The sequence below is a fragment of the Puerhibacterium sp. TATVAM-FAB25 genome, from assembly GCF_046535855.1.
Lineage (GTDB): Bacteria > Actinomycetota > Actinomycetes > Actinomycetales > Cellulomonadaceae > Puerhibacterium > Puerhibacterium variabilis_A.
Map to the genome: position 1 here is coordinate 1 of NZ_JAXUAK010000003.1, position 114,288 is coordinate 114,288.

Sequence of the window (114,288 nt, forward strand, 5' to 3'; positions counted from 1 at the left end):
CTGCTCGGCTCGCCCGCCGACGCCGAGGACGCCGTGCAGGAGACCTGGCTGCGGCTCGAGCGCGTGGACCCCGCGACGATCGACAACCTCGACGCCTGGCTGACCACGGTGGTCTCGCGGGTGTGCCTCGACCAGCTGCGCAGCCCGCGACGCACGCGCGAGCAGTCGTGGCAGGTCGAGACCTGGCGCGACGAGCCGGTCGCGGACGACGGCGACCCGGTGGCCGAGGCCGAGCGCGGCGACCGGGTCAACGCTGCGCTGCTGCTCGTGCTCGACACCCTCAGCCCCGCCGAGCGGATCGCGTTCGTGCTGCACGACGTGTTCGGCCGACCGTTCGAGGAGGTGGCCGACGCGCTCGACCGGTCCCCCGAGGCGGCGCGGCAGCTCGCCTCGCGGGCGCGCCGCCGGCTGCGCGGCGCGCCCGAGCCGGAGCGCGCCCCCGCCCGGCGGTCGCGCGCGATCGTCGACGCGTGGCTGGCCGCCGCCCGGCACGGGGACCTCGCGGCGCTGCTCGGGCTGCTCGACGACGGCGCGGTGCTGCGCGCCGACTACGGCGCGCGCGGCGGCCAGGTGGTCGAGGGCGGCCGGGCCATCGCCGAGCAGGCGACGCTGTTCGCCCGGGTGGCCGCGCACTCCACGCCGCTGCTGGCCGGCGGCCGCCCCGCCGTGGCCGCCGTGCTGGACGGGCGCGTGGTGTCGGTCATGGCGTTCGACATCGCCGACGGGCGCATCACCGGGCTCGACGTGCTCGCCGACCCGGAGCGACTCGAGCGGCTCGGCGTGCGGGAGGTGCTGGGCCTCGCCTGACGCGCCGAGACCTGAGTTGTGGCCGCCTCGAGACACGGCGAAGCGGCCACAACTCAGGTCTCGGCGCAGAGGGCGGGCGAGCGGAGGGCTCAGGCCACCCGCTCGGCCCCGCGGGCGGCCCGCCGCTCGGCCTGCCGGTCCGGGTCGGCCACCGGGGCCGCGGCGACCAGCGCCTGGGTGTAGGCGTGCCGCGGCGTGCGCAGCACCTGCGCCGTCGGGCCCTGCTCGACGATCCGGCCGGCCCGCATGACGGCCACCCGGTCGGCGACCCGCTCGACCACCGCGAGGTTGTGCGACACGAACAGGCAGGCGAAGCCGAGCCGCTCCTGCAGGTCGCGGAACACCTCGAGCACGTGCGCCTGGACGGACACGTCCAGCGCCGACGTCGGCTCGTCGGCCACGAGCACCTTGGGCCCGAGCGCCACGGCGCGGGCGATGGCCACGCGCTGGCGCTGCCCGCCGGACAGCTCGTGCGGGAACCGCTCGGCGTGCTCCGGCTCGAGCCGCACCAGGGCGAGCAGCTCGCGCACCCGCGCCTTGCGGCCCTCGAGGTCGAGGTCGGTGTGCAGCATCAGCGGCTCGGCGATGGAGCGGCCCACCGTCCAGCGCGGGTTGAGGGTGGACGCCGGGTCCTGGAAGACGACGCCGGTGCGCCGCCGCCGCTCGGCCCGCTCGGCCTTGCCGGCGCGGGCCAGGTCGACGCCGCCGACCAGCACCCGGCCCGACGTCGGGCGCAGCAGCCCGGAGACCACCTGGCCGAGCGTCGACTTGCCCGAGCCCGACTCCCCCACCAGGCCGAGCACCTCGCCCGGCGCGATGGCCAGCTCGACGTCGTCGGCCGCGCGCACCGGCGCGGTGCCGCGGTGGCCCGGGTAGACCACCGAGACGTGGTCGAGCACGACGGCGGCGCCGTCGGCACCAACCGCGCCGTCCGCGCCGTCGACACCGGCCGCGTCCGCGGCGAGGCCCGCGCCCGCCGCGCCGTCGGGACCACCAGCGCCGACAGCGGCGCCGTCCGCCCCGAGGTGCGGCACGGCGTCCAGCAGCGCGCGGGTGTACTCCTCGCGCGGCGCGGCGAACAGCTCGCGCACCGGCGCGTGCTCCACGACCCGGCCGCCGCGCATCACCACGACGTCGTCAGCGAGGTCGGCGACCACGCCCATGTCGTGGGTGATGAGCAGCACGGCGGTGCCGCGCTCGTCGCGCAGCCGCCGCAGCAGGTCGAGGATGCCGGCCTGCACGGTGACGTCCAGGGCGGTGGTGGGCTCGTCGGCGACGATCGCCACCGGCTCCTGGGCCAGCGCCATCGCGATCATCGCGCGCTGCAGCTGCCCGCCGGACAGCTGGTGCGGGTACGACGACGCGACGCGGGCGGGGTCGGCGAGCCCGGCGTCGCCGAGCAGCTCGAGCACCCGCTCGACGGCGGCGCGGCGCGGCAGCCGGTCGCGCCGGGAGCGGTGCGCCTGCAGCGCCTCGGCGACCTGGTCGCCGATCGTCAGCACCGGGTTCCAGGCGCCCATCGGCTCCTGCGACACCAGCGACAGCACCGTGCCGCGCACGGCCCGGAACGTCTCCGGCGCGGCGCCGACCAGCTCGGTGGGCGTGCCGGCGGCGCGACCGTCGAGCGGCCCGGCGAACCGGATGGACCCGCCCACCCGGGCGGTGCGCGGCAGCAGGCCGAGCACCGCCATGGCCGAGACGCTCTTGCCCGAGCCGGACTCCCCCACCAGCGCCGTCACGCGGCCGGGGTGCAGCGCCCAAGAGGCGCCGTCCACCGCGCGCGGCGCGTCCGCGGCGGGGCCGGCGCCGTGGGCGCCGTCGATGCCCCGGCCGTCGTCGAACACGACGGACAGCCCCTCCACCGCAAGGAGGGGCTGCCCGCCGGCGACCTGCCGGTCGATCACTGCGTCAGGCACAGGGTCGTCACTGCTCCAGGGACGTCTGCAGGTAGTTCGGGTAGGCCGGGAAGTCCGGGATCCGGAAGTTGACGACCTTGGACCCGTGCAGGAACGAGTTCTTCGTGTAGATCAGCGGCACCACCGGGGCGTCGGCGGCGATGGCCTGGTCGGCCTGCGCCCACAGCGCGCCGGCCGCCTCCGGGTCGGTCTCGGCCGTCGCCTGGGCGATCAGGTCGTCGACCTCCGGGTTGGAGTAGCGGGCCATGTTGTACCCGCCGCCGCCGATCTGCGAGGAGGCGAACAGCGGCTGGATGTTGCCGTTCGCGCTCGGGAAGTCCGGCTGCCAGGAGCTCAGCGTCAGGTCGTAGCCCGAGCCGTCGCCCTGCGTCACGGTCTGCGTGAAGACCTCGGAGGCCTGCGGCACGATCGTCACGGTGAGGCCGGCGCGCTGCAGGCCCTGCTGGATCGCCTGGGCCTGCGCCAGCGACGCCTCGTCGTCGCGGACCACGAGGCGCAGCTCGCGGCCGTCCCAGCCGGCGTCGGCGAGCAGCTGCTTCGCCTGCTCCGGGTCGCCGGACGGGTCGACGTCGTCGAACAGCGTCGGGTACTCCTCGCGGCCCGGGATGCCCGGGGTGATGAGCGTCGAGGCGAAGTCGCCGGCGATCTCGCCGCCGGAGGCCACGCGGTAGGCGTTGCGGTCGACGGCGAGGCTGATCGCCTTGCGCACGTCGGTGTTGTCGAGGCCGGCGGCCTGGGTGTTGATCGCCAGGTAGGCCAGCGCGCCGGGGCCCGAGGTCACGAGACGCTCGGCGGCCGGGCCGCCCTGCACCTGCGCGAGCTGCGCGGCCGGCACGAAGTTGGCGCCGAACGCGTTCTGGTCGTCGCCGGAGTCGGCGATGAGGCGCTGGGCCGCGACCGTGGCGTCCTGGCCGAGCTCGAAGACGATCGAGTCGGGGCCGGCCGCGCGGGCCTCGTCGGTGGCCTCGTCCCACTCGGGGTTGCGCTCGAGCGTGATCGAGGTGCCCTCGACGGTCTCGGCGACCCGGTACGGGCCCGTGGCCACCGGCTGGGTGGCGTAGGTGGCGACGTCGTCCTGGTCCTGCGGCACGGCGCTGAACGCGGGCATCGACACGATCCACGGCCAGTCGCCGTAGGCGCTGTTCAGGTGGAAGACGATGGTCTTGTCGTCCGGCGTCTCGATCGAGTCGAGCTGCTGGCCCTGGTACGGGCCGGTGTAGTCCTCGGCGCCCTCGAGCAGCGACTTGTGGTAGCTCAGCCCGCCGGACAGCTCGGGCGCGAAGGTCCGCTCCACCGAGTACTTGATGTCCGCCGAGGTGATGGGCGTGCCGTCCTCGAACGCCAGCCCGTCCTTGAGCGTGAAGGTCCAGGTCTTGCCGTCCTCGGACGGGGTGCCGGTGTCCGTGGCGAGGTCGGGGACCACCGTGGTGCTGCCCTCGGCGTCGGTCTTCCACGCGGTGAGGCGGCGCTCGACCAGGCCGAGCGAGGTGATGGCCAGGCTCTGGCTGGTGGCGGGGTCCCAGCTGACGCTCGTGGCCGAGGTCAGGATGTGCAGCGTGCCGCCCTTCTCGACGGCGGTGGGCGCGGCCGACGACGCGGCGTCGTTCGCGCGCTCGTTGGCGTTGCAGCCCGTCAGCAGCAGCGCGGCCGCGGCGACGGGGGCGACGACGGCGGCGAGGCGCCGGCGTCGGGAGCTTGCGGTGGTGGACATCGTCTCTCCGGTTCAGGGGGCGGTGCGGGGGCGGCGACGGCGGCGCGCGGGGCCCGGGCGGGACGCGCGCGCCGTCGTACATCGCCGCCCCGTGCGGGCGTCGCGGCGCAGGGTCGGGCTCATCGGGCGACCCTCCCCTGCCGCACGCGCGGGTCGAGCAGCGTGTAGACGACGTCGACCAGGAGGTTGGCGACGACGACGATGGCGGCGGTGAAGACGGTGACGCCCACGAGCACGGGCACGTCGGTGTTGGCGACGGCGTCGATGAGCAGGGCGCCGAGCCCGGCCATCGAGAAGACCTTCTCGGTGATGACGGCGCCGCCCAGCAGCGCGCCGAGGTCGAGCGCGAAGATCGTCACGACCGGGATGAGCACGTTGCGCAGGGCGTGCCGGGTGACGACGCGGCCCTCGGAGATGCCCTTGGCCCGGGCGGTGCGCACGTACTCCGAGCCCAGCGCGTCGAGCATCTGCGCGCGGGTGAGGCGCGTGTAGATCGCGGCGCTGAGCAGCGCCAGCACCGTCCACGGCAGGACCAGGTGCCAGGCCCAGTCGACCGGGCTCTCGCGCAGCGGCACGTACCCGCTGACCGGCACCATGTCGAGCGTGAAGCCGAACAGCAGGATGCCGAGCAGGCCGACGAGGTAGCTCGGGGCCGAGACGCCGGCGATCGCGCCGACCATGAGCGTGCGGTCCAGCGCCGTGCCGCGGCGCACCGCGGCGACGACGCCGCCGGCCACGCCGGCCAGCAGCCACAGCACCGCGGCGCCGACGGCGATGGACGCCGTCACCGGGAAGCGGTTGAGGATCAGCTCGGTGACCGGGGTGTTGAGCCGGAACGAGTAGCCGAGGCACGGGGCCGGGCAGGTGATCGTGGCGCCGGACGTGCCGAAGGTGCGGCCGGCGAACACGCCGTGCAGGAAGTCCCACCACTGCTCGACCCAGGACTTGTCGAGCTGCATGAACGCCCGCGCCGTCTCCAGCCGCTCGGGCGTGCAGGGCCTGCCGCACGCCAGCTGGGCCGGGTCGGCGGGCAGGATCACGAACACCGCGTACGTCAGCAGCGACACGACCAGCAGCACGAACACGACCGAGGCCAGGCGCGTGCCCAGGAACCGGGCGACCGTCACGCGGCCACCTCCTTCCGGCCGTGCGCGGCCCGGCGGGCGCGGCGGGCCGCGTCCCGCTCGGCGCGCCGCTGCTTGCGGCGGGCCCAGCCGCGGCCGCCGGGGCCGAGGGCCGCGGTGCGCGGGTCGAGCGCGTCGCGCAGGCCGTCGCCGAGCGCGTTGAACGCCAGCGTGATGCCGAACAGCGCCACGCCGGGGAACACGAGGTACATGGGGTCCACGGAGAACCAGGTCACGGCGTTGCCGATGGACCGGCCCCAGCTCGGGGTGGGCGGCGGCACGCCGACGCCGAGGAAGCTCAGCGCCGCCTCGGAGCCGATGGCGCTGGGCACCGCGATCGTGGTGAAGACGACGATGGTGGCGGCGAGGTTGGGCAGCACCTGGCGCAGCACCACGTGGCCGTGGGAGGCGCCCAGCGCGCGCGAGGCGCGCACGAACCCGGCGCCTCGCAGCGCCAGGGTCTGACCGCGCACCACGCGGGCGATGCTCGACCAGCCGAACAGCCCGATGACCAGCACCAGCAGCAGCGTCCGGGGGAACCAGGCCGGAGCCACTGCGCCGACGGCGATCATGAAGATCAGCGCGGGCAGGCCGATGAGCACGTCGATGCTGCGCGCCACCACCCAGTCGACCCAGCCGCCGAAGTAGCCGGCCGCCAGGCCGAGCACCGTGCCGACGAGCACCGAGACGGCGGTGGCGCCGAGGCCGACCAGCAGCGACGTGCGCGAGCCCATGATCACGATGGCGAACAGGTCGCGGCCGGTCAGCGGCTCGACGCCGAACCAGTGCTCGGCGGAGATGCCGCCGAACGCACCGGCGGGCGCGCCGCTGGGGCCGAGCGCCTCGAGGTCGTAGGTGTACGGGTCGACGCCGAGCGCGCGAGTGATCAGCGGCGCGAAGAGCGCTACGAGCACGTAGAGGGCCACGACGACGGCGCCGGCCGCGGCGAACCGGTCGGCGGCCAGGCGCCGCCACAGGGCGGGGCGGCCGGAGCTGCGGCCGGGGGCGCCGCCGGGGATGCCGGGCGCGGCGGTCGAGCCGACGGCCGCCGGGGCGGCGAGCTCGTCGGAGCGCTCGAGCGACACGGGATCTCCTAGGGACGGGGGTGCGGTGCGGTGGCGGAGCGGGTGCGGCAACGGCACCGACAGCACGCCACGGGTCGCACGGCTCGTCCTTCCAGGATGGGTGGGCCCGCGCTCACGCGCCGGGCGGGGGACGGCGTCCGCTCGCGCGGGACCGTCAGGAGAAAACGATAGCCCACGTCTCTGGGTTCGATAGACGCAGCCTCGGTATCGCGTGTCACACCGGCCTCGTCCGGAGCCCACGGCGTGGCGTGATCACGGTGGGAACGTCGTGCGTCCAACCCGTCAGCATCTGGGAGAATGGGCGACCATGAGCGACTTCCCGACGAACGCCGCCGCGCCGGCCGCCCCCGGCGCCGGCGCGGAGCAGACCTCCCCCGCTGCGACCACCCCCGGCACCTCGGTAGCCGGCGACGTCGTCCGCGCGGTGGTCCGGGAGGTACCGGACAAGGTCAGCCTCGACGGGCTCGAGGAGAAGCTCGACGCGCGCTGGACCGCCGAGCGCACGTTCGCGTTCGACCGCACCGCCACCCGCGAGCAGGTGTACTCGATCGACACCCCGCCGCCCACGGCGTCGGGCTCGCTGCACGTGGGCCACGTGTTCAGCTACACGCACACCGACGTCGTCGCGCGCTTCCAGCGCATGCGCGGGCGCGAGGTCTTCTACCCGATGGGCTGGGACGACAACGGCCTGCCCACCGAGCGGCGCGTGCAGAACTACTACGGCGTCCGCGTGGACCTGTCGCTGCCCTACGACCCCGACTTCACCCCGCCGCACGAGGGCACCGAGGGCAAGACGGTCAAGGCCGCCGACCAGGTGCCGGTCAGCCGCCGCAACTTCGTCGAGCTGTGCGAGCGCCTCACCGCCCAGGACGAGAAGCAGTTCGAGGAGCTGTGGCGCCGCCTGGGCCTGTCCGTGGACTGGGCGCAGACGTACCAGACCATCGACGTGAACTCCCGCGCGACGGCGCAGAAGGCGTTCCTGCGCAACCTCGAGCGCGGCGAGGCCTACCAGGCCGAGGCCCCGGGCCTGTGGGACGTCACGTTCCAGACGGCCGTCGCCCAGGCCGAGCTCGAGGCCCGCGACTACCCCGGCTTCTTCCACAAGGTGGCCTTCCACCGCACGGGCGACGCGGCCGGCGAGCGGGTGGTCATCGAGACCACCCGCCCCGAGCTGATCCCCGCCGTCGTGGCGCTCATCGCGCACCCCGACGACGAGCGCTACCAGCCGCTGTTCGGCACCACGGTGACCTCGCCGCTGTTCGGCGTGGAGATCCCGGTGCTCGCCCACCCGGCGGCCGAGCCCGACAAGGGCGCCGGCATCGCCATGTGCTGCACCTTCGGTGACCTCACCGACGTGCAGTGGTGGCGCGAGCTGCAGCTGCCCACGCGCTCGGTGATCCAGCGCGACGGGCGCCTGTCGCGCGAGACGCCGGAGTGGGTCGCCGGCGGCCCGGGCGAGGCGCTGTACGCCGAGTCCCTCGCGGGCAGGACGACGTTCAGCGCGCGCACCGCCGTCGTCGACGCGCTGCGCGAGGCCGGCGACCTGGTCGACGAGCCGACGCCCACGCAGCGCAAGACGAACTTCTACGAGAAGGGCGACAAGCCCCTCGAGATCGTCACCAGCCGCCAGTGGTACATCCGCAACGGCGGGCGCGAGATGCCGGGTCGCGACCTCAAGGGCGAGCTGCTGCAGCGCGGCAAGGAGCTGGACTTCCACCCCGACTTCATGCGCGTGCGCTACGAGAACTGGGTCGGCGGCCTCAACGGCGACTGGCTCATCTCCCGCCAGCGCTTCTTCGGCGTGGCGATCCCGCTGTGGTACCCGGTGCTCGAGTCGGGCGAGGTGGACTACGCGCACCCGATCGTGCCGTCGGAGGCCTCGCTGCCGGTGGACCCGACGTCGCAGGCCCCCGAGGGCTACGACGAGTCGCAGCGCGGCCAGGCCGGCGGGTTCGTCGGCGACGCCGACGTCATGGACACCTGGGCGACGTCGTCGCTGTCCCCGCTGATCGTCTCCGGCTGGGACCGCGACGAGGACCTGTTCTCCCGCGTCTACCCGATGGACCTGCGCCCGCAGGGCCAGGACATCATCCGCACGTGGCTGTTCTCCTCGGTGGTGCGCTCGCACCTCGAGCTGGACACGCTGCCCTGGGCCAACGCCGCCATCAGCGGCTGGATCCTGGACCCCGACCGCAAGAAGATGTCGAAGTCCAAGGGCAACGTGGTCACGCCCATGGGGCTCCTGGAGACGCACGGCTCGGACGCCGTGCGGTACTGGGCGGCCTCGGCGCGCCTGGGCACCGACGCGGCCTTCGACGAGGGCCAGATGAAGATCGGCCGCCGCCTGGCGATCAAGGTGCTCAACGCCTCGAAGTTCGCGCTGTCCTTCGGCGTCGACCCGGAGACGGGCGCCGGCGAGATCGTGCTCGACCCCGCGCGCGTCACCGCGCCGCTCGACCGGGCGATGCTCGCCGGCCTGGCCCGCGTCGTCGACCAGGCCACCGAGGCGTTCGAGGCGTACGACCACACCCGGGCCCTGGAGCTCACCGAGACGTTCTTCTGGACGTTCTGCGACGACTACCTCGAGCTGGTCAAGGACCGCGCCTACGGCGCCGGCGTCGCGGCGGCCGAGGTGTCGGCCGAGACGGAGTCGGCCCGCACCGCGCTGGCGATCGCGCTCGACGTGATGCTGCGCCTGCTGGCGCCGTTCGTCCCGTTCGCCACGGAGGAGGTCTGGTCGTGGTGGCGCGAGGGCTCGGTGCACCGTGCCCCGTGGCCGACGTCGGACGCCCTGCGCGCCGCCGCGGGCGACGCCGACCCGGCGCAGCTCGGTGCGGCCGGCAACGCCCTGGCGGCGCTGCGCAAGATCAAGTCCGAGGCCAAGGTCTCCATGAAGACGCCGATCCTCGGCGCGACGCTGGCCGTGCCGGCGGCGTCGGTGGCCGGGGTCGCCGCCGCGCTCGGCGACGTCAAGGGCGCCGGCCGCGTCGAGGGCGAGCTCGAGCTCGTCGAGACGGCCGAGGGCCAGGGCGACGCGGACGTCCAGGGCGGCATCGTCGTCGTGGCCAGCGAGCTGGGCGAGCCGCCGGCCAAGCAGCCGCGCGCCTGACGGTCCCCTCCTCACGCCGAGATAGAGAGGCCCTGCGCCGAGATAGAGAGCTCTCTATCTCGGCGCGGGGCCTCTCTATCTCGGCGCGGGGCCTCTCTACTTCGGCGGTGTCAGCGCTCCTGGAGGCGGACGCCGTCGCCGCTCATCGACGCCGCCACCTCGTGCGGCGTCGAGTCGTCGACCCACCGGAGCGTCGCGCCCACGCCGTCGCGCAGGTCCACGGAGCCGACCGGGGCGAACGTGAGCCCGGCGTCCTGCCCCACCGCCGCGCGGACCATGGCCACCGCGGCGGGCAGCTCCTCGAAGCCGTCGGTCACGCCGGCGTCACGCAGGTCGTCCTTGGACACCGCGATGTGCAGCGGGTCCGGTCCGACCCACAGGCACCGGCCGCCGAGCGGGCCGCCGCCGCCGTCGGAGCCGGGCGCCAGCGCCGGGTCGTAGACGACGTCCTCGCTGAGCACCAGGTCCTTGACCTGCCCGCGCGCCAGGACGGCCACGACGTCCTCCACGCTGGTCACCGCGGCGTGCTCGCGCCCCTGCTCCTGCCGCAGCTCGGACAGGACCACCTCGCGGCGCCGCTCGCGGTAGGAGTCGAGGGCGTCCTCGAAGTTCTCCATGAACACGTCCTCGCGCACGCCGGCGTTGCGCCCGCCGCCCTGCACCTCGACGGTCATCTCGCCGACGGGCCGGCTCAGCGCCGTCCTGGTCATGTTCACCGTGCGCACGTCGCCCGTGAGGACCACGAGCTCGGGCCGCTCGTCGGCGACGATCCGCTCGATCTCGCGGGCCACGGCGGCGCCGTTGCGCTCCCAGGAGTCGAGGGCCCGCGCCTCGACCGTGGCGGTGCTGCCGCGGTCGGAGTTGTTGCCGTGGGACGAGCCGCCCTGCGCCGCCATGGTGATGTCGTCGTGCGGCATCTCGAACGTGCGCGGCTCGTCCCACCCACGCTGGCCCAGGAGCATGAGGTCGGCGCCGGTCCGGTCGACGGCCACCTTGAGCACGTCGACCGACTCCTCGCCGGCCAGCGCCGCCTGGAGCAGGGCGGGCACGTGGTTCCAGGTGCCGGCGGAGACCGCCGGCGGGGTCCGGAACGGCTTGTCGACGAGCACGCCCGAGTCGTCGGCGATGATCACCCGCCCGTGGGCACCGTGCTTGCGCGTGCGCTTGAGCGCCGCGTCCTCCACGGCGTCGAGCACGGCGGCCGGGGCCCCCTGGTCCGCGAGCGTCCGGCGGACCCCGTTCCACCTGGTCACCACGTCCTTGTCGGCGGCGTCGGCCGAGCGGGTGGCATCCAGGTAGACGGTGGCGAACGGGCCGGGACGTCCCAGGAGCGGCTTGATCCAGTCGATCTTCATAGCTGTGTTCACACCTCGCTGAGGGTCGGGTCCCCCCAGCCTGCGACGGCCCGGAGAGCGTCGCCACCGCGCGCGGCGGTCAGCTCGGTGTCAGTTCGGTGTCAGCTCCGGGCGGGCGCTCCGTCGGCCCGGTGCTGCGTGCGGGGGCTGCCTAGCCCCTTCATGAGTAGGTGTCGAGGGGCGGCAGCTCGCCCTGTCGGCGGCCCTCGGCGTACTCCGCGGCGATGAGCTCGTGGTGGCGGATCACCTCGGCCACGATGAACGCGCGGAACGCCTCGGCGAACTTGGGGTCCAGGCCGGCCTCGGTGGCGATGCCGGTGAGCCGCGCGATCTGCTGGTCCTCGCGCGTGGGGTCGGCCGGGGGCAGGTTGCCCACGGCCTTGAGCTGGCCCACCCGCCGGGTCATCTTGAAGCGCTCGGCCAGCAGGTGCACGAGCGCCGCGTCGATGTTGTCGATGCTGCGGCGCAGCTCGAGGATCTCGCCCGGCATGTCGGATTCGGCCATGCCCCGATCCTACGGGCCCGGCCCCGGGCACCCGTCCCCCGCCCAGGCCCGCGTCCCGGGCCCCGCGGCGTGTAGGGTCGTCTGCCGGTCGACGAGAGATGGGGACGAGCCCGCATGATCACCGCCACGACGCCGGCACTGCGCGAGGTGCCCGAGACGACGAGCATCAGCACCCTGCTGGTGGACCGCGTCGCCCGCGCGGGCGACGCGACGCTCGCCGAGCGCCGGGAGACCGCCGGCGGCCCGTGGCTGCCCGTCACGGCCCGCGAGTTCGAGGACGACGTGCTGTCCGTGGCCCGCGGCCTCGTGGCGCGCGGCATCCGCCCGGGCGACCGCGTCGCCATCATGTCGCGCACCCGCTACGAGTGGACGCTGCTCGACTACGCGGTGTGGGCCGTCGGCGGGGTGCCGGTGCCCGTCTACGAGACCTCGTCGGCCGACCAGGTGCACTGGATCCTGTCCGACGCCGGGGTGCGCCTCGCGCTCGTCGAGACGGAGGCGCACGCCGCCACGCTCGACACCGTGCGGGACCGGCTGCCCGAGCTCGAGAGCGTGCTCGTGCTCGACGGCGGCGCGCTCGGCATGCTGCGCGTGCTGGGCCAGGACGTGCCCGTCGAGGAGGTGCGCGCCCGGCGCGACGCCGTCCGGCGCGACGACCTGGCGACGATCATCTACACCTCCGGCTCCACCGGCCGGCCCAAGGGCGCCGAGCTCACGCACGGCAGCTTCGCGCACGTCGCGATGAACGCCCGGCTCGCGCTGCCCGAGCTGCTCGAGCGCGACGGCGCCCGCACCCTGCTGTTCCTGCCGCTGGCGCACGTGTTCGCCCGCCTCATCCAGGTCGCCGTGGTGTCCTCGGGCACGGTGCTCGGCCACGCGCCGGACGTGAAGAACCTCGTGGCCGACCTCGGGTCGTTCCGGCCGACGTTCCTGCTGGCCGTGCCGCGCGTGTTCGAGAAGGTCTACAACAGCGCCGCCCAGCAGGCCGCCGCCTCGCCGGCCAGGCAGCGCGTCTTCGCCTGGGCCGCGAGGACCGCCGAGGCGACGTCGCGCGCGGTCGACGCCGGCGGCCCCTCGCCGTGGCTGCGCGCCCAGCACGCCCTGGCCGACCGCCTGGTGCTCGGCCGCCTGCGCGCGGCGATGGGCGGCGACGTCGAGTACGCCGTCTCCGGCGGCGCGCCGCTCGGCGAGCGGCTCGGCCACTTCTTCCGCGGCCTGGGCCTGACGGTGCTCGAGGGCTACGGCCTCACGGAGACGACGGCGCCCACCGCGGTGAACCTGCCCGCCTCCGTGGCGATCGGCACCGTGGGCCCGCCGTTCCCGGGCACGTCCATCCGCATCGCCGACGACGGCGAGATCCTGCTCGCCGGCCCGCACCTGTTCCGCGCCTACCGCAACCAGCCGGAGCTGACGGCCGAGGCGCTGGCCGACGGCTGGTTCCGCACCGGCGACCTCGGCTCGCTCGACGAGCAGGGCCGGCTGCGGATCACGGGCCGCAAGAAGGAGATCATCGTGACGGCCGGCGGCAAGAACGTCGCCCCCGCCGTGCTCGAGGACCGCCTGCGCGGCCACCCGCTGGTCTCCCAGGTGGTCGTGGTGGGCGACCAGCGCCCGTTCATCGCCGCGCTGGTCACCCTCGACCCCGAGATGCTGCCCGGCTGGCTCGCCACGCACGGCCTGCCGCGGATGTCGGTGACCGAGGCGCGCACCGACCCGACGGTGCTCGAGCACCTCGAGCGGGCGGTCGGGCGCGCGAACGAGGCCGTCTCCCGCGCCGAGTCCATCCGCAAGATCCACGTGCTCGAGAACGACTTCACCGAGGCGAACGGCTACCTCACGCCGTCTCTCAAGGTGAAGCGCCCGCTCGTGCTGCGCGACTTCGCGGACGTCATCGACGGCATCTACGCCGCCCCGAAGCCGCAGTCGCCTCCCCCGGCCGCCTGACCGCCGGGGCCGGCGTCACGGCGCACCGTCGTGAGCCCGGCACCCGGCGCGCCGCCGGACGACGAAGGGCCCGCACGCGTGCTGCGTGCGGGCCCGTCACCGTTCAGAGCAGAGGTCAGGCGCTCTTCTCGCGCGGCTGGCGCGGGCGCACCGGGTTGGCGCGGGGCACGAGCGTCGGGTTGACGTTCTCCAGCACGACCTCGCGCGAGATCACCACGCGCTCGACGTCGTCGCGGCTGGGCACGTCGAACATGACCTGCTGCAGCACCTCTTCCATGATGGCGCGCAGGCCGCGCGCGCCGGTGCCGCGCAGCAGCGCCTGCTCGGCGATCGCGTCGACGGCGTCCGGCGCGAACTCCAGCTCCACGCCGTCGATCTGGAACATGCGCTGGTACTGCTTGACCAGGGCGTTGCGCGGCTCGGTGAGGATGCGCACCAGGGCGTCGCGGTCCAGCGGCGAGACCGACGCGATGACCGGCAGGCGGCCGATGAACTCCGGGATGAGGCCGTACTTCTGCAGGTCCTCGGGGCGCACCTCGGCGAACAGGTCCTCGTCGGCGCCGGTCTCCATGGGGGCGGCGAACCCGATGCCGCGCTTGCGGGCGCGGGAGGCGACGATGTCGTCCAGCCCGGCGAACGCGCCGGCCACGATGAACAGCACGTTCGTCGTGTCGATCTGGATGAACTCCTGGTGCGGGTGCTTGCGCCCGCCCTGCGGCGGCACGGACGCCGTCGTGCCCTCGATGATCTTCAGCAGAGCCTGCTGCACGCCCTCGCCGGAGACGTCGCGCGTGATCGACGGGTTGTCGGCCTTGCGGGCCACCTTGTCGACCTCGTCGATGTAGATGATGCCCGTCTCGGCCTTCTTGACGTCGTAGTCCGCGGCCTGGATGAGCTTGAGCAGGATGTTCTCGACGTCCTCGCCCACGTAGCCGGCCTCGGTCAGGGCCGTGGCGTCCGCGATGGCGAACGGGACGTTGAGCATCTTGGCCAGGGTCTGGGCGAGGTACGTCTTGCCCGTGCCCGTGGGGCCGATGAGCAGGATGTTCGACTTGGCGATCTCGACGCCGTCCTCGGCGTCGCGGCCCGCCTCGGCCGCCTGGATGCGCTTGTAGTGGTTGTACACCGCCACGGCCAGCGCCCGCTTCGCGCCCTCCTGGCCGATGATGTACTGCTCGAGGAAGTCGAAGATCTCCCGCGGCTTCGGCAGCTCGGTCAGGCCGAGCTCCGCGGCCTCGTTGAGCTCCTCCTCGATGATCTCGTTGCACAGGTCGATGCACTCGTCGCAGATGTAGACGCCTGGGCCCGCGATGAGCTTCTTGACCTGCTTCTGCGACTTGCCGCAGAACGAGCACTTGAGCAGGTCCGCCCCGTCACCGATCCGTGCCACCAGGCGTCTCCTTCACTCCGAGGGGTCCTGCACGATCTTCGTCCATTCCACACCACCCGCCCCGCCGATGTCAGCCGGGCGCTCCGGTGCGTCGTCGAACGGTATCGGCCGCCACCGACACGCGGTGCCCGCGGCACCCCGTGGCGACGACCGTGCCCGGCGGCGGTCCACCCGGGTGGGTGGCCCGCCGCCGGGCACCGACGACGGTCGGCGCGCGGCCGTCAGCGCGCGGCGATCACCGGCGCCTTGCGCGTCTCGAGCACCTGGTCCACCAGGCCGTAGTCCTTGGCCTGCGCGGCCGTGAGGATCTTGTCGCGCTCGATGTCCTCGCGGACCTGCTCGATGTCGCGGCCCGAGTGGTGCGCCAGCGTGTTCTCGAGCCACTCGCGCATGCGGATGAGCTCGTTGGCGTGGATCTCGATGTCCGACGCCTGCGCGTACGCGCCGCCCTCGATCGCGGGCTGGTGGATCAGCACGCGGGCGTTGGGCAGGGCGAGGCGCTTGCCCTCCTGGCCGGCGGCCAGGAGCACCGCGGCGGCCGAGGCCGCCTGGCCCAGGCACACCGTCTGGATCTGCGGGCGGATGTACTGCATGGTGTCGTACAGCGCCGTCATCGCGGTGAACGAGCCGCCCGGGCTGTTGATGTAGATGACGATGTCGCGGTCCGGGTCCTGGGACTCCAGCACCAGCAGCTGCGCCATGACGTCGTCGGCCGAGGCGTCGTCCACCTGCACGCCGAGGAAGATGATGCGGTCCTCGAACAGCTTGGTGTACGGGTCCTGGCGCTTGAAGCCGTAGGCGGTGCGCTCCTCGAACTGCGGCAGCACGTACCGGCTGCTCGGGGCGCCGTACGGCAGGCCGACGCCGCCCGGCCGGGCGAAGTCGCCGGCGAGACGGCCGGCGGTCGCCGCGAACTGCTCTGCACTCATGTGGCTCACGGGGGGTTTCTCCTTCGCGTTGGTCCGGTGCGGCGTCAGGACTGGTTGTTCATGCCGCCGCCGCCCGAGACCGAGGCGACGTTCTCGACCACGTGGTCGATGAAGCCGTACTCGAGCGCCTCCGGGGCGGTGAACCACTTGTCGCGGTCGTTGTCCTTGAGGACCTTCTCCAGCGGCTGACCGGTCTGCTCGGCGGTCAGCTCGGACAGGACCTGCTTCATGTGCATGATCAGCTGCGCGTTGATCCGCACGTCGGTGGCGGTGCCGCCGATGCCGCCCGAGGGCTGGTGCATCATCACGCGGGCGTGGGGCGTGGCGTAGCGCTTGCCCTTGGCGCCCGAGGAGAGCAGGAACTGGCCCATCGAGGCCGCCATGCCCATCGCCACCGTGGCGACGTCGGGCTTGACGAACTGCATGGTGTCGTAGATGGCCATGCCGGCGGTGATCGAGCCGCCCGGGCTGTTGATGTACAGCCAGATGTCCTTGTCCGGGTCCTCGGCGGCCAGCAGCATCATCTGCGCGCAGATCGCGTTCGCGTTCTCGTCGCGCACCTCCGACCCGAGCCAGATGATGCGCTCCCGCAGGAGCCGGTTGTAGATGGAGTCGTTGAGGCCGAGGCTGGCACCGTCGGCACGTCCGACGGGGGCCGTGCCGTCCATCCGCAGCAGGTCGTTCACGTCCGTACTCCTCACGTTCGTCGTCGCCTGACCCTAACGCGCGGCCCCCGGCCGAACGTCCCTGGCCGGGCCCGGTTTCGCTCACGGCGCATGGCGCCCCGGGGGCGGCCCCAGCACGGCGCTGCAGCGGCGGGACGACGACGGCCCGCACCGCCGGAGCGGTGCGGGCCGTCGTCGAGCGACGCGGGCCCCGAGGGGCCCGGGCGGTCACGCCTCGGTGGTCTCCTCGGCGTCCGCCTTCTTCGCGGTCTTGCGGGCCGGCTTCTTGGCCGGCTTCTCCTCGGCGGCCGTCTCGCCGGCGTCGTCGGCCTTCGCGGCGGCCTTCTTCGCCGGCGCCTTCTTCGCCGGGGCCTTCTTGGCCGGAGCCTTCTTGGCGGCCGGCTTCTCCTCGGCCTTCTCCTCGGCGGGGGCCTCGGCGGCCGGGGCCTCCTCCGGCGAGTCGGCGGACTCGGCGGACTCCGCCGACTCGGCGGACTCCGCGCTCTCAGCCGACTCGGCGGACTCCTCGGCGGTCGGGGCCTCGGCCGCGTCCTCCTCCTCCGAGCCGATGAACTCGGTCAGGTCGACGACGTTGCCGTCGGCGTCCTTGACCTCGATCGAGCGCAGGGCCACGGCCAGCGCCTTGGAGCGCGCGACCTCGCCGACCATGGCCGGGATCTGACCGCCCTGGTCGAGCGTGGAGATGAACTGCTGCGGGTCCATGCCGTACTGGCGCGAGGCCTGCACCAGGTACTCGATGAGCTCGTTCTGGCCGACCTTGACCTCGAGCTTCTCGGCGAGGGTGTCGAGCAGGATCTGGTTCTTGAGGGCCTCGGTGGCGTCGACGGTCACCTCGGCGCGGTGCGTGTCGTCCTCGAGGCGGTTCTCCGACTCCAGGTGACGGTGCACCTCGGCCTCGACGGCGCCCTGCGGCACCGGGATCTCGACGGCCTCGAGCAGCTTCTCGAGGAGCTGGTCGCGGGCGGTGACGGCCTGGTTCGACTTCTTGATCGAGGCGACCTGCTCGCGCAGGTCGGCGGTGAGCTCCTCGAGCGTGTCGAACTCCGAGGCGAGCTGGGCGAACTCGTCGTCCGCCTCGGGCAGGTCGCGCTGCTTGACGGTCGAGGCGGTGACGGTGACGTCGGCCTCCTCGCCCTCGTGCTCGCCGCCGGCCAGCGTGGCCTTGAAGGTGGTGGTCTCGCCGGCGGACAGGCCGGTGAGCGCCTCGTCCAGGCCCTCGAGCATGTTGCCCGAGCCGATCTGGTACGAGATGCCCGACACGGAGTCGACCTCCTCGTCGCCGATGACGGCCTTGAGGTCGATGACGACGTAGTCGCCCTCGGCGGCCGGGCGGTCGACGCCGACCAGCGTGCCGAAGCGCTCGCGCAGGGCGTCGAGGCGCTCGTTGACGTCCTCCTCGGTGACCTCGGTCGAGTCGACCGTGATCTCGAGGGCGTCCAGGGCGGGCAGCTCGATCTCCGGGCGGACCTCGACCTCGGCCTCGAACTTCAGCTGGCCCTCGCCGGCCTGGGCGGGGATCTCGGTGACCTCGACGGACGGCTGGCCGAGCGGACGCAGCTTCTGCTCCGAGGCGGCCTGGCCGTAGAAGCCCGACAGCGCGTCGTTGACCGCGTGCTCCACGACGGCGCCCCAGCCGACGCGCTGGTCGATGATGCGCGGGGGGACCTTGCCCTTGCGGAAGCCGGGGATCGTCACCTGCTCCGCGATGTGCTTGTAGGCGTGGTCGATGCTCGGCTTGAGCTCGTCGTAGTCCACCTCGACGGTCAGCTTGACCTTGGTGGGCTCCAGGGTCTCGACGGCGCTCTTCACTTCGATGGTCTCCAACTGTGATCGGGTGCGTGCGCGCGCGTCGGGTCTCGAGAGGCGTGCTTCGCCTGCCGTTAGCGGCGCGGGGTGCGCGCCCGTACGACGGGCGTACGGGCAACCCGTCCATCCTACGGCACCCCGGGCCGGCGCGACCTGCGCCCCCGCGTGCGGCCGGGCCCGGGCCGGGATACCACGGAGTCATGGCGTCCCCCATCCTGGCCGCGGTCTCGGCGGCAGAGCTCGTCAGCAGCGTCGTGGGCATGACCCGCTCGCTGCGCCACCGCCTGCCCCCGAAGCTGGCCGGCGTCGCGCCGCCGGCCGAGAACGGCACGCTCAACGCGCTGCTGCTCGGCACCGCCCAGTCGCCGCCGGTGTGGCTGATGGCGGTGCAGGGGTGGGCGACCTTCCAGGTGGCGCGCGCCAACGACCCCGTGGCGCAGAACGTGCTGCGCGGGATCGGCGCGGGGATGGCCGTCGGCCACCTCGTCGCCACCGACTCCCCGCTGTGGAAGGGCCGGCGCAGCCCCATGTCCACGCCGCTGTACGTCGTCGGGCTCGCCGGCGCCGTCGGCATGGCCGTGCTGGCGCGCCCGGGCGCCGCCAGGGTGCGCGACGAGGGGCTGCGCGGCTGGCCGGACAGCCCGCAGGGCGAGCGGATCTGACCGGCGTGGGCGGACGCTGACGACGAGGGCCCCGTGGCCGGCGTGCTCGCCGGCCGCGGGGCCCCCTCCGTACCGGTCGGGGTGACAGGATTTGAACCTGCGACCCTCTGCTCCCAAAGCAGATGCGCTACCAAGCTGCGCCACACCCCGGCGACCGCGGGCGTCCCGGCGGCCGCGGTCAGTCTAGAGCCGCGGGCAGCCGCAGGCGGACCGTCGGGTTCTTGCTAGGGTGAGGCCCGCGCTCGACGCCCCGCTCCCTCGCGGGGGTCCGTCGCAGCCGTGCGGGCGTAGCTCAATGGTAGAGCCCCAGTCTTCCAAACTGGCTACGCGGGTTCGATTCCCGTCGCCCGCTCCCTGTCCTCGTGCCGGCCCGCCGCGCGGTGAGCCGCCCGGTCCGCCGCCCGGTCCGCCGCCCGGTCCGCCGCGGCGCCCTCGGACGCCGCGACGTCGGCCTCCACCTCGGCCCACCACGGCCCGTAGCCGAGCCGCGCCTGCTCCGCGGCCACCACCTCGCGCGCCAGGCCCGCCGTCGTCACGTCGACCGCCGCCGTCGCCGCCGCCACGGACGACGCACGCACGTAGTCGTCGAAGACCTCGCGCTTGCCGGCCAGCAGCGCCACGACCCGCTCGTCGACGCTCCCCTCGGCCAGCAGCCGGTGCGCGCGCACCGTGCGCGCCTGCCCCATGCGGTGCAGGCGCGCGACCGCCTGCTCCTCGGCCGCCGGCGTCAGCTGCGGCTCGCACAGCACGACGACGCTCGCCGCCTGCAGGTTGAGGCCCGTGCCGCCCACCGTCACCTGCGCGAGCAGCACCGGCGCGTCGGTGTCGGCGGTGAAGGCGTCCACCAGCGCGGCGCGCCCGGCGACGGGCACGTCGCCGCTGAGCGGGCCGTGCACCGGCACGCCGCGCTCCCCCAGGGCCCGTCCCGCGACGTCGAGCACGTCCTTGAAGTAGGAGAAGACGACGGTGGCGCGCCCCTCCTCCCGCGCCGCGTCCACGATCTCGAGCAGGCGGGCGAGCTTGGCGCAGCGCCGCGGCCCGCCGTCGCCGGCCGCCCACGCCGCGCGGCGCATCGCCATGAGGTTCCCCGCGGCGACGGCCTCGCGGTAGTGCCGCGCGTCCTCGGCCGTGGGCTCCACCCAGTCGTCCGCCGCCAGCACGCCCGGCAGCTCGACGAGCACGTCGGCCTGGTTGCGGCGCAGGTACACCGGCGCCACGGCGCGGCGGAACCCGTCCGGGCCGAGCAGCGCCAGGGACCGCGGCAGCCGGTCCACCAGCTCGGGCTGCAAGACGCGCACCAGGGCGAGGAAGTCCTCGAGCCGGTTGTCCATGGGCGTGCCGGTGAGCATGAGCACCCGCCACACCCGCTGCGCCCACGCCCCCACGGCGCGGGCCCGGCGGGTCGCCGGGTTCTTGACGTAGTGCGCCTCGTCGACGACGAGCAGCCCGACTTCGGTGCCGTCCGCCGGCACGTGCGCCAGGCCCTCGTAGGAGGTGATCGCGACGCCGCCGCCGGTGCGCCAGGCCTCGGCCGCGGCGTCGCGCCCGGGGCCGTGCAGCCGGTGGGCGACGAGCGTGGTGCGGGCCGCGACCTCGCGTGCCCACGTGGCCAGCAGGCTCGCGGGGCACACGACGAGGAAGCGGCGCTCGCCGGCCGCCGCGAGGTCGGACATCACCGCGAGCGCCTGGACGGTCTTGCCCAGGCCCATCTCGTCGCCGAGCAGGGCCCGGCCCTGGTTGAGCGCGAACCGGGCGCCGAACTGCTGGTAGCCGCGCAGCGCCACGGTCATCGCGGACAGGTCGAGCGGGCGGGCCTCGACCCGCTCGACGAGGTCGGTGGGCAGCAGGCCGCGCGCGGCGAGCGCGGTCGCGGCCTGCGGCGCGACGTCCTCCAGGACCGTCCAGTACTCGGCCGCGCGCGCCACAAAGTCGCGCGCGAGGTCGAACGGGCCCGGGTCGGGGCGCGCGACGGCGGCCTGCAGGTCGGCGACGACGCGCGGCAGGTCCGTGCCCGCCAGCCACGGGTCCCACGCCTGCAGGGCCGCCAGCGCCGCCCGGGCCTCGCGGCGGGTGCGCGGCAGCGAGAGGACCAGCCGCAGCGCGGAGCCGGCGCGCCGGGCGGCCGGCAGGGCGGCGCCGGCGGTGCGGGCGTAGTCGGCCAGCGCCGTGCGGTGCGGCTCGACGAGCGGGCGCAGCCGCAGCAGCCGGTGCAGCAGCGCGAGCAGGCGCTCGGCGCCCTCGGGCGCCGGCAGCCCGGCCCGGTCGACCTCCACGCGCAGCGGCCGCAGGCCGGCGGCGGCGCGGGCGAGCTGGTCGACGGCCGCGACGACGGCCTTGGCGGTGGCCGGGCCCACGCCCGGCAGGGCGTCGAGCTCCTGCGGGCCGACGCCGAGCAGGTCCGCCGCCGTGGCGTACCCGGCGGCCTGGACGGCCGCGAGGCGCAGGTTGCGGTCGGTGGTCTCCCCCAGCCGCTCGACGGGCACCAGGGCGAGCTCCGTGCGCACGCGGCGCCGCTCGTCGTCGGCGACCCACGCGGCCACGGCGACGACGGTGGCGTCGAGGTGGTCGAGCACCCCGCGGGCCGCCGCGACGAGGGCGGCGTGCCGGTCCACGACCTCCCGCGCCGCCCGGCCGGCCGGGACGGCTGCGGGGGCCGCGCCGTCGGGAACCGCGCCGTCGGGACCGGGGGCGGCGGGGTGGGCGGCGGGCACGCCCCGCAGCCTAGGGGCGGCGGTACCGGACGTCATGCCGGCCTCGACCGTCTGTTCGGTGGTTCGTCGGCCGGTCGGCGGTCCGGATCGCCGATCAGCCACCGAATCACCGAACGGACCGGTGATGCTCCGTGCCCTGACACGCGGGGCCGACGCCGCCCGCGGCGCGCCGGGACGCCGGGCCTGGCGCCGGGCCTGCCGGAGTGGCTAGGTTGTCCGTAGGAAACAGCAGGCCACGTGGCCCGGCCCCCGAGCCGGGCCGGCTGCAGCACAGGTCGCGCACGGAGGGAGCCGAGCATGCGCACGCGCACCGTCGTCCGCACCGCCCTCCCCGCCTGCGGCTCGCCCACCTGCAGCGGGCCGGCCGCCCGCCCCGTGACGCCGCGCGCCTGTCGCTGTCTCTAGGGCGTCCACCCCACGCCTGACCCGCCGCCGGACCCGGCGCGGGCCGCGGCGCCCGTGCGACGCCCGCCGCGCCCGACCGCTCCAGGACACCCCGGGATGCTCCGGTGGCGCGACGCCCCGCCCGTGACCAGGCTGGCCACGTCAACCCCTCGCGACGCGGCCGCCGCACGCCCGGCTGCTGACCAGACCGACCTGCCCCGAGACCCCGCTCGAAACCCCGCCCGAGACCCCGCTAGAGACCCCGCTAGAGACAAGGACTGACTCACGATGGCCCGCATCTACGACGACGCGACCCAGCTCATCGGCGGCACCCCGCTGGTGCGCCTCAACAAGCTCACCGAGGGCCTCGGCGCCACGGTGCTCGCCAAGCTGGAGTTCTACAACCCCGCCAACTCGGTGAAGGACCGCATCGGCGTCGCCATCATCGACGCCGCCGAGGCCTCCGGCGCGCTGCAGCCGGGCGGCACGATCGTCGAGGGCACGTCGGGCAACACCGGCATCGCCCTGGCCTGGGTCGGCGCGGCGCGCGGCTACGACGTGGTGCTGGCCATGCCGGAGACCATGTCGAAGGAGCGCCGCGCCCTGCTGCGCGCGTTCGGTGCCGAGCTGGTGCTGACGCCGGGGTCGGAGGGCATGAAGGGCGCCGTCGCCGCGGCCGAGCGCATCGCCGCGGAGCGCCCCGGCGCGATCCTGGCGCGCCAGTTCGCCAACCCGGCCAACGTCGAGGTCCACCGCCGCACCACGGCCGAGGAGATCTGGGCCGACACCGACGGTGCCGTGGACGTGGTGGTCGCGGGCATCGGCACCGGCGGCACCGTCACCGGCGTGGGGCAGGTGCTCAAGGACCGCAAGCCCGGGCTGAAGGTCGTCGCCGTCGAGCCCGAGGAGTCGCCGATCCTCAACGGCGGCGCCCCCGGCCCGCACAAGATCCAGGGCATCGGCGCCAACTTCATCCCGGAGATCCTCGACACCGGGATCTACGACGAGGTGATCGACGTCGACGCCGACACGTCGGTCGAGTGGGCACGGCGCGCGGCCAAGGAGGAGGGTCTGCTCGTGGGGATCTCCTCGGGCGCGGCGCTGGCCGCGGCCGTCGAGCTGGCGGGCCGTCCCGAGCACGCGGGCCAGACGATCGTCGTCGTCGTGCCCGACTTCGGTGAGCGCTACCTGTCCACCATCCTGTACTCCGACCTGATGGACTGACGTGACCGACCTGCGCGCCGTGCGGGAGGCGACCGTCGACGGTCGCCCCTCCGCCGAGCCCGAGCACCCCATGCCGCCGGGGCACCGCCCGGGGCTGCGCCACCTGTGGGAGATCCTCCAGGAGGACCTCGCGGCGGCGCACGCCCACGACCCGGCGGCGCGCACCCGCCTCGAGGTGGCCCTCGGCTACCCCGGCGTGCACGCGCTGTGGGTGCACCGGCTCTCGCACCGGATGTGGCACCACCCGCCGCTGCGGCTGGCGGCCCGCCTGCTGTCGCAGGTCGCGCGGTTCGTCACCGGCATCGAGATCCACCCCGGCGCGGTGATCGGCCGCCGGCTGTTCATCGACCACGGCATGGGCGTGGTGATCGGCGAGACCGCCGTGATCGGCTCGGACTGCATCCTGTTCCACGGCTCCACGCTGGGCGGGCGGTCGATGACGCGCGGCAAGCGGCACCCCACGCTCGGCGACCGCGTCATGGTCGGCGCGGGCGCCAAGGTGCTCGGGCCGGTGACGCTCGGCGACGACGTGCAGGTCGGCGCGAACGCCGTCGTGGTCAAGGACGTGCCCGCCGGCGCGGTGGCGCTCGGCGTCCCGGCGCAGGTGCGCATGCCTCGGCAGCCCGCCGCCGAGCGGGACAACCACTCCGACCCGGCGCTGCTCATCGAGTACATGATCTGACCGCCCGCCCCGGGCTCCGGGGCGCACGACGACGGGGGTGCGGCCGCACGGCCGCACCCCCGTCGTCGTCTGTCGCCGTCTCCCGGCGCGGCGCATTGTTCGTGTTGGGCTAGAACAAGTAGCCTTGCACCATGCTCTGGACCGTCGACCCTGCCGCCGAGGAGCCGCTGTACGCCCAGCTCGTGGCGCAGGTGCACCTGGCGCTCGCCCGCGGCGAGCTCGGCCCGGGCGACCGCCTGCCTGCCGCGCGGGAGCTGGCCGCCTCGCTCGAGGTCAACGTCCACACGGTGCTGCACGCTTACCAGCAGCTGCGCGACGACGGCGTGCTCGAGCTGCGCCGGGGGCGCGGCGCCGTCGTGGTCCAGGGCGCCGGGACGGCCGGCCGCGACCTGACCGCCGTCGAGCGCGCCCTCGCGGCGTTCGTCGACGCGGCCCGGGGCGCCGGCCTGCCCCCCGAGGCCACCACCACCCTGCTCAAGGAGGCGCTCAAGGGATGACCCTGACGACGACCGACCACCGAGGGCGTGCGCGCCGCGGCGCCCCCGCCCGCTACCCCGCGCTCGCGGCGGGCGCCGCGGGCCTGGCCCTCCCCCTCGCCGCCGCGGCGGTCGCCTGGGGCTGGCGGGACGAGCTGCCGGACCCCGTGGCGAGCCACTGGTCCGGCGCGCGCGCCGACGGCTTCATGAGCCTGGAGGCCGACCTCGCCGTGATGGTCGGCACCACCGCGCTGCTCGCCGCGCTGTTCACCGCCATGGGCGTGCGCGCGGGGCAGGCCGCCGCCACGCGGCGTCTCACCGCAGCCCTGTCGGTCGGGACCGGCGCCATGCTCGCCGTGCTCGTGACCGGCAGCCTCGCCGCGCAGCGCGGCCTCGCGGACGCCGCGGCCGCGCCGGCGCCCGGCACCCCGACGGCGCTCGGCCTCGCCGCGATGGTCGCGCTCGGCGCGGTGACGTGGTTCCTGGTGCCGGGCGACCCGCCCAGCCCCGCCCGCGAGGCCGTCCCCGCCGACGCGCCGCGCATCGAGCTCGGCGCGGGCGAGCGCGCCGTGTGGCTGCGCCGCACCGCCGGCGGCCTCGGCATCGCGGTGGGGGCGGTCGCGCTCCTGGTGGCCACCGCCACCGCCGTCGCCACCGGCACGTGGGGCGCCCTCGTGGTGCCGCTCGTGCTCGCGCTCGCGCTGACCGCGATGTTCGCCTTCACGGTGCGGGTCGACGCCGCCGGCCTGACCGTCCGCTCCGCCCTCGGCTGGCCGCGGTCGCACGCGCCCGCCGGCGAGGTCGAGCGGGCCTCGGTGGTCGAGGTGAGCCCGCTGCGCGACTTCGGCGGCTGGGGCTGGCGCGTCGGCCGTGGCGGCCGGGTCGGCGTCGTGCTGCGCGCGGGCGAGGCGCTGCTCGTGGAGCGCACCGGCGGGCGGTCGCTGGTGGTCACGGTCGACGACGCCGCCACCGCCGCCGCGCTGCTCAACACGATGGCGGAGCGGGCACGGTGAGCCGCCGCCCCGCTCCCGCCCCGCCGGCCGCCGCACGCGCCCCGGGCGCCTCGTCGGGCGCGGGCACGCCCGCCGGCCGGCGCGGGCCGGTCGTCTTCGTCGTGCTGGCGTTCGCGCTCGCGTGGCTCGCCGCCGCCCCGCTGTACGCGACGGGCGGACTGGCCAGCCCGTACTTCCTGCCGGTGTCGCTGCTGGTGATGACGACGCCGGCGATCGCCGCCCTCGTGACGGTGCGGTGGGTCGAGGGCGACCGCGCGGTGTGGTCGCGGCTCGGCGCGGTATCCCGCGGCCGGTCCGCCGCCGCGGTCCTCGGCTGGTCGGGCGTCGCGTTCGGCGTGCTGCTGGGCACGGTGCTGGTCGCACTGCTCGTCGGGGCGCTGCTGGGCGTCTACCCCGCGGACGTCACGGGCCTCTCGGGGCTGCGGGCCGTCCTGGACGCGCAGCTCGAGGCCGCCGGCGCCCCGCCGGTCGCCGTGCCCCTCGGGGTGGTGCTGGTCGGCCAGGTCGCGGGCGTCGTGGTGGGCTCGGTCGTCAACACGGTGCCCGCGGCCGGCGAGGAGCTCGGCTGGCGCGGCTACCTCTTCCCCCGCCTGCTGCCGCTCGGCGCGGTCCCGGCCGTCCTGGTCTCCGGCGTCGTCTGGGGGCTGTGGCACGCGCCGCTGGTGCTGCTCGGCTACAACTACCCGGGCGCGCACCCGGTGGTGGCGCTGGCCGCGATGTGCGGGATGTGCACCGTCGTCGGCGGGCTCCTCGCCTGGCTGCGGCAGCGGTCCGGCTCGGTGTGGCCCGCTGCGCTCGGGCACGGCACGCTCAACGCGGCCGCCGGGCTGAGCGTGGTGCTGGCCCGGGCCGGCGAGCCCGTGGACACGGTGCACGCGACGGTCCTCGGCTGGTCCGGGTGGATCGTGCCGGCCGTGGTGCTCGCGGTGCTCGTGGGGCGCGGGGCGCTACGGCCGCGGGTGGCCGGCTGAGCGGTCGGCGTCCGGGCCGCCGCCGGCCGGCTCCCCGCCGCCCCGGTGGGCGCGGGCGAGCGGCGCGGGCGCCGTCGCCAGCCACGCGTCCTCCAGCGCCTCGGCCAGCTCGGCGGCCCCCACGGCGTCGAGCCGCACCAGCACGACGGGGTGGCCGTCCAGGTGCGGGATGGTGAAGGCGGCGGCCGGGCGCGCGGCGAGCACCGCCTCCTTCTCGCCCAGGTCCTCCACGGCCAGAGCGAGGATCGGACCCGTCGGCACGGGTCCGGCGCCGAAACGGCGCACGTCGGCCCTCGAGAACGGCCGCAGCCACGCGAACCGCCGTCCGCCCACGAGCCAGGCCCGGTGGCCGTAGGAGGTGCCCTCCTCGACCCCGGGCAGCGCGGCCGCGAGCCGCGCGACGTCGTCGACGGTGACCACGTGCCGACCGTAGCCCGGCGGCCGGCGGTCGGCACGCGGCCGCGTCGGCCCGCCCGCGCCCCCGCGGCGCGGGCGGGCGGGCGCCGTCAGCGGAAGCGGCGGCCCTCGTCGCGGCGGTAGGCCGTCACCGCGAGCGCGCCGAGCACCACGACCCAGCCCGCGAGCACGGCCCAGGCGGCGCCGTACCCGGGCTGGCCGGTGAGGGCCTGCACCAGCAGGTCGCGCCCGGCACGCGTCGGCGTCGCCTGGGAGATCCCGTCCAGCCAGCCCGGGAAGAACTGCGGCGGCATGAACAGCCCGCCCGCGAACGCCAGCGGGAACAGGATCACCTGCACCACGGGCAGCGCGGCCTTGGCCGGCAGCGCGTACCCCACGGCCATGCCGAGCAGCACGAACGGCACGGAGACCAGCAGGATCGTGCCGACCCCGGCGAGGAGGCGCGGGGCGGTGACGCTCGCCTCGGTGAACAGCCAGCCGATGCCCACCAGCGGCACGAGGCCGAACAGGGCGAAGATCGCGCCGGTGCCGATCCGCGCCACCATCCGCGGCGCCGGGCCGGCCGGCAGGGAGCGCAGGAACGGGTCGAACGGCAGCTGCCGGTCCTCGGCCACGCCGAGACCGTAGGTGAACAGGCTGGCCGAGCACACGGCGAACAGGCCGAGCGAGGCCACGGCCGTGGTCGCCGCCAGCGGGTCGCCCGCGACGGACTCCTGAGGCACCACGAAGAAGAACATCGCCAGCGCGGGGAACAGCAGGTTGCCGAGCACCGCGATGGGCACCCGCACGGTCTCGAGGAACTGGTACCGCAGGTGCAGCCAGGTCAGCCGGAAGGTGCCGGGCCGGGCGGCGGGACGCCGTCCCGCCGGAGCCCCGCCGGTACCGGGCGCGTGCGTCGTCGTGCTCATCGGACCGTCTCCCCCGTCGTCGACCCCGTCGTTACCGCCTGCCCGCCCGCCGTCGCGCCCGAGGTCATCTGCTCGAACGCCTCCTCCAGGCTCGCGCCGCGGACCTCGAGGCCGTGGAACGCGACGCCGGACAGCACGAGGTCGCGCACCAGCGCGTCCGCGTCGGCCGTGTAGACCTCCTGCCGGTCGCCGCCGGTCGCGCGCTCGGCACGCACCACGCCCGGGCGGCCGGACAGGTCCTCGTCGCTGTGCACGACGACGCGGCGCAGCGACACCTGCTGCAAGATCTGCTCGAGCGGCGCGTCGGCCCGCACCCGGCCCTGGTCGATGACCACGACGCGCTGGGCGAGCGCCTGCACCTCCTCGAGGTAGTGGCTGGTCAGCAGCACGGTGCCGCCGCCGGCGTGGTAGGCGCGCACCGCCTCCCACAGCGCCTGGCGGGCACCGACGTCGAGGCCGGTGGTCGGCTCGTCGAGGAGCACGACGCGCGGGCGGCCGACCAGGGCGAGCGCCACCGCGAGGCGGCGCTTCTGCCCGCCGGACATCGCGCCGGTCTGCCGGCCGGCGAGCGCGGTGAGCCCGAACTGCTCGAGCAGGTCGCCGGTGGGCACCGGGTCGGGGTAGTGCCCGCCGACGAAGTCCACGACCTCGCGCACCTTGAGCGTCGCGGGCAGGCCCGTCTCCTGCGGCGTGATGCCCAGCCCGACGCGGGACGCGGCGTCGCGCGGGTCGCCGCCGAGCAGGCGCACGGTGCCGGCGTCGGGCCCGCGCAGGCCGCTGACCAGGGACAGCAGGGTGGACTTGCCGGCGCCGTTGGGGCCGAGCAGGCCCACGAGCTCGCCGGGGGCGACGGAGAGGGACACGTCGTCGAGCGCGACGACGGCGCCGAAGCGGCGGGTCACGCGCGACGCCGCGATCACGGGCGCGGCGCCGGCGGCAGCCTGCGCCGTGTGCGGCGGGGCGTGCGGCGGGGCGTTTGGGCTGGGCGGGGTGGTCATGATCCGGCTCCCTTCAGGAGGGCGTCGAGCGCCTCGGTGTAGTCGTCGAAGGCGCGGCGGCCGCGCGGAGTCAGGGCGACGTAGGTGGCGGGCGTGCGGCCCTCGTGGGTCTTGGTGACGGCCACGTACCCGGCGTCCTCGAGCTTGCGCAGGTGGGTGGACAGGTTGCCCGCGGTCATCTCGAGCAGCTTCTGGAGCTTGGGGAAGGACAGCTCGTCGCCGGCGGCGAGCGCCGCCAGCGTCGCGACGAGCCGCAGCCGGGCGGGCGCGTGGATGACGGGGTCCAGGGCCTCAGGCACGGGACGGCCCATCCCCCGCCGCCACCGACGGCACCGCCGCGCGGCCGGCGCGCCGGCGCCGGGACCGCAGCACCTGCTCCAGCGCCGCGAGCAGCAGGAACCCGCCGCCGCCGGCGAGCGCCATCACCAGGTACGTCAGCGGGATGCCGACGAACGAGGCCACGGCCGCGACCAGCAGGATCCACACGCCGAGCACGTAGAGCCGGGTCTCGCCGAACACCATGCCGCCGGCGAGGTAGAGCAGGCCGACGACGAGGCAGGCGGTCGCGTTGCTCGCCAGGCCCATCACCTCGGGGCTCGCCCCGGCGCGGGCCAGCCCGCCCTGGATGAAGGCGATCGCGAGGAAGCCCAGGAACCACGCCCAGCCGTACAGGGCGCCGGTGCGGGCGCTGGCTCCCCGGGTGCCGGCGGTGCGGGTCACGGTGTGGACGATGGTGAAGGCCACCGCAGCGAGGATCGCGCCGCCGAAGACGGCGAACGCCCACGGCTCGGGCTGCCCGGACGCGCCGGCCGCGCCGTCGGCCGTGCGCCGCGAGCTCGACCAGAGGCACAGGTAGCCCGCGAGCCAGGCGACGCCCCACGCGGCGTAGAGGGCGCGCCCGTCCGGCTCGGTGGCGGCGCGGGCGCGCTCCTGCTGCTCGCGGATGAGCCGCAGGCTGGCCGCCGCGTCGAGCGTCACCTCGCCGGGCTCGTCGGGCCTGCCGGTGCGGGCGTCGTCGGTCATGGGGTTCCTCTCGGTCGGTGCTGCGGGTCGCCGGGCGTCGGTGTGGGGTGCGGCTCGGCAGAGTGGTTTGTACTGCAAACTAGTCTGCACCATCTCGGACGTCGTGTCGAGACCCGGGCGCGCTAGGGTGTGTCGCGCGTTACCCGGGACGGCGCGTCCCGGGCATCCCGACTCGACGAGGAGCCGCCCGTGCGCATCGGCATCCAGACCGGCTACTGGTCCCGCCGGCCCCCGGCGGGCGTCGTGCCCGCCCTCGTGGCGGCCGAGGCCCTCGGCCTCGACTCCGTCTGGACCGCCGAGGCCTACGGCTCCGACGCGTTCACGCCGCTGGCCTGGTGGGGCTCGCGCACCCGGCGGGTGCGCCTGGGCACCGGCATCGCGCAGATGGCCGCGCGCACGCCCACCGCCACCGCCATGCACGCGATCACGCTGGACCACCTCTCCGGCGGGCGGTTCGTGCTGGGCCTCGGGGCCTCGGGCCCGCAGGTGGTCGAGGGCTGGTACGGCCAGCCCTACCGCCGCCCCCTGGCGCGCACGCGGGAGTTCGTCGACGTCGTGCGCGAGGTCGTCGCCCGCGAGCGCCCCGTGGCCTACGACGGCGACTTCTACCGCCTGCCGCTGCCCGCGGACGCCCCCGGCGCGACCGGGCTGGGCAAGGCGCTCAGGCCCACGGTGCACCCCCGCCGCCGCGAGATCCCGATCGTGCTGGCCGCCCAGGGCCCGCGGAACGTGGCGCTCGCCGCCGAGATCGCCGACGGCTGGCTGGCCGGCTTCTACGCCCCGCGCACGGACGCCACGTTCCGCGCGCTGCTCGCCGAGGGGTTCGCCGCCCGTCGCGAGGAGCGCTCGCCGGCCGCCGGCTTCGAGGTGCTGGCCACCGTGCCGGTGGTGGTGCGCGACGACGTCGAGGCCGCCGCGGACGTGGTCCGCCCGCACGTGGCGCTGTACGCCGGCGGGATGGGCGCCAAGGGGGCGAACTTCCACAAGGCGTCGCTCGACCGGCTCGGGTACGGCGAGGCCCTCGACGAGGTGCAGGACCTCTACCTCGCCGGGCGCCGGGAGGACGCGGCCCGCGCGGTGCCGCTCGAGCTCGTCGAGGAGATCGCCCTGGTGGGGCCGGCGGAGAAGGTCGCGCGCGACCTCGCGCGCTGGGACGGGACCGCGCTGACCACGATGCTGCTGCAGGGCGACCCCGCGTCGGTGCTCACGGTGCTCGCGGCGGCGCAGGGTGCCCCCGGCGCGGACGGCACGACGCCGGCGGTCGGGCGGGTGCGCGCGACGGCGGCCTCGCTGCTGGCACGGGTGGCGCCGCGTACGGTCTGACGGTCCCGGAGCCGGCCCGCGAGCCCGTCGGTCAGCCCGCCGCCGCGGCGCTCAGCCCGCGGGCGCGTCGTCGATGCCCGGGAACCACACTGCCCGGCGCAGGTCCACGCGCCGGCCGTCGCGCGTCAGCGGGCAGCCCTCGGCGCGCAGCGCGTCCAGGGCGGCCGTGAGCAGGTGCGCCGGCGGGGCGCCGGCCGCGTTGACCACCCGCCACCACGGCACGTCGTCGACGACGGCCGGGCCCACCACGGCCGCACCGTCGGGCACCAGGTGGGCGTAGCGGTCGCCGGAGCCCGCCAGCACCCGCCCCACCTGACGGGGGCCGCCGCGGTGCAGGGTGTCGGCGACCACCTCCGCGACCAGCCCGTACGTGATGGCGCGGCCGGACGGGACCTGGCGCACGAGCCTCAGCACCGCGGCGGCGTACTCCTCCGGCGAGCCCGGAGGGTGCTCCTCGGGGTCGCGGTCGGGCTCGTCCACCGGGTGCGGGGCGCCGAAGGGCCAGGTCACGCCGCCAGCGTAGGGCGCCCGCGCAGCCGGCACGAGCACCGGGCACGAGAAATCGCTGGCCCGCCACGCGCCGACGATCCCAGGATCGGCCCGTGACCACCGCGCCGCAGACCACCGCAGAGCCCTCTCCCGAGCCCTCCGCTGCCGAGCCCTTCTCCGTCGCCGTCTCCTCGCCCGCGTGGCGGGCGGCGGCCGAGGCGTGGGTGCGCGACGCGCTCGAGCACCTCGGGGCCCGGGTGACCGGCGTCGAGCAGCCGCGCGTGCGGCCGTGGTCGACCCAGCTCGTGGTGGAGACGACGCGCGGCCGGTTCTGGTTCAAGGCGTGCTGCCCCGCGCAGGCCTTCGAGCCGGCGCTGCAGGCCCTGCTCGCCGACCTGGTCCCCGGCGCGGCGGACGCGCCGGTCGCCGTCGACGCGGCGCGCGGCTGGCTGCTGACCGCGGACCGCGGCGCGACGCTGCGCGAGGACCACGAGCCGACCGTGGACGACTGGGCCGCCGTGCTCGCCGCGTGGGTCGGGGTGCAGCGGGCGGTCGCCGCCCACCGCGAGGCCGTGCTGGCCGTGGGCGTCCCGGACTGCTCGCCCGCCACGGTGCCCGAGCGGTTCGAGCTCGTGCTCGCCCGGCTGCGGGCGCTGCCGGCCGGGCACCCCTCCCGGCCCGACGCGGGCACCGTCGCCCGGCTGGAGGCCGCGCGCCCGCGCGTGGCCGCGGCCGCGGCGCTGCTCGGCGCCGACACGCTGCCGGTCACCCTGCAGCACGGCGACCTGCACCCCGGCAACGTGTTCGCCACGGCCGCCGGGCTGCGCGTGTTCGACCTCGGCGACGCGCAGTGGGCGCACCCGCTCGAGGCGCTGGTCGTGCCGCGCGCGGTCGTCGACGCCGCCGGGCTGGACCCGGCGCCGGCGCTGGCCGCGGCGCGGGCCGCCTGGGCCGCCGCCGGCGGCCCCGCCGGCCCGGCCGACGACGCCGTGTGGGACGCGCTGCTGCGCGCCGCGGGGGTGACCCACGCCGTCAACCGGAGCCAGACGTGGTGGGACTGCCTGGCCGGCGCCACCGAGGACGAGGTGGCCGACTGGGGCGAGGCGCCGCTGCGGCACCTGTCGCGGGTGCTCGAGGACGGCTGAGCGGGCCGCGGGCCGGGTCAGACCTGGCAGGCGGGGCACCAGAACAGGTTGCGCCCCGCGAGCTCCTTGACCAGCACCGGCGTGCCGCAGACCCGGCAGGGCAGGCCGTCGCGGTGGTAGACGTAGAACGCGTCCTCGGCCGGCACCGCGCCCGCGGCGCCGTCGGTGTTCTGCCGCGTGCGGCGCCGGGGTGCGCTCTGCCCGCCGACATCCGGCCCGCCGTTGCCCGTGCCGCCGTCGCCGGCGTCGCGGTGCTCGGGCCGGGTGGTGACGATCGCGCCGTGGTCGGCGCCGTCGCGCATGAGCACCACGAGGTCGTCCCAGATGCCGCGCAGCGTCCCGGCGTCGACGTCGCGGCCCGGCCGCACCGGGTCGAGCCGGGCGCGGTAGAGGGCCTCGGCGCGGTAGATGTTCCCGACGCCGGCCACGACCGCCTGGTCCATGAGCTGCTGCCCCACGACGACCCGCGAGCGTCGCACCCGGGCGACGAAGTCCTCGCGGGCGGCGTCGAGCGAGGCCCGGCCGCCGTCGGGCCGGATCGGGTCGGGACCCAGGCGCGCCTCGACGGCGGCCTTCTGCTCCGGCGTCACGACCTCGCACGCGGTGGGGCCGGTGAGGTCGGCGACGGCGTGCGGCCCGCGCAGGCGCACGCGCACCGCGCCGCGCGGCGCGGGCGGCTCCCACTCCCCCGCGCCGTCGGCGGTCGCGGCCGCGTCGGCACCTGCACCGGCCGCCGCGTCGCCGGCCGCCTTGGCGTCGCCGGGCACGGCGGGGCCGTCCAGGGCGGCTGGCGGGGCGGCCGGCACCGTCTCGCGCTCGCCGATCCGGCGGCGCGGTGCGCCGATCGCGTGCACGACGGCGGCGGTGCCGTCGCCCGCGAACGTCCACGCCCCGTACAGGCCGAGGTGGACGCGCAACCAGCGCACGCCGGGGCTCGCCGCGTCACCGTCGGCGCCGTCGTCGTCGGCCGCGAAGCCGAGGAACAGCTGCTTGCCCCACGCCTCGGCCGCCACGAGCGGGCGGCCGTCGAGCAGGGCGGCCCCCGGGGCGAACCGGCCCTGCGGGCTGGTCACCTCGAGGCGCTGCCCCGTGAACAGCGCGCCGAACGCGCGCGCGAGGCGGTGGACGGTGTGGCCCTCGGGCACGTCAGGCGCTCGCGCCCGACCGCCGGGCCTCGTACGCGGTCATCTGGTCGATGCGGCGCTGGTGGCGGGCGTCCCCGCTGAAGGGCTCGGCGACGAACGCGTCGACGATCGCCGTCGCCTCCTCGAGCGGGTGCATGCGGCCGCCCACGGAGACGACGTTCGCGTCGTTGTGCTGCCGGCCGAGCTTCGCCGTCTCCACCGACCAGGCGAGGATCGCCCGGACGCCGGGGACACGGTTGGCGGCGAGCTGCTCGCCGTTGCCCGAGCCGCCGATGACGATGCCGAGCGAGCCGGGCTCCGCGACGACCGCCTCGGCCGCCGCGATGCAGAACGCCGGGTAGTCGTCCTGGGCGTCGTACTCGAACGCCCCGTGGTCCACGACGTCGTGGCCCTCGGCGCGCAGGTGCTCCAGGAGGTGGGTCTTGAGCTCGAATCCGGCGTGGTCCGTGGCGATGTGCAGGCGCATGGCGCCATTGTCCACCACCCCGCCCTCGGACCGGCGCGGCGGGCGGGCACGCCCACGGCGGGCCCCCTGCGGGCGCCCGGACCCGGCCTCTAGGCTGCCAGCATGACGACCGAAGCCCTGAGGTCCGGCATCGACCTCGACGCCCTGGACCCGTCCACCCGCCCGCAGGACGACCTGTACCGCCACGTCAACGGCCGGTGGATCGCGTCGCACGAGATCCCGGCGGACCGGTCGATGGACGGCTCGTTCCGCGCGCTGCACGACCTGTCCGAGGAGCGCGTGCGCGAGATCATCACCGACCTCGCGGCGCAGGAGGGCCTCGACCCGGCCTCGACGCCCGCCAAGATCGGCGCCCTGTACGCCAGCTTCATGGACACCGAGCGCGTCGAGGCGCTCGGCACCGACCCGATCCGCGATGAGCTGGCGCTGATCGCCGGTGCGGCGTCGCAGGCGGAGCTCGTCGGCGTCCTCGGCGCGCTGCAGCGCACCGGCGGGGGCGGCGTCGTCGGCCTCTACGTCGACAACGACGCCAAGGACCCCGAGCGCTACGTCACCTACCTGGCGCAGGCCGGCATCGGCCTGCCCGACGAGGCGTACTACCGCGAGGACCAGTACGCGCCCGTGCGCGAGAAGTACACGCCGCACGTCGCGCGCATGCTGCGCCTCGCCGGCGTCACGGCGGACTCGCCGTGGGGCGTCGACGCCGACGACGCCGCGGCCCCGGTCGTCGCGCTCGAGACGGCGCTGGCCTCCCACCACTGGGACGTGGTGCGCGACCGCGACGCCGACCTCACCTACAACCCGATGCGGCTGTCCGACCTCGCCGCGCAGGCGCCGGGCTTCGACTGGGAGGCGTGGGCCACCGCGCTCGGCGCGCCGGCCGGCGCGATGGACGACGTCGTCGTGCGCGAGCCGTCGTTCGCCACGGGCTTCGCTCGGCTGTGGGCCTCCGAGCCGCTCGGGACGTGGCAGCTGTGGGCGGTCTACCACCTGGTCACCGCCCGCGCGCCCTACCTGAGCGACGAGCTCGTCGAGGCGAACTTCGACTTCTACGGCCGCGTGCTGTCCGGCGCGCAGCAGGTGCGCGACCGCTGGAAGCGCGGCGTGTCGCTGGTCGAGGGCGCGCTGGGCGAGGCCGTCGGCGAGCAGTACGTGGCGCGGCACTTCCCGCCGGCGCACAAGGAGCACATGGACCGGCTGGTCGGCCACCTCGTGGACGCCTACCGCGAGTCGATCCAGCAGCTCGACTGGATGACGGACGAGACCAAGGCCAAGGCCCTCGCCAAGCTCGAGAAGTTCACGCCGAAGATCGGCTACCCGGTCAAGTGGCGCGACTACTCGGCGCTCGTCGTCGACGCCGAGGACCTGGTGGGCAACGTGCGGCGCGCCCACGCGTTCGAGCAGGACCGCGAGCTGGGCAAGATCGGCCGGCCGATCGACCGCGACGAGTGGTTCATGACGCCGCAGACGGTCAACGCCTACTACAACCCCGGCATGAACGAGATCGTCTTCCCCGCGGCGATCCTGCAGCCGCCGTTCTTCGACCCCGAGGCCGAGGACGCGGTGAACTTCGGCGGCATCGGCGGCGTCATCGGCCACGAGATCGGCCACGGCTTCGACGACCAGGGCTCCAAGTACGACGGCGACGGCCGCCTCGAGGACTGGTGGACCGCCGACGACCGCGCGGAGTTCGAGCAGCGCACCAAGGCGCTCATCGCGCAGTACGACGCCTTCCGCCCCGCGCAGCTGCCGGAGGACGCCCCGCACGTCAACGGCAGCCTGACGATCGGCGAGAACATCGGCGACCTCGGCGGGCTGTCGATCGCCCTCAAGGCCTACCGCCTCGCGCTCGGCGGCTCGCTCGACGACGCCCCGGTGATCGACGGGCTCACCGGCGTCCAGCGCGTGCTGCTCGGCTGGGCGCAGGTGTGGCAGTCCAAGGCCCGCGACGAGGAGGCGCTGCGCCGCCTGGCCGTGGACCCGCACTCCCCCAACGAGTTCCGCTGCAACGGCGTGGTCAGCAACGTCGACGAGTTCTACACGGCGTTCGACGTGACCGAGGGAGACGCGCTGTACCTGCCGGAGGCCGAGCGCGTGCGGATCTGGTGACCGCCCGCTGAGCCCGGCTCCGGGCTCGGGTACCGGTCCCCGGCGACGAGTGCGGCGCCGACGACGAGGGCCCCGTCCGCGATCCTCGCGGGCGGGGCCCTCGTCGTCGGCGGACCGGCACGCCGGGCCGGCGTCAGAACGTGCCGACGCCCGCCTTGGCGACCGTGAAGCCGCGCCCGGACTCGTCGTCCTTGCACTGCATGCCGGTCTTCTCCGAGGTGCAGGTGAACTGCCCCCGCGTGATCGACTCGCCGTAGGCCAGCCGGTCGAGGCCCTCGGGCGCCGGCTGCGGCTGGTCCTGCGCGGCGACGCAGGGCAGCGAGACCTTGCCGTCCGCCGCCTGGACCCGCACCACGTAGCCGGTGGTGCCCTCGCAGCCCTCGACCGGGGCCGGCTGCTGGTTGAGCGAGGCGATGCCGCACGTCACCGCGTCCGAGGCGATCGTGCACGTGATGTTCCCGCTGGGGGCGGCGAACTCGGCGAGCACCGCCGGGGCCGCCGAGGTGCCGGCAGACGGCGCGGCGGCGCCGGCGTCGTCGGCGGCGGTCCGCGAGCCGGAGCCGGAGAAAAGGTTCACCGCGAACACGACCGCCGCGGCGATGAGCACGACGTCGAGCGCGATGAACGCGATCCAGCCGGCCGACAGCCGACCGCGGCGCCGCGGCTGCTCGTCCGGGCCGGGCGCGCCGCCGGGAGCCGTCGCGCCGGCCGGGGCACCGGCAGAGGCACCGGCAGGGGCGTGGCCCGGCTGCTGGCCGTACCCCGGCTGGGGCTGGTGGCCGTAGGCCTGCTGCTGGGCGTACGCGGGCTGGGCGTACCCCGGGTGGGGCTGCTGGCCGTACGCCTGCTGCTGGGCGTAGGCGGGCTGGGCGTACCCGGGGTGGGGCTGGTGCCCGTAGGCCTGCTGGCCGTACCCGGCGGGCGGCTGCTGGGCGTAGCCCGGCTGCTGTCCGTGGCCGGCCTGCGGCGGGTGGCCGTGCGTCGCGGGGTACCCCGGCTGGCCGCCGTAGGACGCGGGCGCGGCGGCCGCCGGCTGGTGCGGGGCCGGCTGGTGCGGGGCCGGGGGGGGTGGCGGGACGGCCGGCCCCGCCGCGGCACCGGGCAGGTCGACCGGCGGCATGGCCGCGGTGGGCGGCCCGCCGTCGGGTGCCGCCACCTGCTGCACGGGCATCTCGCCGCCCAGGACCGCGGTCTCCGCGGCGGCCGACGGCTGCGCGCCGGGCGCGAACGACGGCGGACGCCGGTCGCCCCGCGGCACGCGCGTGACGGGCGCAGGGCGCGCGGAGCCGTCGCCCGCCGACGCCGGGTCGGGCGGCGGCGGGGGCGGCGGGACGGAGCCCGAGGTGTGCGGGCCAGACATGCGATCTCCCTCCGGGACGGTCCGGCGAGGGGCCGGACGGGCGCGGTCGCGCGCCGGGGCGCGGCAGCGCAGCGGGCAGGATGTCACGGTTCGGTCACGTGCGTCGAGCCGGCCGCGGCCCGCCGCGGCGGGCCCGCGCCGCAGGTCGCGAATCGGGTTGCCCGAGGTGAGAGGATCGACCGCGGGTCGCCGGCGACCCACCGAACGCCGCCCCGCGGGCGCGAGCCCGCGGCGCACACACCGAGGAGAACCCGTGCCCGGAGAGAACCTGACCCGCGCCGAGGCGATCGAGCGCGCGAGCGTCGTCACCGCCGTCGAGTCCTACGCCATCGCCCTGGACCTGACCACCGGTCCCACCACGTTCGCGTCCACCACCACGATCCGGTTCGCGGCCGTCGAGGGGGGCAGCACCTTCCTCGACCTGGTCGCGCCGGCGGTGCGCTCGGTGACGCTCAACGGCCGCGAGCTCGACCCCGCCGCGGTGTTCGCCGACTCCCGCATCCGCCTGGACGGCCTCGCCGCGCAGAACGAGGTGACCGTCGTCGCCGACTGCGCCTACACCAACACCGGCGAGGGCCTGCACCGCTTCGTCGACCCGGTCGACGGCGAGGTGTACCTGTACACGCAGTTCGAGGTGCCGGACGCCCGCCGCGTGTTCGCGACGTTCGAGCAGCCCGACCTCAAGTCGGCGTTCCAGCTCACCGTCACCGCGCCGGCGCGGTGGGAGGTCGTCTCCAACCAGCCGACGCCCGTGCCGACGCCGGCCACCGCCGTCGAGGGCGACGAGGACGCCGCCACGTGGACGTTCGGCGCCACGCCGCGGATCTCCACCTACCTGGTCGCGCTCGTGGCGGGCCCCTACGCCGTCGTGCGCGACGAGCTGACCTCCGCCGACGGCCGCACGATCCCCCTGGGCGTGTTCTGCCGCCGGTCGCTGTCGCAGTACATGGACGCCGACTACGTCTTCGAGACCACCCGCCGCGGCTTCGAGTTCTACGAGAAGACGTTCGAGTACCCGTACCCGTTCGACAAGTACGACCAGCTCTTCGTGCCCGAGTACAACATGGGCGCGATGGAGAACCCGGGCTGCGTGACCTTCACCGAGGCGTACGTGTTCCGCGGCCAGGTGCCCGACGGCCGCAGGGAGCGCCGCGTCGTCACGATCCTGCACGAGCTGGCCCACATGTGGTTCGGCGACCTAGTGACGATGAAGTGGTGGAACGACCTGTGGCTGAACGAGTCGTTCGCCGAGTTCGCCTCCACGCTCGCCACCGCCGAGGCCACCGAGTGGGAGGGCGCGTGGACCACGTTCACGGCCTCCGAGAAGACCTGGGCCTACCGCCAGGACCAGCTGCCCTCGACGCACCCGATCGTGGCGCCGATCAACGACCTCGAGGACGTGTTCGTCAACTTCGACGGCATCACCTACGCCAAGGGCGCCTCGGTCCTCAAGCAGCTCGTCGCCTGGGTGGGCCGCGAGGAGTTCCTCAAGGGCCTGGCCGCCTACTTCCGCAAGCACGAGTGGTCGAACACCGAGCTGCGCGACCTGCTCGTCGAGCTCGAGGCCACCAGCGGCCGCGACCTCGAGGCGTGGAGCGCCGCCTGGCTCGAGACGGCGGGCGTCAACACGCTGCGCCCGGAGATCACCGTCGACGAGTCCGGCACCATCACCGGCTTCGCCGTGCTGCAGTCGGCCCCCGCCGACCACCCGACCATCCGCCCGCACCGCCTGGGCATCGGCTTCTACGACACCGACGGCTCGGGCGCCGTGGTGCGCACGCACCAGGTCGTGGTGGACGTCGACGGCGAGCGCACGGAGATCGCCGAGCTCGTCGGGCGGGAGCGTCCCGGCCTGGTGCTGCTCAACGACGCCGACCTGGCCTACGCCAAGGTGCGCCTGGACGCCGACTCGCTCGCGTTCGCGGTGGCCAACCTGTCGAAGATCGCCGACTCCCTGGCGCGCGGCGTCATCTGGGGCTCGGCGTGGGACGCGGTGCGCGACGGCGAGACGCCGGCGTCGTCGTTCGTCGACCTGGTGCTGAACAACGTGCTCGCCGAGACCGAGTCGACCACCGTGACGATGGTGCTGGCCCAGCTCGCGACGGCGTCGTCGGTGTACGCCGACCCGGCCCGCCGCGCCGCGCAGACCGAGCGCGTCGCCGACGGGCTGTGGGAGCTGGCCCGCGAGGCGCGGCCGGGCTCCGACCTGCAGCTGCAGCTGGTCCGGGCGTTCGCGACGGTGGCCGCCACGCAGGAGCACGGCACCGCGCTGCGCGGCCTGCTCGACGGCTCCTCGCCGCTCGAGGGCCTGCAGGTGGACACCGACCTGCGCTGGGACCTGCTGCAGGGCCTCGTCGCCGTCGGCCTGGCGGACGACGCCGAGATCGACGCCCAGCTCGAGGACGACGACACCGCCTCGGGCCGTCAGGCCGCCGCGCGCGTGCGGGCGAGCAAGCCGACGACCGCCGGCAAGGAGGCGGCGTTCGCCTCGATCGTCGACGACGGCTCGGCGCCGAACGCGATCATCCGCGCCACGGCGGCCGGCTTCCGCCGCGTCGCCGACCCGGCCGTCCTCGCGCCGCTCGTGCAGCGGTACGTCGACGCGCTGCTGCCCATCTGGGAGTCGCGCACGTACCAGATGTCGGAGGAGCTCATCGAGGGCCTGTACCCGGCGCCGGTCGCGTCGGCCGGGCTGCGCGACGCCGTCGCCGGCTGGCTCGAGGCGCACGCCGACGCCGCGCCCGCGCTGCGCCGCCTGGTGGTCGAGTCGCTGGCCGACACCGAGCGGGCGCTGCGCGCCCAGGAGGTCGACGCGGCGGCCGCCACGGCCTGACGCCGAGATAGAGAGCTCCCGCCGCGAGATAGAGAGGGGCTCCGAGGACGTCGTCCTCGGAGCCCCTCTCCATCTCGCCGCTCCCCACATCCGACTACGACGCGAGGCGCCCCCACCGGCCGCGCAGCGCACGACGCACGGTGAGGACGTATCCCTTCGGCTCGTCGACGTCGCTCCACCCGGCGCGCTCGATGCGCCAGCCCTCGTCCTCGATCGCGGCCTGCCGCTCGTGCTCCCGGCGTCGCACCTCCCCCGGGTCACCCCGGGCGAGGTCCGTGTACTTCACCTCTCCGTCGAACTCCACGCCGACCCGAGCCTCCGGCCACCCGACGTCGATCCACCGGTCGCCGAGCGCCGTCCGGACGCGGACCTGAGTCTGCGGCCGAGGCAGCCCTGCCTCGACGAGCAGGAACCGCGCCAGGCTCTCACCAGGAGACTCGGCGCCCGGGTCGGCGAGAGCGATGATCCGCCTCGCCTGGACGACACCACGCTTCCCGCGCGACTCGTCGAGCAGCTGTTCGAGGAGTCGCGGGTCCGCCCCGTGGCGCAGGGCACAGTCCACGACGACGAGCGCCGCCGCCGGTCGGAGCGAGCGCGCACAGTCGACGGCGGTGCGCTCGACGCTCGTCACGGGTAGCCCGGCCACGGTCGTACGGTCGCGCCGAGGCAGCGGTGTCCAGTGCCGTGTGAGGCGGTAGCGGTGCTCGTACGAGGCGTCGTCCCGCCGCACCTGGGGCGGGTAGAGCTGGGTCAGGTGGACCCGGTCGTGGAGCCGGTAGGTCCACAGCCCGTGCAGCAGCGCCGCCGTCTCGTGACTGAACCAGTACTCGCTCGCGAGCGTCCGGTACGTCGCGGCCACGCGGGCCAGCACCAGCTCGCGCCGGGTCGTGGCCGGCGGGGCCGCCGGGTCGGACGTCGCATAGAAGCCGGGCCGCAGCCGGTGAAAGCCTTCGTCGGCCGCGGCGAGAAGATCGACCGCCTCGGCCACCGTTCCCGTGAGGAGCGTCGGCAGCGTGGGCGGGACCAGCGGCTCGGGGAGTGTGCGGATCGCCATGCGACGACACGTTGCCGCCAGAGATCGACACGGACGAGGGCGCCTGCGATCGCTGTGCACCGCCGTCCCGCCGTGCCCTCTGGGCACAGCGTTCCGGCGGCGCACTGCAGCCGCGGCGACCCCGGCCCGCCCCGCCGAGGGCTTCGATATCGGCCGAGCGGCTCTCTATCTCGCCCGAGGACCTCTCTATCTCGGCGGGAGAGGTCTCTATCTCGGCGGAAGAGGTGCCGTCAGCGCTCGTCAGCGCTCGTCGTCCATCGCCGCCAGGAGGCTGCGCAGGCGCTGCAGGCCGAAGAGGTCCTCCAGCAGGATGGGGTTGCCGTTGGCGTCGCCCAGCGGCACCTTCCAGTTCGGGTACTCCGTGTCGGTGCCCGGCTGGTTCTGCGAGCGCCGCTCCCCCACCGCGTCGACCAGCTGCACGCCCACCAGCGCGGCCGGCGTGCGGCGCAGGTAGCGGTGCATCGCCTCGACGATCTCCCGCTCGGACGGGTCGTCGCCGACCAGGCCGCGCTCGGCCAGCGCCTGCACGAACATGTCGCGCTCGGCGCGCGCCTTGCGCCGCACCACCGGCACCGGCTCGTCGAGCAGCCCCAGCCGCTCGCGCAGGTCCACGTGCTCGCCGGCCAGGTAGCCGGCCGTCGGCGGCATGTCGTGCGTGCCCACGGTGGCCATCGTCAGGTGCCGGTAGTCCTCGGGCGGCGTCGGGGCGCCGTCGGTCTGCTCGAACCACAGCACCGACGTGCCCAGCACGCCGCGGCCGGCGAGGTACTCGCGCACCCACGGCTCGAACGTGCCGAGGTCCTCGCCGATGAGGATCGCCCCGGCGCGCTGCGCCTCCAGGCACAGGATGCCCACCAGCGCCTCGTGGTCGTAGGTGACGTAGGCGCCGTGCGCCGGGCCGGACCCCCGCGGGATCCACCACAGGCGGAACAGGCCGAGGATGTGGTCGACCCGCAGGGCGCCGGTGTGCCGCAGCACGGTGCGCAGCATGTCGCGGTACGGCGCGTACCCGGCGCGCGCCAGCGCCCGCGGGTTCCACGGCGGCTGCGACCAGTCCTGGCCCTGCTGGTTGTACATGTCCGGCGGCGCGCCGACGGCGACGCCGCGGGCGAGGTAGGCGCCGTTGGCCCACGCGTCGGCGCCGGCGGGGTGCACGCCGACCGCGAGGTCGTGCATGATCCCGACCCGCATGCCGGCCTCGCGCGCCACCCGCTGCGCGGTGCGCTTCTGCTCGTCGCAGACCCACTGCACCCACGTCCAGAACTCGACGCGCTCGGCGAGCTCCTCGCGCAGCGCCTCGACGCCCGGGGCGTCGGGCCCGTCCAGGTCGGCCGGCCACGCCTTGCCGCCGAGGCGCTCGACGATCGCGCACCAGGTCGCGAAGTCGCGCAGGCCCTTGCCCTGCTCGGCGACGAACGCCTCGTACGCCGCCTCGCGGGCGGCGCGCCGGGGCGCGGTGAAGACCACCTCGAGGGCGGCCTTCTTTGCCTCCCAGACGGCGTCGCGGTCGATCGGGCCCGGGTCGGTGTCGAGGTCGCGCACCGGGTCGGCGGCCCACTCCACGAGGGACCGGTCGGCGGCGGACAGGTAGGCCGTCTCCGGGATGTCCTCCACCCGCACGTAGGCCGGGTTGAGGAACCGGCGGGTGGTGGGCAGGTACGGCGACGGCGTCACCGGGGTCACGGGCTCGGCCGCGTGCAGGGGGTTCACGGCGACGAAGTCGGCGCCGCCCTGGTGGGCCGCGAGCCACGCGATGTCCGCGAGGTCGGCGAGGTCGCCCATGCCCCACGAGGTGCGCGAGCGCACGGAGTACAGCTGCACGAGCAGGCCCCACAGCTGGCCCTCGCGCAGCTGCGGCGGGTCCAGCCGCGCCGGCGTCACCGCGAGCGTGCCGCGGGCCTCCGTGCCGTCCGTGGCCGCGTGCAGCGAGTGCCAGCCCAGCGGCAGGTCGGTGGGCAGGGCGAACGTCGCGCGCCCGACGCGCCGGCCGTCGACGGTGCGCGGCTCGACGAAGAGGTCGAGCTGCGTCAGCTCGCGCCGCTCGCGGCGGGCGCGCGCGGGGGCGCCGGGCTCGGCGCCGTCGATCTCGACCCAGACGGTGACCTCGGCCCCGTCGGCGACGTGCACGGGCACGGTCACCTCGTCGCCCTCGCGCACGACGACGCTGGGCGGCACCACGTGCCGCCACTCCTCGTCCCGCTCGCGGGCCAGGCTCAGGTCCACCTGCTGCGGCGTGGCCGCCGGCACGTCCAGCGCCTCGAGCACGGCGACCAGCGTCGGGCCGCTGACGTGCTTGGTCGTGCCGTCGAAGCCCTCGTACTCGGTGCGCACCCCGTGGACGTGGGCGAGCTCGCGCAGCTCCGCGGGCACCTCGTCGGGCGTCGTCGTCTCCTGGGTCACGGGGACGATCCTGCCACCTGTCCGGTTCCTCAGCAGGTCACGGCCCCGGGTCGGCACGGGTTCCACCCGCTCCGCCGGCGCCGGCGTGGCGGATCCCACGGCCGGTCCGCCGCAGCCGTCCCCGGCGGCCTCACGCGACCTCCACACGCCGCCGCTACGGTGGCCCGCGTGATCGACCTCGGACCGACCACCCTGACCGCCCGCCTCTCCGCCGCGGCCGCCGCCGCCGACCCGTCGCCGTCCCCGTCCCCCTCCGACGGGCTCGACCAGGTGGTGGAGCAGGGCCAGCAGATCGCCAACGACTCCTGGGAGTGGCTGACCGGGTGGCCGCTGCAGGTCGCGATCATCGTCGCGGTGGGCGTGCTGGCGCTCGCCCTGGTGCGCCGCACGATCAAGCACGTGACCGAGCGGATCGCGTCCGGCGCCACCCGCGTGACCACCACGGAGCAGGCCTCCGCCGGCCGCTGGTGGCAGCGCCGGCCCGCCATCATCGAGGACGCCCTGACGCTGGCCAGCCCGATGGCCCGCGAGCGCCGCGCCCAGCGCGCCCGCACCGTCGGCTCGGTGCTCCGCTCGACGGCCAACATCGTCATCGTCACCGTGATGATCCTGATGATCCTGTCCGCCGTCGGCGCGAACGTCGCCCCGCTGCTGGCCTCCGCCGGTGTGGTCGGTGTGGCCGTCGGTTTCGGCGCCCAGAGCCTGGTCAAGGACTTCATCTCCGGCATCTTCCTGCTCATCGAGGACCAGTTCGGCGTCGGCGACGTGGTCGACCTCAACGGCGCCGTGGGCACCGTCGAGGAGATGGGGCTGCGCCTGACGCAGGTGCGCAGCTTCGACGGCACGCTCTGGTACGTCCGCAACGGCGAGATCCTGCGGGCGGGCAACCTCACGCAGCAGTGGTCGCGCGCCGTCGCGGAGGTCCGCGTCCCGCTCGACGCCGACGTCGACCAGGTGCGCGCCGCGCTCGGGCGCGCCGCCGACCGCGTGCAGGCGGACGACGAGCTGGCCCCGCACCTGCTCGAGGCGCCGTCCGTGCGCGGCGTCGACGCGTGGAACGACATCACGATGACCTTCACGGTTCACGCCCAGGTCCGCCCGGCCATGCAGTGGGACGTCTCCCGGGCGCTGCTCGGCGCCGCGCAGGAGGAGCTGCGGCTGGCCCGGCTGCTGCGCGACGACGTCGACGACGCGGACGCGTCCGCCGCCGCGGCGCGCAACTGACCCACCGGGACGAGCGGGTCCGGCCCGGCACCCGAGCCGGGGCCCGGAGACACGTCGGCCGGCGCGACCTCGTCGTCGCGCCGGCCGACCCGTCCCGGCGGGCGTCCTCGGGCGCCCCGCCCGGGTGCCTTGCCCGGGTGCCCTGCCCGGGTGGTCTGCCCGGGTGGTCCGCTCAGGTGCGCAGCACGTCCAGCTGGGCGGCCAGGTCGTCCGCCTCCGGGCCGACGATGACCTGGATGACGCGGCCCGAGCGGACCACGCCGAACGCCCCCGACTGCTTGAGCCTCGGCTCGTCCACCAGCTTGGGGTCGCTCACCTCCACCCGGAGCCTGGTGATGCACGGTTCGAGCTCGACGACGTTGGTCGTGCCGCCGAGCGCCTCGAGGATCTGGTCCGCCTTGGTCATGTGCGCCTCTCCCGTCCCTCTGCCTCGTCGCAGAGATCACACTGCTCGTGATTCTGCTGCCTCGTCGCAGGTCCGTCCAGAGTAGCCCGCGCCCCGAGCCCCCGTCCCACCCCCGCGCGTCCCGGGGACGGCGCGCCTCTCTGGCACCATGAGCGGGTGACACCCAGGACCTTCTTCGAGGACGTCGGCGGCCACGAGACCTTCGTCCGGCTCGTCGACGCGTTCTACGACGGCGTCGCGACGGACGAGGTGCTGCGCGGCATGTATCCCGAGGAGGACCTCGGGCCGGCCAAGGAGCGGCTGACCCTCTTCCTCGAGCAGTACTGGGGCGGCCCGACGACGTACTCCGAGCAGCGCGGGCACCCGCGCCTGCGGATGCGGCACGCGCCGTACAAGGTCAACCCCGACGCCCGCGACCGCTGGCTGCGGCACATGCGCGCCGCCGTCGGGACCCTGGGCCTGCCGCCCCTGCAGGAGGCGCAGCTGTGGGACTACCTGGAGCGCGCGGCGTTCTCCCTGGTCAACACCTTCGAGGAGTGAGCTCGTGAGCGACGTGAGCACGTCCGACGCCGGGACCCCGGCGACCTCCCCCGCCGACGAGCCCGGCGCGGCCCCCGAGCGCGCCCCCGACGCGCTGGACCGGCTGCTCGCCGTCCTCGACCTGCGCGAGGTCGAGGGCTGGGGCCCGCACGGCGAGGAGGACCTGTGGCGCGGGCGGTCGGTGCCCGGCCTGGCCAACCGCGTGTACGGCGGCCAGGTGCTGGCGCAGGCGCTCATCGCCGCCGGCCGCACGGTGGACGCCGACCGGCCGCCGCACTCCATCCACGCCTACTTCCTGCGCGAGGGCGCGCTCGACGTGCCGATCGACTTCGCCGTCGAGCGCCTGCGCGACGGCCGGTCGTTCTCGGCCCGGCGCAGCCACGCGCTGCAGGACGGCACGCCGATCCTGTCGCTCACCGCCTCGTTCCAGGTCGACCAGCCGGGCTACGACCACGCCGTGCCGATGCCGCGGGGCGTGCCCGCGCCGGAGGACGTGCCCAGCGCGTTCGAGCTGCTGGGCAGCGTCAACCACCCGGCCGCGCGGTTCTGGTCCCACGACTCGGCGTTCGAGCTGGCCCACGTGGGCACCTCCCTCTACCTCGGGGCGGACCCGCAGGCGCCCAGCACCCAGATGGTGTGGATCCGCGCGCGGCACGAGGTCGCCTCGGACGACCGGCTGCTGCACCGGGCCCTGCTGGCGTTCGCCTGCGACCAGGTGATGCTCGAGCCGGTGCTTCGCTCGGCGGGCGCCTCGTGGCTCGACGTCGGGCGCGACGTGCCGATGGCGAGCCTCGACCACGCCATGTGGTGGCACCGCGACGCCCGCGTCGACGAGTGGCTGCTGTTCGTCCAGGAGGCGCCGAGCGCGCAGGGCGGGCGCGGCCTCGGCCTGGCCCGGGTGTACACCCGCGACGGCAGCCTGGTCGCCTCGATCGCCCAGGAGGGCATGGTCCGGCTGCCCGCCTGACGGCGGCCCGCCGCCGCGCCGTTCGCGCTGCGGGCACGCCCGCCCGCGACCAGACTGGCGGGCGTGCCTCGCCTGCGACGTGTGACCGTCTCCTCCCCCGGGTTCGGTCGTCGGCGCGCGGGCAAGGGCTGGGTGTTCCTCGACGTCGACGGCGCGCCGCTGGCCGACGACGAGGCGGTCGCCCGCTGCAAGAAGCTGGCCGTGCCCCCGGCGTGGAAGGACGTCTGGATCTGCCGGTACCCCAACGGGCACATCCAGGCGTTCGGCTACGACGACGCCGGGCGCGGCCAGTACCTGTACCACGAGGCCTGGACGGAGCGGCGCAAGCGGCGCAAGCACGACCACGTGCTCGACATCGGGCGCCGGCTGCCGACCGCCCGGAAGCTGGTCAGCGACGACCTCGCGCTGCCCGGCATGCCCCGTGAGAAGGTCCTCGCGCTCGCGTTCCGGCTCCTCGACCTGGCGTACTTCCGCGCCGGCGGCGAGATCTACGCCAAGCGCAACAACAGCTACGGGCTGGCCACGATCCGCAAGGAGCACGCCCGGGTGCGGCGCGACGGCTCGGTGCACTTCCGCTACCCGGCCAAGTCCGGCCAGGTGCGCGACGTCGTCGTCGACGACCCCGTCGTGGCCGAGCTCGTGGCCACGCTGCGCCGCCGCCGCGGCGGCACCGACCTGCTCGCGTGGCGCACCACGGCGCCCGGCGGGCGCGCGGTCTGGCACGACGTCACCAGCAACGACGTGCAGCAGTACGTCAAGGAGCGGCTCGGCGAGGACGCCACGCCCAAGGACTTCCGCACCTGGCACGCCACGGTGCTGGCAGCGCGGGCCCTCGCCGACGCCGGCGCGCCGCCGCCGTCGCAGCGGGCGCGCAAGCGCCTCGTGACCGGCATCGTCAAGGACGTGTCCGAGGAGCTCGGCAACACCCCGGCCGTCGCGCGCGCGTCGTACATCGACCCGCGGCTCTTCGACCTGTGGGAGCGCGGCGAGACCATCGGCGCGACGCAGTCGCAGGAGCGCGCCGAGGAAGCGGTGCTCGACCTGCTGGGCTGACGCGCCGCGCGCAGGCGCCAGCGGGCGCACGACCGGGCCCCCGGGAGCACCGAAGGGCACCGACGAGCACTCATCGACCACGGACGGGGACGGGCATGCGGGCAGCGGTCACGGGAGTCACCGGCTACGTCGGCGGGCGGCTCGTGCCGGAGCTGCTCGCCGCGGGCCACGAGGTGCGGGCGCTCGCCCGCCACCCCGAGCGGCTGGCGGGGCGCCCGTGGGCCGACGACGTCGAGACGGTCGCGGCCGACGCCGCCGACGTCGAGCAGACCCGCGCGGCGCTGCAGGGCGTCGACGTCGCCTACTACCTCATCCACTCCCTGGGCACCGGGCCGGCGTTCGAGGCCCGCGACCGGCGCACGGCGCTCGCCTTCGCCCGGGCGGCGCGCGAGGCGGGCGTGGGACGCATCGTCTACCTCGGCGGGCTGACGCCCGACGTCCCGGACGACGAGCTCTCGCCGCACCTGTCGTCGCGCAAGGAGGTCGGCGAGATCCTGCTGGCCTCCGGCGTGCCGACGACGGTGCTGCGCGCGGCCGTGATCCTCGGCTCGGGTTCCGCGTCGTTCGAGATGATGCGCTACCTCACCGAGCGCCTGCCGGCGATGACCACGCCGCGCTGGGTCGAGAACCGGATCCAGCCGATCGCGATCCGCGACGTGCTGCACTACCTGGTGGGCGCGGCGAGCATGCCGCCCGAGGTGTCGCGCGGCTTCGACATCGGCGGCCCCGAGGTGCTCACCTACCGGCAGATGATGCAGCGCTACGCCGCGGTGGCCGGCCTGCCCCGGCGGCTCGTCGTGAGCGTGCCGGTGCTCACGCCGCGCCTGTCCAGCCACTGGGTCGGGCTCGTGACGCCCGTCCCCTCCGGCGTGGCCCGCCCGCTCGTGGAGTCGCTGCGCCACGAGGTGGTGTGCCGCGAGCACGACGTCGCCCGGTACGTCCCCGACCCGCCGGGCGGCCTCACGGGCTTCGACCGGGCGATCACCCTGGCGCTGCAGCGCATCCACGACGGCGAGGTCACCACCCGGTGGTCGTCGGCCGCGCTGCCCGGCGCGCCGTCGGACCCGCTGCCGAGCGACCCCGACTGGGCGGGCGGCTCCCTCTACACCGACGAGCGGCGTCGCGTGGTGCACGCCCCCTCGGACGTGCTGTGGCCGGTGATCGAGGAGATCGGCGGCCGGCGCGGGTGGTACTCCTGGTCGCTGGCCTGGCGGGTGCGCGGGCTGATGGACCGCCTGGTCGGCGGCCCAGGCCTGCGCCGCGGGCGGCGCGACGAGCGGCGGCTCGTGGTCGACGACGTGCTCGACTTCTGGCGCGTGGAGGCCGTCGATCCCGGCCGGCTGCTGCGGCTGCGCGCCGAGATGCGCCTGCCCGGCCTGGCCTGGCTGGAGCTGCGCGTCGACGAGGCGGCCGCGCAGGTCACGGCCGACGACGACGCCGGGCCGCGCGAGGCGGCCGCGCCCGACCGCACGTGGTTCGTGCAGCGGGCGCTGTTCTCCCCGCACGGCCTGGCCGGCCAGCTCTACTGGTGGGCCGTCAAGCCGTTCCACGGCATCGTCTTCGGCGGCATGCAGCGCAACGTGGCCGAGGAGGCCGAGCGCCGCGCGGTCAGCGCCGGAACGTCACCGGCTCCTCGACGAACTGAGCCCAGGCGGCGCGCTCCTCGGGCGTGATCCGCCGCGGCCGCGCGGTGGCGGCGTCGACGACGACGATCGACGTCGCCGCGCGCACGTAGGGCTGCGCGCCCGACGCCGGCCCGGTGCGCGGGAAGCCCGCGGGGTCGCCGTCGTGCACCTCGTAGCAGACCTGCAGGCTCGCCCCGCCGATCGCTCCGATCCACAGCTCGACGCGCACGGGGGTGCGCGTGAACGCCAGCGGGCGCAGGTACTCGATCTGCTGGCCGGCCACGAGGGTGTGGCTGGTGGCGTGCGGGCCGGTGTCGAGGATCGCCGTCGGCCACGGCTCGCCCACCTCCTCCGCGGTGTGCCGCCAGAACGCGGTGATGCGGGCGTCCTCGAGGAGCCCGAACATCGCGACGTTGTTGACGTGCTGGTACGCGTCGAGGTCGGACCAGCGGGTGTGGACGGGCACGTGCAGACGGGTCATGACCGCAGGCTATCGGCGGCCCGGGGCGACGCCGGGCGCGGTCGGGCCGCGGTCAGGACGTCATCGAGACGCGGTCAGGACGCCGCGACGCGCGCCGCGGCGCGGCAGCGCGCCAGCGCCGCCAGCTCGTCGGCCACCGGCCCGCGCACCAGCTCGTCCGCGACCCTGGCCACCGACTCGCGCAGCCGGCGGCGCACCCGGCTCGCGCGCCGCCTCGCCCCGACCGCCGCGAACAGGCGCGAGACCAGGGCCAGCAGCACGCCCAGGAGCACGCCGCCGAGCACGAGCACCGTCGGCCACGGCACGTCGAGCCCGGGGCCCGCGCCGCCCCACGCGGCACCGCCGACGGTGAGCACCGGCGTCGGCAGCGGCGGCAGCTGGAAGTACGCCAGCGCGAACGCCGCACCGAGCCACAGCAGACCCACCACGAGGGCCGCCAGCAGCAGCCACTGCAGCACGTCGACGACCCGCCACCAGGCGGGCCGCCGGCCCGCCGCGAGCCGCGTGCCCGCCACCGCCTGGTCGAGCTCGTCCGGCAGCCGGTCGATGCCCTCCTGCGCGCGGCGCCGCGCTGCCAGGACCCACGGGTCCGGCGCGCCGTCGGTCACCTGGCCGACGTAGGTGCGCACGGCGGTCGCCGCGGCCGCCCGGACGCTGGGCCGCGCCGCGGGCAGCGACGTGCGCGCCAGGTCGGTCCGGTCGGTGGGCACGCGCACCTCGTCGGGCCGCAGGCCGAGCCTGCGCAGCGGGTCCGCCCGCAGGCGGCCCAGCCAGCGGGTGACCGGCCAGCCAGTGGCGGCGTGCGCGTCGCGGCGCGCCGAGGTGCGCACGGCGTCGACGACCGTGGGCACCCCGGCCGCGTCCTCGAGGGCCGCCCGCAGCCCCGCCCTGGCCCGCTCCCCCGCCCGCTCCGGCGGCGCCTGCCCGCACGCGGCGACGAGCCGCTCGGCCACCGCCCGTTCGTCCAGCGCCAGCCGCGTCGTGGCCGCCTCGCGCCGCTGCGCCGCCTCGGCGAGCAGCCCGCGCAGCTGGTCGACGCCCTGGCCGGTCACCGCGGACACCGGCAGCACGCGGGCGCCCGCCAGCCCGTCGGCGGCCACGAGCCGCTCGAGGTCGGCGACCATCGCCGCCGCGTCCTCGGGCGCGAGGCGGTCCACCTGGTTGAGCGCCAGCACCACGACGTCGGCGCGCCCGGCCAGCGGCCGCAGGTACCGCTCGTGCAGGGCCGCGTCGGCGTACTTCTGCGGGTCGACCACCCACACGAGCAGGTCGGCGCGCTCCACGAGCCGCTCCGCCCGCACGCGGTGCTCGACGACGACCGAGTCGTGGTCCGGCAGGTCCAGCAGCACCAGCCCCGTGGTGATCCCGGCCGGGGTCCGCTGGCGCCGGAACAGCCCGCCGCGGCCCGGCACCGGCTCCTCGGGCACGGGGCCCGCCGGCATCTCGTGCCGGGTGGGCACGTCGAGCCAGTCGAGCAGCGGCTCCGCGCCGGCCCCCCAGACGGCGGCCATCGCGTGCGAGGTCGTGGGGCGCCGCACGCCGGTGCCCGCGAGGTCGGTGCCCGCGACGGCGTTGAACAGGCTGGACTTGCCCGAGCCGGTCGCGCCGGCCAGCGCGACGACGGTGTGCTCGGCGCTCAGCCCGCCGCGCTCGCGGGCGCGGGTCACGACCGCCCGCGCGTCGTCGAGCAACGCCTGCTCGAGCCGCCCGGCGGCCTCGCGCGCGGCGGTCTCGAGGGCGTTCGTGCGCCCCGCCAGGTCGATGTTCATGCGCGGTCACCGCGCTCGTCGCGGCGGCCGAACAGCCGGCTCCAGAACCCCGGCCGCTCCTCCTGCGGCGCGGCCGTCTCGGCGGCCGTGGCGCCGGCGCCCGTGCCGAGCACGGCCGGCACCGGCCGCGACGGCTCCCGCAGCGTCCCCGCACCGCGCAGCAGGCGCCCGGTCCCGGTCCACGGCCGGGTGCCGCCCGGCACCGGCTCGGCCCGTCCGGCGCGCTCCGCCCGCGCGGCGGCCTCGACACGGCGGGCGGCCTCGCGCAGCCCGGCGCCGCCGGCCTGCTCGGTGCCGAGGGCGTCGAGCTGCGCCGTGTACCGCGCCGCCTGCCCCGCCATGACGCTGCGCGCGCGGGCGGTGAGGCGCTGCTTGGCCTGCCCGGCCAGCTTGCGCACGGCCTCGTCGCCGAACACCGCCTCCAGCAGCTTCTGCGCCACGATGGCGGTGCCGCCGGCGATGCCGACCTCCGCGCCGGTCAGGCCCGCGGTCGAGGCGAACACCAGCACCATGAGGCTCACGCCGAGGGCGTTGACGCCCAGGGACAGCGCCCGGGCGGTGCCGCGGCGGTCGGCGCCCTGCTCCCGCACCAGCCCGAGCACGTCGCCCTGCCACGCCCGCACCTGCTCGGCCACCTCGGCGCGCAGCCGGCCGGACGCGCGGCTCAGCTCGAGCCCGTCGAGCAGCGCCGCGCCGGCGGCGTCGCCGCGCCAGGCCTCGTAGGTGCGCTCGGCCGCCTGCTCGGCGGCGTCCAACATCACCGACTCCAGGCCGTGGGCCAGGGCCTGCTCCACCTGCGGCCCGGCGTCGGGCCGGCCGCGGAAGAAGCCGACGACGGCGTCGCGCACGCGGCCCACGCCCTTCTCGACGGCGCGGAAGAACTCGCTCGTGCCCACGAAGTCCTGCCAGCGGGCCAGCACCTCCCCGCGCATCAGCGCGCCGTCGCTCGTGGCCGCCTCGACCTGCCGCACGGCGTCGGCGTGGTGGCGCTCCACGGCCTCGCGCAGGCGGGCGTCGGACGCCTCCTGGGCGTCGGCGGCGTCCGCCAGGTGCACGGCGCGGCGCACGAGGTCGTCGACGACGCCGTCGCGGGTCGCGGCGATGACGCGCGCCCGGGCCTCGGGGTCACCGCCGAGCCCGGACAGCCACGTGCTCACCTCGGCGACGGCCTCCTCGGGCAGCAGCCCGTCCGTCAGCCCGTCGGGCTCGCCCGCACCGGCGGCCTCGGGGATCACGAAGAGCGGTGCGTCGCCGAGCCCGTGCTCGTGGGTCATCCGGCGCAGGTCCTCGGCGACGGCCTCGGCGCCCGGGTCGACACGGTCGAGGACGAGCGCCACCTGGGCGTGCCGGGCGGCGGCCTGCTGCAGCAGCCCCCACGGCACGGCGTCGGCGTAGCGGGCGGCCGTGGTGACGAACAGCCACAGGTCGGCGGCGCCGAGCAGCTGGGCCGCGAGCTCCCGGTTGGCCGTCTCGACGGAGTCGATGTCCGGCGCGTCGAGGAGCGCCAGGCCCTGCGGCAGGGCGTCGGAGGCCACGAGCCGCAGCGACCGCGTCGGCGGCGCCTTCGCGCCCGTTGCGGGGGCGGCGGCGTCGGGCGCCGGGGCCCCGCCCGTGGCACCGCCCATGGCACCACCGGCGGCACCACCAGAGACGCGTGCGAGGCCGGGCAGCACCCGGTCGGTGGTGAACCAGCGGGCGTCGAGCGGGTGGTGCACCAGCACGGGGGCGCGGGTGGTGGGGCGCAGCACGCCGGGCGCCGAGACGTGCTCGCCGAGCAGCGAGTTGACCAGCGTGGACTTGCCCGCACCGGTGGAGCCGCCGACGACGACGAGCAGCGGCGCGCGGGCGGCGCGCAGCCGCGGCAGCAGGTAGTCGTCGAGCTGGTCCACGGCCCGGGTGCGGTCGGTGCGGGCGGCGCCGGCGCCGGGCGTCTCGAGCGGCAGCCGCAGGACCGCCAGGCGGGCGCGCAGCGCGTCCAGGGCGTCGACCAGGTCGGCCGCCGGGTCGCCGGACGGCACCCCGGCGGTGCTCCGCTCGCCGTCGGGCGGCAGCGGGGCGTCGTCGGGCTCGGTCATGCGCCCAGTCTGCCCACACCTCGGGCGCACCTGCAGGTCAGCGGCCCGCGCCGGCGCGCCCCCGGGAGCGTCCGGGGCCGGTCCGCACGCCCCGGACGCGACGAGGCGCCGCCCCCGTGACAGGGGCGGCGCCTCGTGGCGCGCGCGGCGGCGCGGCCGCGTGGGGCGGCCGGGACGCGTGCGGCGGCCGGCTCAGTCGCGCGTGAGCTTGCGGTACGTCACGCGGTGCGGGCGGGCGGCCTCGACGCCCAGACGCTGCACCTTGTTCTCCTCGTACGCGGCGAAGTTGCCCTCGAACCAGTACCAGTTCGCCGGGTCCTCCTCGGTGCCCTCGTACGCGAGGATGTGCGTGGCCACGCGGTCGAGGAACCACCGGTCGTGGGAGACGACCACGGCGCAGCCGGGGAACTCCAGCAGGGCGTTCTCCAGCGAGCCGAGGGTCTCGACGTCCAGGTCGTTGGTGGGCTCGTCGAGCAGCAGCAGGTTGCCGCCCTGCTTGAGGGTCAGCGCCAGGTTGAGGCGGTTGCGCTCGCCGCCGGACAGCACGCCCGCGGGCTTCTGCTGGTCCGGGCCCTTGAACCCGAAGGACGCGACGTAGGCGCGCGACGGGATCTCGGTGTTGCCGACCTTGATGAAGTCCAGGCCGTCGGAGACGACCTCCCACAGCGTCTTCTTCGGGTCGATGCCGCCGCGGGACTGGTCGACGTAGGAGATCGAGACCGTCTCGCCGACCTTGAGCGAGCCGCCGTCGAGCGGCTCCAGGCCGACGATCGTCTTGAACAGCGTCGTCTTGCCGACGCCGTTCGGGCCGATGACGCCGACGATGCCGTTGCGCGGCAGCGTGAAGCTCAGCCCGTCGATGAGCTTGCGGTCGCCGAAGCCCTTCTCGAGCTTCTCGGCCTCCAGCACCACGTTGCCCAGGCGCGGACCGGCGGGGATCTGGATCTCCTCGAAGTCGAGCTTCCGGGTCCGCTCCGCCTCGGCCGCCATCTCCTCGTAGCGGGCCAGGCGCGCCTTGCTCTTGGCCTGGCGGCCCTTGGCGTTCGAGCGCACCCACTCCAGCTCGTCCTTGAGGCGCTTGGCGAGCTTGGCGTCCTTCTTGCCCTGGACCTGCAGGCGCTCCTGCTTCTTCTCCAGGTAGGTGGAGTAGTTGCCCTCGTAGGGGTACAGGCGGCCGCGGTCGACCTCGCAGATCCACTCGGCGACGTGGTCGAGGAAGTACCGGTCGTGGGTCACGGCGAGCACGGCGCCCGGGTAGGTCGCCAGGTGCTGCTCGAGCCACAGCACGGACTCGGCGTCCAGGTGGTTGGTGGGCTCGTCGAGCAGCAGCAGGTCGGGCTTCTCCAGCAGCAGCTTGCACAGCGCCACGCGACGGCGCTCACCACCGGACAGGACCGTGACGTCCGCGTCCGGCGGCGGGCAGCGCAGGGCGTCCATCGCCTGCTCGAGCTGGGAGTCGAGGTCCCAGGCGTCGGCCGCGTCGATCTCCTCCTGCAGCGTGCCCATCTCGGCCAGCAGCGCGTCGAAGTCGGCGTCGGGCTCCGCCATGAGCGCGGAGATCTCGTTGAAGCGGTCGATCTTGCCCTTGATCCCGGCCACCGCCTCCTCGACGTTGCCGAGGACGGTCTTCTCCTCGTTCAGCGGCGGCTCCTGCTGCAGGATGCCGACCGTGTAGCCCGGCGCCAGGCGCGCCTCGCCGTTGGAGGGCTGGTCGAGGCCGGCCATGATCTTGAGGATGGTCGACTTGCCGGCGCCGTTCGGGCCGACGACGCCGATCTTCGCGCCGGGCAGGAAGTTCAGCGACACGTCGTCGAGGATGACCTTGTCGCCGTGCGCCTTGCGCGCCTTGTACATGGTGTAGATGAACTCAGCCACTGGCTCGTTTCCACCGTTTCGATCGCACGGGCTTCCCGCTCGCCCGCCGGACCAAGAGGGGCCGTGCAGGCGGGCGCGGGACGGATGCTGGGAGGCCGGCACGGGGCGGCCGACCCCCCAGCCTACGCGACGCGCCCGGCTCAGGCGGGAACGGCCGCCTCCGCCGTCGCCCCGCGCGGGGCGGCGGCCTCCTCGTCGTCCGGCTCGTCGTCCGCGTCGCCGTCCTCGGCGTCCCCCTCCCGGCCCGCCGGGACGTCGGCGCCCGGCGCGGTCGCCCACGGGTCGGCGCCGCCGCCGGGCGCGCCCTGCCGGCCAGGCTGGAGGGCCGGCTCCCCCGCCCCGCCCGGGACGGTGTCGCGGTGCACCACCCGCGTGTACGTCGCGACGCCGCGGGAGACGTCGAGGGCCACCGCGGCGTTGTCGACCAGCAGCGCGGTGCGCCGCTCGGTGGCCTCCACGGCGGGTCCGCCGTCGGGCGCGGGCACGGCGCGGCGCACCTCGTACTCGTCCACGCCGAGGCGGCCGGTGACGATCACCGGCGTGCCCTTGGCCAGCGACTGCGCGACGTTGAACGCCCGGTCGCCGAACGCCTTGACGGTGAACCAGAGCGTCGGCCCGTCGGCCCACTCCCCCGTGCGGGGGTCGCGCACCCGCCGCGTGCTCGCCACGCGGAACGACGTCCACGGGGTGCCGCTGGCGGAGAAGGAGATCACGGGCTCGTTGCCCACGTGGCCCGTGACCGTGACGTTGACGTCGCTCATGCTGATCCTCCGGGGTCGTCGGCCGGCCCGGTGCTGGCCGCTGCCCCGAGGATCAGTCGCGGGCGGCCGCCAGCGGGCGGTCCTCCGCCGCAGGTGTGGACGACGCCGGCGCGGTCAGCGTTGTGGGCAGCCTCACCGCGTGCGTCAGCGGCCCGGCGGCCGGCAGGTCGCGGGCGGCCTGGGCGAGCTCGTGCGCCCGGCGGTGCTCGGCCAGCAGCCGCTGCGTCGGCGTGCCGAGCCCCTCGACGAGCACGCGGGACAGCGCCTCGCGCCCGGCCCGGCGGACCTCGTCCTCGCGGCGGCGCGCCAGCGAGCGGCGGGCCGCCAGGGCGCCGGCCCACAGCCCCGCGCCGACCACGGCCAGCGCCGCGGCGGCGCCCCACGCGACCGCCGGCCACGGCGACGCGGCGTCGACCACGCCCGTGGTCACGAGCAGGGCGACGACGGCGGCGGCCGCCGCGAGCCCCAGCGCGCCGGCGGCGATGCGCTTCACGAGCCGCGAGCGGGCCGGGCCGCGCGCGTCCAGGTCGACCGTCTGCGTCGCGGCGGTCACCTGGGCGCGCAGCGGGTCGGCGCCGTCGACCGCCTCGGCGAGCGCGCGCTGCCAGCCGGGCCGCAGCGACGCCCCGGCGCGCGTGAGCCAGCGGGCCCGCACGAGCGTGACGGCGTCCCGGTCGGCCACCGGGAACTCCGGCTTGCCGTAGCCGTTGCGGACCGCGGCGCCCACCTGCCCGGCGACCGCGTCCAGCCCCGTGGCGTCCACCAGGGCGGGCAGCTCGCGCTCGACGGCCGGCCCGAGCTGCCAGGGGATCTCCGCCGGCGTCTGGGCCAGCAGCGTCTGGGCGGCGGCGTCGAGCTCGCCGGCGGCGCGCCCGGCCGCCACGGACCGGCGCGCGCACGCCTTCTCGAGGATCTCGCGCACCTGGGCCACGCCCTGGCCCGTGCGGGCGGACACGGGCACCACGGGCACGCCGCGCAGGCCGTCGTCCTCCAGCAGCCGGCCCAGGTCGGCCAGCAGCTCCTCGCGCCGCGCCGGCGGCACGGTGTCCACCTGGTTGAGCAGCACGAGCATGGACGCCTCCATGCCCACCGACTCGCGCAGGTAGCCCGAGTGCAGGGCGTGGTCGGCGTACTTCTGCGGGTCCACCACCCACACCAGCAGGTCGACCAGCGGCAGCACGCGGTCCACGACCTCGCGGTGGCGCGGCTCCACGGAGTCGTGGTCGGGCAGGTCGAGCAGCACCAGGCCGCCGAGCGCCTGCCCCTGCTCGTCCTCGAGCTCGTCCGCCTGCACGATCCGCCGCTCGCGGTCCACGCCGACCCAGTCGAGCAGCGCCTCCGCGCCGTCGTCCCACGAGCACGCGGTGACGCGCGCCGTCGTGGGCCGCTTGACCCCGACGTCGGCGAAGCCGAGCCGGGCGATCTTGTTGAACAGGCTGGACTTGCCTGAGCCGGTGCCGCCCGCCAACGCCACCACGGTGTGGTCGACGCCGAGGGCGAGCCGCTCGCGCACGCCGTCCACGGCCTGCTGGACGCGCGCGCGGGTGGCGTCGTCCAGGCGGGGTCCGGCGACGGCGAGGGCCTCGGCGAGGTCCTCGGTGCGGGCCCGCAGGGTCGTGTCGTCGGTCACGTGAGCCTCCTCAGCTCGGCGAGCCGCACGCGCAGGCCGCTGGCCGCGTCGTCGGCGAGGGTCGGCGAGTCCAGCAGGGTCAGCACCGCGTCGAGCTCGCCGTCGACGACGGCGGCGGCGCGGTCGGCCAGGTCCTCGCGCAGCCGCGCCACGGCGGCCTCGGGCACGTCGCCCAGCACGCGCGCGAGCAGGCGGCCGGCGTCGTCGCTGCCGGCCGCGGCAGCGAGCAGCAGGGTGCCCAGCCCGTGCGGGCCGAACGCCTTGACGGCCGCGGCGACGCGCTCGGGCGCCTCGGCGCCGAGCGCGTCCACGGCCCCGGCGGCGGCGCCCGACCAGGCCCGCACGCCCGTGGTGGCGGCCCGCTCCTGCGCGGCGGCGCGCTCCTCGGCGTCGGGCACGACGGCGATCCCGCCGTCGTGCGAGCCGGGGCCGGTGAGCACGGCGCGCAGGCGCTCGTGGGCGCGGGCGCCGGCGGCGGCGAGCGTCCGGGTGGCGGCCGCCTCGACGTCGGCGCGCAGCGTGCGCAGCGCCTCCTCGCGCCGGCGCCCGCCCCGGCGCGTGGAGCGGACGGTGTCGTTCTTGACCTTGACCCGGTCGACCTTGGCGCTGCCGCTGACCTCCCGCCAGCGTGCCTCGACGGCGGCGCCGGCCGCGACGCCCGCGGCGACGCCGTCGCGGGCCAGCGCGACGGCGTCCGCCCGCTCGGCCTCGACGGCGCCGCGCAGCCGGTGGGCGGCCTCGGCCTGCCGGTCGACGGCGTCGGCCAGCGCGGTGACCCACGCCGGCAGCGCGCCGAGCGCGCCCTTGAGGGTGCGCACGACGACGGCGCGCGAGCGCTCGGGGCCGGCCAGCAGGGTCAGCCAGCGCCGGATCGGCGCCACCGTGGCCGGCTCCAGCAGGCCCTCGTGCGGGCCGACGTCGGGCACCACGAACAGCGGCACGTCCGTCATCCCGTGGTCGCGCAGGCGCTGCAGCAGGTCGCCGCGCACGGTGGTGAGCGTCTCCTTCGGCACGCGGTTGAGCACCATCGCCACGGAGGCGCCGCGCTCGGTGGCGCGGGCGAGCGCCTGCCACGGCAGGGCGTCGCCGTACCGGGAGGCGGTGGTGACGAACAGCCACAGGTCGGCGGCCTCGAGCAGCTGCTGGGCCGTGGTGCGGTTCTCCGAGAGGAACGAGTCGAGGTCCGGGGCGTCCAGCAGCGCCGTGCCGCGCGGCACGCCCGCGTGGTAGACCACGCGCGACGCGTCGGTGGCCGGGCCCTTCTGCACGACCTCCTCGTCGGCCGGGTTGAACGCCAGGACCGGCTGGCGGGTGGTGGGGCGCAGCACGCCGGCCTCGGAGACCTCCTCGGCCAGCAGCGAGTTGTACAGCGTCGACTTGCCCGCGCCGGTGGAGCCGGCCACGACGACGATCGCCGGCGAGGACAGCTCGCGCAGGCGCGGCAGCAGGTGCTCGTCGAGCTGGGCCAGCAGCCGCCCGCGGGAGGCCTCGGCGTCCGAGGCCCCCTCGATCGGCAGCACGAGCCGGACCGCGTCGATGTCGCGGCGCAGGTCGCGGGCGACGTCGTAGATGGTGAGGCCGAGCTCGTCGGCGGCGCCGGGGTCCGGTCGTCCTGCGGTACGGACGGCGCGCGATCCCAGGGACTGTGTCACGGGGTTCATCCTGGCGGCATCCTGCCCCGGCACCAAACGACCGCGCCGTGGGGTCCCGCCACAGATGCGAGAACCCCCACGCCGGGACGGCGTGGGGGTTCTTCGGCGGGGTGGCTAACCGGGCTTGAACCGGCGACCTCCTGGACCACAACCAGGCGCTCTACCGACTGAGCTATAGCCACCACGGCCCCGTCCGGTCCCCTCCCGCAGGAGGGTCTCCCTCAAGGGCCGACCGAAAGCATACCCGAGTCGAGGGGCTGCTCAGGACACGGCGGGGCGCCGCGTGACCGACGTCTCGGCGATGCGGTCCGCGACGGCGCGCACGCTGGCCGAGTCGGGGCCCGGCTGCGGCACGAACAGGGCCTCGCGGTAGTACCGCAGCTCGTCGACCGACTCGAGGATGTCGGCCAGCGCCCGGTGCCCGCCCTGCTTCTTCGGCGAGGCGAAGTACACGCGCGGGTACCAGCGGCGGGCCAGCTCCTTGATCGAGCTCACGTCGATGATCCGGTAGTGCAGGTACTCCACGAGCGCGGGCATGTCGCGGTCGAGGAACATCTTGTCGGTGCCCACCGAGTTGCCCGCCAGCGGCGCCTTGCGCGGCTCGGGCACCCACTCGGTGATGTAGTCGAGCACCTGCTTCTCGGCCTCGGCGAGGGTGACCCCGCCGGACAGCTCGTCCAGCAGGCCTGACCTCGTGTGCATCTCGCGCACGAAGTCGCCCATCTGCTCCAGCGCCCCCGCCGGTGGGGCGACGAGGACGTCGACCCCCTCCCCCAGGACGTTGAGCTCGGAGTCGGTGACGACGGCAGCGACCTCGACGAGCGCGTCGGCCCGCAGGTCCAGCCCGGTCATCTCGCAGTCGATCCAGACGATGCGGTCGTTCGGGGTGCTCACGGGGCCAGCCTACGTTCCGGCGGCGCCGGGGCGGCGCCGGGGCGGCGCCGAGGCAGCGCCGGGCACGGCGAGGGCCCCGGCGCTCCGGACGGCTCGCGAGGAGACGTGCGGGGCGACGGGGCCCTCGTGCGGGTGCGGCGCCGGGACCCGGGGGCCCGGACGTCGGTGCAGCGGTCACAGCGCCCGCCAGCTCACCAGGAGGGTGGGCTGGTACCGCGGCCAGCGCAGGCCGCGACGGGGACGGACCGGGAGACCGGCGCGGCGCTCGCGGGCGACGCGACGGACGAGGCGGGCGTTCTCGGCCTCGGCGAGACGTTCACGGTGGTCGGCCTGCGCCAGGGCGTAGACCATCTCGGGGTGCATGGTGGTTCTTCTCTCGTGACGACGGAGTCTCGGGACGGGCCAGGTCCCCTCCACCGCCCGGCACGGGCCGGGTCGGACGTCACCGCGGTGCGTCCCGCACTCTTCCAGCGCCGGCGGCGTCCGTGCACTCCTTTTTCTCGCGTCGTTGCGCGACCTCCCGCGCGGCACCGGCACGGGCGCCACCGCGCGGCTGGCTACGATGGTGGCCACGCCTCCGTAGCTCAATGGATAGAGCACCGGCCTTCTAATCCGTAGGTTGCAGGTTCGAGTCCTGCCGGGGGCACCGTCGCGCGCCGGTCACCCCCGTGTCGTTCCGGCGCCGCGCGACGCCTGAGGCGGCGGCGCAGGCTCAGACCAGCGCGATCCCGACCAGCGCGAGCAGCGGGACCACCCCCTGGGCGACCGCGCCGCCGAGCCCTGCGCCGCGCTCGCGGCCGATGCCCATGCGGTCGGCGACCACCAGCACGACGGCCGACAGCACCATGAAGGTCATCAGGTAGATCGCCAGCGTCCGGCCGGCGATCTCCTGACCGCCGGCCCACAGGGCCACCGCGGCGAACGCGCCCAGGCCGATGAAGAGGTTGTAGAAGCCCACCCCGAAGGTCCACAGCCGGATCGCGGGGTCGTATCGAGCGACCCGGAAGAAGCCCTCGTGCACGGCGGGTCGGGCGATGAGGAACGCCTCGAGGACGAAGACGCCCACATGGACGATCCCCGTGACCAGGATCAGGATCCACACAGCGACGAGCATGCTGCCTCACCTCACCGGTGGCGGACGATCCCGCACCGCGGCGCCACGGTCGACGTCGACCGGTGCCCGGGCCACCACGCCAGCCCTCCGGACGACGGCGCGGCAGACCCCCTGCGGAGGATCTGCCGCGCCGTCGGGCCCGCACCGGGCCGGAGCTCTTCGGGCCGTCAGACCCGCTTGGCGATCGCGTCGGCGACCGCGTCGAGCGTGCGGGCCTCGCCGGCGTGCTGGAGGAACAGGGACGGCTCGGTGAGCTCGAGCTCGATGACGGTCGGCACGCCGTCCTCGCCCTCGACGAGGTCGACGCGCGCGTACAGCAGCGGCTCGGCGAGGCCGACCACCTCGGCGGCCACCTGCAGGGCGCGCTGCGCGACGTCGAGCTGCGCCGCGGTGGCCTCCACCGGCGAGATCTCCTCCTCGCGGTAGGTGCTGGACTCCTCCGCCGGGCCGCTCAGCAGCGCCTTCTTGTGCGTGGCGTGGCGGAGCTCGCCGTCCACGAACGTCAGGCAGGTCTCGCCCTGGGTGTCGACGCTCTCGACGTAGCTCTGGATCATCACCCAGCGCCCGGAGTCGAGCAGCGACATCGTGTGCTGGATCGCCAGCGCGCGGGACTCGGCGCTGATCGGCTGGTAGCGGCCGGTGTCCTTGGCCCCGGCCGACACCACCGGCTTGACGACGAAGTCGCCGAACGCGGGCATGCGGGTGTGCACGGCGCGCTTGGACAGGTGCCGGTCCGGGTCGAGCCAGATCGTCGGGATGACCGGCACGCCGGCCTCCTCCAGGGCGCGCAGGTAGCGCTTGTCGGTGTTCCAGCGCAGCACGGCGGCGGGGTTGGCGAGCCGCGGCACGCGCTCGGCCCAGGCCACGAACTCGTCGCGGCGGGCCGAGTAGTCCCAGGTGGAGCGCACGACGACGAGGTCGTAGGCGTCCCAGTCGACGTCCGGGTCGTCCCAGACCACGGGCTCGGCGGTCACGCCGCGCTCGGCGAGCGCGGGGACCAGCGGCCGGTCGTCGGCGTCCAGCTCGGGGAGCTGGCTGCTGGTGACCAGGGCGACGCGGCGGGACGTGGGGTTCTCGGTGCTCACGACCCGAGCCTAACGGGGCGCGCACCGCCGCCGGTCGCTGGTCGCGCCGGCGACCGCCCCGGTCTCGTCGCCCGTCATGCGGACATGGTCGCCCGCCCGCGCGGGAGGCGCGCGGGCGGGCGACCGGCCGGCGGCGGTCAGTGGCTCGCCGTGGCCCGCTCCGCGCCGGCGCCGGTGAGCGAGCGCACCTCCATCTCGGCGAACTTCTCCGGGTGCGGCGGCTCGGAGCTGACCAGGGTGCCGACGATGCCGAGCAGGAAGCCCAGCGGGATCGAGACCAGCCCGGGGTTGGTCAGCGGGAACCAGTCGAAGTCCGCGTTCGGCAGCATCGCGGTCTCGGTGCCGGACACCACCGGCGAGAACACGATGAGCACGATGCACGAGGCCAGGCCGCCGTAGATGCTCCACAGCGCCCCCGCGGTGTTGAACCGCTTCCAGAACAGCGAGTAGACGATCGTCGGCAGGTTGGCCGACGCCGCGACCGCGAAGGCCAGCGCCACGAGGAACGCGACGTTCTGCTTCTGGGCGAGCACGCCGCCGCCGATCGCGACGAGCCCGATGACCACCACGGTCCAGCGGGCGACCCGCACCTCCGCGTCGGGGTCGACGCGGCCCTTCTTGAGCACGTTGGCGTAGATGTCGTGCGAGAAGCTCGCCGCCGCGGTGATCGTCAGGCCGGCGACGACGGCCAGGATCGTCGCGAACGCGACCGCCGCGATGATGCCGAGCAGGATCTCCCCGCCGAGGGCGAACGCCAGCAGCGGCGCGGCCGAGTTGACCCCGCCCGGGGCCGAGCTGATCGTCTCCGGCCCCACGAGCGCCCCCGCCCCGTATCCGAGCACGAGCGTGAACAGGTAGAAGATGCCGATCAGCCAGATCGCCCACACGACCGAGCGGCGGGCCTCCTTGGCCGTGGGCACCGTGTAGAACCGCATGAGTACGTGCGGCAGGCCCGCCGTGCCGAGCACCAGGGCCAGCGCCAGCGACAGGAAGCTGAGCTTGGACAGGCCGGTGGCGCCGTACTGGCGGCCCGGCTCGAGCAGCGTCTCGCCGCCCTCGCCCGCGGCGTCGACCGCGCCCTGCAGCAGGCTCGACAGGTTGAAGCCGAACTTCGCCAGCACCCACACCGTCATGACGGCGGCGCCGGCGATGAGCAGCACCGCCTTGATGATCTGCACCCAGGTGGTGCCCTTCATGCCGCCGATGAGGACGTAGAGGATCATCAGCACGCCGACGACGGCGATGACCGCGCTGATGCCGGCGGCGGAGTCCACCCCGAGCAGCAGGGCCACGAGACCGCCTGCGCCGGCCATCTGGGCCAGCAGGTAGAAGAAGACGACCAGCAGCGTCGCCAGCGCGGCGGCCATGCGCACGGGGCGCTCGCGCAGCCGGAAGGACAGCACGTCCGCCATCGTGAACTTGCCGGTGTTGCGCAGCAGCTCCGCCACCAGCAGCAGGGCCACGAGCCACGCGACGAGGAAGCCGATCGAGTACAGGAACCCGTCGTAGCCGTTGATCGCGATGGCGCCGCAGATGCCCAGGAACGAGGCGGCCGAGAGGTAGTCGCCCGCGATGGCGGTGCCGTTCTGCGGGCCGGTGAACGACCGTCCGCCGGCGTAGAAGTCGGCGGCGGACTTGTTCTGCCGCGACGCGCGCAGCACGACGAACAGCGTCACCGCCACGAACGCGGCGAAGATGCCGAGGTTCACGGCCGGGTTGCCGACGTCGGTGCCGGCCGCGGCCTGCACGACGACGTCGGGGGTCCCGGCGAGGACGGCGGGCAGGGTGGTGGCGAGCGCGCTCACAGGTCGTCCCCCTCGATCTCGCGGCGCAGGGCGTCGGCCTGCGTGTCGAAGCGCTGGTTGGCCCAGCGGGCGTAGAGCATCGTGATGACGAAGGTCGAGACGAACTGCCCGAGCCCGAACAGCAGCCCGACCGTGATCGCGCTGCCGCCGAGGCGGATGCTCATGAAGTCGTGGGCGTAGCTCGCGAGCAGGACGTACACGAAGTACCAGACGAGGAACAGCGCGGTCAGCGGGAACACGAAGCTGCGGAACCGGCGGCGCAGGTCCTGGAACTCCGGTGATCGCTCGACGCGCTGGTACTCCGTCTCCCCGGCGGAGCGCGCCGGGTCGGCAAGGTCGGCCATGATGCCTCCGTTGGCATTGCGGTCGGCGGGCGCCGCGCGCATCGTTGCGCGCGGCGACCACCGAGGCGGTCGCGCACACCCTGCCCGCACCGGCCGGGTGACGCAAGCCACAGCGGGCGCGCGTCGCGACCTGTGCCGCGGACCGCACCGCGCGTCAGCGGCGCACGTACTCCAGGTCCGTCACGGAGCGCCCGGCCGCCAGGCCCTTGCGCTCGAAGCTGGTGAGCACGCGCCCCTCGAAGCGCGGGGCACGGGCGCCGGCGCCGTGGGCGTTGCGGAAGTCGTCGGCGGCCTCGAGCACCTCGAGCATCTGCTCGCCGTACTCCGCCCAGTCCGTCGCGAGGCGCCACACGCCGCCCGGGCGCAGCGCGCGGGCCGCGAGCCCGGCGAAGTCCGGGGTGACGAGCCGCCGCTTGTGGTGACGCGACTTGGGCCACGGGTCGGGGAAGAAGATCCACAGCTCGTCCAGCGACCCGGGCGCCAGCGCCGTGGCGAGCAGCTCGGTGGCGTTGACCTGCAGCAGGCGCAGGTTGTCCAGGCCCTGGCCGTCGCGCTGCTTCTCCGCCCGGGCGATCGTCTGCGCCAGCCCGGGCGTGTAGACCTCGACCGCGAGGTGGTCGCGCTCGGGGTGCTGCGCGGCAGCGGCGACCACGTTCTCGCCGAGGCCCGACCCGATCTCCAGCACGAGCGGCGCGCGGCGGCCGAACACGGCCTCGGCGTCGAACCGCCAGCCCGGGTCGACCGACGTGCGCGCCGCGGCCCGCGGCGCCTCGACGAGGTAGCGGCCGCGCCTGTCGTCCCACGCGCGCTGCTGGCTCGTGGTCAGGCGCGCGCTGCGGCGCACGAAGCTCACCGGCTGCTTGCGGAAGCGGTGCACCTCCGCGGCGGCGTCCGACGGCGCGTCGGGGTCCGGCGCGGTGGTGGGGGTCAGCGAGGTCGGCTCGGGCACCGCACTAGGGTACGAGGCCGCCGGGCCACCGGAGCCGGCGGGCGGGCCCGGACGCGACGAAGCCCCCGCCGGACGGCGAGGGCTTCGTGAGGGTGCGCCATCAGGGACTCGAACCCCGAACCCGCTGATTAAGAGTCAGCTGCTCTGCCAATTGAGCTAATGGCGCGCGGCGAACAGGCTATCAGGGCGTCCCGACGGCGACCCGCTCGCGGATCGAGGCACCCACCGCCGGTGAGTGCCTCGCTGGTGCGCCATCAGGGACTCGAACCCCGAACCCGCTGATTAAGAGTCAGCTGCTCTGCCAATTGAGCTAATGGCGCGTAACGGGGAGAAACGTTACCAGGCCGCGGCGGTGCGCACGTACCCGGCGGGGCGTGACGTGCGCGACACGGAGGCCGCGTCGCCGCAGGTCGCGCCGCCGCACCGGGACAGGGTCAGAGGTACAGGCCGGTGGCGCCGGCCTCCGCCTCCTTCTCGCTCACGCCGTGCACGTCGCGCTCGCGCAGCAGCACGTAGTCGGTGCCGCCCAGCTCCACCTCGGCGCGCTCCTCGGGGTCGAACAGCACGCGGTCGCCCACGGCCACCTGGCGCACGTGCTCGCCCTTGGCCACGACCACGGCCCACGCCAGGCGCTTGGGACCCTTCGCCGTGGCAGGGATGACGAGGCCCGCCGACGTCTGCCGCTCGGCGGCGTCGACCTCGGGCTGCACGAGCAGGCGGTCGAACAGCATGCGGACGGGGACGGTCGCCGGGGCGGTCGAGGTGCGGGGTGCTGCGGTGCTCACAGGACCACGGTAGTCGGCCCGGGCCGCGGATAGGCTCGGAGGACTGCCCGCCCTCTCGCACCCTCAGGAGCGCCCGTGACCCGCCTCGCCGCCGGCGACGCCGCACCCGACCTCACCCTGCCCGCCACGGGCACCGCCGACGGGACGTTCTCCCTGGCGAAGGCCCTGGCCGAGCCGGGGCGCAAGGGCGTGGTCGTCTACTTCTACCCGGCGGCGATGACGCCCGGCTGCACCACCGAGGCGTGCGACTTCCGCGACTCGCTCGCGTCGCTGCAGGGCGCCGGCTACGCCGTCGTCGGCGTCTCCCCCGACCCCCTCGAGAAGCTCGAGAAGTTCGCCGAGCGCGACGCGCTGACCTTCCCGCTGGCGTCCGACCCCGACCACGCCGTCCTGGACGCGTACGGCGCGTGGGGCGTGCGCAAGCTCTACGGCAAGGACGTCACGGGCGTCATCCGCTCGACCGTCGTGGTCGCGCCGGACGGGACCGTCGCCGTCGCGCAGTACAACGTCAGGGCGACGGGCCACGTCGCCCGCCTGCGCAAGACGCTCGGCGTCGACGCCTGAGACCCGTCCCGGCGTGCTGCACGCCCGGACGATCAGGCTGGTGCCGGAGGCGGGACTTGAACCCGCACGCCGTGAGGCACGGCATCCTAAGTGCCGCGTGTCTGCCTGTTCCACCACTCCGGCTGGCGGGCGTCAGTCTATCGACGCGTACCGCGACGTCGGCCGCTACGTCTCACGGGTGCAGCGACCGCGGCTGGCGCCCGCGAAGCGAGGCGTCTGGCTGTGGCTTGGCACGTCGGCTACCGAGCGGCAGACGCACCAGGATCTCCTTGGGCGCTCGTCGGTTGACGCGACCGAGACCGCCCTGGTTCCTGATGAAGTGGCTCGTGTCGACGCCCATGGACTTCGACGTCCGGCTGATGTGCGCGTGCCTGTCGCCCCGCTTGGTCGAGGTCGAGATGGCGGAGCACACCGGCGACCGAGGTGGAGCGCTCGGCGGCTTCCTCCAGGACCCCGCGCGTGTGCTTCCGTTTTGGCGGCACGTCCGGACGCTACGGCGGCCCACCGACACGTCATGCCTCCGATCCCCCGCGCGCGCGGGCCGCCGTCGGCTTAGCGTGAAGGTCCACGGGCCGTACCGCCCCGGAGGCGTGAAGCCGTCGCGTCCCCCGTCGGAGTTCTGGGGAGTCCGCCGTGCTGGACACCGCAACGCCCACCATCGCAACGCCGGCACCACGACGAAGCCTCGGCCGCGCCGTCGTCAGCTGGGTGACCTCTACCGACCACAAGACGATCGGGCGGATGTACCTGGTCGCCTCGTTCGCGTTCTTCCTCTTCGGCGGGCTCCTGGCGCTGCTGATCCGCGCCGAGCTGTTCTCGCCGGGCATCCAGATCGTGCAGACCCGTGAGCAGTACAACCAGCTGTTCACGATGCACGGCACGATCATGATGCTGCTGTTCGCGACGCCGCTGTTCGCGGGCTTCTCCAACATGATCATGCCGCTGCAGATCGGCGCGCCCGACGTCGCCTTCCCGCGGCTCAACATGCTGTCGTTCTGGCTGTTCCTCTTCGGCGGCCTGATCGTCGTCGGCGGGTACCTGACCGGCCAGGGCGCGGCGTCCTTCGGCTGGACGGCGTACACGCCGCTGTCGGAGACGACGTTCAGTCCCGAGGTGGGCGGCGACCTGTGGGTCTTCGGCCTGGCCATGGCCGGCTTCGGCACCATCCTCGGCGCCGTCAACTTCGTGACGACCATCATCACGATGCGGGCGCCCGGGATGACGATGTTCCGGATGCCGATCTTCACCTGGAACACCCTGATCACCAGCCTGCTGGTGCTGATGGCGTTCCCGGTGCTCGCCGCGGCGCTGTTCGCCCTCGGCGCGGACCGCACGCTGGGCGCCCAGATCTACACCCCCAACGGTGGCGGGCCGATCCTGTGGCAGCACCTGTTCTGGTTCTTCGGCCACCCCGAGGTGTACGTCATCGCGCTGCCGTTCTTCGGCATCATCACGGAGGTCATCCCCGTCTTCAGCCGCAAGCCGCTGTTCGGCTACCGCGGCATGGTCTACGCCACCATCGCGATCTCGGCACTGTCGATGACCGTGTGGGCGCACCACATGTACACCACCGGCGCGGTGCTGCTGCCATTCTTCGCCGTGACGACGATGCTCATCGCCGTACCCACGGGCGTGAAGTTCTTCAACTGGATCGGCACCATGTGGCGCGGGAAGGTGACTTTCGAGACGCCCATGCTGTGGAGCATCGGCTTCCTCGTCACGTTCCTCCTGGGCGGCCTGACCGGCATCATCCTCGCCAGCCCGGCGCTGGACTTCCACGTGCACGACTCGTACTTCGTCGTGGCGCACTTCCACTACGTCGTGTTCGGCACCGTGGTGTTCGCGATGTTCGCCGGCTTCTACTTCTGGTGGCCCAAGCTCGTGGGCCGCCGGCTCGACGAGCGCCTCGGCAAGATCCACTTCTGGATGCTGTTCGTCGGCTTCCACACCACGTTCCTCATCCAGCACTGGCTGGGCGTCGAGGGCATGCCGCGCCGCTACGCCGACTACATGCCCAACGACGGGTTCACCTGGGAGCACCAGGTGTCGTCCGTCGGCGCGTTCCTGCTGGGCGCGTCCACGCTGCCGTTCCTGTGGAACGTCTACGTCACGTGGCGCCGCGCGCCGCGCGTGCAGGTTGACGACCCGTGGGGCTACGGCCGCTCCCTCGAGTGGGCCACCGCCTGCCCGCCGCCGCGGCACAACTTCGTGGTGCTCCCCCGGATCCGCTCGGAGTCGCCCGCGTTCGACCTGCACCACCCGCAGGTGGTGGCGATGGAGGAGCGCCCGACCGGCCAGGGGCCGCTCGACCAGGTGTACGGCGACGCCGACCGGCGCGGCCAGCAGGAGCAGGCCCGCGAGCGCCAGCGACGGACGTCGCGGACACCCGGCGAGGACTCCTCGACGATGCGGATCGTCCCGCCCGACGACGGCGGCTGACGCTCGCCACGCGTACGACGAGGCGCACGGCGAGGGGCCCCGCACCCACAGGTGCGGGGCCCCTCGTCGACTCGCGGGTCCCGGGCGGCGCGGCCGGCAGCCGTCAGGCCTGCGGCCGGACCTGCGAAGCGGCCGTCAGGCCTGCGGCGCGTCCCCGTGCTCGTGCGGCGTGCCGTTGCTCTGCGCGGCGATCGCCTGGCGCACCTCGTCCATGTCGAGGTTCTTCACCGCGTCGACCACCTGCTGCAGGGCCGGCCCCGGCAGCGCGCCGGCCTCGTTGAAGACGAGCACGCCCTCGCGGAAGGCCATGAGCGTCGGGATGGCGGTGATGCCGGCCGCGGCGGCGATCCGCTGGTGCGCCTCGGTGTCCAGCTTGGCGTGGACCACCTCGGGGTTCGACTCGGACGACTTCTCGTAGATCGGCGCGAACATCTTGCACGGGCCGCACCAGTCGGCCCAGAAGTCGACCAGCACGATGTCGTTCTCGGTGACGGTCTTCTCGAAGGTGTCGTCGGTCAGCTCCACCGTGGCCATGAGCCAGTCCTCTCGTCGGGTTCCCTTGGCACAGCGCCCCGGCGTGCCGGGGTATTCCCGGTGGCAGGTCGCCCGCAGCAACCTGTCGAGCGGACGCCCCGGCCGCATGACCCGGGCTCCGCGGGGCGGATCTGGTAGCAATGGTCCCGTGACCGACACCGCCGAGCTCCCCGACCCGCCCGACGACTGGCGCCCCGACAACCCCCGCCCGGCGGGCTGGCTGACGCCGGAGGACCTCGCCGTCGTGCGGGCGCAGCTGCCGCTGGTCTACGTGGACGCCGTGCCCGTGCGGGTGGACGAGTCCGGCGACGTGGTCGCCGTCGGCCTGCTGCTGCGGATGGGCCCGCGCGGCCTGACGCGGTCCCTGGTCTCGGGCCGCGTGCTGTACCACGAGCGCATCCGCGACGCCCTGCTGCGGCACATCGAGAAGGACCTGGGTCCCGTCGCGCTGCCGCAGGTGCCGGCCTCGCCGCAGCCCTTCACGGTGGCCGAGTACTTCCCCACGCCGGGCATCACGCCGTTCCACGACCCGCGCCAGCACGCGGTCTCGATGGCCTACGTCGTCCCGGTGGGCGGCGACTGCCGCCCGCAGCAGGACGCGCTCGACCTCGCGTGGCTCACGCCGGAGGAGGCGTGCAGCGACGTGGTGCAGGCCGAGTTCCAGGGCGGCCGCGGGGTGCTGGTCAAGCAGGCGATGGCCTGGGTGGGCCGGCTGGCCTGACCCGCCCGGGCCGCCGAGGGGCGGCCCTCGACCGGGCGCCTCAGCCCAGGCCGAGCACCGGCCAGTCGGCCAGGTCGGCGCGCATGCGCCGGTCGTGCGTGGCGACGACGACGGCCGCCGCCGTGCGCGCCAGCGCCCGGGTGAGCTCGTCGACCAGGTCGATGCTCAGGTGGTTGGTCGGCTCGTCGAGGATCAGCAGGTGCGGCGCGGCCACCAGCGTGCGGGCCAGCTCGAACCGCCGCCGCTGCCCGGCCGACAGCTCGGACAGCGGGCGGTCGAGGTCGTCCTCGGGCAGCAGGCCCAGGGCGGCCACCGGCACCACGTACGCGGGGTCGAGCTGCCCGCGCGAGAGCAGCGCCAGCGCCTCGTTGGCGGCGGCGTCGAAGCCGGTGAGCGTGGCCGGGTCGTCGAGCCCCCGGCCCACGATCGGCCCGTTCTCCTGCCCGACGACGCCGACGCGCACGCCGTCGACGGCGGTGCGCGTGCCGCGGTCCAGCGGCAGCCGGCCGGCGAGGGCCGCCAGCAGCGTGGACTTGCCGGTGCCGTTCGGCCCGACCACGAGCAGGCGGCCGGACGGCGGGACCGCGACACGGGTGCCCGGCAGGTCGAGGCGCACGGCGCCGTCGGGCGCCACGACGCGCGGGTTGCGCAGCTCGACGAGCGGCTCGGCCGGGTTCCAGCCCGGCGACATCGCCGGCAGGTCGGGGAACGCCAGCTCCTTCGGCGGCGTGGGCACCTCGACCGCCTCGGCCTCGAGCCGCTCGATGAGCCGGTCGGCGGCCTTGACGTGGATGCGGGCGCGCGTGCCGCGCCGGTGCTTCTGCGAGCCCTTGGGCGGGCGCCACGCGTCCGACAGCCCCTCGTAGGAGGCGTCGAGGCGCTCCGCGAGCAGCGCCGCGCGCTTGCGCTCGGCGCGGTAGCGCTGGCGCCAGCGGTGCAGCGCCTGGGACTTGGCGAACCGGTAGGACAGGTAGCCGGGCTGCCCGTAGAGCACGGGGCGGCCGTCCATCGACGGGTCGAGGTCGAGGATCGCCGTGGCGACGTCGTCGAGCAGCTCGCGGTCGTGGGTGACCAGCACGACGCCGCCGCGCCACGCCCGCAGCTCGGCGGTCAGGAACGCGATCGCGGCGTCGTCGAGGTGGTTGGTCGGCTCGTCGAGCAGCAGCAGGTCGCTGCGCTCGGCGAGGCGGCAGGCCAGGCGCACGCGGTAGCGCTGGCCGACGCTCAGGGTCTCCAGCGCACGGTCCGGGTCCCGCTCGGCGCCGAGGCGCGTCAGGGCTTCGTCGACGCGCCGGTCGGCGTCCCAGGCCTCGAGGTGCTCGGCGCGGGCCAGCAGGCCGGACAGCTCGCCCAGGTCGCCGGCGTCGTGGTCGAACGCCGCGGCGGCGGCCTCCAGCTCCGCGGCGACCTGCCGCACGCCGGCGAGCGTGGCCTCCACGACGTCGCCGACGGTCTGCCCCGGGGCGGGCGTGAGCTCCTGCTCGACGAGCGCGACCGTCCCCTGGCGGCGCACCTCGCCGCTGCGCGGCTGCAGGTCGCCGGCCAGGAGGTGCAGCAAGGTCGACTTGCCGGAGCCGTTCTCCCCCACCACGCCGAGGCGCACGCCGTCGGACACCCGCAGGGCGACGTGCTCGAGCACCTGCCGGCCCGGGTAGGCGAACGCGAGGTCGGAGGCGACGAGGTGCACCCCACAACCCTACGGGGCGCGTCGGGGGCCGCCGTTAGGGTGGCCGCATGACCGAGATCCTCCGCGCCGACGGGCGCACCCCCGACCAGCTGCGCCCCGTGACCATCACCCGGGGGTGGCTCGACGCCGCCGAGGGCTCCGTGCTGGTGGAGTTCGGCCGCACGCGGGTGCTGTGCGCCGCCTCGTTCACCGAGGGCGTCCCGCGCTGGAAGAAGGGCTCCGGCGAGGGCTGGGTCACCGCGGAGTACGCGATGCTGCCGCGCGCGACGTCGACGCGCTCGGACCGCGAGTCGGTCAAGGGCCGCGTGGGCGGCCGCACCCACGAGATCTCCCGGCTGATCGGCCGGTCGCTGCGCGCGGTCATCGACGTCGCGGCGCTCGGCGAGAACACCATCGTGCTCGACTGCGACGTGCTGCAGGCCGACGGCGGCACCCGCACGGCGGCCATCACCGGCGCGTACGTCGCGCTGGCCGACGCCGTCGCGTGGGGCCAGCGGCACGGGCACATCACCGGCGGCAAGCCGGTGCTCACCGACTCGGTGTCGGCCGTGAGCGTCGGCATCATCGACGGCACCCCGATGCTCGACCTGCCCTACGTCGAGGACGTGCGCGCCGAGACCGACATGAACGTCGTCGTCACCGGCTCCGGCACCTTCGTGGAGGTGCAGGGCACCGCCGAGCACGCCCCGTTCGACCGCGACGAGCTGAACGTGCTGCTGGACCTGGCGCTGGCCGGCAACGCCGAGCTCGCCCAGCTGCAGCGTGACGCGCTCGCCGCGGAGCTCGTCCGATGACCGGCGGCGGGACCACGACCGCGGGCGCCGCACTCACGGTGCCGGACGGCGCCCGCCTGGTGCTGGCCACGCACAACCGCGGCAAGCTCACGGAGCTCGTCGCCATCCTGCGCGCCCAGCCCGGCCTGGACACCCTGCCGGACGGCGCCGTCGTGACCGCCGGCGAGCTGGGCGCACCCGAGCCGGTCGAGGACGGGCTGAGCTTCGCGGAGAACGCCCTGATCAAGGCGCGCGCGCTGTGCGCCGCGAGCGGGCTGCCCGCCGTCGCCGACGACTCCGGCCTCGCGGTCGACGTCCTCGGCGGGGCGCCGGGGATCTTCTCGGCCCGCTGGTCCGGCCGCCACGGCGACGACACGGCGAACCTCGAGCTGCTGCTCGCCCAGATCTCCGCGATCCGCGCGCCCGAGCACCGGCGCGCCGCGTTCGTCTGCGCCGCCGCGCTGGTCACCCCCGACGGGCGCGAGGAGGTGTGCCTCGGCGAGATGCCCGGGTACCTGGTCGACGCCCCGCGCGGGGAGAACGGCTTCGGCTACGACCCGATCCACGTGCCCGACGAGCAGCCGGCCGACGCCGACGGCCGGCCGGGGACCCGCACCTCGGCCGAGCTGACGCCGGCGGAGAAGAACGCGATCAGCCACCGGGGCAAGGCGTTCCGCCTGCTGGCCCCGCAGGTCGCGGCCGCGCTCGAGGCCTGACGCCGCAGAGCGGAGGTTCAGGACCGCGCGGCCGCCCGGCGGCGGGCGACGGCGTCCGTCGCGCGCCAGCCCAGCATCGTCACGCCCAGGAACACCGCGGTCACCACGGCGAACGACACGGCGAACCCGCCGCCGAAGACGGGGCGGAGCAGCAGCCCGCCCACGACGGTGGCCACCCAGACCGCCACGCCCGTCGGCCAGACCTGCGCCGGGCCGCGCCAGGCGCGGGCGGCGAGCCAGCCCACGGCCAGCGCGACGAGGAAGGGCAACCCGACCACGGCGACGTGGCCGACGGACGTGGCGGAGCCGTGGTTGAGGGTGCCGACGAGGGTGAAGACGGCGACGCACACGACGTCGCAGACGACGGCGGGCCACACGGGGCGCACGGGCTGGGTCACGGGGCGATCCTCCCAGAGCTCGCGGCGGCAGCCGTCACAGCTCGTAGACGTTGCCGGTGGCCGCGACCTCGGCGGGGCCACCGTACTCGCCGCGGGCCTCGGCGAGCGCCACCCGCGGGTCCGACCACGCGGGCAGGTGGGTGAGCACGAGCCGCTTCGCCTCGGCACGGGCGGCCACCTGGCCGGCGCGGCGGCCCGTGAGGTGGATCCCCGGCTCGACGCCGTCGTCGCGGCCCTCCTCGAAGGCGGCCTCGGACAGCAGCAGGTCGACGCCGCGGGCGAGCTCGACGACGCCGTCGCACAGGTCGGTGTCGCCGGTGTACGCCAGCGTCACGGTCTCCCCCGGCCGCACCGACGACGGCCCGGCGACCCGCAGCCCGTAGGCCTCCACGGGGTGGAACACGCGGTACGGGGTGATCGTCAGCGGCCCGACCTGCACGGCCCGGCCCGCGGTCCACGTGCGGAACGCGAAGACGCCGTCCATGGTCTCGCCGGGCTCCATGCCGTACATGGCGTGGGCGCGCTCGGCGACGGCGGCCGGCCCGATCACCGGCAGATGCGGGTCGACGCCGGTGCGGTGCGAGCCGCGCGCCGGGTGGTAGCGCAGGTAGACGTACAGGCCGGACAGGTCGCTGCAGTGGTCGGGGTGCAGGTGGCTGAGGGCCACCGCGTCGACGTCCGACGGGTCGACGTGCCGCTGCAGGGCGCCGAGGCCGCCGTTGCCCAGGTCCAGCACCACGGTCCAGTCGCGCGCCTCGACCCCGGCGGCGACGAGCCCGGGCGACGCGGCGACGTCGGCGGCGGGGACCTGCACGACGTAGCAGGAGGCGGGCGAGTCGGGTCCCGGGAACGACCCGGCGACCCCGACGGTGACGAGCCTCATCGCACCGGCTCCACGACGTTGACCTCGGGGCCGAGGAAGCGGCGGGCCAGGTGCTCGAACGGCTCGGGGCTGCCCGTGGCCATGAACCGGTGCTGCGGCGGCCCGGCCTCGGGCGAGCGCTCCAGCCCGTGCGCCACCAGGTTGCGGTAGACGTCCTTGGCGGTCTCCTCCGCGCTGGACACCAGCGTGACGTCCTCGCCCATGACGTAGGAGATCGCCCCGGTCAGCAGCGGGTAGTGCGTGCAGCCCAGCACGAGGGTGTCGACGCCGGCGTCGCGGACCGGGTCGAGGTAGCGGTGCGCCACCTCCATGACCTTGGGCCCGGAGGTGATGCCCTCCTCCACCAGCGGCACGAACTCCGGGCACGCCTGGGTGGTGATCGTCAGGCCCGGGGTGACGGCGAACGCGTCGTCGTAGGCGCGCGACCCGACGGTGGCCTGGGTGCCGATGACGCCGATGCGCCCGGTGCGGGAGGTGACCACCGCCCGGCGCGCGGCCGGGCGGATGACCTCGACGACGGGGATGCCGCGGCGCACCGAGTAGCGCTCGCGGGCGTCCGGCAGGGCCACGGCGGTGGCCGAGTTGCAGGCGATGACCAGCATCTTCACGCCGTCGTCGACGAGCTGGTCCATGACGGCGAGCGCCATGGCGCGCACCGCGGCGAGCGGCTTGGGCCCGTACGGCGAGTTGGCGGTGTCCCCGATGTAGAGCAGCTCTTCGTGGGGCAGCTGGTCGAGGATCGAGCGCGCGACGGTCAGCCCACCGACGCCGCTGTCGAAGATCCCGATGGGCGCGTCGTTCACGATCGGCAAGCCTAGCCCTGACGGTCTGTCAGGAACGGGTGTCGTGGTGAGCGCCACGGTGTCGCCGACCACAGCCGCCGCGGGCGCCCGGTGCCCGCTCAGCGCTGGTCGTCGCCGCTGCGCCGCCGCGCCCGCAGGTCGTCGAGCATCGCCTCGACGAGCGACTCCTGCGCGAAGCCGGCGGCGACGAAGACGCCGCCCCAGTACCGGCGCGTGTCGGCGTCGAGGCCCCGCACCGGGTCGTCGTCGACGGCGTCGGCGACCACGAGGTCGTGCATCTGCTCGACGTCCTCGTCGGTGTCGAGCCCGAGCCGCTGGGCGATGACGAGCCGCATGTCGGTGAGCGCCGCGGCGACGTCGCGCGCCTCGTCCCGGCCCACGGCCACCACCCCGTCGTCGCCGGCGTCGTCCGCGTCGTCCCCGAGGCGGCCGGCGGCGCCGGGCGCGTCGTCGGCCCACGCGGGCCACTCCTCGTCGCGCTCGGTGTCGACGAGGTCGGCGAACGTCTGCAGCGCCCGGACCTTCGCCGCGGCGAGGTCGGTCTGCGTGAGGTGGCGAAACTCGGCGGACACCTCGGCGTCGTCCCGGCTCGCGTCGGGCAGCAAGCGCAGCGCGGCCGGGTCCTCCGGCTCGCGCGCCGTGCCGGTGGACTGCGTCGTCGCGGACAGCGCGCCGAGCGGGTCGTCCTCGCCCTCGGGCAGGCCGGCCTGGTCGCGCAGCAGCGCGGCCACCTCGCGGGCGACCTCGGCGAGGACCGTCCGCTCGGCCTCCTCCCAGTGCGCCTCGTAGCCGTCGGGGGTCGCGCGGAACGGGGTCACGCGCCCGCCCCCTCGACCGCGCCGTCGGGGCCGCCCGCGCCGCCCTGGCCGGAGCGCTGCATCGTGGCCCACAGGCCGTAGGAGTGCATGGCCTGCACGTCCACCTCCATCCGCTCGCGCGGACCGGTCGACACGACCGCCCGCCCCTCCCGGTGCACCTGCAGCATGAGCTGGCGCGCCTTCGCCGGCGGGTAGCCGAAGTACTCCTCGAAGACGTACGTCACGTACGTCATCAGGTTCACCGGGTCGTTCCAGACGATCGTCACCCAGGGGTCGGCGATGCCGGCCGCGGGCTCGGTGGTCGTCTCCTCGGCGGTCTCGGGTCGGGCCGTCGTCACGCTCACCCCCTCAGGCTACGCGGACGGCGCGCGCCCGCCGGAGGGGCCGGACCCCGGTGCCCGAGGGCCTACCGCCGGGTCGTCCCCCGGGCGGCGGCGCGCCCCGACCGGCCAGGACGCTCGGCCCGGCCTAACGTTGCCCCCGAACCGACCAGGGAGTACCGATGACCGACCTCGCCCGGGAGACCGCACCGCAGGCCGCGGCCGCGCCGCCCGCACCGCGCCCGTCGACGGCGCTGCTGACCGACAAGTACGAGCTGACGATGCTGCAGGCGGCGCTCGCCGACGGCACCGCCGACCGGCGCTGCGTGTTCGAGGTGTTCACCCGCCGCCTGCCCACGGGCCGGCGGTACGGGGTGCTCGCCGGCACCGGCCGCGTCCTGGAGGCGCTCGAGCACTTCCGGTTCGAGGACGCCGAGCTGGCCTTCCTCGACGTGGCGGGCGTGGTCGACGACCGGACCCTGGAGTTCTTGCGCGACTACCGGTTCACCGGCACCGTCACGGGCTACGCCGAGGGCGAGACGTTCTTCCCCGGCTCCCCGCTGCTGCAGGTGGAGGGCTCGTTCGCCGAGGCGGTGCTGCTCGAGACGCTCGTGCTGTCGATCCTCAACTACGACTCGGCGGTGGCCTCGGCCGCCTCGCGCATGACGAGCGCGGCCGTCGACCGGCCGTGCCTGGAGATGGGCGCCCGCCGCGCGCACGAGCAGGCCGCGGTCGCGGCGGCGCGCGCCGCCGTCGTCGCCGGCTTCGCCGGCACCTCCAACCTCGAGGCCGGCCTGCGCTACGGCCTGCCGACCATCGGCACCGCCGCGCACGCGTTCACGCTGCTGCACGACGACGAGGTCGCGGCGTTCCGCGCCCAGGTCGCGTCGCTCGGCACCGGCACCACCCTGCTGGTGGACACCTACGACATCCGCCGCGGCGTCGAGAACGCCGTCGCGGTGGCCGGCCCCGGCCTGGGAGCCGTGCGGCTCGACTCGGGCGACCTCGGCGTGCTGGCCGTCGAGGTGCGCCGCCAGCTCGACGAGCTCGGCGCCAAGGACACGCGGATCACCGTGACCTCCGACCTCGACGAGTACGCGATCGCGTCGCTCGCCGCCGTGCCGGTGGACTCCTACGGCGTCGGCACGTCGCTGGTCACCGGCTCGGGCGCGCCGACCTGCGGCATGGTCTACAAGCTCGTGGCGCGCGAGGACTCCTCCGGCACGCTGCGGCCGGTGGCCAAGGCCTCGACGAACAAGACGAGCCAGGGCGGGCGCAAGGGCGCCGCCCGCCGCCTCGACCCCGACGGCCGCGCCGTCGAGGAGGTGCTGGTCACCGGCCCGGACGAGGCCGTGGCGGGCTGGTCCCCCGACGCCGCGGACCTGCGCCCGCTGCTGGTGCCGCTCGTGGTCGACGGCGAGGTGGACACCCGGTTCGTCGGCGCCGACGGCGTGCGGCGGGCGGCCGAGACGCACCGGCGCTCCCGCGCGGAGCTGCCGCGCGGCGCCCGCCGGCTCTCCGCCGGCGACCCCGCGCTCCCGACGGTGCAGCTGGACCTCGCCTGACGGGCCGCCCGCCGCGCCCCGGGGCGCGGCGGGCGGTCGTCGGCCGGTCCGCCGGCGCGGCCTACTTCGCGCCGACGAACCAGCCCCGCACCATCTGGACCCGCGCCTCGAGCTGGTCCGCCGTGGCCAGCGGCACCTCCGGCCCGCCGCAGCGGCGGCGCAGCTCGTTGTGCACCGACCCGTGCGGGCGGCTGCTCTTGCGCGCCCACGCCGACACGAGCTTGGCGAGCTCCTTGCGCAGCGCGGCGGCGCGGCGGTGCTCCAGCTCCGCCTCCGCCTCGGTCATCTCGCGCGCCGGCGCCGTGCCGCGGCCGCGCAGGTGCTCGGCCTGCCGCTGGCGCAGCAGCGTGGCCACCTGCTCCGGCTCGAGCAGCCCCGGCAGGCCGAGGAAGTCGAGCTCCTCGGCCGACCCGACGTCGCCGCCCGTGCCGAACTGGCCGCCGTCGAACAGCACGCCCTCGAACGAGGCCTGCGCCTCGAGGGCCTCGAACGAGCCCAGGAGGTCGCCGGAGGCCTTCTCCTCGCGGTTGGCCGCCGCGAGCAGCGCCGCCTCGGGGTCGTAGTCGACGCCCTCCTCCTCGGCCGTCCTGGGCCGGTCGAGCGCGTGGTCGCGCTCCATCTCCATGCCGCCGGCGAGCTCGAGCAGCGGCGCGACGGACGGCAGGAACACCGACGCGGTCTCGCCGCGCTTGCGGGCGCGCACGAACCGGCCGATCGCCTGGGCGAAGAACAGCGGCGTGGAGGCGCTGGTGGCGTAGACGCCCACGGCCAGGCGCGGCACGTCCACGCCCTCGGACACCATGCGCACCGCGACCATCCAGCGGTCCGTGCTCCTGGTGAACTCCTCGATCCGGGCGTTGGCCCCGTCGTCGTCGCTGAGCACCACGGTGGGGCTGACGCCGGTGATGCGGGCCAGGTGCCCGGCGTAGGCGCGCGCGTCGGTCTGGTCGGTCGCGATGACCAGGCCGCCGGCGTCGGGCACGCTGCGCCGCACCTCGGTGAGGCGCTTGTCCGCGGCGGCCAGCACCGACGGGATCCACTCGCCGTTCGGGTCCAGCGCCGTGCGCCAGGCCTGGGCGGTCATGTCCTTGGTCATGGCCTCGCCGAGGCGGGCGCTGATCTCGTCGCCCGCCTTGGTGCGCCAGCGCATGCTGCCGGAGTAGGTCATGAACAGCACCGGCCGCACGACGTGGTCGCGCAGCGCGTCGCCGTAGCCGTAGGTGTAGTCGGCCTTGGAGCGGCGCACGCCGTCGCGGTCGGCCTCGTACGTGACGAACGGGATCGGGCTGGTGTCCGAGCGGAACGGCGTGCCGGTGAGCGACAGCCGGCGGGTGGCCTCCTCGAACGCCTCGCGCACCGCCTCGCCCCAGCTCAGCGCGTCGCCGCCGTGGTGCACCTCGTCGAGGATCACCAAGGTGCGCGCCGCGGTGGTGCGCGCCCGGTGCAGCGCCGGGTTGGCGGCCACCTGCGCGTACGTCAGCGCGACGCCGTCGTAGTGGGAGCCGTGCCGGCCCTGGCTGTTCTTGAACTGCGGGTCGATGTGGATGCCCACGCGCGCGGCGGCGTCGGCCCACTGGTGCTTGAGGTGCTCGGTGGGCGCGACGACGGTGACCCGCCGCACCACCCCCTGCTCCAGCAGCTCGGTGGCCACGCGCAGCGCGAACGTCGTCTTGCCGGCGCCCGGGGTGGCCACGGCGAGGAAGTCGCGCGGCGCGCGGGCGCGGTACAGCTCGAGCGCCTCGGCCTGCCAGGCGCGCAGGTTCGACGCCGTGCCCCACGGGGCGCGGCGCGGGAACGCCGGGCTCAGCTGGGAGGCGGCGGCCGACGACGGCGTCTGCGGCACCGGACGGGCGGCGCCCGTCGTCGTGCTCGCGGCGGTGCTCGCGGCGGTGCTCGCGGCGGCCGGGCGCGACTCGCGGGCGTCCTCCGGCGTGGCGGCGGAGGCGAAGAGGTCGAAGGCGGACTCGGGCTCGGGCAGCGGCTCGGCGCTCACTTGCCCTGGTCGCCCTCGCCGTCCTGCGGGTCGCGGAGACCGTCGTAGATCTCCTTGCAGATCGGGCACACCGGGAACTTCTGCGGGTCGCGGCCCGGGACCCAGACCTTGCCGCACAGCGCGATGACGGGCTTGCCCGTCATCGCCGACTCCATGATCTTCTCCTTGCGCACGTAGTGCGCGAAGCGCTCGTGGTCGCCGGGCTCGACCTCCTGGCGGGTCTCCTCGCGCTCGAGCAGGCTCGTGCCGGCGCCGGGGCCCGTCGGGTCGTCCGTGGACGGCTGCGCGGACGGGGCCGAGAGGGGATCACTCATGCCCCGAAGTCTACGGCCCGTGCCCGACACGCCCGGTGTGCCCGCCCTGCCCGCGGGTCCGGCGCCGGCGCGTCAGAGGCCCTGCCAGGCGGGCTTGGAGGCGTAGGTCTGGCGGTAGTAGTCGGCCAGCTGCAGGCGGCTGGCGGCGGCGTCGTCGACCAGCACGGTGACGTGCGGGTGCAGCTGCAGCACGCTGCCGGGCCACATCGCCGAGACGGCGCCCTCCACGACGCGGTGCACGGCCTCGGCCTTGCCCCGGCCGGTGGCCAGCAGCACCAGGTGGCGCGCCTCCATGATCGTGCCCAGCCCCTGGGTCAGGCAGTGGTGCGGCACCGCCTCGACGTCGCCGTCGAAGAACCGGGCGTTGTCCTCGCGGGTCTGGCGCGTCAGGGTCTTGATCCGGGTGCGCGAGGCCAGCGAGGAGCCGGGCTCGTTGAACGCGACGTGCCCGTCGGTGCCCACGCCCAGCAGCTGCAGGTCCACCCCGCCGGCGTCCCGGATCGCGGCCTCGTAGGCCGCGCAGGCGCCCTCGAGGTCGGCGGCGAGCCCGTCGGGGCCCTGCACCCGCTCGGCGGGCCAGCCCACCCGCGCGGCGATCTCCCGCTCGATGACGTTGCGGTAGCGCTCGGGGTGCTCGGCCGGCAGGCCCACGTACTCGTCGAGCATGAACCCGCGGGCCCGGGCGAAGCTCAGGCCGGCCTCGGCGTGCCGGCGGGCCAGCTCGTCGTAGACGGCCAGCGGGCTGGACCCGGTGGCCAGCCCCAGCACGGCGTCCGACCGGCGGCGCAGCAGCGCCTCGATCGCGTCCGCGGCCAGCACCGCCAGCTCGGCGGCGGGGGCGATGATCACTTCCATCCGGGGACTCCTCCTGGAGGTCGGCCGCCCGCTCGACGGGGCGGCGGGGGGCGGGGCTACGGGGCTACGGGGGCTACGGGGTGACAGGGGCTACGGGGCGCGCGGGGGCGCCGCGGCCGAGGACGGCGGCGCCGACCGCCGCCACGGGCACGTGGTCGGGGGCGAGCCGCACCCGCCCGGCCAGCCCGAGCGAGCGCAGGAACGGCGAGGCGGCGGCCTGCGCGTCGAGGGCGCGGCGCACGGCGTCGAGCAGGGGGGCGCCGAGCTGGGCCACGCCCCCGCCGAGCACCACGTGCCGCACGTCGACGGACAGCGCCAGCACCCGCACCGCGCCGGCCACCGCCGCCGCGTAGCGGTCCCGGGCGGCGGCCGCGGCGGCGTCGCCGGCGGCCGCGGCCTCGAACAGCTCGACCGGCGCGGGGCGACCGCCGCGCGCGGGCCACAGGGCCGCGACCGCGCTGCCGGACGCGTACAGCTCGAGGCAGCCGCGCTGCCCGCACGCGCACAGCGGGCCCTGCGGGTCCACCGGCACGTGCCCGATCTCCCCCGCCGCGCCCGCGGCGCCGCGCCGCACCCGCCCGTCGAGCACCAGCCCGGCGGCGAGCCCCGTCCCGAGCGACAGGTAGGCCAGGTCCACCGGGCGCCCGTCGTCGGGGACGAGGTGGGCCGCCCCGACGGCGGCCACGGTGAGGTCGTTCTCCACGACGACGCCGGTGCCGAGCGCGTCGGCCAGCCGGTCGGCGAGCGCCACCGGCTCCTCCCCCAGCCCGAGGTTCACGGCGTGGTGCACCGTGCCGGCGCCGGGGTCGACGATGCCGGGCACCCCGACGCCGACGCCCGCCAGGGGCCCGAGGGCGCCGGCGCCGTCGGCGCGGGCGACGACGTCGCGCACCGCCCGCACCGCCCCGGCGACGACGCCCTCCGGCCCGGGCGTGCTGGGCACCCGCGCCTGCGCCAGGACGTCGCCGGCCGGGCTCAGCAGGGCGGCGAGCGTCTTGGTGCCGCCGATGTCGAGGCCGACGGCCGGCCCGGCGGGACGGCCGTCGCCCGCGGGCGCGGAGGCGGCGGGCACGGAGGCGGCGGGCACGGAGGCGGCGGGCCCGGACGCGGCGGGCACGGACGCGGGGGCCGCGGCGGGCGCGGCGTCGGCGAGGTCGCGCACGTCAGCCCTTGACCGCGCCGGCGACGAGGCCGCCGGTCATCCTGCCCTGCACCAGGAGGAAGAACACGATCACGGGGATCGCCACGAGGATGGACCCGGCCATGAGGGCACCGTAGTCGGTCGCCTTGGTGGCCTGCTGGAACGTCCGCAGCCACACGGGCAGCGTCATGGACTCGGGGCGGGACATGATCACCAGGGCGAGCACGAACTCGTTCCACGCCTGGATGAACGCGAACACGCCGGTGGCCACCAGGCCGGGCGCCAGCAGCGGGAAGGTGACCTTCCAGAACGCCCGCGACCGCGAGCAGCCGTCGATCATCGCCGCCTCCTCGAGCTCGGCGGGCACCGAGGCGACGAAGCCGCGCAGCGTCCAGATGGTGAAGGGCAGCACCGCGGCCACGTACAGCACCGTCAGGCCCGCGATCGTGTTGAGCAGCTGCCAGCCGTCGATCATCCGGAAGTAGGTCAGCAGCATGGCCTCGCCGGGGATCATCTGGACGACCAGCACCGCCACGAGGAACGACCGGCGGCCGCGGAAGCGGAACCGGGCCAGGGCGACCGAGGCGAGGAACGCCACCACCACGGCGATGACGAGCGTGAGGAAGGTGACGACCAGGGAGTTCTGCAGGGCCGGCACGAACTGCGCCCGGTCCTCGGCGAAGATCACCGTCTCGTAGTTGCGCAGCGTGAAGTCGGCGCCCGGGAAGAACGTGGGCTCGGTCGCGCGGATCTTGCTCGTCGGCAGGAACGACGACTGCAGCATCCAGTAGACGGGGAACACCGAGCAGACGAAGACCACGACGGCGAGGACCGCGAGGACGACCTCGGTCGCGCGCCGGCGCGGCGAGCCCGTGCGGCGGCGGACGGCGGCGACGGGGCCCGGCACGGGCACGGGGGCGGGCGAGGTGGTGACGACGGTCATCAGTCCTCCTCCTTGAGCGTCTGGCGCACGTAGCCGAACGACAGCACGAGCATGAGCACGACCATGACGACGGCGGCCGCGGCGGACATGCCGTAGTCGCCGGAGGCCGTGCCGACCTGGTAGATCCACACGCCGAGGGTCGAGGTCTTCTCGTACAGGCCGCCGATGCCCTGCAGGGCGTAGACCTGCGCGAAGATCCGCAGGTCCCAGATCACCGACAGCACCGTGAGCACGATGACGATCTGGCGCACGTACGGCAGCTGGACCAGGAAGAAGCGGCTGCGGGCGTTCGCTCCGTCGAGCTGGGCGGCCTCGAGCACCTCGCCCGGCACCTGGGTGAGGCCGGCGTACATGGTGAAGGCGATGAACGGCACGCCCATCCACACCACGATGAGGCCGAGCACCAGGAAGAACGACAGCGGGTCGATGAGCCACGAGTGCCCCCGCCAGCTGGTGCCCGTGAGCTGCGTCAGCAGGTGGTTGACCACGCCGTACTGCGAGTCGAACATCCAGCCCCAGACCATGACGGAGGTCAGGGCGGGGATGGCCCAGGCGAGCAGCAGGCCGACGGACACGAGGGTCCGCCAGCCGGTGCGCAGCCGCATCATCAGCAGCGCGAGCAGGGTGCCGAGCACCATGGTCGTGGCGACGGCGGCGACCATGAAGGCGAGGCTGCGCAGCAGCACGGCGTAGAACTCGCCGTCGGCCAGCAGCGTGCGGTAGTTCTCCACGCCGGCCCAGGTGGGCGGCTGGCCGAAGGCCTGCTCCCGCCCGAAGTGCTGGAACGACGTGATGACGAGGTTGACGAGGGGCCAGCCCACGAGGACGAGCAGGATGGCGAGCGCGGGGGCCAGCAGCGCGTACGGGAACGGCGAGGATCTCCTCGCGCGCTGCGACGGCCCGGCGCCGGCCAGCGGCGTGGCGGCCGGGGCGGCAGGGGCGGTGACGGTCACGGGGGTCTCCGAGGGCGGCGGCGGGACGGCGGACGGGGGCCGGCGGGGGCCGGCGGGGGCCGGCGGGGGTGGCACCGCGGCGCCACCCCCGCACGGGGTCAGCCGTTGAGCGTGGCCTCGATCTCGGCGTCGAGGGCCGCGGCGACGGCGGCCGGGTCCTCGCCCTGGGCGAGCTTGACGAACGAGTCCTCGAGGATGCCGGAGGCCTCGACGTCGGCCCACTTCGGCGACGCGGGGGTCAGCTTCGCCGCCGCGGCGGCGGCCGCGGACGCCTGGCTGAACGCGTCGTCCGGCAGGAACTTCGCCTGCGAGACCTTGGCCGGGACCAGGCCGTTGTTGGCGAGGATCTCCTGGTAGCCGTCGGACAGCATGATCTGGAGCGCCTCGTAGGCCAGGTCCTGCTGCTCGGACCGGGCCGGGATGGCGACGTTCGAGCCGCCGGCGAGCACCGGGGCGTACGAGCCGGCGTCCTGGCCCGGGATGGCGAAGGCCGACAGCTTGTCCTCCGCGCCGAGGGTGGACAGGCAGCCGGGCGCCTCGGCGTCCTCCGCCGCGGCGATGGACCAGCGCACCCAGCTCGGCGCGGCGAGGTAGGCGATCTCGCCGGCGCAGAACGGCACCTGCGGGTCGGTCTCGTCGGAGTCGGCCGGGGCGAGGTTCGCGGTGGTCATGACCTTCTGCAGCTGCGTGAGGCCCTCGAGCGCCGCGGGCTCGGAGAAGCCGCCGGACCAGCTGCCGTCGGACTCCTGCGTGGCGATCTCGCCGCCGTTGGCCCACACGAAGGCCATGCCGTTGCGCCAGTCCTTGCCGGGCGTCCACAGGCCCGAGACCGTGTCGCTGGCCAGGCTCTCGATGTTGGCCAGGTACTCGTCCCACGTCGTGGGCACCGGGGTGTCCCCGGTGACGTCGGTGGAGTACACGACCACGCGGGCGCCGGAGTAGTACGGGGCGGCGTAGAACTTGTCCTCGTACGACCCCGACTCGACGAAGCCGGGCAGCAGGTCGTCGCCGCCGAGCTCCTCGTACCGGTCCGTGAGGTCGACGAACGCGCCGGCCGAGGTGAAGGCGGCGGCCTGGGTGTTGCCGATCTCGACGAGGTCGGGGCTGTCCGAGCCGGACAGCGCGGTCGTGTACTTGTCGACCAGCCCCTCCCAGGCCTGCTCCTCGATGGTCAGGGTGCTGCCCGGGTTCTCCTCCTCGAACGTCGTCTTGAGGTAGTCGCGGGCCTCCTGCGGGGTGTCGGTGCCGACGAGCCAGACACGCAGGTCGCCGGAACCGCCGCCGGCGGTGGCGCCGGAGGCGTCGTCGGACGTGCCGCCCGAGCCGGGGCTGCTGCACGCCGTGAGGGCGAGGGCCAGGGTGATCGTCGACGCCACCGTGGTGGCGGCGACCCGGTTCTTCTTCACTGGGGTGGTTCCTCTCGCTGAGAGCGGTGGCGGGCGTCGTCGTCGACCCCGCCGGGTGGGGTGGCGGTGCATCTCAGGGGTGGTGCGCCGGTCCCGGTGGGGTGGCGCCGGGTCCGGTGGGACGGAGGAGCTCGAGGTGGTGCTGGTGGTGCGGGTGGTGCTGGTGGTGGTCGCAGGGGGTGCGGCGGGCCGGGGCCCGTCAGGACACCCCCAGCTGCGCGGCGAGGACGAGCACGGCGGCGCCCGCGAGCACCACGTCCTCGTCCAACGTCGCCATGCGCACCGGCAGGTGCGCGCTCACCGCGCGCATCGTCCGGTCGCGCAGGGTCTGGGTGGTCGCCTCGCGCAGGGCGCCGTCGAGCAGGTCCGCCGGACCGCTGAGCAGCACCTCGCCGAGGTTGAGCGCGCTGACGACGGGCGCGAGCGCCGTGCCGAGCACGCGCCCGACGCCGGCCAGGACGTCGTCGGCGGCGTCGGCGTCGAGCCCCGCGACGGCCCGGCGCAGCGCCGGCACCGCGAGCAGGGTCTCGAGGCAGCCGCGCCGGCCGCACGCGCAGGGCGCGCCGTCGTCGACGACGGTCACGTGCCCCAGCTCGCCGGCCGCGTTGCCGGCGCCGTGCACGCGGGCGCCGTCGAGGATGATGCCGGCGCCGACGCCCTGCCCGACCGTGAGCACGAGCATCGCGTCGTCGGCGCCGCCGTAGGTGTACTCCCCCAGCGCGGCGGTGTCGGCGTCGTTGGCCACGTGCACCGGCAGCCCGAGGCGCTCGGTGAGGATCGCGGCGAGCGGCAGGTCGGCCCAGCGGCGGTTGGGCGCCTCGACGACGCGGCCGGCGGGGTCGACGACGCCCGGGGAGCCGAGGCCGACGCCGATCACCGGGCGGGTCGCGTCGCCCAGCAGCAGGCGCGCGAAGTCGGCCACCAGGTCCACGAGGTCGTCGCCCGTGCGGCCGGCGACGTCGAGCGTGCGGCGCTCGACCGCGTCCGCGGTGAGCGTGAGGACGGCGCCCCGCACGACGGCCTCGTCCGACAGGTCGAGGGCGACGACCTGGAACTCCTCGGTGCGCATCCCGACGAGCATCGCGGGCTTGCCGACGCCGCCCTTGCGGACGCCGAGCTCCTCGACGAGCCCCTCGGTCAGCAGCGCGGCGACGAGGTCGGAGACCGTCACCCGGGTCAGGCCGGTGGCGCGGGCGAGGTCGGCGCGCGACGTCGGGCCGGCGTGAAACAGGTGCTGGAGCACCATCGACCGGTTGTGCGCGCGGGTGTGCTCGGGCAGCACCTTGGACCGCGCCCGCAGGCCGAGCCCCAGGGCCCGGCGGCTCACACCGGTCGTCGCCGTCATGTTTGTTAGTAAAGCGTCCTAACAGTCCGGCGTCGAGACCCGGTGTGACACAGTTCACCGAACCGTTACGTGCGGATGCTGGGTATGACGGCCGGGATGCCGCCCCGGTCACGGTCCCGGCACGGTCCGGTCACGATCGGGCGCCGCATCGCGCGGAGGCCTGCGGACGGGGCCAGGGCCGCCGCTAGCGTGACGCGCATGGCCCGCCGTGCCCGCCGCCCCGTTCTCGCCCTCCTCGCGGGTGCCGCCCTGGCGCTCGGCCTCGCGGGCTGCACCGGGTCGCCGGGCGACGCCGACAGCTCCTCGGTGGAGCGCGGCGCGGGCGGTGCCGCCGAGCCGGCGCCGGGTGGTGACGCGGCGCCGGAGGGCGGCGCCGCCGACGAGGGCGGCGGGACCGGCATGGCCGGCGCGGGCGAGACCGCCGAGGACCGCGAGGTCGTCACGCGCGGCACGGCCACCGTCGTCGCCGACGACCCGGTGGCCGCGGCCCAGGACCTCGCGCGGATGGTCGAGGAGGCCGGCGGCCGCGTCGAGCAGCGCGACGAGCAGCGCGCCGCCGACGGCGAGCCCGCGAGCGCCCGGCTCACCGTGCGCGTCCCCGCCGACCGGGTGACGAGCACGGTCGAGGCCCTCGGCACCCTCGGCGAGGTGGCCGACGTGAGCATCAGCAGGGAGGACGTCACCGCGGCCGGGCGCGACCTGGACGCGCGGATCACCGCGCTGGAGACGTCGACGACCCGCCTGCGCGAGCTCATGGGCTCCGCCGCCGACACCGCCGACCTGCTCGCCGTCGAGCAGGAGCTGGCCGACCGGCAGGCGGACCTCGACGCGCTGCGGGCGCAGCGCGACGCGCTGAGCGACCAGGTGGCGATGTCCACGCTCGAGGTGTGGCTGACCGGCGCGGACGCCGCGCCCGCCGCCACGCGCGCCGGCTTCACGGGCGGGCTGGCGGCGGGCTGGGCGGCCCTCGTGGTGACGGCGCGCACCGTCCTGGTGGTGCTCGGCGCGGTGCTGCCGTGGCTCGCCGTCGCGGGCGTGCTGACGCTCGCCGGGCGCGGCGTCGCGCGTGCGGTGCGCGCCCGGCGCGGCGCGCCGGACGAGCCCGCCGTCAGCCCGTGATCGCGAGGGCGTCGATCTCCACGAGCATCTCCTCGCGCGGCAGCCCCACGAACACCGTGGTGCGGCTGGGCAGCACGCCGGACGGGCAGTGCTCCTGGACGAACGCCCCGTAGGCCTCGTTCATCACCGGGAAGTCCTCGCGCCGGGTGAGGTAGACCCGCAGCATCACGACGTCGTCGAAGCTCGCGCCGGCCGCCTCCACGATCGCGCGGACGTTCTCCAGCGTGCGCGTGGTCTGCGCCGCCACGTCGCCGGGGTGCAGGTACTCGCCCGACGCCGGGTCCTGCGGCCCCTGGCCGCTCACCTGGACGAATGGCCCCTTGCGCACGCCCTGGTGGAACGTGTGGGCGGGGGCGGGCGCCCCGGTGGTGCGGACGGCGGTCTTGGTCATGCTGCTCCTCACAGGTCGATCGGGTACAGGTCGACGACGACGTCCCCGCGGGTGACCGCGGCGACGCGCCACTTGTCGAGGGTGGTGCACGGGTGCGAGACGCCCAGGCCGACGACGTCGCCCGGCGCGGGCACCGCGCCCGCGCCGCCGTCGCCGAGGCCCGCGGCGCCGTCGCCGGCCAGCGCCACGAACGCGTGCTGGTCGTTGAGCGCGGTGACGCGGGCGCCGGGCAGCGGCCGCGGCTCGCCGAGCCGCCCGTCCGGCCCCGGCGTGCGCACCCACAGCGGCAGCGGCAGGTCGATGTCGAACGAGACGTCCCGGCGCCCCACGCCCAGCAGCACGAGGCCGGGCTCGGGCGCGGAGAGCACCTGCCCCCACACGGTGATCGCCGGGCGCAGCGGCGCCGCGCCCGGGATGCGCGACCACGGGTCGGTCACGGCGTAGTGCCCGTGGTCGTGGGTGACGTAGGCGCCTGAGCGCACGACGACGCGCGTCGCGTCGGGCGCCCCCGCGGGCCGCGGCCGGAGCCGGTCGAGGACGACGTCGAGGAACGCCGAGCCGCCCGCCGAGAGCACGAGCGGCTCGCCGGTGCCCGCGAGGCCCTCGGCCCGCAGCCGCTCGCCGGCGGCGGCGAGCGCGTCGCACCAGGCGGCCACCGCGGCGAGGCCGGCCGCGTCAGCGTGCGCGGCGGCCGGGCCCTCGTAGCCGGCGACGCCGAGCACGCGCAGCCCCGCGTCGCGCGCGGTCCGCGCGAGCGCGACGACGTCGCCGACGTCCCGCAGCCCGGTGCGCCCGCCGCGCAGCCCCACCTCGACGAGCACGCCGAGCCGCCCGACGACGTCGGGACCGGCGCCCGCGAACGCGTCGGCGAGCACGGCGACCCCGCGCGGGGAGTCCACCTCCAGCCACACCTCGACGAACCCGTCGACGGCGAGCGCGCCGCGCAGCCAGGCGGCGTCGCGCGCGTCCGGCAGCTCGTTGGCCAGCAGCGCGCGGCGCACGCCCCAGTCGCGCAGCGTGCGCAGCTGGGCGGGCGTCGCGACGGTGGCGCCCCAGGCGCCGGCCGCGGCCTGCCGCTCCCACAGGGGGCGGGCCATGTGCGTCTTGACGTGCGGGGCGTGCTCGACCCCGCCGGCGGCGAGGACCTTGGCGGCCGCGGCGACGTTGTGCTCCAGCGCGGCGTCCTCGAGCGTGAGCAGCGGCCACGAGAACAGCCCGCCGTCGACGCGCTCGCCTGCGCCCGGCCGCGCCTCGGCGGCCGCGGCGAGCCGCTCGCGCAGCACGGCCACCGGCACGTCGGCGTCGAGCCGCAGGCCCTTGGTGCGCGGGCCGGCGGTCTCCTGGGTCATGCGTGCTCCCTCGGGGTAGGTGCGGAGGTACGGGCCTGATCGTGGCCCGCGGGGCGGCCCGAGGTCAGGGCGACGGCGCCGGCGGTGCGGGGCGAGGCCCCCGGCGGCGCGGGCCGCAGCGCGCGGCCCGGCGTCGCGCCGGTGAGCGCACCGCCGGCGAGCACGGGCACGCCGCCCACCAGCACGTCGTCGACGCCCGACGCCGGGCGCCGCGGCCGGGCGTACGTGGCGTGGTCCTGCACCGCGTCGGGGTCGAGCAGCACGACGTCGGCCACCGCGCCGGCCCCGAGCGCGCCGCGGCCCGCCAGGCGGAAGCGCCGCGCGGCCCGGGCGGACAGGTGCTCGACGGCGTCGGCCCAGGTCCAGTCGCGCGTCTTGAGCACCCGCTCGGCGACGAACGCGGCGAAGGCGCCCCAGCCGCGCGGGTGGGGCGCTCCCCCACCGCCGGCCTCCGGCGCGGCGTCGGCGCCGAACGGCGCGTAGATCGCGTCCGAGCCGGCCAGGTGCGCCGGGTGCAGCGCGAGGGTACGCACCGCGGCCTCGCTGTTGGTGGGCGGCTGGGCGAACACGCACGACGCCCGCAGCCGGGAGGCCACCAGCAGCCGCAGCGCCGCCTCGGCCGGCGCGACGCCGAGCCGGGCGGCGACCTCGGGCAGGGCGAGCCCCTCGGCCCAGCGCACCGGCCGGCCGGAGGCCGGGTCGCGACCGGGCACCCAGGCCATGGTGGTGCGCGGCCACAGGTCGTCGAGGCCGGCGAGGTGCTCGCGCAGGCGGGTGGCGTCCCCGTCCGCGGGGGCGCCGCGCCGGTCGTCGAGCGCGGCGCGCAGCACCGCCAGCGTGGCGTCGGCGTCGGCGAGCGGCAGCCACGTGGGCAGGGCGACCATGGCGAGGATCGAGCAGCCCCGCAGGTACGGGTAGGAGTCGAAGGTGACGTCGAGACCGGTGACGGCGGCGTCGTCGACCAGGGCGCCGAGCACGTCCGCCGGCCCGTGCAGGTGCGACACGTGCGTGGCGACGCCGCTCGCCCGGGCGACGCGCTCGAGCTCGGCGAACGCCCGCGGGGCCGCGGCCTCGTAGCCGCGCATGTGCGACACGTGCGGCAGCCCGCGGCGCGCCACGGCGCGGCACAGCGCCACCAGCTCGGCCTCGTCGGCCCACGCGGCCGGCACGTACTCCAGGCCGGTGGACAGGCCCACCGCGCCGTCGTCGAGCGCCTGCTCCAGCACGGCCACCATCCGGGCCACCTCGTCGTCGGTGGCGGGCCGCTGCGCGGTCCCGGTGACCAGGCGGCGCAGCGTGCCGTGCGGCACCAGCGCGGCGACGTTGACCGGCGTCGTGCCGTCGTAGGTCGCCAGCAGCTCGGCCACGCTGCCGCCGCGGAAGAACGGGTGCGCGCCGTCGATCGCGGCGAAGTACTCGGCGGCCCACGCGGCCGTCGCCTCGTCCGAGGGCGCGGGCCCGACGCCGTCCTGCCCCACGACGACGCTGGTGACGCCCTGGCGCAGCAGGGCCAGCTGCACCTCGGGGTCGAACACCGCCGCCACGGCGTGGGTGTGCGCGTCGACGAAGCCGGGCAGGGCGAGGCGCTCGTCCGCCTCGAGCACGGCCACGCCCGCGGGCAGCGGCCGCCCGGACGGCACGACGGCGGCGACGCGGCCGGCCGTCACGTGCAGGTCCTGCGGCCCGGTCGCGCCGCCGGTGGCCTGCGGCAGCAGCGCGCCGCGCACCACGAGGTCCGTCACCGGCTCAGCCCTCCCTCGGTCCCGGCGGCCGCGGCGGCGAGCTCCCGCCGCCACGCGTCGACCGACGCCGCGCGCCCGCCGTGCACGCGGTTGGTCAGCAGCACCGCGACCCCGCCGGAGCGCAGGTCGACGACGAACGACGTGCCGGTGAACCCGGTGTGCCCGACCTGGTCGGCGTGCACGGTCTGCCGCGGGTCCCCGCGGCGCAGGCCCAGGGCCTGACCATAGGGGGCGCCGGCGTCCCGCGCCGGCCCGTCCGGCACGACCAGCGCGGACCAGGACGCCTCGGTGAGCAGCCGGCCGCCGGCGCACGCGCCACGGTCGCGCACGAGCGCGGCGAGGCGGGCGACGTCGTCGGCCGTGCCGAACAGGCCCGCGTTGCCGACCGGCCGGCCGAGCGCCGCGGCCGTCTCGTCGTGCACGACGCCGCGCGGCGTGCCGGGCTCGGTGGCGACGACGGAGCCGGCCGGGGCCGGCCACCAGCGCAGGCTGGCGGCCCCCAGCGGGGCGGCGACGTCCTCGAGCACGAGCCGGTCCAGCGGGCGGCCCGTCACCGCCTCCAGCAGCGCGCCGAGCAGCACGAAGCTCAGGCACGAGTACTCGTGGACGGCGCCCGGCGCGACGACCGGCGGCGTGTCCAGCACGTCCCGCCACACGTCCTGCGGCCCCGCCGCGGTGCGCCAGGCGCGGCTGGCGGCGCGCAGCCCGGCGGTGTGGGTGAGCAGGTGGCGGGCGGTGGCCCCCGTGCCGACGGCCGCGACGTCGAGCCGCTCGCGCACCGGCGCGTCCAGGTCGAGCAGGCCCGCCTCGGCCACGCGCAGGGCGGCGACGGCGACGAACGCCTTGGTCACCGAGGCGAGGTCGAACAGGGCGTCGGCGAGCAGCGGCGCGCGCTCACCGTCCGCGGCGGTGCCGACCGCCCCGCGGTGCTCGGCGCCGTCGGGCCCGCGCACCACCAGCGCCGCGCCCGACCAGCCCTCGCCGGGCCGGCCGGGCGCGTGCGCCAGGGAGGTCACGGTCACCTGGTCCACCCTGTCACTTCGTCATCCCCGCCGTCAGCCCGGAGATGATCTGCCGGGTCGCGACCAGGAACACCAGCACCAGCGGCAGCGTGGCGATCGTCAGGCCGGCGAACAGCTGGGGCCAGTCGGTCGAGTACTCGCCGAAGAACCGGGTCAGGCCGACCGGCAGCGTGTAGGAGTCGCGGTCGCGCATGAGGATCAGCGGGTAGAAGAAGTCGTTCCACACCGGCACGAACCGGAACACCACGACCGTGGCCAGCGCCGGGCGCACCAGCGGCAGCATCACCGACCAGAACGCGCGGAACGGGCCGGCGCCGTCGAGCCGGGCGGCCTCCTCGAGCTCGACCGGCAGCTGGCGGAAGAACACCGACAGCACGAAGGTCGAGAACGGGATGCCCAGCGCGGTGTACACGAGGACCAGGCTCACGACGTTGCTGGTCATGCGCAGCTGGTCGAGCAGGAAGAACAGCGGCAGCACCGCCAGGTGCACCGGCAGCATGAGCCCGGCGAGGAACACCGACTCGACCGAGCGCACGGCGCGCACCCGGGTGCGGGCGAACGCGTACGCCGCCAGCAGCGACACGAAGGTCGAGAGCGCCACCGACACCACGGTCACGAGGATCGAGTTGGTGAAGTAGGTGCCGAACGACGCGGTGACCCACGCCTCCTGGAACGAGGTGAACGACACCGGGGCGGGCAGGCCCAGCGGCTCCTCGGCGATCTGCTGCTGCGAGCGCAGGGCGTTGTTGACCATGAGCAGCAGCGGGCCCACGGCCACCAGGGCGTAGCCCCACAGGAACACGTTGACGGCCAGCCGCGGCAGCCAGTGCCCCTCGGGCCGCATCCGGCGCGCCCGCGGGACGGCCGGGGCGGTGCGGGCGGGGCGCCCGGCGCGGCCCGCCCGCCCGGTCCGCGGCTCGGTGACGACCGTGCTCATCAGGACAACCTCCGCTCGGCACGGCGCATCGCGCGGGTGATGCCCACGGAGATCGCCAGGATGAACAGGAACAGCACCGTGGCCAGCGCCGACGAGACGCCGATCGAGTTGGCGTTGCCGGACTCGAACGCGGTCCGGTAGAAGAGCAGCATCATGACGTCGGTGGCGCCGGCCGGGCTGCCGTTGGACCCGCCGAGGGCGAACGGGATGGCCATCGACTCCATGCTGCCGATGAAGGTCAGCACGGTGATGATGCCCATCGCCGGCACCAGCAGCGGCAGGGTGATGTACCGCAGCCGCTTGGTGCGGGTCGCGCCGTCGAGCGAGGCGGCCTCGTCCAGCTCGGCCGGGATGCCGCCGATCGCCGCCCCGTAGAGCAGGATCGGGAAGCCCAGCCACTGCCAGGCCGTCACCAGCACCACGACCCAGATCGCCAGCTGGGGGTCGCCGAGCCACGGCAGCGCCAGGCTCTCCAGGCCCGTGCCGCGCAGCACCGCGTTCACCGGGCCGAACAGCGGCGAGAGCATCAGCGACCACAGGTACCCGATGACCATGGGGCTGACGAGGTACGGCAGCGTGTACAGCGTCTGGAACAGCCGCCGGGTGCGCGCCCGGCGGTGCAGCAGCAGCGCGATGCCCAGGCCCAGGGAGTTCTGGAAGACGAACGCGCCCAGGAACAGCAGCAGGTTGTGGCCGAAGCCGCGCCACAGCTCGGTGGCGTAGGGCTCCTGGGTGAACAGGGTGACGTAGTTGCCGATCCCGACGAACCCGTCGCGCAGCGTGCCCTTCCACCCGAAGAACGAGTAGCTCAGCGCCGCGGCCATCGGGTACAGGATCAGCACGGCGAACAGCACCGCCGCCGGCGCGACGAACGCGAGCGTGGGCCCCGGCCCGAGGCCGATGCCGGTGTTGCGCGGCCGCCGCGGGGCGGTGCGGGTGACCAAGGTCGTCATGGTGGCTCTTCCGGTCGGTGCCGGGCGGCCCAGGTCGCGACGGGTCCGTCGCGACGGCGTCGTGGGGGCAGGGCCGCCCGGCGGGCGGGTCAGGACTCGGGCGTGAACCAGGTCGACACGCCGTCCTGCAGGTCCTGCGCCAGCTGCTCGGGCGACTTCTGCCCGAGCCACATCGCCTGGATGTCGGGGCCGAGCACCGCGGTGCCGGTCGGGTCGCCGTAGCGGAAGTCGACGAGCAGCAGGTACGGCACCGCGTTCGCCTGGTACCCCTCGTTCATCTCCTGCATCAGCGGGTCGTCGTAGGTGACGCCCTCCAGCGGCGAGAACTGCAGCAGCTCGTCGGCGACCAGCTGGCCGAACTCCGGGGTGGTCATCCAGTTGAGCAGCTCCGCGGCCTCCTCCTGGTGCTCGCTGGCCTTGTTGATGCCGAAGCTGCCGTCGGCGTACGACGGCGTCACGGCGGTGTCGATCGGCGAGCCGGGCGGCGGCGGCACCTGGTAGACGCCGAGCTCCTTGTCGGGCGCGGTGTCGCGGAAGGTGGCGAGGTCGAACGAGCCGCCCGGCCACTGGGCCGCCTGCCCGGCGGTGAACTGCAGGGTCGCGTCGGCCACGGCCACCGCGTTGACGTCCTTGTCGAGGTACTCGCGCATGTCCTCGACGACCTGCAGCGAGGCGACGTAGTCCGGGTCGGTGAAGTCCTTCGCGCCGGTCTGCACGGCCTCGGCGAACTCCGTGCCGCCGTAGCGGGCCGCGCCCACCAGGTCGTGGAACATCGGCAGCACCCAGTCCTCGCGGGCGCCGAGCGCCATCGGCGTGACGTCGGCCTCGAGCAGCGACTCCTGGAGGGCGACGAACTCGTCCCAGGTGGTGGGCTCCGACAGGCCGAGCTCGTCGAACAGGGCCTTGTCGTAGTACATCGTCATGGTCTGGTAGGCGAAGGGGACGCCGTAGGTCTTGCCGTCCGCGCGACCCTGCGCGGCCTGGAGCACGGTGGGGTCGTACGCGTCCAGCCCGTCGACGAGGTCGTCGATCGGCACGAGCTGGCCGGCCTCGATGGCCGCCTGCACGCCGCCGTAGGCCCGCAGCATCGCCACGTCCGGGCCGTCGCTCCCGGACAGGCCGGTGGCGAGGATCTGGTTGTACTCGGTGGGCTGGTAGCCCTCGAACTGCACGTCGACGCCGGGGTGCGCCTCCTCGTAGACCGAGAAGACCTTGTCCCAGGCGTCCGAGCTCTGCGCCTGCCACGACCACACGGTCAGGGTGACGTCGCCCTCGCCGCCACCGCCTCCGCCACCGTCGCCGGTCGCGGCCGGGCCGCTCGGGGCACAGGCCGCGGTCCCGGCGAGGGCGGCCAGCACGGCCGCGGCGCCTACGAGCTTCTTGGTCATGCGGGTTCCTCTCTGGACGAGCGCCTCGGCGAGACGCGGTCGGGTCATTCGGGGGCGCCGGCCGGCTGCGGCGCCGGCCCTGGTGCCGGCTGCGCTGCCGCCTCTGGTGCCGGCGCCGGCAGGCCGAGCGCCGCCCGCACGTCGTGGTGCGCCGCGGCGAGCCGGCGGCCGGCCTCGGCGGGGTCGACGCCGGCGAGGTGGGCCACCAGGGCGGTGCGCACGTCGCCGTCGGCGTGCGCGAGCAGGTCGCGGGCCGCGGCCTCGGTCAGGCCGGCCGCGGCCTGCAGGATGCGGACGGAGCGTCGGCGCAGCTTCGCGTTGGTGGCGACGACGGCGACCATGAGGTTGTCGTAGACCCGGCCCTGGCGGACCATCAGCGCCGTCGAGAACCCGTTGAGCACGAGCTTGGCCGCGGTGCCGGCCTTGAGCCGGGTGGACCCGGTGAGCACCTCCGGTCCCGTGTCCGGGGCGATCACGACGTCGGCGAAGGGGGCGAGCGGGGCGGCGGGGTTGCTGGTGACCAGCGCGGTGGTGGCGCCGGCGGCCCGCGCGGCGCGCAGGGCGCCGCGCACGTACGGGGTGCCGCCGGAGGCCGTGATGCCGACGGCGACGTCGCCCGCGGCCAGCGTCGCGGCGGCGGCCTCGCCGTCGGGCTCGGAGTCCTCGGAGTCCTCGATGGCCCGGACCAGCGCCTCCCGGCCGCCGGCGATGTGCGCCTCGACCCGGCCCGGCTCGAGCGCGAAGGTCGGCGCCAGCTCGGCGGCGTCGAGCACCGCCAGGCGCCCGGACGTGCCGGCGCCGAAGTACACCACCTTGCCGCCGGCGCGCAGCGCCGCGTCGGCGGCGTCCACCACCTGTGCCACCGCGGGCAGCGTCTCGGCCACCGCCGCCGCGACCTCGCGGTCGGCGACGTTGAGCACCCGGAGGATCTCGAGCGTCGGGAGCTCGTCGAGGCCGCTCGAGGCGGCGTTGCGCACCTCGGTGGGCGGCAGTGCGGGGTGAGTCTGCACGGCGGTGTGCTCCGTCCGGTCGCGTCTCGTGTCGTCGTCGCCACGATGATGGCAAAGACTTACCGCACCTGATAGACCTATGGCAAACATTTACGGCCACGGAACATGGCCGGGCACCACCGGGACGACGCAGAGACGAGGATCGGCGCATGAAGCTCGGGATCGACCGCCTGCTCGCGGGCGACGCAGGCGCCGGCGGCGCGCTCGCGGCGCGCGGCAAGGCAGGGCTGCTGACCAACGACCTGGCCACGACGGGCGACCTCGCGGTCTCCCGGCTGGCGCTGCACGCCGCGGGGTTCGAGGTGGCCGTCTACCTCAGCCCCGAGCACGGGCTCGGCGGCCGGGCGCGGGAGGGCGAGCACGTCGGCGACGGCGTGGACCCGCGCACCGGCGTGCCGGTGGCCAGCCTCTACGGCGACCAGGTGCGCCCCGCGGCCGACCTGCTCGCCGGCCTCGACGCCGTCGTCGTCGACCTGCCGGACGTCGGGGCGCGGTTCTACACCTACGTGTGGACGATGAGCCACGTGCTCGAGGCGTGCGCCGCGGCGGGCACCGCCGTGGTGGTGCTCGACCGGCCCAACCCGCTCGGCGGCCGCATCGCCGACGCCGAGGGACCCGTCCTGGACGAGGCGTGCCACTCGCTGGTGGGCCGCTGGCCCATGCCGGTGCGGCACTCGCTGACGGTCGGCGAGCTCGCCCGGCACTGGGTGCGCACGCGCGGCATCGACGTCGAGCTGCACGTGGTGGAGGTGGACGGCTGGGCGCGCGACCGGCACGCGCTGGCCTCGCCCCTCACGCCGTGGGTGCCGCCGTCGCCCAACATGCCCACGCCGGCGACGGCGCTGCTGTACCCCGGCACGTGCCTGGCCGAGGGCGTGACGCTGTCCGAGGGCCGCAGCACCACCGTGCCGTTCCGCGTGGTGGGCGCGCCGTGGATCGACGGCCCCGAGCTGGCGGACGCGTTCGGGTCGCTCGGCCTGCCGGGCGTGGCGTGCACGCCGTACGGCTTCACGCCGCAGGTGCGCGACTGGGCCGGCGAGGCGTGCGAGGGCGTGATCCTGCACGTCACCGACGCCGAGGCGCTGCGGCCGGTGCACACCGGCATGGAGCTGCTGCGCACCGTCGCGCGGCTCTACCCCGGCCGGCTCGCCGAGACCGAGGCGCGCGGGCTGCAGCCCGGCGAGTCGGACGCCACGCCGCTCGAGCGGCTCGTGGGCCGGCGCGGGGCGTTCGCCGCGATCGTCGACGGCGCGTGGGCCGACCCGGCGTCGCTGCGGGTCGACGACTGGGCCGCCGCCACCGCGCCGGACCTGCTCTACGCCTGAGCACTCCACCTGAGCACTCCACCTGAGCACTCCACCTGCGCGCTCCCCGGAGCCCTACCCCTCGGCGCCCTCGCGGCCCTCGACCCACCCGCCGAGGCCGACGTCGCCGGCGACCGCGAGCTCGGCGGCGAGGTCGCGGGGGTGGCCCCGCACGCCGGGGCGGGTCTGCCAGGGGTGCGGGCCGGCGAGCGGCCGGTACTCGACGCCGGCCGCGTCGAGCCGCGGCAGGTGCGCGGTGCGCAGCCGCTCGACGAAGGCCCGCGACGCCGGCGACCCGGGCGCGCGGTCGGCCGGCAGCCCGCGCGTCCACGCGACCTCGGCGAACGCGGCCAGCCGCGGGAACGCCGCGTAGTCGACGCGGCGGGCCGAGTCGAGGTGCTCGGTCCACACCTGCGCCTGCGCGCCGAGCAGGCGGCCGGGCGCGACACCGTCGCGGCTCGCGCCGGCCGCATCCTCCGGCTCGGCGACCGGCTCGAAGGCGTAGACGTCCTCGAGCGTACGCAGGAAGCCCACCGGCACGGGCTCGTCGGGGCCCTCGCCCTGCCGGTGGTCGAGGTACACGTGCTGCTCGGGCGCCAGGACGACGTCGTGCCCGGCGGCGAGCGCCCGGCGTGCCACCGCGGTGCCGCGCCAGGCGGTCACCACGACGTCGCGCGGCAGGTCCGGCCCGAACGCCTCGTCCCACACGACGGCGCGCCGCCCGCGCGAGCGCAGGTGCTCGGCGAGGCGGGCCAGGAACCAGCCGTGCAGCCGGGCGACGTCGCCGGCGCCGTCGGGGCCGACGAGGCCGAGGGCCGCCGCACGGGCCACGACGTCGGGCCGCTCGCGCCACGCCGTCGTGGGCACCTCGTCGCCGCCGATCGCCACGAACGGCGCGTCGAAGTCCTCGCACACCTGGTCCAGCACGCGCGCGAAGAGCTCGACGGCCGCCGGCGACGGGTCGAGCACGTCCTCGCTGATGCCCCAGGTGGTGCGCACGGCGTGGTCACCGGGCCGGGCGGCGAGCTCGGGGTGGGCGGTGAGCACCGCCTGCACGTGCCCCGGCACGTCGATCTCCGGCACCACGGTGACGCCGCGCTCGCGGGCGTAGGCGACGATCTCGCGCACGTCGGCGCGGGAGTAGGAGCCGCCGTGCGGGCGGCCGTCGCCGCGGCCGGTGCGCCAGGTGCCGACCGTGGACTCCGCGCGCCACGAGCCGACCTCGGCGAGCCGCGGGTACGCGTCCACCTGCAGGCGCCAGCCCTGGTCGTCCGTGAGGTGCAGCTGCAGCACGTTGAGGTGGTGGGCGGCGGCGAGGTCGACGAACCGCAGGACGTCGGCCTTCGGCAGGAAGTGCCGGGCGACGTCGAGCAGCACGCCGCGCCACTCCAGGCGTGGGGCGTCGGTGATCTGGCCGACGGGCAGGACCAGGCGCGCGCCCGGAGCGGCGGCCCGGCGGAACGCCGCGGGCCCGGCGAGCTGGCGCAGCGTCTGGGCCGCGGCGTGCGCCCCGGCGAGGTCGGCGCAGGCCGCCTCGACCGGCGGTCCCTCCCCCGCGCCGACGCGCAGGCGGTAGCCGCCAGGCGGCAGCGCCCCGTCGAGCGTGAAGACGACGTCGGCGCCGGCCTCGACCGGGACGACGTCGACACCGAACGCGGCCTCGGCGCCGCGCCGCCAGGCCCGGGCGGCGGGCGCGAGCGCCGGCGACGCGGCGAGGCGCGCGCCGTCGGGCAGGACGACCTCGCCCCCGCCGGCCCGCACCGTCTCGGGCGCGGGGACGAGGCCGGGCAGGGCGGGGCCGGCGGGGCCGGCGGCGGTGTCGGGCACGCGGTCACCCTAGCGACGGCCGCGGTGCCCGGCGGGGACCCACGGCCGCAGGACGGGCGCTAGCCGAGCCCCGGCGGCACGTAGGCGTTGACGAAGACGAACACCGACAGGTTGCCGACGTCGACCAGGGCGTGGGAGGCGACCGGCCAGCGCAGCGAGCCGGTCGCCCGACGCATCGCGAACCACGCCAGCCCCATGAGGGTCAAAGCTCCGTAGAGCATGGGCGACCGGTTCCCCACGGAGAACACGCCCCACATCAGCGGGTGGCTCGCCACGAACAGGGCGGTGGACCAGAGCGCGGCTGCCCAGAGCGGCCAGTGCGCCGTCGCGTCGGCGACCGTGCCGCGCCAGTACGCCTCCTCGACCACCGGGTTGATGGCGGCGAAGACCAGCCATGGGGCGACGAGCGCGGGGTGCGCCGCGACCAGGTCGAGGTGCAGCAGCAGGATGCCGGCGACCGGCATGACGCCGAGCGCCACCGCCACGGGGACCACCCACCGGGGCCGGGGGCTCGCCGGCGCGAACCAGGAACGGCGCTGCGCCGGCGTCGTCACGGCGAGCGTGATCGCCGCGGCGGCTCCCCAGTACACGAGCGCCACGGGGACCCAGGCCCACCCGGGGTCGACGGCCGTCGCGGCGCGGGCGACCAGGTGGCCGAGCAGCACGACCGCCAGCGGCGACAGGGCGACGAGCGACGGCGACCGGACGGGCGGCACGAGGGTTCGGAGGCCGGGACGGACGACGTCGCGGGGCGCGGAGGGTGGCACGCCGCCGGACGCTAGCCGCCGCAGGTGGCTCGGGGGCGAAGCGCCGGTGAACGTCGTCGTGGCCGGGGACGACGAAGGACCGCCCCTGACGGGACGGTCCTTCGTCGACATGGTGGAGCTGCCGGGAATCGAACCCGGGTCCGGTGGCGCTTTTCCAGGACTTCTCCGGGCGCAGTCTGCTCTGGATTTTCTCGGCCTCTACGCTTGCGCAGACTCATTCGTAGACAGGCCCAGTCGCCTAAGAGTCCCCCCAGCCCCGACGACGAGGGCTAGGAGCAGTGGCTCTCTAGATGACGTGAGCTACCGGGTCGAGAGCGGTCCCGGGCTCACGGACTTCAGGCTCGCTCAGGCGGCGAGGGCGAAGTCGTTGCGCTTGTTATCGGCAACTATGTGTGTGCAGGCATCGTTTACGAGATAAGCCTGCATCCTCGGCCCGCTTCTCCTCGAAGCACGACCACCGTCGAAACCGATCAGCCCCATGTGGTGTTGTCAACCTGTGCGGCCGGCTCGCGCCGACCTCGGTGCCCGGCGGACCGGGCGTCTCTCATTCTAGTGGAAGAACGCCGCGGCCACCCACCGTATTCCGCCCGCTGCTCAGCTGAGCAGCTCCTTGTGGCGCATGGCCCGCTGCGCCTCGCGCCTGTCCTGCGCCTCGCGCAGCGACTGCCGCTTGTCGTACTCCTTCTTGCCTCGGGCCAGGGCGATCTCGACCTTGGCCCGCCCGTCGAGGAAGTACAGGCTGAGCGGGACCACGGTGTGGCCCTTCTCCCGCACCTTGGACTCCAGCCGCAGGATCTCGTCCTTGTGCAGCAGCAGCTTGCGCTTGCGGCGCGGCGCGTGGTTGTTCCAGGTGCCCTGGAAGTACTCGGGGATGTGCACGCCCTCGAGCCACGCCTCGCCGCGGTCGAGGTGCACGAACCCGTCGATGAGCGAGGCGCGGCCCATGCGCAGGGCCTTGACCTCGGTGCCGGACAGCACGAGGCCGGCCTCGTAGACGTCCTCGATGGTGTAGTCGTGCCGGGCCCGCTTGTTGTTCGCCACGACCTGGCGCACGGGGCCGGCCGGGGCCTTCGCCTTGGGCTTCGGCTGTGCCTGCGGGACCTGCTTGGGTGCCCCCTTGGCCACGGTGTGCTCCTTCCTGGTCGTGCGTCGCTCCTGCGCGGCGGGTCGGCCGCGCGCCGGGACCCGTCGGCGGGTGTCGTCGCGGACGCGACGTCCCAGGATACGCGTAGCGCCGCGAGGGGCCAGGGAATTCCCGGGTCCTCGCGGCGCCGCGCGGGTGGTGCGGTGGCCCGTCAGGGCAGCCAGGGCACCGGGTTGGTGGAGCTGCCGTTGACGTACACCTCGAAGTGCAGGTGCGGGCCGGTGATGCGGCCGGTCCCGCCCGAGTACCCGATGATGTCGCCCTTGTTGACCCACTCCCCGACGCTGGCGCGGCCGCTGGAGGCCAGGTGCAGGTAGCGGGTGCGGATGTTCTTGCCCTGGTAGGGCCCGTGGTTGATGCGGATGTTGCAGCCCGGGCCGGCCGCGCAGTAGGAGGCGTCCACCTCGCCGCTCGCCGCGGCGTAGATCGGCGCCCCCAGCCCGGCGCGGAAGTCGGCACCGGCGTGCAGCATCCACACGCCGTAGGTCGGGCTGAGCCGCATGCCGTAGTTGCTGATCACGGTGCGGTTGGCGGTGGGCCAGCTGAGGAATGTCCGCGAGGAGCTCGAGCCGCCGCCGCTGTTGCCACCGGCGCTGCCGCCGCTGTTGCCGCCGCTGTTGCCACCGCTGTTGCCACCGCTGTTGCCGCCGCTGTTGCCACCCTTGTTGCCGCCGGACTGCTGCTGGGCGGCCTCCTGCCGCGCCCGCTCGGCGGCCTCCCGGCGCGCCCGCTCGGCCGCGATCTCCGCGTCGCGCGTCTTCTGCTTGGCGATGAGGTCCTTGATCTCCGACTCGACCGCCTGCTGGTCGCGCTCGTTCTCCTCGATGTCGGCCAGCGCCTCGTCGCGCTGGTCCTCGATCGTCGCCTTGAGCTGCTGCTGCTCGGCGATGAGCTTCTCGACCTCGGCCTTGCGCGCGGCCGCCTGGTCCTCCGCCTGCTGGGCGGCCACGACGTTGGCGTCCGCCTCCTCCTTGAGCTGGTTGATCGTCTCGCGGATCGCCGCGAGCCGGGCCTCCTGGTTGCGGGCCACGGCCTCGGCGTCCTGCAGCTCGGTGAGGGTGCGGGCCTGGCTGCGGGCCGCCGACGCGGTGACCGCGTAGTTCGCCAGGAACTCCTCGGTGCTCTGCGCCCCGGTCACGAGCCCGAGGGCGGAGACCTCGCCGCTGCCGCGGGCCGCCTCGCGCGCCATCTGCGCGATCTCGGCGCGGGCGGCGTCGACCTTGCCCGCGCCGTCCTGGATCTGCGCCGTGACGGTGTCCTCCTCGACCTCGGCGTCCTCCAGGCGCTGGGCCAGGATCGCCGCCTGGCGCTCGGCCTCCTCGTGCGCGGCCTCCGCCTCGGCCAGCTCGGCCTGCGCCACGGGCAGGCGGCCCTCGACGGTGTTGAGGTCGAGCACCGCCTGGCTCAGGTCGGCGTTGGTCTCCGCCAGCGTGGACTCGAGCTGCTCGCGCTCGGCGGCCTTCTGGCGCGCCTCGCGCTCCGCGGCGGCGCGCTGGTCGTCGAGGTCGTCGGCGGTGGCGGCCGGCGTCGTGGCGACGACGGCGCTGAGCGCCAGCACGGCGGCGAGCACGCCCGCCGCGCCGGCGCGCAGGATCCTGGTCCCCTTCATCTCACACCCTCGTATAGCGGTTCAGCGTCACGACGGACGACACGACGGCCAGCAGCACCGCGATCCCGACCAGCAGCGGCGCGACGGCCAGGACGTCGGTGGTGCCCACGTACGCCACCCAGTCGACGGACTGCTTCAGCCAGTCGGTCACCAGGTAGCGCACGCCGAGCCACAGGCCGCCGACGGCGAGCACGGAGCCCACCACCGCGGCGATGGCCCCCTCGAGCATGAACGGCAGCTGCACGAACAGGTTCGAGGCGCCGACGAGCCGCATGATGCCGGTCTCGCGCTGCCGGGACACGGCCGACAGCCGGATCGTCGTCGTGATGAGCAGGACGGCGGCCAGGAGCATCACGACCGCGAGGCCCGCCGCGCACAGCGACGCGCGGTTGAGCGCCAGGAACAGCGGCTCGAACACCGCGCGCTGGTCCTCCACCACCTCGACGCCCTCGCGGCCGGACAGCACGTCCGAGACCACCTGGAAGTTCTCCGGGTCGGCGAGCTTGAGCCGGAACGACGCCTGCATGTCGTCCTCGGTGAGCTGGGTGCCCTGGTAGCCGTCGGGGTAGCGCTCCTCGAACGCCTCGAACGCCTCGGCCTTGGTCTCGAAGTAGGACCGGGTCACCTCGGAGCCGAGCTCGCCGTCGATGACCGAGCCGATCTCCGCGATCTGGTCCTCGGTGGCCTCGCCCGCCGCACAGGTGGGCATCGTGGAGCCGGTCGGGCAGAGGAACACGGAGACCTCGACGAGGTCGTACCACTTGTCCTTGAGCTTGTCGACCTGCAGCTGCAGCAGCGCGGCGGCCCCCACGAAGGCCAGCGACACGAAGGTCACCAGCACCACGGAGACGACCATCGACAGGTTCCGCCGCAGGCCGTGGCCGACCTCGGCGAGCACGAACTGGAAACGCACGCCTCAGCCCTCCCGGCCCGAACGGACGGCCCGCTCGCGCAGCACCTGGCGCACCACGTCGTCGGCCTCGGACGGCGGCGCCGTCGGCACCGGTCCGGTGGGCGGCCGGTGCAGGGCGGGGTCGACGCGCGGCGCCGGCGCGTACGGGCGCGGCACGGTGTAGACGTAGGGCTCCTGGGGCGCGGGCTCCGGCTCGGCCGGAGCGGGCGCGGCCGGAGCGGGCTCGGCCGGAGCCGGCTCGGCCGCGGGCGCGGCGGCAGCGGCGTCCGCCCGGGCCGGGACGAGCTCGCCGGAGACGGCCGCGGCGGGCTCGGCGGCGACCGGCTCGGCGGCGGGCGCGGGCGCCGGCGCGGCCACCGCCGGCTCGGCGGCGGCGTCCGTCGCGGGCGCCGCGTCGGACCGGCGCAGCGCGGACCGGCGCCGCGAGCGGGTGCGGTCGCCCTCCTCCGCGCGGCGCGCGGCCTCCTCGGCGGCGCGCTCGGCCTCGAGGTCGGCCGGCTCGGGCGTGATCTCGATCCGTGGGGCGACGGCGCGGGCGCCCTGGCCGGGCGCGTCGAGCACGGGGCTCTTGGTGATGGCGGGCAGGATGCTCTCCCGCTCGCCGTAGCCGCCGGCGGCCTCGTCGCGGACCAGCCGGCCGGAGGTCAGCTCGACGACGCGCTTGCGCATCTCGTTGACGATCTCGTCGTCGTGGGTCGCCATGATCACCGTGGTGCCGGTGCGGTTGATGCGCTCCAGCAGCCGCATGATGCCCAGCGACGTGGTCGGGTCGAGGTTGCCGGTCGGCTCGTCGCACAGCAGGATCGGCGGCCGGTTGACGAAGGCGCGCGCGATGGCCACGCGCTGCTGCTCGCCGCCGGACAGCTCGTGCGGCCGGCGCTTCTCCTTGCCGTCGAGGCCCACCATCTCGAGGACCTCCGGCACCGTCGTCTTGATGACGTGGCGCGGCTTGCCGATCACCTGCAGGGCGAACGCGACGTTCTCGTAGACCGTCTTGCCCGGCAGCAGCCGGAAGTCCTGGAAGACCATGCCGATGCTGCGGCGCAGCGACGGCACCTTCCAGTAGGACAGGCGGGACAGGTCGCGGCCGGCGACGTAGATCTTGCCGCGCGTGGGGCGCTCCTCGCGCAGCGCCAGGCGCAGGAACGTGGACTTGCCCGAGCCCGAGGCGCCCACGAGGAACACGAACTCACCGCGCGCCACGTCCACGCTGACGTCGTCGAGTGCCGGCCGCGCCCCGCGGGCGTAGACCTTCGACACGTTCTCGAATCGGATCACGGAGAGGGCTCCCGTGCTCGGGGACAGTTTCCGGGCACGCCGCAGCGGCCCCGCACGAGGCTCGCACGGGCCTCGGCGGGCCTCCGGGGCGACACGCCGGGTGTGGCGCATCGCTCAGAACCCGGACGGACGGTCGCCGTTCCCGAAGACGGCGGGTCGCCGGGAGACGCGACGCGCCGGCGGCCCGGGCGGGCCGCCGGCGCGGGGCGTCGGTCTGTCGGGTCGGGCGCGGCTCAGGCGTCCGCGGACTGCGCGGCCCGGCGCCAGCGGATGCCGGCCTCGATGAAGTCGTCGATGGCGCCGTCGAACACCGCCGACGGGTTGCCGGACTCGTGCTCGGTGCGCAGGTCCTTGACCATCTGGTACGGCTGCAGCACGTAGGAGCGCATCTGGTCGCCCCAGCTCGCCTTGATGTCGCCGGCGAGCTCCTTCTTCTTGGCCGCCTCCTCCTGCTGGCGCACCAGCAGCAGGCGTGACTGCAGCACGCGCAGCGCGGCGGCGCGGTTCTGGATCTGCGACTTCTCGTTCTGCATCGAGACCACGATGCCGGTGGGGATGTGCGTCATGCGCACCGCGGAGTCCGTGGTGTTGACGGACTGCCCGCCCGGGCCGGACGAGCGGAAGACGTCGACCTTGATCTCCGACTCGGGGATCTCGATGGAGTCCGTCTGCTCGATGAGCGGGATGACCTCGACGGCGGCGAACGACGTCTGGCGGCGGCCCTGGTTGTCGAACGGCGAGATCCGCACGAGGCGGTGGGTGCCGGCCTCCACGGACAGGTTGCCGAACGCGTACGGCGCGTTGACCTCGAACGTCGCCGACTTCAGGCCGGCCTCCTCGGCGTAGGAGGTGTCCATGACCTTGGTCGGGTAGCCGTGCCGCTCGGCCCAGCGCAGGTACATGCGCATGAGCATCTCGGCGAAGTCGGCGGCGTCGACGCCGCCGGCGCCCGCACGGATCGTCACGACGGCCTCGCGGGCGTCGTACTCCCCCGCCAGCAGCGTGCGGATCTCCAGGGCGTCGAGGTCCTTGCGGATCGCGTGCACCTCGGCCTCCGCCTCGGTGAGCGTGTCCTCGTCGCCCATCTCCTGGCCCATCTCGACGAGGGTCTCGACGTCGGCGATGCGCTGGGCGAGGTTCTTGACCCGGTCCAGCTCGGCCTGGGTCGCCGACAGCTGCGAGGTGACCTTCTGGGCCTGCTCGGGGTCGTCCCACAGGTCGGGGGCGGACGCGGCCTCGGAGAGCTCCGCGACCTTCTTCCGCAGCGCCTCCGGGTCGCTCACGGCCTCGATGGACTCGAGGGTGGAGCGCAGCGCGCGGATCTCTGCGGGGAAGTCGATGGTGGCCACGGTCCTCAAGGTTACCGGCCGCGGGCGCGCCGGCCGACCGGGCTCAGGCCCCGGGCAGCTCGGTGCCGAACATCTGCGCGGTGGCGCGGGCGCTCGGTGCGCCGGCGTCCGGGTCGGCGCCGGCGGCCAGCAGCGCGGCCACGACGTCGTCGTTCCGCTTGAACACCGCGCCGGCCAGCGGCGACTGGCCGCGGGCGTTGAGCCGGTCGACGTCGGCGCCGCGCCCGGCCAGCCCGGTGACCAGCGCCGCGTGCCCGTGGTAGGCGGCGAGCATGAGCAGCGAGTTGCCCGCGGGGTCGGTGAGGTCCGGGTCCACGCCGGCGTCGACGAACTCCAGCAGCAGGTCCGCCCCGGCGCGGGCCAGGTCGAACATCTGGTCCAGGTCCACCGGCAGCTTGTCGGACGGGGTGGTCTCGCTCATGGCTCCGAACCTACCGGCGCGGGCGGGCCGCCGCCGTGGGCGGCGTCACGCCTCGATGCCCGGGTCGGCATCTGGGTCGGCACCTGGGTCGGCGCCCGGGCCGGCGCCGCGGGCGGCCGCCGTCTCGCGGACCGCGAGCATGAGCACGGCGAGCGGGCGGCTGAGCGCCTCCACCGCCGCGCCGTGCAGGCCGGCCGCGACGAGGCGGGGCGTGCCGTCGAGCACCGCGGCGACGTCGGCGGCCAGCTCGCGGCTGCCGGCCGTCTCGCGGTCGGCCGCGGGGCCGAGCACGTCGGACCCGTCCTCGGCGAGCGACTCCGCGAGCGCGAGCGCGTCGAGCGCCTCGGCCCGCAGCGCCGCCTGCTCGCCGTCGAGGACGTCGGCTCCGTCGCGCAGCACGCCGGGTTCGGTCCCCCGCTGCATCGGCTGTCTCCCTTCGTGGCGACCGCCATAGGGTGCCAGACGCACGGCCGACGTGCGGCATCGGCGTCCCGCCCGCACCCGGCAACACCGTGCTCCGCGGCCGGGAGACGCCCGGGACCGCCCGGCGCCCGGCCACCGGCCTCGAGCCCCGCGAGGCCCCTGACCTGGGACGGAGTGCGGGCGCCGCGCACCGGTGCCACGGTTTGCCCATGCGCGTCGTCATCGTCGGAGCCACCGGGAACGTCGGGACCGCCGTGCTGCGCTCCCTGCTCGCCGAGCCGCGGGTCACCTCCGTGCTGGGCGTCGCGCGGCGCCTGCCGGACCGCACGGCCGAGCCGTACGAGCACGCCCAGTGGGCGCCGCTCGACGTCGCGGCCGAGGAGCCGGACGAGGTCGTCGTCGGGCGGCTCGCCGAGGTCTTCCGCGGCGCCGACGCCGTCGTCGACCTCGCCTGGCTGATCCAGCCGAACCGCGAGCGCGAGCTGCTGCGGCGCACCAACGTCGAGGGCACCCGGCGGGTGGCCGAGGCCGTGGCCCGCGCGGGCGTGCCCCAGCTGGTCGTGGCCTCGTCGGTGGGCGCCTACTCCCCCGTCGACGACGACGCCCCGCGCGGCGAGGACTGGCCCACCGACGGCATCCCGACGTCGCACTACAGCGTCGACAAGGCCGCGCAGGAGCGGGTGCTGGACGAGCTCGAGGCCGCGCACCCCGAGGTCGCCGTGGCCCGCATGCGCCCGGCCCTGGTGTTCCAGGCGGACGCCGCGCAGTCGATCGTGCGGTACTTCGTCGGCCCGCTCGTGCCGGTGCGGCTGCTGCGCCGCGGCCGGCTGCCCGCCCTGCCGCTGCCGGCCGGCCTGCGGATGCAGGCCGCGCACGCCGACGACGTCGCCGACGCCTACCGGCGGGTGATCGTCGAGCGGGCCCGCGGCGCGTTCAACGTCGCGGCCGACGACCTGTTGCGCGGCGAGGACCTCGCCCGGATCGTCGACCACGGCCGCGTGGTCGAGGTGCCGCCGCCCGCCGTGCGCGCCGCCGTCGCGGCCGCCTACCGGGCGCGCGTGGTGCGCGCCGACCCGGGTTGGCTGGACATGGCGATGGGGGTGCCCGTCCTCGACACGACGCGGCTGCGCACCGAGCTGGGGTGGCAGCCGCGGCACACGGCCGCCGAGGCGGTCGCGGAGCTGCTGGACGGCATCGCCGTCGGGCAGGGCCTGCGCTCGTCGACCCTGCGGCCGGCCACGCCGCGGCCGGCGGGCACCTCGGTGCTGCCGCTGCGCCGCCGGGGGGACGTGGGGATCCCCGAGACGCTGGACCGGTACCTGCTGGGCCTGTACCTCTCCGACCACTTCACCGGCGCCACCGCCGGCCTGGAGCGGGCGGAGCTGATGACGAGCAGCTACGCGGACACGCCGTTCCACGCCGAGCTGGCCGAGCTGACCGAGCAGCTGCGCGCCGAGCGCGAGCTGTACCGCGACCTGCTCGACGCGCTCGGGGTGCCCCGGCGCCGGTACCGCCAGGCGGTCGCGTGGCTGGGTGAGCGGGCCGGGCGGCTCAAGCTCAACGGCCGCGTGACGGAGCGGTCGCCGATGACGGCGGTGCTGGAGACCGAGCTCATGCGCGGGGCGGTGCTGGGCAAGATCGGCGGCTACCGGACCCTGCGCGAGCACGCCGACGAGCTGGGCCTGGACCCGGCGCAGCTCGAGGAGCTGATCGACCTGGCGCACGGGCAGATCGACCTGCTCGACCGGTTCCACGCCTATGCGCGCGAGCGGGCGTTCCGGGTGGGCCGGCCGCTCGGGTCCGACGACGTCGCCGAGGGGTAGCCGTCCCGGTCCGGGCGGACGCCGCCCGCCCGGACCGTGCCTACGGGTGGCTCACGGATGGCTCACGACTGGCTCACGGGTGCGACGGACGCTCGGCGTCGTCCGGCTTGTTCGACACCCCGTGCAGCGCGGTCTTGGCCTTCTGCGGCAGCACCGCGCCCATCGCGGACATCGCCTTGGACTTCACCGAGTGCACGACCACCTTGTCCTTGCCGTTCATCATCGCGGAGTAGGCGTCGCGGGCCACCTTGGCCGGGTCGTCCTTGGGCGCCTTGCCCATGGGCGTGTGGACCTGGCCGCCGCCGGTGAAGAAGTCGGTGTCGGTGGGCCCGGGCAGCAGCGCCGTCACGGTGACGCCGGTCTTCTTGAGCTCGTACCGCAGCGCCTCGGCGAAGGACAGGCCGAACGCCTTCGAGGCGGCGTAGGTGGCGTAGTACGGGCCGGGCATGACGGAGGCCACCGACGAGGTGATGAGCACGTGCCCCTGCCCCCGCTCGGCCATGGGCGGCACGAGCCGCTTGGCCAGGTGCACGGTGGCGGTGACGTTCACCGCAACCACGTCGAGGTCGTTCTCCAGCGGCGTGTCGATGAACGGCCCCACGTTGCCCACGCCGGCGTTGAGCGCGAGCACGTCCACGGGGCGGCCGACGGCCAGGACTGCCTCGACGAGCTTCTCGCGGCCCTCCGGGGTGCGCAGGTCCGCCTGCACCGCGTCGACGCGCGCGCCGGTGAGCGCCAGGTCCTGCGCGGCGGCGGTGAGGGCGTCGTCCTCCGCGGTGACGATGACGTCGAAGCCGTGGTCGATCAGCTCGCGGGCGAGCTCGAGCCCGATGCCGTGGGAGGCGCCGGTGACGACGCCGATCCGGTTCGGCTCCTCGGAGATCTCGTGGGTCATGGCGCTGCCTCCTCGGCGTGCGGGGACGGTGGTGCGGCGCCTCGCGGCGGCGCGCTCCCTCGACGCTAGGGGTGCGGCCGGTCGCTCGCAGGGCGCCGCCGGCCGCCCTGTCCGGCCGCCCTGCCCGGCCGCCGGAGCGGGTGAGACGCGGGCGACGTCGCGCGCGCCGCGCCCGTCGACGGCGGCCGGGTCGCTACGGTCGGCGCCATGAGACGTGTGGGGGGTGTCGTGGCTGGTGGGACCCTACGGGCCGCGGCGTGCGTGGCCGGGCTCACGGCGTCCGGATGTTGCGCGCGGCCGGGCGGGTGGGAAGGGTGAGGTCCATGCCCTCCCGCGCCCGAACCCAGGTCCGCCGCGTGCTCGAGCACGTGGCGATCGTGCTGCTGGGGATCGGTGGTCCGCTCGCCTACCTCCTGGCCTCGCCCATCTACTCCAGCGGCGACGAGGCGGCCCACGTCGACTACGCCCTGCAGGTGTGGCACGGCGAGCTGCCCGTGTTCGAGGAGGGGCTGGAGCTGCAGAACCCGACCGGCGTGCACCCGCCGGTGCAGTGGACGGCGCACCACCCGCCGCTCGTCTACCTGCTGCTCGCGCCGCTCGTGGGCCCGCTCGTCGACGCCGGGAACGTCGACGGCGCCGGGATGGCGGCGCGCGCGGTGATGGTGCTGCTGTCCGTCGCGCTCCTCTACACCGTGCGGGCCCTCGGCACCCGGCTGCTGCCGGGCGTGCGCGGCGCCGGGCTGGCGTCCGTGGTCGTGGTCGGCCTGTCGGTCTGGTTCGTCCGGCTCGGCGGGTCGGTGTACACCGACACCCCGGCCGCCCTGGTCAGCACGCTCGCCCTCCTGGCGCTGGTGCGGCTGGCGCAGGGCGAGCAGCGGCGGCGCGACGTCGCCCTGTTCGTCGCCGCGTGCGCGGCGTGCGGCCTCACCCGGTTCTCGCTGCTGCCGATCGCGGCGCTGTTCGCCCTGGCCCTCGTGGTGGTCGGCCACCTGCGCGGGCCCCTGCGGCCGCGGGTCGCGTGGGCGACGGCGGTCGGCGCCGGCGTGGCCGTGCTGGCGACGTCGGGCTGGTTCTACCTGCGCAACCGCGCCCTGACGGGCAACCTCAGCGGCAGCCACCCGGAGTGGGCCGCGGCGCACACGCGGCGGGTGGCGCGCCCGGTGACGGAGGTGGCCGTCGACCCGGCGTTCTGGTCGCGGATGTCCGAGCAGATGTCGCTCGGGTCGTACCCGCGGCTGCCGCGCGCGCTCGAGCCGGCCCTGCCGTGGACGCTGCTGCTGCTCGTGCTGCCGCTGGTGGTCGGCGTGGTGCTGGCGGTGGTGCGGATCGTGCGCGCCCGCGACCGGGCCGTGCCGCTGGTGCTGCTGGCCACCGTGCTGGCCGCCTGCGGCGGGATCGCGTGCATGCAGGTGGCGCACCACGCCGGCGGCGGCAGCGCGTTCGCCCGCTACTTCTTCGCGATGATCCCGTTCCTGGCGCCGTTCCTGGCGCTGCCGCTGCTGTGGCTGCGCGGCGTCCCGCTGGTGCTGTGGGGCGTGGCGCGGGTGACGCTCCTGGGCCTCGAGCTCGAGTCGACGATGCTGCGGCAGCTGCGCCAGCCGCAGGCGGACATCTACCCGGTGCCGACCTGGTGGGCCTACGGGCTGACGGTCGCCGGGCTCGTGCTTGCCCTGGCGCTGGTGGTGGCACGGTCGCGGGGCGAGGGGTGGCGCGGCGCGCCGCCGGCCCGCCACGTCCGGACCGCCGAGCGGCCGACCGACGGGCAGCCGGCCGGGGCGCTGACCACCGCCTGACGGCGCGCCGTCGCGGGCGGCGCCGTCCGGGTCCCGCCCGCGGTCCGCGCGGTCAGGACCCGAGCGGCCCGGCCACGACGAGCATCACGACGGCCGCGGCCGCGGCGACCACCGCCGCGACGACCACCCGCACCACCGCCGGCCGCCGCGCCCCGAGCGCCAGGCCCGCGCCCGCGGCGCCCAGGCCGAGCACCGCGCCGTACGCCGCCCCCGCCGGCAGCCCGACGCCGTACGCGAACCAGGCGCCGGTCGCGACCCGGCCACGGCGGCCGTCAGCCACGTCGGGAGCGCCGCGTCCGCCACGAGCGCCCCCACGACCGCCACCCCGAGGGTCGCCGCGGCGGGGACCACGGCCCAGATCAGGAGCGAGTAGCCGACCAGGACGGAGAGGCCGCCCGACCGCAGGACGGACTCGGCGGCCACCACCAGCGCCACGCCGAGCGACGCCAGGAGCGCGCGGCGCACG

Annotated in this window: 100 protein-coding genes, 7 tRNA genes and 1 other RNA gene; 30 read left to right on the plus strand and 78 right to left on the minus strand. The window is 75.4% G+C overall.

The genetic code is table 11. The annotated features are described in order from the left end of the window. Positions 1–807, plus strand: an 807-nt coding sequence (locus tag U5M74_RS04020) for a sigma-70 family RNA polymerase sigma factor (protein WP_410906394.1), incomplete at its 5' end; no start/stop codon positions are given. 89 nt (positions 808–896) lie between these two features. Here U5M74_RS04020 and U5M74_RS04025 read toward each other — a convergent pair. The 4 genes from U5M74_RS04025 to U5M74_RS04040 form a co-directional block, all read right to left on the minus strand. Next, the gene (locus U5M74_RS04025; protein ID WP_410906396.1) at positions 897–2,723 is read right to left on the minus strand and encodes a dipeptide ABC transporter ATP-binding protein; all 1,827 of its coding nucleotides are present in this window, start codon (positions 2,721–2,723) and stop codon (positions 897–899) included. A 7-nt stretch (positions 2,724–2,730) separates the two neighbouring features. Continuing rightward, positions 2,731–4,434: an ABC transporter substrate-binding protein gene (locus U5M74_RS04030; protein ID WP_410906398.1), complete on the minus strand. Its 1,704-nt coding sequence runs from the start codon at positions 4,432–4,434 to the stop codon at positions 2,731–2,733. A gap of 119 nt (positions 4,435–4,553) precedes the next feature. Continuing rightward, positions 4,554–5,561 carry an ABC transporter permease gene (locus U5M74_RS04035; protein WP_410906400.1) on the minus strand — a complete coding sequence of 336 codons (1,008 nt, stop codon included), beginning with the start codon at positions 5,559–5,561 and terminating at the stop codon, positions 4,554–4,556. Beyond that, a complete protein-coding gene (locus U5M74_RS04040) occupies positions 5,558–6,643 on the minus strand; it encodes an ABC transporter permease (RefSeq protein ID WP_410906401.1) in 1,086 nt (361 codons plus the stop codon). The genes U5M74_RS04035 and U5M74_RS04040 overlap by 4 nt, the downstream gene beginning before the upstream one ends. A gap of 307 nt (positions 6,644–6,950) precedes the next feature. On the opposite strand from U5M74_RS04040, the gene valS reads away from it, so the two are divergent. Further along, complete coding sequence (valS, locus tag U5M74_RS04045) at positions 6,951–9,752, plus strand: valine--tRNA ligase (RefSeq protein WP_410906403.1); 2,802 nt, start codon at positions 6,951–6,953, stop codon at positions 9,750–9,752. A gap of 110 nt (positions 9,753–9,862) precedes the next feature. Here the strand turns inward: valS and U5M74_RS04050 are convergent, their stop codons facing one another. Both U5M74_RS04050 and U5M74_RS04055 read right to left on the minus strand, forming a co-directional pair. After that, a complete protein-coding gene (locus U5M74_RS04050; protein ID WP_410906405.1) occupies positions 9,863–11,107 on the minus strand; it encodes a hypothetical protein in 1,245 nt (414 codons plus the stop codon). 160 nt (positions 11,108–11,267) lie between these two features. Beyond that, the gene (locus tag U5M74_RS04055; RefSeq protein WP_410906407.1) at positions 11,268–11,612 is read right to left on the minus strand and encodes a chorismate mutase; all 345 of its coding nucleotides are present in this window, start codon (positions 11,610–11,612) and stop codon (positions 11,268–11,270) included. Between the two features lie 114 nt (positions 11,613–11,726). Between U5M74_RS04055 and U5M74_RS04060 the strand changes: the two genes are divergently transcribed. Further along, the gene (locus tag U5M74_RS04060; protein WP_410906409.1) at positions 11,727–13,556 is read left to right on the plus strand and encodes an AMP-dependent synthetase/ligase; all 1,830 of its coding nucleotides are present in this window, start codon (positions 11,727–11,729) and stop codon (positions 13,554–13,556) included. A 115-nt stretch (positions 13,557–13,671) separates the two neighbouring features. Here the strand turns inward: U5M74_RS04060 and clpX are convergent, their stop codons facing one another. The 4 genes from clpX to tig all read right to left on the minus strand — a co-directional run bounded on the left by clpX (position 13,672) and on the right by tig (position 18,370). Next, positions 13,672–14,946 (minus strand): ATP-dependent Clp protease ATP-binding subunit ClpX, encoded by a 1,275-nt coding sequence (clpX, locus tag U5M74_RS04065; RefSeq protein ID WP_410906411.1) that lies wholly within the window; start codon positions 14,944–14,946, stop codon positions 13,672–13,674. Between the two features lie 221 nt (positions 14,947–15,167). Next, positions 15,168–15,875: an ATP-dependent Clp protease proteolytic subunit gene (locus U5M74_RS04070; RefSeq protein WP_410906850.1), complete on the minus strand. Its 708-nt coding sequence runs from the start codon at positions 15,873–15,875 to the stop codon at positions 15,168–15,170. Positions 15,876–15,919: 44 nt separating this feature from the next. Then, positions 15,920–16,543, minus strand: coding sequence for an ATP-dependent Clp protease proteolytic subunit (locus U5M74_RS04075; RefSeq protein WP_069983223.1), 624 nt, complete (start codon positions 16,541–16,543; stop codon positions 15,920–15,922). A gap of 225 nt (positions 16,544–16,768) precedes the next feature. Further along, complete coding sequence (gene tig / locus U5M74_RS04080; RefSeq protein ID WP_410906852.1) at positions 16,769–18,370, minus strand: trigger factor; 1,602 nt, start codon at positions 18,368–18,370, stop codon at positions 16,769–16,771. 197 nt (positions 18,371–18,567) lie between these two features. Between tig and U5M74_RS04085 the strand changes: the two genes are divergently transcribed. Further along, a complete protein-coding gene (locus tag U5M74_RS04085; RefSeq protein ID WP_410906413.1) occupies positions 18,568–19,029 on the plus strand; it encodes a hypothetical protein in 462 nt (153 codons plus the stop codon). 76 nt (positions 19,030–19,105) lie between these two features. Here U5M74_RS04085 and U5M74_RS04090 read toward each other — a convergent pair. Continuing rightward, positions 19,106–19,179: transfer RNA gene (locus U5M74_RS04090), tRNA-Pro, on the minus strand. Positions 19,180–19,310: 131 nt separating this feature from the next. On the opposite strand from U5M74_RS04090, the gene U5M74_RS04095 reads away from it, so the two are divergent. Next, a tRNA-Gly gene (locus U5M74_RS04095) sits at positions 19,311–19,381 on the plus strand. Here the strand turns inward: U5M74_RS04095 and U5M74_RS04100 are convergent. Further along, a complete protein-coding gene (locus U5M74_RS04100; protein WP_410906415.1) occupies positions 19,353–21,740 on the minus strand; it encodes a DEAD/DEAH box helicase in 2,388 nt (795 codons plus the stop codon). The two genes, U5M74_RS04095 and U5M74_RS04100, sit on opposite strands and share 29 nt — an antisense overlap. A 672-nt stretch (positions 21,741–22,412) precedes the next feature. On the opposite strand from U5M74_RS04100, the gene cysK reads away from it, so the two are divergent. From cysK to U5M74_RS04125, 5 genes are all read left to right on the plus strand, one after another. Next, complete coding sequence (cysK, locus tag U5M74_RS04105) at positions 22,413–23,348, plus strand: cysteine synthase A (RefSeq protein WP_410906417.1); 936 nt, start codon at positions 22,413–22,415, stop codon at positions 23,346–23,348. 70 nt (positions 23,349–23,418) lie between these two features. Further along, positions 23,419–24,030 (plus strand): serine O-acetyltransferase EpsC, encoded by a 612-nt coding sequence (epsC, locus tag U5M74_RS04110; RefSeq protein WP_410906854.1) that lies wholly within the window; start codon positions 23,419–23,421, stop codon positions 24,028–24,030. Positions 24,031–24,161: 131 nt separating this feature from the next. After that, complete coding sequence (locus U5M74_RS04115) at positions 24,162–24,527, plus strand: GntR family transcriptional regulator (protein ID WP_410906419.1); 366 nt, start codon at positions 24,162–24,164, stop codon at positions 24,525–24,527. Beyond that, positions 24,524–25,519: a DUF1648 domain-containing protein gene (locus U5M74_RS04120; RefSeq protein WP_410906421.1), complete on the plus strand. Its 996-nt coding sequence runs from the start codon at positions 24,524–24,526 to the stop codon at positions 25,517–25,519. Before U5M74_RS04115 ends, U5M74_RS04120 begins: the two co-directional genes overlap by 4 nt. Then, entirely contained in the window at positions 25,516–26,490 is a 975-nt protein-coding gene (locus U5M74_RS04125; RefSeq protein ID WP_410906423.1) for a CPBP family intramembrane glutamic endopeptidase, read from the plus strand. The genes U5M74_RS04120 and U5M74_RS04125 overlap by 4 nt, the downstream gene beginning before the upstream one ends. Here U5M74_RS04125 and U5M74_RS04130 read toward each other — a convergent pair. From U5M74_RS04130 to U5M74_RS04150, 5 genes are all read right to left on the minus strand, one after another. Further along, positions 26,467–26,910: an MmcQ/YjbR family DNA-binding protein gene (locus U5M74_RS04130; protein ID WP_410906425.1), complete on the minus strand. Its 444-nt coding sequence runs from the start codon at positions 26,908–26,910 to the stop codon at positions 26,467–26,469. The two genes, U5M74_RS04125 and U5M74_RS04130, sit on opposite strands and share 24 nt — an antisense overlap. Positions 26,911–26,996: 86 nt before the next feature. Next, complete coding sequence (locus tag U5M74_RS04135; protein ID WP_410906427.1) at positions 26,997–27,815, minus strand: ABC transporter permease; 819 nt, start codon at positions 27,813–27,815, stop codon at positions 26,997–26,999. After that, positions 27,812–28,813 carry an ABC transporter ATP-binding protein gene (locus U5M74_RS04140; RefSeq protein ID WP_410906429.1) on the minus strand — a complete coding sequence of 334 codons (1,002 nt, stop codon included), beginning with the start codon at positions 28,811–28,813 and terminating at the stop codon, positions 27,812–27,814. Before U5M74_RS04140 ends, U5M74_RS04135 begins: the two co-directional genes overlap by 4 nt. Next, entirely contained in the window at positions 28,810–29,112 is a 303-nt protein-coding gene (locus U5M74_RS04145) for a transcriptional regulator (protein WP_410906431.1), read from the minus strand. Before U5M74_RS04145 ends, U5M74_RS04140 begins: the two co-directional genes overlap by 4 nt. Next, the gene (locus U5M74_RS04150; protein WP_410906433.1) at positions 29,105–29,836 is read right to left on the minus strand and encodes a hypothetical protein; all 732 of its coding nucleotides are present in this window, start codon (positions 29,834–29,836) and stop codon (positions 29,105–29,107) included. Before U5M74_RS04150 ends, U5M74_RS04145 begins: the two co-directional genes overlap by 8 nt. A 189-nt stretch (positions 29,837–30,025) precedes the next feature. On the opposite strand from U5M74_RS04150, the gene U5M74_RS04155 reads away from it, so the two are divergent. Further along, positions 30,026–31,159, plus strand: a complete 1,134-nt coding sequence (locus tag U5M74_RS04155) for an LLM class F420-dependent oxidoreductase (RefSeq protein ID WP_410906435.1) — start codon at positions 30,026–30,028, stop codon at positions 31,157–31,159. A 51-nt stretch (positions 31,160–31,210) separates the two neighbouring features. Here U5M74_RS04155 and U5M74_RS04160 read toward each other — a convergent pair whose 3' ends face one another. After that, positions 31,211–31,669, minus strand: coding sequence for an MGMT family protein (locus tag U5M74_RS04160; protein WP_410906437.1), 459 nt, complete (start codon positions 31,667–31,669; stop codon positions 31,211–31,213). A gap of 92 nt (positions 31,670–31,761) precedes the next feature. Here U5M74_RS04160 and U5M74_RS04165 point away from each other — a divergent pair, with 92 nt between their 5' ends. Next, positions 31,762–32,793: a phosphotransferase gene (locus U5M74_RS04165; protein WP_410906439.1), complete on the plus strand. Its 1,032-nt coding sequence runs from the start codon at positions 31,762–31,764 to the stop codon at positions 32,791–32,793. A gap of 17 nt (positions 32,794–32,810) precedes the next feature. Here the strand turns inward: U5M74_RS04165 and U5M74_RS04170 are convergent, their stop codons facing one another. Both U5M74_RS04170 and U5M74_RS04175 read right to left on the minus strand, forming a co-directional pair. After that, positions 32,811–33,938, minus strand: coding sequence for an Fpg/Nei family DNA glycosylase (locus U5M74_RS04170; RefSeq protein ID WP_410906441.1), 1,128 nt, complete (start codon positions 33,936–33,938; stop codon positions 32,811–32,813). A 1-nt stretch (position 33,939) separates the two neighbouring features. Then, entirely contained in the window at positions 33,940–34,404 is a 465-nt protein-coding gene (locus U5M74_RS04175) for a ribose-5-phosphate isomerase (RefSeq protein WP_410906443.1), read from the minus strand. Between the two features lie 102 nt (positions 34,405–34,506). Between U5M74_RS04175 and U5M74_RS04180 the strand changes: the two genes are divergently transcribed. Continuing rightward, complete coding sequence (locus tag U5M74_RS04180; protein WP_410906445.1) at positions 34,507–36,513, plus strand: M13 family metallopeptidase; 2,007 nt, start codon at positions 34,507–34,509, stop codon at positions 36,511–36,513. Between the two features lie 133 nt (positions 36,514–36,646). Here U5M74_RS04180 and U5M74_RS04185 read toward each other — a convergent pair whose 3' ends face one another. Further along, on the minus strand, positions 36,647–37,873 hold the full coding sequence (locus tag U5M74_RS04185; protein ID WP_410906447.1) for a hypothetical protein: 1,227 nt from the start codon (positions 37,871–37,873) through the stop codon (positions 36,647–36,649). 253 nt (positions 37,874–38,126) lie between these two features. On the opposite strand from U5M74_RS04185, the gene pepN reads away from it, so the two are divergent. Continuing rightward, positions 38,127–40,706, plus strand: coding sequence for an aminopeptidase N (gene pepN / locus U5M74_RS04190; protein WP_410906449.1), 2,580 nt, complete (start codon positions 38,127–38,129; stop codon positions 40,704–40,706). Between the two features lie 94 nt (positions 40,707–40,800). On the opposite strand, the gene U5M74_RS04195 is transcribed toward pepN, so the two are convergent. Together U5M74_RS04195 and malQ are read right to left on the minus strand one after the other, a co-directional pair. Next, positions 40,801–41,760: a hypothetical protein gene (locus U5M74_RS04195; RefSeq protein ID WP_410906451.1), complete on the minus strand. Its 960-nt coding sequence runs from the start codon at positions 41,758–41,760 to the stop codon at positions 40,801–40,803. Between the two features lie 240 nt (positions 41,761–42,000). Further along, on the minus strand, positions 42,001–44,160 hold the full coding sequence (gene malQ, locus U5M74_RS04200; RefSeq protein ID WP_410906453.1) for a 4-alpha-glucanotransferase: 2,160 nt from the start codon (positions 44,158–44,160) through the stop codon (positions 42,001–42,003). Positions 44,161–44,328: 168 nt separating this feature from the next. Between malQ and U5M74_RS04205 the strand changes: the two genes are divergently transcribed. Further along, a complete protein-coding gene (locus U5M74_RS04205) occupies positions 44,329–45,384 on the plus strand; it encodes a mechanosensitive ion channel family protein (protein ID WP_410906455.1) in 1,056 nt (351 codons plus the stop codon). A 172-nt stretch (positions 45,385–45,556) separates the two neighbouring features. On the opposite strand, the gene U5M74_RS04210 is transcribed toward U5M74_RS04205, so the two are convergent. Further along, complete coding sequence (locus U5M74_RS04210) at positions 45,557–45,790, minus strand: PTS glucose/sucrose transporter subunit IIB (protein WP_069984226.1); 234 nt, start codon at positions 45,788–45,790, stop codon at positions 45,557–45,559. 156 nt (positions 45,791–45,946) lie between these two features. Here U5M74_RS04210 and U5M74_RS04215 point away from each other — a divergent pair, with 156 nt between their 5' ends. From U5M74_RS04215 to U5M74_RS04230, 4 genes are all read left to right on the plus strand, one after another. Then, a complete protein-coding gene (locus U5M74_RS04215) occupies positions 45,947–46,330 on the plus strand; it encodes a globin (protein ID WP_069984225.1) in 384 nt (127 codons plus the stop codon). A gap of 13 nt (positions 46,331–46,343) precedes the next feature. Continuing rightward, complete coding sequence (locus tag U5M74_RS04220) at positions 46,344–47,297, plus strand: acyl-CoA thioesterase (protein ID WP_410906856.1); 954 nt, start codon at positions 46,344–46,346, stop codon at positions 47,295–47,297. A gap of 63 nt (positions 47,298–47,360) precedes the next feature. Then, positions 47,361–48,350 carry a DNA topoisomerase IB gene (locus U5M74_RS04225; protein ID WP_410906457.1) on the plus strand — a complete coding sequence of 330 codons (990 nt, stop codon included), beginning with the start codon at positions 47,361–47,363 and terminating at the stop codon, positions 48,348–48,350. Positions 48,351–48,445: 95 nt separating this feature from the next. Further along, positions 48,446–50,023 carry an SDR family oxidoreductase gene (locus U5M74_RS04230; RefSeq protein ID WP_410906459.1) on the plus strand — a complete coding sequence of 526 codons (1,578 nt, stop codon included), beginning with the start codon at positions 48,446–48,448 and terminating at the stop codon, positions 50,021–50,023. Here U5M74_RS04230 and U5M74_RS04235 read toward each other — a convergent pair. The 10 genes from U5M74_RS04235 to U5M74_RS04280 form a co-directional block, all read right to left on the minus strand. Beyond that, the gene (locus tag U5M74_RS04235; protein ID WP_410906460.1) at positions 49,959–50,456 is read right to left on the minus strand and encodes an acyl-CoA thioesterase; all 498 of its coding nucleotides are present in this window, start codon (positions 50,454–50,456) and stop codon (positions 49,959–49,961) included. The two genes, U5M74_RS04230 and U5M74_RS04235, sit on opposite strands and share 65 nt — an antisense overlap. A 74-nt stretch (positions 50,457–50,530) precedes the next feature. Beyond that, on the minus strand, positions 50,531–52,225 hold the full coding sequence (locus tag U5M74_RS04240) for a GTPase (RefSeq protein ID WP_410906462.1): 1,695 nt from the start codon (positions 52,223–52,225) through the stop codon (positions 50,531–50,533). Then, positions 52,222–54,300 carry an ABC transporter gene (locus tag U5M74_RS04245; protein WP_410906464.1) on the minus strand — a complete coding sequence of 693 codons (2,079 nt, stop codon included), beginning with the start codon at positions 54,298–54,300 and terminating at the stop codon, positions 52,222–52,224. Before U5M74_RS04245 ends, U5M74_RS04240 begins: the two co-directional genes overlap by 4 nt. Before the next feature lie 192 nt (positions 54,301–54,492). Then, complete coding sequence (ettA, locus tag U5M74_RS04250) at positions 54,493–56,175, minus strand: energy-dependent translational throttle protein EttA (protein WP_410906465.1); 1,683 nt, start codon at positions 56,173–56,175, stop codon at positions 54,493–54,495. A gap of 140 nt (positions 56,176–56,315) precedes the next feature. Then, positions 56,316–56,936, minus strand: a complete 621-nt coding sequence (locus U5M74_RS04255) for a single-stranded DNA-binding protein (protein WP_410906467.1) — start codon at positions 56,934–56,936, stop codon at positions 56,316–56,318. 52 nt (positions 56,937–56,988) lie between these two features. Then, positions 56,989–58,566: a GTPase gene (locus tag U5M74_RS04260; protein ID WP_410906469.1), complete on the minus strand. Its 1,578-nt coding sequence runs from the start codon at positions 58,564–58,566 to the stop codon at positions 56,989–56,991. Next, the gene (locus U5M74_RS04265; protein WP_410906471.1) at positions 58,563–60,218 is read right to left on the minus strand and encodes a GTPase; all 1,656 of its coding nucleotides are present in this window, start codon (positions 60,216–60,218) and stop codon (positions 58,563–58,565) included. The genes U5M74_RS04260 and U5M74_RS04265 overlap by 4 nt, the downstream gene beginning before the upstream one ends. Positions 60,219–60,327: 109 nt before the next feature. Next, positions 60,328–60,400: transfer RNA gene (locus U5M74_RS04270), tRNA-His, on the minus strand. A 79-nt stretch (positions 60,401–60,479) separates the two neighbouring features. Further along, positions 60,480–61,112 (minus strand): oligoribonuclease, encoded by a 633-nt coding sequence (orn, locus tag U5M74_RS04275; protein ID WP_410906473.1) that lies wholly within the window; start codon positions 61,110–61,112, stop codon positions 60,480–60,482. A 174-nt stretch (positions 61,113–61,286) separates the two neighbouring features. Beyond that, positions 61,287–61,475, minus strand: coding sequence for a hypothetical protein (locus tag U5M74_RS04280; RefSeq protein ID WP_410906474.1), 189 nt, complete (start codon positions 61,473–61,475; stop codon positions 61,287–61,289). A 210-nt stretch (positions 61,476–61,685) separates the two neighbouring features. Here U5M74_RS04280 and U5M74_RS04285 point away from each other — a divergent pair. Then, positions 61,686–61,758 (plus strand) — tRNA-Arg (locus tag U5M74_RS04285). Between the two features lie 66 nt (positions 61,759–61,824). On the opposite strand, the gene U5M74_RS04290 is transcribed toward U5M74_RS04285, so the two are convergent. The 8 genes from U5M74_RS04290 to U5M74_RS04325 form a co-directional block, all read right to left on the minus strand. Next, positions 61,825–62,226 (minus strand): DUF1304 family protein, encoded by a 402-nt coding sequence (locus tag U5M74_RS04290; RefSeq protein ID WP_410906476.1) that lies wholly within the window; start codon positions 62,224–62,226, stop codon positions 61,825–61,827. Between the two features lie 167 nt (positions 62,227–62,393). Continuing rightward, on the minus strand, positions 62,394–63,311 hold the full coding sequence (locus U5M74_RS04295; protein ID WP_410906478.1) for a RimK family alpha-L-glutamate ligase: 918 nt from the start codon (positions 63,309–63,311) through the stop codon (positions 62,394–62,396). Between the two features lie 137 nt (positions 63,312–63,448). Then, the gene (locus U5M74_RS04300) at positions 63,449–65,059 is read right to left on the minus strand and encodes a cation acetate symporter (protein WP_410906858.1); all 1,611 of its coding nucleotides are present in this window, start codon (positions 65,057–65,059) and stop codon (positions 63,449–63,451) included. 53 nt (positions 65,060–65,112) lie between these two features. Continuing rightward, positions 65,113–65,460, minus strand: coding sequence for a DUF485 domain-containing protein (locus U5M74_RS04305; protein ID WP_410906480.1), 348 nt, complete (start codon positions 65,458–65,460; stop codon positions 65,113–65,115). A 154-nt stretch (positions 65,461–65,614) separates the two neighbouring features. Further along, entirely contained in the window at positions 65,615–66,409 is a 795-nt protein-coding gene (gene trmB / locus U5M74_RS04310; RefSeq protein WP_410906482.1) for a tRNA (guanosine(46)-N7)-methyltransferase TrmB, read from the minus strand. Positions 66,410–66,502: 93 nt separating this feature from the next. Continuing rightward, positions 66,503–66,575 (minus strand) — tRNA-Lys (locus tag U5M74_RS04315). Positions 66,576–66,653: 78 nt separating this feature from the next. Beyond that, positions 66,654–66,729, minus strand: a tRNA-Lys gene (locus U5M74_RS04320). Between the two features lie 114 nt (positions 66,730–66,843). Next, entirely contained in the window at positions 66,844–67,194 is a 351-nt protein-coding gene (locus tag U5M74_RS04325; protein WP_253181278.1) for a GroES family chaperonin, read from the minus strand. 75 nt (positions 67,195–67,269) lie between these two features. Between U5M74_RS04325 and U5M74_RS04330 the strand changes: the two genes are divergently transcribed. Continuing rightward, complete coding sequence (locus U5M74_RS04330) at positions 67,270–67,758, plus strand: peroxiredoxin (RefSeq protein ID WP_410906485.1); 489 nt, start codon at positions 67,270–67,272, stop codon at positions 67,756–67,758. A 38-nt stretch (positions 67,759–67,796) separates the two neighbouring features. Here the strand turns inward: U5M74_RS04330 and U5M74_RS04335 are convergent. Beyond that, positions 67,797–67,881, minus strand: a tRNA-Leu gene (locus U5M74_RS04335). Between the two features lie 513 nt (positions 67,882–68,394). Between U5M74_RS04335 and ctaD the strand changes: the two genes are divergently transcribed. Then, positions 68,395–70,197 (plus strand): cytochrome c oxidase subunit I, encoded by a 1,803-nt coding sequence (gene ctaD / locus U5M74_RS04340; protein WP_410906860.1) that lies wholly within the window; start codon positions 68,395–68,397, stop codon positions 70,195–70,197. A gap of 135 nt (positions 70,198–70,332) precedes the next feature. On the opposite strand, the gene trxA is transcribed toward ctaD, so the two are convergent. Next, positions 70,333–70,731, minus strand: a complete 399-nt coding sequence (trxA, locus tag U5M74_RS04345; RefSeq protein WP_410906487.1) for a thioredoxin — start codon at positions 70,729–70,731, stop codon at positions 70,333–70,335. 148 nt (positions 70,732–70,879) lie between these two features. On the opposite strand from trxA, the gene U5M74_RS04350 reads away from it, so the two are divergent. Next, positions 70,880–71,452, plus strand: a complete 573-nt coding sequence (locus tag U5M74_RS04350; RefSeq protein WP_069982642.1) for an NUDIX hydrolase family protein — start codon at positions 70,880–70,882, stop codon at positions 71,450–71,452. Between the two features lie 40 nt (positions 71,453–71,492). On the opposite strand, the gene U5M74_RS04355 is transcribed toward U5M74_RS04350, so the two are convergent. Continuing rightward, a complete protein-coding gene (locus tag U5M74_RS04355) occupies positions 71,493–73,139 on the minus strand; it encodes an ABC-F family ATP-binding cassette domain-containing protein (RefSeq protein ID WP_410906489.1) in 1,647 nt (548 codons plus the stop codon). A 47-nt stretch (positions 73,140–73,186) separates the two neighbouring features. On the opposite strand from U5M74_RS04355, the gene rph reads away from it, so the two are divergent. After that, a complete protein-coding gene (rph, locus tag U5M74_RS04360; protein ID WP_410906491.1) occupies positions 73,187–73,933 on the plus strand; it encodes a ribonuclease PH in 747 nt (248 codons plus the stop codon). After that, the gene (rdgB, locus tag U5M74_RS04365; protein ID WP_410906493.1) at positions 73,930–74,628 is read left to right on the plus strand and encodes an RdgB/HAM1 family non-canonical purine NTP pyrophosphatase; all 699 of its coding nucleotides are present in this window, start codon (positions 73,930–73,932) and stop codon (positions 74,626–74,628) included. The genes rph and rdgB overlap by 4 nt, the downstream gene beginning before the upstream one ends. Positions 74,629–74,645: 17 nt before the next feature. Here the strand turns inward: rdgB and U5M74_RS04370 are convergent, their stop codons facing one another. From U5M74_RS04370 to clpS, 5 genes are all read right to left on the minus strand, one after another. Continuing rightward, positions 74,646–75,026, minus strand: a complete 381-nt coding sequence (locus U5M74_RS04370; protein ID WP_410906495.1) for a DUF3054 domain-containing protein — start codon at positions 75,024–75,026, stop codon at positions 74,646–74,648. Positions 75,027–75,060: 34 nt separating this feature from the next. Beyond that, positions 75,061–75,909, minus strand: a complete 849-nt coding sequence (locus U5M74_RS04375) for an MBL fold metallo-hydrolase (RefSeq protein WP_410906497.1) — start codon at positions 75,907–75,909, stop codon at positions 75,061–75,063. Further along, positions 75,906–76,712 (minus strand): glutamate racemase, encoded by an 807-nt coding sequence (gene murI / locus U5M74_RS04380; RefSeq protein ID WP_410906499.1) that lies wholly within the window; start codon positions 76,710–76,712, stop codon positions 75,906–75,908. The genes U5M74_RS04375 and murI overlap by 4 nt, the downstream gene beginning before the upstream one ends. A 98-nt stretch (positions 76,713–76,810) precedes the next feature. Then, positions 76,811–77,530: a DUF2017 family protein gene (locus U5M74_RS04385; RefSeq protein WP_410906501.1), complete on the minus strand. Its 720-nt coding sequence runs from the start codon at positions 77,528–77,530 to the stop codon at positions 76,811–76,813. Further along, positions 77,527–77,874 carry an ATP-dependent Clp protease adapter ClpS gene (gene clpS / locus U5M74_RS04390; protein ID WP_410906503.1) on the minus strand — a complete coding sequence of 116 codons (348 nt, stop codon included), beginning with the start codon at positions 77,872–77,874 and terminating at the stop codon, positions 77,527–77,529. The genes U5M74_RS04385 and clpS overlap by 4 nt, the downstream gene beginning before the upstream one ends. A 158-nt stretch (positions 77,875–78,032) precedes the next feature. Here clpS and U5M74_RS04395 point away from each other — a divergent pair, with 158 nt between their 5' ends. After that, on the plus strand, positions 78,033–79,415 hold the full coding sequence (locus U5M74_RS04395; protein WP_410906505.1) for a nicotinate phosphoribosyltransferase: 1,383 nt from the start codon (positions 78,033–78,035) through the stop codon (positions 79,413–79,415). Positions 79,416–79,476: 61 nt separating this feature from the next. Here the strand turns inward: U5M74_RS04395 and U5M74_RS04400 are convergent, their stop codons facing one another. From U5M74_RS04400 to U5M74_RS04435, 8 genes are all read right to left on the minus strand, one after another. Then, positions 79,477–81,258, minus strand: coding sequence for a DEAD/DEAH box helicase (locus U5M74_RS04400; RefSeq protein ID WP_410906862.1), 1,782 nt, complete (start codon positions 81,256–81,258; stop codon positions 79,477–79,479). Between the two features lie 146 nt (positions 81,259–81,404). Then, positions 81,405–81,722 carry a DUF3039 domain-containing protein gene (locus tag U5M74_RS04405; RefSeq protein WP_069982651.1) on the minus strand — a complete coding sequence of 106 codons (318 nt, stop codon included), beginning with the start codon at positions 81,720–81,722 and terminating at the stop codon, positions 81,405–81,407. Positions 81,723–81,794: 72 nt separating this feature from the next. Further along, positions 81,795–82,577, minus strand: coding sequence for a glucosamine-6-phosphate deaminase (gene nagB / locus U5M74_RS04410; RefSeq protein ID WP_410906507.1), 783 nt, complete (start codon positions 82,575–82,577; stop codon positions 81,795–81,797). Positions 82,578–82,650: 73 nt separating this feature from the next. Then, complete coding sequence (locus U5M74_RS04415; protein ID WP_410906509.1) at positions 82,651–83,739, minus strand: ROK family protein; 1,089 nt, start codon at positions 83,737–83,739, stop codon at positions 82,651–82,653. Between the two features lies 1 nt (position 83,740). Beyond that, positions 83,741–84,661 (minus strand): carbohydrate ABC transporter permease, encoded by a 921-nt coding sequence (locus U5M74_RS04420; RefSeq protein ID WP_410906511.1) that lies wholly within the window; start codon positions 84,659–84,661, stop codon positions 83,741–83,743. After that, complete coding sequence (locus U5M74_RS04425; protein ID WP_410906513.1) at positions 84,661–85,614, minus strand: carbohydrate ABC transporter permease; 954 nt, start codon at positions 85,612–85,614, stop codon at positions 84,661–84,663. The genes U5M74_RS04420 and U5M74_RS04425 overlap by 1 nt, the downstream gene beginning before the upstream one ends. A 98-nt stretch (positions 85,615–85,712) precedes the next feature. Further along, the gene (locus tag U5M74_RS04430) at positions 85,713–87,020 is read right to left on the minus strand and encodes an extracellular solute-binding protein (protein ID WP_410906515.1); all 1,308 of its coding nucleotides are present in this window, start codon (positions 87,018–87,020) and stop codon (positions 85,713–85,715) included. A 199-nt stretch (positions 87,021–87,219) separates the two neighbouring features. Beyond that, positions 87,220–88,365, minus strand: a complete 1,146-nt coding sequence (locus U5M74_RS04435; RefSeq protein ID WP_410906517.1) for an ROK family protein — start codon at positions 88,363–88,365, stop codon at positions 87,220–87,222. A 198-nt stretch (positions 88,366–88,563) separates the two neighbouring features. Between U5M74_RS04435 and U5M74_RS04440 the strand changes: the two genes are divergently transcribed. Beyond that, complete coding sequence (locus U5M74_RS04440; RefSeq protein WP_410906519.1) at positions 88,564–89,484, plus strand: DUF4349 domain-containing protein; 921 nt, start codon at positions 88,564–88,566, stop codon at positions 89,482–89,484. Here the strand turns inward: U5M74_RS04440 and U5M74_RS04445 are convergent. From U5M74_RS04445 to U5M74_RS04480, 8 genes are all read right to left on the minus strand, one after another. Further along, a complete protein-coding gene (locus U5M74_RS04445) occupies positions 89,474–89,875 on the minus strand; it encodes a RidA family protein (RefSeq protein WP_410906521.1) in 402 nt (133 codons plus the stop codon). The two genes, U5M74_RS04440 and U5M74_RS04445, sit on opposite strands and share 11 nt — an antisense overlap. Positions 89,876–89,883: 8 nt before the next feature. Further along, the gene (locus tag U5M74_RS04450; protein ID WP_410906523.1) at positions 89,884–91,224 is read right to left on the minus strand and encodes an alanine racemase; all 1,341 of its coding nucleotides are present in this window, start codon (positions 91,222–91,224) and stop codon (positions 89,884–89,886) included. After that, entirely contained in the window at positions 91,221–92,966 is a 1,746-nt protein-coding gene (locus U5M74_RS04455; RefSeq protein WP_410906525.1) for an N-acyl-D-amino-acid deacylase family protein, read from the minus strand. The genes U5M74_RS04450 and U5M74_RS04455 overlap by 4 nt, the downstream gene beginning before the upstream one ends. After that, positions 92,963–93,988, minus strand: coding sequence for a serine hydrolase domain-containing protein (locus U5M74_RS04460; protein WP_410906527.1), 1,026 nt, complete (start codon positions 93,986–93,988; stop codon positions 92,963–92,965). The genes U5M74_RS04455 and U5M74_RS04460 overlap by 4 nt, the downstream gene beginning before the upstream one ends. 13 nt (positions 93,989–94,001) lie before the next feature. Beyond that, the gene (locus tag U5M74_RS04465; RefSeq protein WP_410906529.1) at positions 94,002–94,925 is read right to left on the minus strand and encodes a carbohydrate ABC transporter permease; all 924 of its coding nucleotides are present in this window, start codon (positions 94,923–94,925) and stop codon (positions 94,002–94,004) included. Beyond that, positions 94,925–95,878, minus strand: a complete 954-nt coding sequence (locus U5M74_RS04470) for a carbohydrate ABC transporter permease (protein ID WP_410906531.1) — start codon at positions 95,876–95,878, stop codon at positions 94,925–94,927. Before U5M74_RS04470 ends, U5M74_RS04465 begins: the two co-directional genes overlap by 1 nt. A gap of 89 nt (positions 95,879–95,967) precedes the next feature. After that, the gene (locus U5M74_RS04475) at positions 95,968–97,266 is read right to left on the minus strand and encodes an ABC transporter substrate-binding protein (protein ID WP_410906533.1); all 1,299 of its coding nucleotides are present in this window, start codon (positions 97,264–97,266) and stop codon (positions 95,968–95,970) included. A 44-nt stretch (positions 97,267–97,310) separates the two neighbouring features. Continuing rightward, positions 97,311–98,276, minus strand: coding sequence for an N-acetylmuramic acid 6-phosphate etherase (locus tag U5M74_RS04480; RefSeq protein WP_410906535.1), 966 nt, complete (start codon positions 98,274–98,276; stop codon positions 97,311–97,313). Positions 98,277–98,425: 149 nt separating this feature from the next. Between U5M74_RS04480 and U5M74_RS04485 the strand changes: the two genes are divergently transcribed. Next, a complete protein-coding gene (locus tag U5M74_RS04485; protein WP_410906536.1) occupies positions 98,426–99,601 on the plus strand; it encodes an exo-beta-N-acetylmuramidase NamZ domain-containing protein in 1,176 nt (391 codons plus the stop codon). 54 nt (positions 99,602–99,655) lie between these two features. Here the strand turns inward: U5M74_RS04485 and U5M74_RS04490 are convergent, their stop codons facing one another. The 10 genes from U5M74_RS04490 to U5M74_RS04535 form a co-directional block, all read right to left on the minus strand. Beyond that, the gene (locus tag U5M74_RS04490; protein ID WP_410906538.1) at positions 99,656–101,407 is read right to left on the minus strand and encodes a beta-N-acetylhexosaminidase; all 1,752 of its coding nucleotides are present in this window, start codon (positions 101,405–101,407) and stop codon (positions 99,656–99,658) included. 59 nt (positions 101,408–101,466) lie between these two features. Then, positions 101,467–102,174: a CPBP family intramembrane glutamic endopeptidase gene (locus U5M74_RS04495; protein WP_410906540.1), complete on the minus strand. Its 708-nt coding sequence runs from the start codon at positions 102,172–102,174 to the stop codon at positions 101,467–101,469. A 110-nt stretch (positions 102,175–102,284) separates the two neighbouring features. Then, positions 102,285–102,652, minus strand: a transfer-messenger RNA (tmRNA) gene (ssrA, locus tag U5M74_RS04500). A gap of 116 nt (positions 102,653–102,768) precedes the next feature. Next, complete coding sequence (smpB, locus tag U5M74_RS04505; RefSeq protein WP_069984496.1) at positions 102,769–103,227, minus strand: SsrA-binding protein SmpB; 459 nt, start codon at positions 103,225–103,227, stop codon at positions 102,769–102,771. 242 nt (positions 103,228–103,469) lie between these two features. After that, complete coding sequence (locus U5M74_RS04510; RefSeq protein ID WP_410906542.1) at positions 103,470–104,927, minus strand: peptidoglycan DD-metalloendopeptidase family protein; 1,458 nt, start codon at positions 104,925–104,927, stop codon at positions 103,470–103,472. A gap of 1 nt (position 104,928) precedes the next feature. Beyond that, positions 104,929–105,840 carry a permease-like cell division protein FtsX gene (ftsX, locus tag U5M74_RS04515; RefSeq protein ID WP_410906543.1) on the minus strand — a complete coding sequence of 304 codons (912 nt, stop codon included), beginning with the start codon at positions 105,838–105,840 and terminating at the stop codon, positions 104,929–104,931. Between the two features lie 3 nt (positions 105,841–105,843). Continuing rightward, positions 105,844–107,118, minus strand: coding sequence for a cell division ATP-binding protein FtsE (gene ftsE, locus U5M74_RS04520; protein WP_410906545.1), 1,275 nt, complete (start codon positions 107,116–107,118; stop codon positions 105,844–105,846). 233 nt (positions 107,119–107,351) lie between these two features. Continuing rightward, entirely contained in the window at positions 107,352–108,467 is a 1,116-nt protein-coding gene (gene prfB / locus U5M74_RS04525) for a peptide chain release factor 2 (protein ID WP_410906547.1), read from the minus strand. Positions 108,468–108,510: 43 nt separating this feature from the next. Further along, positions 108,511–108,888 (minus strand): ankyrin repeat domain-containing protein, encoded by a 378-nt coding sequence (locus U5M74_RS04530; RefSeq protein ID WP_069982691.1) that lies wholly within the window; start codon positions 108,886–108,888, stop codon positions 108,511–108,513. A 45-nt stretch (positions 108,889–108,933) separates the two neighbouring features. Further along, positions 108,934–109,311, minus strand: coding sequence for a hypothetical protein (locus U5M74_RS04535; RefSeq protein WP_410906549.1), 378 nt, complete (start codon positions 109,309–109,311; stop codon positions 108,934–108,936). Between the two features lie 209 nt (positions 109,312–109,520). Between U5M74_RS04535 and U5M74_RS04540 the strand changes: the two genes are divergently transcribed. Then, positions 109,521–111,134 (plus strand): NAD-dependent epimerase/dehydratase family protein, encoded by a 1,614-nt coding sequence (locus U5M74_RS04540; RefSeq protein WP_410906551.1) that lies wholly within the window; start codon positions 109,521–109,523, stop codon positions 111,132–111,134. A 73-nt stretch (positions 111,135–111,207) separates the two neighbouring features. Here U5M74_RS04540 and U5M74_RS04545 read toward each other — a convergent pair whose 3' ends face one another. Further along, positions 111,208–112,029 carry an SDR family NAD(P)-dependent oxidoreductase gene (locus U5M74_RS04545; protein ID WP_410906553.1) on the minus strand — a complete coding sequence of 274 codons (822 nt, stop codon included), beginning with the start codon at positions 112,027–112,029 and terminating at the stop codon, positions 111,208–111,210. A gap of 323 nt (positions 112,030–112,352) precedes the next feature. Here U5M74_RS04545 and U5M74_RS04550 point away from each other — a divergent pair, with 323 nt between their 5' ends. Further along, positions 112,353–113,822: a hypothetical protein gene (locus tag U5M74_RS04550; protein WP_410906555.1), complete on the plus strand. Its 1,470-nt coding sequence runs from the start codon at positions 112,353–112,355 to the stop codon at positions 113,820–113,822. Between the two features lie 52 nt (positions 113,823–113,874). On the opposite strand, the gene U5M74_RS04555 is transcribed toward U5M74_RS04550, so the two are convergent. Next, positions 113,875–114,102: a hypothetical protein gene (locus U5M74_RS04555; RefSeq protein ID WP_410906557.1), complete on the minus strand. Its 228-nt coding sequence runs from the start codon at positions 114,100–114,102 to the stop codon at positions 113,875–113,877. Positions 114,103–114,288 lie beyond the last annotated feature (186 nt).

Bases quoted from the DNA above. Each gene is read 5' to 3' on its own strand.
- U5M74_RS04030 (WP_410906398.1), bottom strand. From the start codon at position 4,434: ATGTCCACCACCGCAAGCTCCCGACGCCGGCGCCTCGCCGCCGTCGTC.
- valS (WP_410906403.1), top strand. From the start codon at position 6,951: ATGAGCGACTTCCCGACGAACGCCGCCGCGCCGGCCGCCCCCGGCGCC.
- U5M74_RS04050 (WP_410906405.1), bottom strand. From the start codon at position 11,107: ATGAAGATCGACTGGATCAAGCCGCTCCTGGGACGTCCCGGCCCGTTC.
- U5M74_RS04055 (WP_410906407.1), bottom strand. From the start codon at position 11,612: ATGGCCGAATCCGACATGCCGGGCGAGATCCTCGAGCTGCGCCGCAGC.
- U5M74_RS04060 (WP_410906409.1), top strand. From the start codon at position 11,727: ATGATCACCGCCACGACGCCGGCACTGCGCGAGGTGCCCGAGACGACG.
- U5M74_RS04070 (WP_410906850.1), bottom strand. From the start codon at position 15,875: ATGAGTGCAGAGCAGTTCGCGGCGACCGCCGGCCGTCTCGCCGGCGAC.
- U5M74_RS04075 (WP_069983223.1), bottom strand. From the start codon at position 16,543: ATGGACGGCACGGCCCCCGTCGGACGTGCCGACGGTGCCAGCCTCGGC.
- U5M74_RS04085 (WP_410906413.1), top strand. From the start codon at position 18,568: ATGGCGTCCCCCATCCTGGCCGCGGTCTCGGCGGCAGAGCTCGTCAGC.
- cysK (WP_410906417.1), top strand. From the start codon at position 22,413: ATGGCCCGCATCTACGACGACGCGACCCAGCTCATCGGCGGCACCCCG.
- epsC (WP_410906854.1), top strand. From the start codon at position 23,419: ATGCCGCCGGGGCACCGCCCGGGGCTGCGCCACCTGTGGGAGATCCTC.
- U5M74_RS04115 (WP_410906419.1), top strand. From the start codon at position 24,162: ATGCTCTGGACCGTCGACCCTGCCGCCGAGGAGCCGCTGTACGCCCAG.
- U5M74_RS04120 (WP_410906421.1), top strand. From the start codon at position 24,524: ATGACCCTGACGACGACCGACCACCGAGGGCGTGCGCGCCGCGGCGCC.
- U5M74_RS04135 (WP_410906427.1), bottom strand. From the start codon at position 27,815: ATGAGCACGACGACGCACGCGCCCGGTACCGGCGGGGCTCCGGCGGGA.
- U5M74_RS04140 (WP_410906429.1), bottom strand. From the start codon at position 28,813: ATGACCACCCCGCCCAGCCCAAACGCCCCGCCGCACGCCCCGCCGCAC.
- U5M74_RS04150 (WP_410906433.1), bottom strand. From the start codon at position 29,836: ATGACCGACGACGCCCGCACCGGCAGGCCCGACGAGCCCGGCGAGGTG.
- U5M74_RS04175 (WP_410906443.1), bottom strand. From the start codon at position 34,404: ATGCGCCTGCACATCGCCACGGACCACGCCGGATTCGAGCTCAAGACC.
- U5M74_RS04180 (WP_410906445.1), top strand. From the start codon at position 34,507: ATGACGACCGAAGCCCTGAGGTCCGGCATCGACCTCGACGCCCTGGAC.
- U5M74_RS04185 (WP_410906447.1), bottom strand. From the start codon at position 37,873: ATGTCTGGCCCGCACACCTCGGGCTCCGTCCCGCCGCCCCCGCCGCCG.
- U5M74_RS04195 (WP_410906451.1), bottom strand. From the start codon at position 41,760: ATGGCGATCCGCACACTCCCCGAGCCGCTGGTCCCGCCCACGCTGCCG.
- U5M74_RS04210 (WP_069984226.1), bottom strand. From the start codon at position 45,790: ATGACCAAGGCGGACCAGATCCTCGAGGCGCTCGGCGGCACGACCAAC.
- U5M74_RS04230 (WP_410906459.1), top strand. From the start codon at position 48,446: ATGCGGGCAGCGGTCACGGGAGTCACCGGCTACGTCGGCGGGCGGCTC.
- U5M74_RS04235 (WP_410906460.1), bottom strand. From the start codon at position 50,456: ATGACCCGTCTGCACGTGCCCGTCCACACCCGCTGGTCCGACCTCGAC.
- U5M74_RS04240 (WP_410906462.1), bottom strand. From the start codon at position 52,225: ATGAACATCGACCTGGCGGGGCGCACGAACGCCCTCGAGACCGCCGCG.
- U5M74_RS04245 (WP_410906464.1), bottom strand. From the start codon at position 54,300: ATGACCGAGCCCGACGACGCCCCGCTGCCGCCCGACGGCGAGCGGAGC.
- U5M74_RS04255 (WP_410906467.1), bottom strand. From the start codon at position 56,936: ATGAGCGACGTCAACGTCACGGTCACGGGCCACGTGGGCAACGAGCCC.
- U5M74_RS04280 (WP_410906474.1), bottom strand. From the start codon at position 61,475: ATGCACCCCGAGATGGTCTACGCCCTGGCGCAGGCCGACCACCGTGAA.
- U5M74_RS04290 (WP_410906476.1), bottom strand. From the start codon at position 62,226: ATGCTCGTCGCTGTGTGGATCCTGATCCTGGTCACGGGGATCGTCCAT.
- U5M74_RS04305 (WP_410906480.1), bottom strand. From the start codon at position 65,460: ATGGCCGACCTTGCCGACCCGGCGCGCTCCGCCGGGGAGACGGAGTAC.
- trxA (WP_410906487.1), bottom strand. From the start codon at position 70,731: ATGGCCACGGTGGAGCTGACCGACGACACCTTCGAGAAGACCGTCACC.
- rph (WP_410906491.1), top strand. From the start codon at position 73,187: ATGACCGAGATCCTCCGCGCCGACGGGCGCACCCCCGACCAGCTGCGC.
- rdgB (WP_410906493.1), top strand. From the start codon at position 73,930: ATGACCGGCGGCGGGACCACGACCGCGGGCGCCGCACTCACGGTGCCG.
- U5M74_RS04375 (WP_410906497.1), bottom strand. From the start codon at position 75,909: ATGAGGCTCGTCACCGTCGGGGTCGCCGGGTCGTTCCCGGGACCCGAC.
- U5M74_RS04395 (WP_410906505.1), top strand. From the start codon at position 78,033: ATGACCGACCTCGCCCGGGAGACCGCACCGCAGGCCGCGGCCGCGCCG.
- U5M74_RS04405 (WP_069982651.1), bottom strand. From the start codon at position 81,722: ATGAGTGATCCCCTCTCGGCCCCGTCCGCGCAGCCGTCCACGGACGAC.
- nagB (WP_410906507.1), bottom strand. From the start codon at position 82,577: ATGGAAGTGATCATCGCCCCCGCCGCCGAGCTGGCGGTGCTGGCCGCG.
- U5M74_RS04420 (WP_410906511.1), bottom strand. From the start codon at position 84,661: ATGACCGTCGTCACCACCTCGCCCGCCCCCGTGCCCGTGCCGGGCCCC.
- U5M74_RS04435 (WP_410906517.1), bottom strand. From the start codon at position 88,365: ATGACGGCGACGACCGGTGTGAGCCGCCGGGCCCTGGGGCTCGGCCTG.
- U5M74_RS04440 (WP_410906519.1), top strand. From the start codon at position 88,564: ATGGCCCGCCGTGCCCGCCGCCCCGTTCTCGCCCTCCTCGCGGGTGCC.
- U5M74_RS04445 (WP_410906521.1), bottom strand. From the start codon at position 89,875: ATGACCAAGACCGCCGTCCGCACCACCGGGGCGCCCGCCCCCGCCCAC.
- U5M74_RS04450 (WP_410906523.1), bottom strand. From the start codon at position 91,224: ATGACCCAGGAGACCGCCGGCCCGCGCACCAAGGGCCTGCGGCTCGAC.
- U5M74_RS04465 (WP_410906529.1), bottom strand. From the start codon at position 94,925: ATGAGCACGGTCGTCACCGAGCCGCGGACCGGGCGGGCGGGCCGCGCC.
- U5M74_RS04470 (WP_410906531.1), bottom strand. From the start codon at position 95,878: ATGACGACCTTGGTCACCCGCACCGCCCCGCGGCGGCCGCGCAACACC.
- U5M74_RS04475 (WP_410906533.1), bottom strand. From the start codon at position 97,266: ATGACCAAGAAGCTCGTAGGCGCCGCGGCCGTGCTGGCCGCCCTCGCC.
- U5M74_RS04485 (WP_410906536.1), top strand. From the start codon at position 98,426: ATGAAGCTCGGGATCGACCGCCTGCTCGCGGGCGACGCAGGCGCCGGC.
- U5M74_RS04510 (WP_410906542.1), bottom strand. From the start codon at position 104,927: ATGAAGGGGACCAGGATCCTGCGCGCCGGCGCGGCGGGCGTGCTCGCC.
- U5M74_RS04530 (WP_069982691.1), bottom strand. From the start codon at position 108,888: ATGAGCGAGACCACCCCGTCCGACAAGCTGCCGGTGGACCTGGACCAG.
- U5M74_RS04535 (WP_410906549.1), bottom strand. From the start codon at position 109,311: ATGCAGCGGGGGACCGAACCCGGCGTGCTGCGCGACGGAGCCGACGTC.
- U5M74_RS04540 (WP_410906551.1), top strand. From the start codon at position 109,521: ATGCGCGTCGTCATCGTCGGAGCCACCGGGAACGTCGGGACCGCCGTG.
- U5M74_RS04545 (WP_410906553.1), bottom strand. From the start codon at position 112,029: ATGACCCACGAGATCTCCGAGGAGCCGAACCGGATCGGCGTCGTCACC.
- U5M74_RS04550 (WP_410906555.1), top strand. From the start codon at position 112,353: ATGCCCTCCCGCGCCCGAACCCAGGTCCGCCGCGTGCTCGAGCACGTG.